The sequence below is a fragment of the Roseicella frigidaeris genome, assembly GCF_003258945.1.
Taxonomy (GTDB): domain Bacteria; phylum Pseudomonadota; class Alphaproteobacteria; order Acetobacterales; family Acetobacteraceae; genus Paracraurococcus; species Paracraurococcus frigidaeris.
Genome location: NZ_QLIX01000003.1, coordinates 57,672 through 169,100, shown reverse-complemented (window position 1 = coordinate 169,100; position 111,429 = coordinate 57,672). Strand labels below are relative to the sequence as shown.

Here is a 111,429-nt window from a genome sequence, read left to right as displayed (position 1 = left end):
CGGCGGCGGCACCTCGGATGCGCGCTTCCTCGCCCGCCACTGCCCGGTCGCCGAGCTCGGCGCGGTCGGCAGCACCATGCACAAGCTCGATGAATGCGTGCCGGTCGCCGAGCTGCGCAGCCTCGCCGCGCTGTATCGCGACGTGCTCGCGGAGTGCCTGGGCTGAGCCCGGCGGCCCCGCTGCGGCAGACGATCGCGTCGGGGCTGCGCGGCGCCTTCCGGCTGGCCCGGGGCCGGGTGGAGGGGCTGCTGCTGATCGAGGCGACGCCCGAGGCGGTGCGCCGCAGCTTCGCGGCGGTGCTGCTCTGCCTGCCGGCCTTCGTCGCGCTCAAGCTGCTCTCCTGGGCGGGCAGCCCGCCGGCGGCCGGGCTGGCGCGCAGCGTCGCGGCCGAGCTCATCGGCTATGTCGTCGCCTGGGCGGGCTTCGCCCTCGCCTCCCTGCCGCTGGCCGAGGCGCAGGGGCGGCGGGCGGAATGGCTGCATTTCATCGCCGCCTGGAACTGGGCGAATGTCGTGCAGTACCTGGTGCTGCTCGTCCTCACCGTGCCGGCGGCCTTCGGCCTGCCGGAGGTGCTGGCGCGCGGGCTGGGGCTGGCGGCGCTGGGCTACGCGCTCTGGCTCGAATGGTTCGTCGCCAGGGTGGCGCTGCACATCCCGGGCGGCCGGGCCATCGGCTTCGTCCTGCTCGACCTGGCGATCGGCATCTTCGTCGGCGGCTTCGTGGCGCAGCTGGTGGGGGGGTAGGGCCGATCGCGTCCAGGTGGTCCCCTCGGAACGCGGCACGCTTCGGGGCGGCTCAGCGCCAGTCGAGCGGCTCGTCGTAGCGGACGCCGGTGAAGCAGAGGCCCGCCGCCGGCGCCGTCATGCCGGCCTGGGTGCGGTCGCGGCTCTCCAGCACCCGGCGCGGCCAGTCGATGCCGCGCCGGCCCTGGCCGACCTCGAGCAGCGTGCCGACCAGGTTGCGCACCTGGTGGTGCAGGAAGCTGCGGGCCTCGGCGGTGATCACCACCTCCTCGCTCTGCCGCGCCACCACCAGCCGGTCGAGCGTGCGCAGCGCCGAGGCGGCCTGGCAGGCGGCGGCGCGATAGGCGGAGAAATCATGCTTGCCGAGCAGCCCCTGGGCCGCCGCATGCATCGCCGCGGCATCGAGCGGCGCCTTCACATGCCAGACCAGCCCCTCCTCCAGCGCCGGCCGGGCGCGGCGGTTGAGGATGCGGTAGCGATAGGCGCGGTGGCGGGCCGAGAAGCGGGCATGCCAGCCCGGGGGTGCCAGCGCCGCCCGCCGCACCGCGACGGGATGCGGCCGGGTGTGGAAATCCAGCGCCTCGCGCAGCCGCGCCGGGTCGATCTCCCGCTCCAGGGCAAGCTGCACCACCTGCCCCTCGGCATGCACGCCGGCATCGGTGCGGCCGGCGGCGATGGCGGTGGGCGGGGTGCCGCCGTTCAGCCGTGCCGCCGCCGCCTCGATCACCTGCTGCACGGAGAGCCCGTTCTCCTGCCGCTGCCAGCCGACGAAGCCGCCGCCATGATATTCGAGGGTGAGGGCGTAGAGGGGCATCCGCCGCGCGTCAGCCGCCCTGCAGCACCGTGCCCGGCGGCAGCGGGAAGCCGCGCAGGAAGGCCTCGGCCGGCAGCGGCGCCCGGCCCGGACGCTGCAGCCGCAGCAGCCGCAGCGCGCCCTCGCCGCAGGCGATGCTGGGCGCCGCGTCCAGCACCGTGCCGGGGGCCGCCCCGGCGGGGCCGGGCAGGGCCTCGGCCTCCAGCACCCGGATCGCCTCGCCGGCATGGCGAAACACGGTGCCGGGCCAGGGGTTGAGGGCGCGCACGCGGCGGTCGAGCGCGGCGGCGGCGTGCCCCCAGTCCAGCGGCGCATCCGCCTTGCTGAGCTTCGGCGCATAGGTGACGCCCGCCTCCGGCTGCGGCACCGGCACCGGCGCCTCGGCCAGGGCGCGCAGGATCAGCGCCGCGCCGGCCTCGGCCAGGGCGTCGTGCAGCGCCGGCGTCGTCAGGCGCGGCCCGATCGGCACCGCCTCCCGCAGCAGCATCGGGCCGGTGTCCAGCCCCTCCTCCATCTGCATGATGGTCACGCCGCTCTCGGCATCGCCGGCGAGGATCGCCGCCTGGATCGGCGCCGCGCCGCGCCAGCGCGGCAGCAGCGAGGCATGGATGTTGAGGCAGCCGCGCCGCGGCGCCGCCAGCATGGCGGGCGGCAGGATCAGCCCATAGGCGGCGACCACGGCAGCATCGAGGTCGAGCGCGGCGAAGGCGGCCTGCGCCTCGGCGTCGCGGCGCAGCCGGGCCGGGATGCGCACCGGCAGGCCGAGTTCGAGGGCGGCGCGGTGCACCGGGCAGGGGGTGTCCTTCTGCCCCCGCCCGGCCGGCCGCGGCGGCTGGCAATAGACCGCGGCGATGGCGTGCCCGGCGCCATGCAGGGCGCGCAGCGCCGGCACGGCGAAATCCGGGCTGCCCATGAAGGCGAGGCGCAAGGGGGCGCTCACGCCCGGGTCTTCGCCTTCAGCTCCTTGGCCAGCTTGCGGAGGAGCATGTTGCGCTTGAGCGGGCTCAGATGGTCGACGAAGAGCACGCCGTCGAGATGGTCATATTCATGCTGCAGGCAGGTGGCGAGCAGGCCCTCGGCCTCGATCTCCCGCTTCGCGCCGGCGAGGTCGTGGTAGCGCATCTTCACCCGGGCCGGCCGCGTCACCTCGGCATACTGGCCGGGGAGGGAGAGGCAGCCCTCCTCCCGCACCGCCTGCTCCTCGGACAGGGCGACGATCTCGGGATTCACCAGCACCATCGGCGCCGGCGCGTCGTCCTTCTGCAGGTCGACCACGAACATCCGCAGCAGCTCCCCCACCTGCGGCGCGGCGAGACCGATGCCCGGGGCCTTGTACATGGCCTCCAGCATGCGCGGGGCGAGGGCGCGGACGGCATCGGCATCGCCGGGGCCGACCGGGCGGGCCTTGGTCCGCAGCCGCGGGTCGGGCACCAGGAGGATGGGCAGGAGGTCGGCGTCGGACATCGGCTGGAGCACCTGGGGCGCCGGGCAGGGAGCGGCGCCAGGGAAGAATGTCACCTCGGGCGGAGGAGGATTGCCCGGGAGGTAGCCCCTGCGTGACCCCCTTGCAACGGCCGGCCCGCCTGCCGACATTGCAGCCCTGGACGGGTGCTTCGGGCCCGCCCTGCCGCTTCGCTCCGCATGAGGAGGCCACCGTGTCGCGTCCCTCGGTCTTCGGATCGCCGCTGTTCCTCGGTTTCGATCATCTCGAGCAGATGCTCGACCGGGTCGCCAAGAGCGCCGATGGCTACCCCCCCTACAATATCGAGCAGACCGGCGACAGCCGGCTGCGCATCACCCTCGCCGTCGCCGGCTTCGCGATGGAGGACCTGCAGATCACGCAGGAGGACAACCAGCTCGTGATCCGCGGCCGTCAGAAGGACGACAGCGAGGGGCGCGTCTTCCTGCATCGCGGCATCGCCGCGCGGCAGTTCCAGCGCGCCTTCGTCCTCGCCGAGGGGATCGAGGTGGAGGGGGCCTGGCTCGACAACGGCCTGCTGCACGTGGATCTGCGCCGGCCGCAGCCGGAGGTGCGGGTGAAGACCATCCCGATCGGCGGCAGCGCCGGCGGTAGCTTCTCCGGAAGCGGCGCGGGAGGCGGCACGCCGGGCCTCGGCGCCAGCGGCGTCACCCGGGTCAACGGCGCCGGCGGCACCGCCAGGGCCGCTGTCGGCGGAGCCATCCTCGAAGGACGCGCCAGCCGCGGCTGATCGGCGGCGCATCGTCACATCATCCGGGACGACCCCGGCGAACCCGGCGTGCATCGCGGCGCTATGGGAGAGTCGGTCGCTCCGGGCCGCATGGGCTTCGGCCATGCCGGAAGGAGAATTCTCGCAATGAAGAGCAGCAACACCTCCCACGCCTCCGCCGAGCCCTCCGCGGCCGCCCTGTCCCTGCGGCAGCTCTCGGTCGCCGACTGGCAGCGCTTCGGCGCCGGCGAGATCGCCTATCTGCGCCCGGTGCTGGTGAACGGCGAGCGGGCCATCGCCATCCATGCCGCGGACGGCACCCCGATCGGCGCCGCGCCGAGCGAGGATCTGGCGATCGCCGCCATCCTGCAGCACGAGCTGGCGCCGGCGCTGGTGCACTAGGGGATTGCCCGCGAAGCCGTTGCGCGGCTTCGCGGGTCCCCCGGAGACTCCCTGCCTTCCCCGAGGGGCGCCACAGCCTGCCGTGGCAAGCCGCGGCAGGGCAACGAGGTAAGTCACCAAGGCTGGAGCGGATCCCGATCAGGTGGACTCACCTGATCGGGTGAAGATGCTCTGGAAACATTGACCTAGGGCACTTCCCGTGAACCGGTGTTCGCGGGAAGCGCCCTAGGTCGGCGCGTCGATCCAGCCGACGCAGCCATCCTGGCGGCGATAGACCACGTTCAGCGCGCCCGAGCGGGTGTTGCGGAACATCAGCACCGTCTGCTGGGTGAGGTCGAGCCGCATCACCGCCTCGCTCACCGAGAGGCGGGCGATCTCCGTCACCTGCTCGGCGACGATCACGCCGTGGTCGATGCCGTTGCCGTCCTGCGCCGCCTGCGGCGCGGCCTCCGCCGCACCCTCGGCCTCCTCCTCCGGCTGCAGCACGTATTGCGTCGCCGTCTCCGCCTCGCTCTGCCGCACCTCGGCCAGGCTGCGGGCATGCTCGTTCACCCGGCGGCGGTAGCGGCGCAGGCGCTTGGCGACATGGTCGGCCGCCACCTCGAAGGCCCGGTGCGCGTCGGGGCCCTCGCCCTCGCCGCGCATGAACAGGTTGCGCCCGGCCTTGAGGTTGATGTCGCAGGTGAAGAAGGCGCCCTGCTTGCCCTTGGTCGCATCCCGCCGGAAGGTCACGTTCGCCTCGAGCGCATGATCGAAATACTTGCGCGCGATGGCGGCCAGGCCCTCCCGGACATGCGTCTGCAACGCTTCCCCGGTTTCGACCTGCTTGCCGGCGACGGTGATATGCATGCGGGCAAACCCTCCTTTCCCGATCCCTCCTTTGCCCAGGAAGGAGGCCGCCCGGCGCGGCTTGCCGCGGCGCGGAGGCGCGCCGTGCTTGCGTGCCGCCCGGCTGCCATTGCCAGCCTGGCCGGGGGCTGGATCAGGCCGGGACGGCCTTCTCCCTCTTGCGCTGCACCGAGGAGGGAATGCGCAGCGCTTCCCGATATTTGGCCACGGTTCGGCGGGCGATGTCCACGCCTTCCTGGCGTAATTTCTCCACGATCGCATCATCCGAGAGTACTGCGTCCGGATCCTCCGCCGCGATCATGGCGCGGATCCGCCAGCGCACCGCCTCGGCGCTGTGCTGCTCGCCGCCCTGGGTGCCGGCGATGGCGGTGGTGAAGAAGTATTTCAGCTCGAAGGTGCCGCGCGGCGTGGCGATGTACTTGTTGGCGGTGACGCGGCTGACCGTACTCTCGTGCATCTGCACCTCCTCGGCGATGTCGCGGAGGATGAGCGGGCGGAGATGCTCGACGCCGTGGTGGAAGAAGGCGTCCTGCCGGCGGACGATCTCCTGCGCCACCTTGATGATGGTGTTGGCGCGCTGCTCCAGGCTCTTCAGCAGCCAATTGGCGCTCTGCAGCCGCTCGGCGAGGAAGACGCGGTCATCCTTGCTGCGGGCCGAGACCTGGCAGCGCGCGTAGAAGCCGCGGTTGACCAGCACGCGCGGCAGCGTCTCCGGGTTCAGCTCCAGGATCCAGCCGCCATCCTCGGCGCGGCGCATCAGCACGTCCGGCACCACGGCCGGCGCCGGCGACGCGTCGAAGCTCGCGCCCGGCTTGGGATCGAGCCGCCGGATCTCGGCGATCATCTCGGCGAGGTCCTCGGCATCGACGCCGCAGACCTGCATCAGCCCGGCCCGGTCGCGCCGCGCCAGCATCTCCAGGTGGTCGAGCAGCGCCTGCATCGCCGGGTCGAGCCGGTTCCGCTCGGCGAGCTGCGCCGCGAGGCACTCGCCGAGATGGCGCGCGAACATCCCGGTCGGCTCGAAGCGCAGCATCCGCGCCCGCACCGCGGCGACCCGCGCCACCTCGCAGCCGAGCGCCGCGGCGATCGCCGCGTCCTCGACCGGCAGCCGGCCGGCGGGATCGAGCAGCGCGATCATCTGCGCCGCGATCAGCCGGTCGGCGGGATCGGCGAAGGCGAGGCGCACCTGCTCGCCGAGATGCTCGCGCAGGGTGCGGCCGGCCGCGGCGATGTCCTCGATGCCCGAGAGGTCCTCGGCGAAATCGGCGCGGCCGCCGCGGCCATAGGGGGATTCGTAGCCGCCGCCGGCGTCGTAGACATTGTCCCACTCGGCATCGAGCGGGCCGGCCTGCTCCTGCGGCAGGACATCGGAAGTGGCGGCGGCATGCGAATCCGGCGCCGCGGGGGCGGGCGGCAGCGGATCGACGCGGTGGCCATCGTCCGGCCCGGGCAGCGGCCGCTCGTCGCGCTCGAGCAGCGGGTTGCGCTCCAGCTCCTCCTCGACGAAGGCGGTGACCTCCATGTTCGAGGATTGCAGCAGCTTGATCGCCTGCCGCAGCTGCGGCGTCATCACCAGCGACTGCGACTGCCGCAGGTCCAGCCGCGGCGCCAGGCTCACGCGGCGTCTCCGCGGCGCCTGGCGCCGCGCACGCGCCATGCACCTAGAGCGTGATCGCCTGAGGTGGCAACGCCGAAGGCGTGAATCACGCGACCAAACAACGCGCTAGACCATGGTCCGTGAACCCGGGTGAACGGATCATGGTCTAGGGTTGGTGTGGCGGCTAGGTGCATGGCGCGATCAAAGACTAAACCTCTCGCCGAGATAGACGCGGCGGACGCCCTCATGTGCCACGATGTCGCGCGGCGCGCCCTCCATCAGCACCTGGCCGTCGTGCAGGATATAGGCGCGGTCGATGATCTCGAGCGTCTCGCGCACGTTGTGGTCGGTGATCAGCACGCCGATCCCGCGGTCCTTCAGGTGTTTGACCAGGTCCCGGATCTCCCCGACGGCGATCGGGTCGATGCCGGCCAGAGGTTCGTCGAGAAGGATGTAGGAAGGGTGAGTGGCGAGCGCCCGGGCGATCTCGCAGCGCCGCCGCTCGCCGCCCGAGAGGGCCAGCGCCGGGGCGCGGCGGAGATGCGCGATGCCGAACTCGGCCAGCAGCGCGTCCAGCATCTGCTCCCGCCGGTCGCGCACCGGCTCCACCACCTCGAGCGCGGCGCGGATGTTGTCCTCGACCGAGAGCCCGCGGAAGATCGAGGCCTCCTGCGGCAGGTAGCCGAGGCCGAGCCGGGCGCGGCGGTACATCGGCAGGTGCGTCACGTCGTGCCCGTCCATCACCACCTGCCCCTCATCGGGCTGCACCAGGCCGGTGATCATGTAGAAGGTCGTGGTCTTGCCGGCGCCGTTGGGGCCGAGCAGCCCGACCACCTCGCCGCGGCGGAGATGGATGGAGGCGTTCCGCACCACCGGGCGCTTGCGGTAGCGCTTGCCGAGGCCATAGGCGGCGAGCCCGCCCTCGCCGGGGACGGATTTCAGCAGCGGCGCCGGGGAGGCCTCGTTCATCGACCGATCCTCATGCCCGGCTGGCTCCCCGGTTGGCCGCCCGGTTGGCCGCCCGGTTGGCTGCCCGCCTGGGGCGCCGGCTGGGCGCCCGGCTGCGGCTTCGGGCCGGCGCCCTCCTCCTTCTGGTTCGGCACGATCAGCCCCTGCACCCGGGCGCCGGGCGAGGAGACCAGCCGGGCGACGCCGGTGCGCATGTTCACGATCGCCTCCCGCCCATTCACCTGGTTGTCGCCGCGGGTGATGCGGACATCGCCGAGCAGCCGCGCCATGCCCGTCTGGGCGCTGTAGACGCCGCGGTCGCCGCGGACCACCTCGGTCGCGGTGCGGATCTCGACATTGCCATAGGCCTCGACCCGGTCCATGCGGCCGGCGCCGGGCGGCTCCTTCTCGCCGGGGGCGAGGGCCGGCTTCGGCGGCGGCGGCGCGGCGGTCTCGCCGGGCCCCTCGAGGAAATAGGCGACCAGGGTGTCGGCGGTGATGCGGCGGTTCTCCGCCGGCTCGACCACCACCGCGCCGCCGCGGGCCACGGCCATGCGCTTCTGCGACCAGTATTCCAGGCTGTCGCGGGCGGTGATCACCTGGGTCTGGGTGGTGAGCGAGAGGTCGCGGCCGGTCAGCACCAGCACCGCCTGGTCGATGTCGTAGACGGCGCGGTCGCCGCGGGCGGTGTCGGTGGCGGTGCGAATGACCACATGCCCCTCCGCCTCCAGCCGCCAGATCTCGTTGCTGCCGCCGGGCGCCATCGGGTCGGCGGTGCTGGTCGCCGTGGCCGGCGGCGCGCCCGCCCCGGCGCCGGCCTCGGCCGCCGCGCCGCCGCCGGCGGGGCGGTAGCGGGCGAGCAGCCGGTCGGCATCGACCGTGACGCCGCCGCGGATGGCGCGGGCATTGCCGCGGGCGATCACCACCTGGTCGGCCTGGCGCCACTCGATGCCGTCGCGGGCGGTGACATCGACCGGCCCGCCCTGGGAGAGGTCGATGCCCTGCGCCGCGGCGGGCCCGGCGAGGAGGGCGAGCAGCAGGGCGGCGGGCAGCCGGGAGGGCAGGGGGGCGCGGCGGCTCATCGGCCGCCCTCCAGCACCGCATGCGCCTGGCCGGTGAAGACCACCACCGCGCCGCGATCCGTCAGCTCGAAGCCCTCCGAGGTCAGGGTGCCGAAGCCGCCCTGCGCCGCCACCGGGGCGTCGCCGCTGGCGCTGCCCTGGTCCAGCATCACCGTGGCCCGCTCGGTCAGCAGCATCGTGCCGTTGTCGTGGTAGATCGTGACGTCGCCGGCGAGGTCGAGCCGCCCGGCCGGCTTGTCGTAGCGGCCGGTCCGGGCCTGGACATAGATCCAGGCGCCGTCGCCCATGACGATGTCGCCCTTCGGCGCGTCGAGGTTGAGGATCTCGTCCGCGCCTTCCTGTTGGCCGACGCGGGCGGTGAGGGTGAAGGGGCGGTTCAGCTCGTCGATTCCCTGGTAGCGCGGGTTGACCACGCGCAGCGCCTCGGCGCGCGGCTGCATGGTGCGGCGGAAGGCGACGCGGGCGCGCTCCTCGGTGCCCTCGATCTCCGGCCAGAAGGCGACGGCGCCGAGCAGGCCGAGGGCCAGCAGCGGCAGCAGGCGCTTGGTCCAGGCGACGAGGAAGCGCCGCCGCGCCATCTGGCCGACGGTCGGCGCCCGGCGCAGCCGCGTCGGCGGCGGGATGTGGCGCGGCGATGCGGGCGGCCGCGGGGCCGTGGCCGGCGGAGCGTGGTCCTGCATCACCGGCAGCCGGGCCTCCCCGGCCGGGGCGGGCCCCCGGCGCGATGGTCATGGATCGGCAGGGGGGCGCGAGGCATCGGGTCCACGTCGCGATGTATGGGGCGTGGCGCGGCAGGGGTCAATGAGCCGTCCCCGTATCGAACAAGAATCATGCCAAGGCCGGCCCGGGCCGGGTGGCCCGCCGGAAGGCCGGCGGGCGGCCTCAGTGGGCGAAGAGGTCGGGCTCGTCGTAGCCGAGGAGGTCGAGCGCGCCGCGCGTGGGCAGGAAGCGGAAGCAGGCCTCGGCCAGCGCCAGCCGCCCCTCGCGCCGCAGCAGCCCCTCGAGCCGCGCCCAGAGCGCATGCAGGTGCAGCACGTCCGAGGCGGCATAGGCGAGCTGCTCGGGGCTGAGCTCGGGCGCCCCCCAGTCCGAGCTCTGCTGCTGCTTGGAGATCTCGACCCCGAGCAGCTCCCGGCAGAGATCCTTCAGCCCGTGCCGGTCGGTGAAGGTGCGGACCAGCTTGGCGGCGACCTTGGTGCAGATCACCGGCGCCACGGTGACGCCGAGATGCAGCTGCAGCGCGGCGCAATCGAAGCGGGCGAAGTGGAACAGCTTGGTCACCGCCGGATCGGCGAGCAGCCGCTTCAGGTTGGGGCAGTCGGCGCCGTGGCCGCCCAGGGCGGGCGGGACGATCTGCACCAGATGCGCGTCGCCGTCGCCGGCCGAGAGCTGCACCAGGCAGAGCCGGTCGCGATGGGGGTTGAGGCCCATCGTCTCGGTGTCGATCGCCACCACCGGGCCGAGGGTCAGGCCATCGGGCAGGTCGTGCCGGTGCAGATGGATCACGGCGGGGCTCCCTGAAGGGGCGCCGCGCGAGAAGAGGATGGTTCGCACGGGGCCCCAGAGGTGGTCAGCGGGGCCGTCGCCGGCGGAGACTTCCGCGCCGCGGGAAGCGGCCCGCCGAGGGAAGTGGTGCCCAGGAAAGGACTCGAACCTTCACGACCTTGCGGTCACTGGCACCTGAAGCCAGCGCGTCTACCAATTCCACCACCTGGGCACAGGGTGCGGAGCCGACGGGGCGGTGCCCGCCGGGAGCGCGGACATAGAGCCGCGGCCGGGGGAGCGTCAAGCGGCCTCGGCGGCGAAACTGGCGGCGGGGGCGACGGCTTGGCGACAAGGGGGGGGCGGCCATATCGTCGGCCCGCAACGGTCGGGCGGCGGTCGCGGGGCGCGGCCGCGCCGGCCGGGGCGACGCGCGCGGGCCGGGGCGGCCCGGGGCGCGCCGCCCCGCAACCAACGGATGGCCGCGGCGCTGCGTTCACGGAGGGCGCATCGCCGCGGCCGGTGCGGATCTCTCGGGGAGCCCAGCCAGCATGCGCGCAAGCACGGTACGCAAGGTCGCCACGGTCTTCGGGGGCTCGGGCTTCCTCGGCCGCTACGTCGTGCGGCGGCTGGCGCAGGAGGATTACGTGGTGCGCATCGCGGTCACCGACCCGGCCGGCGCCCGCTTCCTGCAGACCCAGGGGCGCGTCGGGCAGATCGTCCCGCTCGCGGCGAGCGTCGCCGATGCCGGCGCCGTCGGCCGGGCGGTGGCCGGGGCGGATCTGGTGGTGAACCTGGTCGGCATCCTGCACGAGCGGCAGGCCGGGGATTTCCGCCGGCTGCAGGCCGAGGGCGCCGGCACCGTCGCGCGGCTCGCCGCCGAGGCGGGGGCGGAGCGGCTGGTGCATGTCTCGGCGATCGGCGCCGACCGGGCCAGCCCCTCGGCCTATGGGCGGAGCAAGGGCGAGGGCGAGGCGGCGGTGCGCGCCGCCTTCCCGAAGGCGGTGATCCTGCGGCCCTCGCTCGTCTTCGGGCCGGAGGACCAGCTCTTCAACCGCTTCGCCGGCCTGGCGCGGATGCTGCCGGTGATGCCGGTGATCGCCGGGGATACGCGCTTCCAGCCGGTCTATGTCGGGGACGTGGCGGAGGCGGTGCTGGCGGCGGCGCTGCGCGAGGACGCGCCCGGGCGCACCTACGAGCTGGGCGGGCCGCGGGTGATGCGCTTCCGCGACCTGCTGCGCCTGGTGCTGGACGTCACCGGCCATCGCCGGCGGCTGTGGGACATGCCGATGGGGCTGGCGCGGCTGCAGGCGCGGCTCGGCGAGCTGCTGCCCACCCCGCCGCTCACCCGCGACCAGCTGCTGATGCTGGGGCAGGACAATGTGGCCGCCGCCGGGGCGCCGGGGCTGGCGGACCTCGGCATCACGCCGAAATCGGTCGAGGCGGTGGTGCCGGCCTATCTCGCGCGGTTCCGGCCGGGCGGCGGGCGGCGGCCGGCGCTCGCCGGCTGAAAGGTCCGATTCGGACCAATAAAGCGCGGGCATGCGGCAGCATTCAGAGTCGGGTAAGGCGATTCCAAAAAAATAGGGCAGCTTTTCTGTCCTTACATCGAAAAAGGACTCGCCTCCCCCGTTCCATGGCCCTATTGCTGCGCACAACGCCGCAAAGGGCGGCGGGGTGCGCGTGTCCGGGGCAGGGTCCGGGGCGCCTATCCGCGTCTGCCCGTTTCATGTGCATGCAAGGACCGCGCCATGGCCGAACGGATGCTGCAATTCGTGCGACTCTCCCAGGCCCAGCCGGAGAAGCGCGACGTCGCGGCCCGCCGGTCGGATTTCGGCGAGATCTACCGCTACGAGCAGTTCGACACCGCCTCCGCGCCGCAGCAGGCCAGCCGCTGCAGCCAGTGCGGCGTGCCCTTCTGCTCGGTGCACTGCCCGCTGAACAACAACATCCCCGACTGGCTGAAGCTGACCGCCGAGGGCCGGCTCGAGGAGGCCTACGAGGTCTCCGCCGCGACCAACACCTTCCCCGAGATCTGCGGCCGCATCTGCCCGCAGGACCGGCTCTGCGAGGGCAACTGCGTCATCGAGAAGGGGTTCGAGAGCGTCACCATCGGCGCGGTCGAGCGCTTCATCACCGACACCGCCTGGGAGCGGGGCTGGGTGAAGCCGCCGCGGCCGCGCGCCGAGCTGGCGCAGAGCGTCGGCATCATCGGCGCCGGCCCGGCCGGCCTCGCCGCCGCCGAGCGGCTGCGCCTGCGCGGCTACCAGGTGCATGTCTACGACCGCTATGACCGCGTCGGCGGCCTGATGATCTACGGCATCCCGAACTTCAAGCTGGACAAGGCGGTGGTGCTGCGCCGCTGGCAGCAATTCGAGCAGGGCGGCATCCAGTTCCACCTGAACTGCGCCGTCGGCCAGGACATCTCCCTCGCCACGCTGCGCGAGCGGCATGACGCGGTCTTCATCGCCACCGGCGTCTACAAGGCGCGCGACATCGACTGCCCCGGCAGCGAGCTCTCCGGCATCGTCCCGGCGCTCGCCTATCTCACCGCCTCCAACCGGTCCAACCTCGACGACCCGGTGCCGGAATTCGCCTCCGGCGCGCTGGACGCCAAGGGCAAGCGCGTGGTCGTCGTTGGCGGCGGCGACACCGCCATGGATTGCGTGCGCACCGCCGTGCGCCAGGGCGCGACGGCCGTCACCTGCCTCTACCGGCGCGACAAGGCCAACATGCCGGGCTCCATGCGCGAGGTGAAGAATGCCGAGGAGGAGGGCGTGGACTTCGCCTGGCTGGCGGCGCCCGACGCCTTCCTCGGCGAGGGCGCGGTCACCGGCCTGCGCGCCACCCGCATGCATCTCGGCCTGCCGGACGCGACGGGCCGGCAGCAGGTGGCGCCGATCCCGGGCAGCGCCTTCACCATCCCCTGCGACCTCGCCATCAAGGCGCTCGGCTTCGACCCCGAGGACCTGCCGCGCGCCTTCGAGGAGCCGGGCCTGCCGGTGACGCGCTGGGGCACGCTGAAGGTGCATCACCGCACCATGATGACCGAACTGCCCGGCGTCTTCGCCGGCGGCGACATCGTGCGCGGCGCCTCGCTGGTGGTCTGGGCGATCCGCGACGGCCGCGACGCCGCCGACCAGATCGACGCCTATGTGCGGGCCAAGGCTGGCGGCAAGCTCGCCGTGGCGGCGGAATGAGGCCGCGGCGGCTCCTCCCCGCCCTCGCCTGCGCCGCGCTGCTGGCCACCATGCCCGCGCGCGCGGAGGAGGCCAGGACGGACGGGGCCGGCTCGGCGCAGGCCCTCGCCGCGGCGCGCGGCCTCGTCGCCTCGCTCGGCCTGCAGGGGCAGGTCGAGGACATGATCGGCCAGATGCGCGCGCCGATGATCGCGGCGCTGCGCCAGCAGGCGCCGCGGCTGCCCGAGGCGCAGGTGGCGTCGCTGGTCGACGAGTTCGTCATGCCCGAATTCCGCGCCCGGGCCGGCGAGGTGGTGGAGGCGACGGCGGCCATCTATGCCGGGCGGCTGACGCCCGCGGAGATGCGGCAGGTCGCCGAGTTCTACGCCACCCTGGTCGGGGCGAAGCTGCGCGGGCTGATGCCCGAGGTCTTCGCCGAATCGATGCGCTTCGGCCAGGCCTGGGGCGCGCGCGTCGCCGCCGCCGCCCTGGCCAAGCACCGCGAGGCGCTGCGCGCCCGCGGCCTCAATCTCTAGATCCGTGTAGGGAGCGTATCGTCATGAGCGCCACCGAATTCGCCGCCCGCTTCCCCGCCGAGGCCGCCCGACTGGCCGATGCGGCGCAGCTCGACCTGACCGAGCACGATGCCTGCGGCGTCGGCCTCGTCGCCGCGCTCGACGGCAAGCCGCGCCGCCAGGTAGTCAAGGCCGGCATCGACGCGCTGAAGGCGGTCTGGCACCGCGGCGCCGTCGATGCCGACGGCAAGACCGGCGACGGCGCCGGCATCCATATCGAGATCCCGCAGGACTTCTTCGCCGAGGTGGTGCAGCGCGGCGGCGACCGGCTGCGCCCGGGCCGCATCGCGGTCGGCATGGTCTTCCTGCCGAAGAGCGACCTCGGTGCGCAGGAGCGCTGCCGGCAGATCGTCGAGACCGAGATCCTCGCCGCCGGCTACGCCATCTATTCCTGGCGCCAGGTGCCGATCAACGTCGCCTGCATCGGCGAGAAGGCCAACGCCACCCGGCCGGAGATCGAGCAGATCCTGGTCTACGACCCGGAGCAGCGCGAGGCCGAGGTCTACGAGCGCGACCTCTACGTCATCCGCCGGCGGATCGAGAAGCAGACCATCGCCTCGCAGATCCCCGAGCTCTACCTCTGCTCGCTCTCCTCCCGCTCGCTCATCTACAAGGGGATGTTCCTCGCCGAGCACCTGACCGAGTTCTACCCGGACCTGCTCGACGAGCGCTTCGTCAGCCGCTTCGCCATCTACCACCAGCGCTACAGCACCAACACCTTCCCCACCTGGCGGCTGGCGCAGCCCTTCCGCACCATCGCCCATAACGGCGAGATCAACACCGTCCACGGCAACGCCAACTGGATGAAGAGCCACGAGACGCGGCTCTCCCACGCCCTCCTCGACCCCTATCTCGAGGACATCAAGCCGGTGGTGCAGGCCGGCGGCTCCGACACCGCGACGCTCGACAACGTCTTCGAGCTGCTGGTGCGCGGCGGCCGCGACGCGCCGATGGCCAAGGCCATGCTCATCCCCGAGAGCATCGGCAACAACGCCACCATGCCGGAATCGCACCGCGAGTTCTTCCTCTACTGCAACGCGGTGATGGAGCCCTGGGACGGCCCGGCCGCCATCTGCGGCACCGATGGCCGCTGGGTGGTCGCCGGGCTCGACCGCAACGGGCTGCGGCCGCTGCGCTACACCGAGACCGCGGACGGGCTGCTCATCGTCGGCTCGGAGACCGGCATGGTGAAGCTGCCGGAGGAGGCGATCGTCGCCAAGGGCCGCGTCGGCCCGGGCCAGTGCATCGGCGTCGACCTCAGCGACGGCCGCTTCTACACCGACGCGGCGCTGAAGGACATGCTGGCCGCCCGCCATCCCTTCGGCGACTGGACCAACCGCACGATCCGCATCGACGGCATCGTGCGCGCCGAGCAGGGCGAGCCGGTGCACATCCAGGGCGAGGAGCTGCGGCGGCGCCAGCTCGCCGTCGGCTACACGCTGGAGGAGCTGGAGACCATCCTGCACCCGATGGTGGAGGAGGCGGCCGAGGCCATCGGCTCCATGGGCGACGACACGCCGATCGCCGTGCTCTCCGGCCAGTATCGTGGGCTGCACCACTATTTCCGCCAGACCTTCAGCCAGGTCACCAACCCGCCGATCGACAGCCTGCGCGAGACGCGGGTGATGACGCTGAAGACCCGGCTCGGCAATCTCGGGAACATCCTCGACGAGGACCCGACCCAGTGCGACATGCTGATGCTGGACAGCCCGGTGCTCTCCAACGCCGAGTTCGCCGGCATGCGGCACTACATGGGCGCCACCGCGCATGAGGTGGACTGCACCTGGCCGGCCGCGGAGGGCGCGGCCGGGCTGCGCCGGGCGCTGGAGCGCATCCGCCACGAGGCGGAGGAGGGCGTGCGCAGCGGCTGCGCGCATGTGATCCTGACCGACGAGCACCAGGGGCCGGAGCGGGCGCCGATCCCGATGATCCTGGCCGTCGGCGGCGTCCACTCGCATCTGGTGAAGACCTCGCTGCGGACCTTCACCAGCCTCAATGTCCGCACCGCCGAATGCGTCGACGTGCACTATTTCGCGGTGCTGATCGGCGCCGGCGCCACCACGGTGAACGCCTATCTGGCGCAGGAGAGCATCGCCGACCGCCACCGGCGCGGGCTGTTCGGCGAGCTGAAGCTCGCCGACTGCGTCGCCCGCTACAAGAAGGCGGTGGACAAGGGGCTGCTGAAGGTGATGTCGAAGATCGGCATCTCCGTCCTCTCCAGCTACCGCGGCGGCATGAATTTCGAGACCATCGGCCTCTCCCGCGCCCTGGTCGCCGAGTTCTTCCCCGGCATCCCGTCGCGCATCTCCGGCATCGGCCTGCAGGGCATCGCGCGGCGCGTGCTGGCGCTGCACCGCACCGCCTGGGACGCCGATGCGGTGACGCTGCCGGTCGGCGGCCTCTACAAGCGGCGCCTCCGGGGCGAGAGCCACGCCTTCGACGGCGGCCTCATCCACACCCTGCAGAAGGCGGTGGAGACCGACAGCTACCAGACCTTCAAGCGCTACTCCGAGGCGGTGCGCAAGCTCCCGCCCGTGGCGCTGCGCGACCTGCTCGACTTCCGCACCGAGGCGGCGACGCCGATCCCGCTCGAGGAGGTGGAGAGCATCACCGAGATCCGCAAGCGCCTCGTCGCGCCCGGCATCTCCCTCGGGGCGCTGAGCCCGGAGGCGCATGAGACGCTCTCCATCGCCATGAACCGCATCGGCGCCCGCTCGGATTCCGGCGAGGGCGGCGAGGATCCGGCGCGGGCGAAGCCGCGCGGCAACGGCGACAACGCCAACAGCGCCATCAAGCAGATCGCCTCGGGCCGCTTCGGCGTCACCGCCGAGTACCTGAACAACTGCAAGGAGATCGAGATCAAGGTCGCGCAGGGCGCCAAGCCCGGCGAGGGCGGCCAGCTCCCGGGCTTCAAGGTCACCGGGCTGATCGCCCGGCTGCGGCACGCGACGCCGGGGGTGACGCTGATCTCGCCGCCGCCGCACCACGACATCTACTCGATCGAGGACCTGGCGCAGCTCATCTACGACCTGAAGCAGATCAACCCCGAGGCCTCGGTCTGCGTGAAGCTGGTGAGCCGCTCCGGCATCGGCACCATCGCCGCCGGCGTCGCCAAGGCGAAGGCGGATGCGATCCTGGTCTCCGGCCATTCCGGCGGCACCGGCGCCTCGCCCGTCTCCTCCATCAAGTATGCCGGCCTGCCCTGGGAGATGGGGCTGTCGGAGACGCATCAGGTGCTGCAGCTCAACCGGCTGCGCCACCGGGTGAAGCTGCGGACCGATGGCGGCATCAAGACCGGGCGCGACGTGGTCATCGCCGCCATGCTCGGCGCCGAGGAGTTCGGCATCGGCACCGCCTCCCTGGTCGCCATGGGCTGCATCATGGTCCGGCAGTGCCACAGCAACACCTGCCCGGTCGGCGTCTGCACCCAGGACGAGACGCTGCGGGAGAAATTCGCCGGCAGCCCGGAGAAGGTGATCAACCTCTTCTCATTCGTCGCCGAGGAGGTGCGGGAGATCCTCGCCCGGCTCGGCTACCGCAAGCTGACCGACGTGATCGGCCGCACCGACCTGCTGAAGCAGGTCAGCCGCGGCTCGGAGGATCTCGACGACCTCGACCTGAACCCCCTCCTGGTCCAGGCCGATGCCGGCCCGCATGCCGCCTATTGCACGCTGGAGGGCCGCAACGAGGTGCCGGAGACGCTAGACGCCGACATGATCCGCGACGCCGCGGCGCTGTTCGAGCGCGGCGAGAAGATGCAGCTCGCCTACAACATCCGGAACACCCACCGGGCGATCGGCACCAAGATCAGCAGCAAGATCACCCGGAAATTCGGCATGTCCGGGCTGCAGCCGGGCCATCTGGCGGTGCGGCTCCGCGGCACCGCCGGCCAGTCGCTCGGCGCCTTCGCCGTCCAGGGCCTCAAGCTCGAGGTCTTCGGCGACGCCAACGACTATGTCGGCAAGGGCCTCTCGGGGGCGAGCATCGTGGTCCGCCCGGCGCCCTCCTCCACCCTGGTCTGGAACGAGAACGCCATCATCGGCAACACCTGCCTCTATGGCGCGACGGCGGGCGAGCTCTTCGCCGGCGGCCAGGCCGGGGAGCGCTTCGCCGTCCGCAACTCGGGCGCGACGGCGGTGGTCGAGGGCTGCGGCGCCAATGGTTGCGAGTACATGACCGGCGGCACGGTGGTCATCCTCGGCCAGGTCGGCGACAATTTCGGCGCCGGCTTCACCGGCGGCATGGCCTTCCTCTACGACCCGGAGGAGGTCTTCGAGAAGCGGGTGAACCCGGACACCCTGCTCTGGTCCCGCCTCGCCTCGCCGCATTGGGAGGGGGTGCTGAAGCGGCTGGTGGAGCGGCACGCCCAGGAGACGGGCTCCCGCCTCGCCGCCCGCATCCTGAACAACTGGTCGCAGGAGCGCGGCGCCTTTTGGCACGTGGTGCCGAAGGAATATGCCAAATACCTGCCGGTGCCGATGCAGGAGGCGGCCGCGGTCGCCGCCGAGTAGCGATAATCGGGGAAAGCGCCGTCACGGCGCTTTCCCCACCGCCGCCCGGATGGCATAAGCCGATCCGTGCGTGTCCTATATCATCTCCCGCTTTCGCCCTTTGCGCGCAAAGTCCGCCTGGCCATGGCGGAGAAGCGCATCCCCTTCGAGCTCCGCGTCGAGCGGGTCTGGGAGAGGCGGCCCGAATTCCTGGAGATGAACCCGGCCTGCACCGTCCCGGTGCTGCAGGAGCCGACCGGCCTCGCCATCGCCGACAGCTACGCCATCTGCGAGTATCTGGACGAGGCCTATCCGGATACCGGCCTGCTCGGCCGCACCCTGGCCGAGCGGGCCGAGACCCGGCGGCTGGTCGCCTGGTTCGACGGCAAGTTCAACCTCGAGGTCACGCGCAACCTGCTCTTCGAGAAGCAGATGAAGCGCATGCTGGGCCGCGGCAACCCGGATGCCTCGGCGATCCGCGCCGGCTACCAGAACCTGCGGCCGCATCTCGACTATATCGGCTGGCTGGCGGAGACGCGGAGCTGGCTGGCCGGGGCGCAGCTCAGCCTGGCCGATTTCGCCGCCGCGGCGCATCTCTCGGCCCTGGACTATATCGGCGACATCGACTGGAGCCTGAACGACGCGGCGAAGGAGTGGTACGCCCGCTGCAAGTCGCGCCCCAGCTTCCGCGCCCTGCTGGCCGAGCGGGTCAGCGGCGTCACCCCGCCGGCGCATTACGACGACCTGGACTTCTAAGAACTCCCCACAAAACCGCTTCGCGGCTTTGCGGGGACCCCATGGTCCCCTCTTGTCCAAGGGGGCGTCGCTGCCCATGGCAAAGCCATGGCGGGACGACGGGCGGCGACCGGGCCGGCGGGCGTCCTGCGCCCCTGGCGCGCTGGCCCTCACCGCCGCTTCGGGCCGGCCTCGTTCAGCGCCAGGTTCTGCTGCGCCAGGTCGGCCGCGGCGCTGTCCGGCGCGACGGCGATCACCCGCTGCCAGTCAGCCCGCGCGCCCTTCGCATCGCCGCGGAGCTGGCGGAGGATGCCGCGCTCGAGCAGCGCCTCGGCATTGTCCGGCGCCAGCGCCAGCGCCCGGTCCACCGCGCCCACCGCCTCCGGCAGCCGGTCGAGGTGCCGCAGGGCCGCCGCCTGGAACACCCAGGCCTCGGCCCGATCCGGCTCCGCCTGGGTCACCCGCGCCAGGTCGTCGAGGGCGTCGCGGTAGCGGCCGAGCGTCCCGAGCGCCACCGCCCGGTCCAGCATCAGGCCGGTATCCTCCGGCGCGATGGTCAGGCCCATGGTCGCCGCGGCATAGGCGCGGCCGGCCTGGTCGGCCAGCATCCAGCCCTGCACCGCCTGGGCGAAGACCGCCGCCCGCGCCGCGGCGCTGCCCTGGCTGTTGCGGGCCAGCGCCTCCAGCCGCTCCGCCGCCCGGTCCGGCTCGCCCAGCGCCAGCAGGGCCAGCGCCGCGCAGTGCCGCGCCCCCTCGCCGCCGCCGGCGCCCTCCCAGCCCTCGGCGAAGCTCAGCGCGCCATCCGGGTCGCTGCGCAGCAGGCCGAGGCATTCCTCGTATTGCGGCCCCTCGGCCAGGCGCGGGATGTCGGGCGGCAGCGGCAGGCCCTCATCCGCCGCCTCGGCCCCGGGGCCGCCGGCCGGGATCAGGACCAAGCCGCCGCCGAAGGCGAGCAACAGGGCCAGGACGGCGCCGAGCAGGACGGGACGGGGGCGGACCACGCGGGGGAGTCTAGCGATGCGCCCCGATCCACGCCAGATCGGGGGGATGACGGAACACGATCCTGGAAGGCTGGTGGTCGCCGGCCTCGGCTACAGCGGCAGCGCCGTGGCGCGGGACGCCGCGGCGGCGGGCTGGCAGGTCACCGGCACGGCGCGGGACCCGGCGCGGGCCGCACCGCCCCCCGGCGTCGCCGTGCTGGGCTTCGACGCGGCCGGGGAGGCGATCGCGGCGGCGACGCATCTTCTCGTCACCGCCGCGCCGGGGGAGGCGGGCGATCCGGTGCTGGCGGCGCATGCGGCGGCGATCCGCGCCGCCCCGGCGCTCCGCTGGATCGGCTATGTCTCGACCACCGGCGTCTATGGCGACCGCGGCGGCGCCTGGGTGGACGAGGCGACGCCGCCCGCCCCGGGGCAGGCGCGCAGCCGGCGGCGGCTGGCGGCGGAGGAGGCCTGGCGGGCGGCGGCGGCCGGGCGGGCGCTCGACCTCTTCCGCGCCGCCGGCATCTACGGCCCCGGCCGCAGCGCCTTCGACGACCTCCGCGCCGGCCGGGCGCGGCGGATCGGCAAGCCCGGGCACCTCTTCGGCCGCATCCACCGCGACGACATCGCCCATGCCGTGCTCGCCGCCCTGCGCCAGGCGCCGGGGCCGGGCGTGCGGGTGCTGCATCTCGCCGATGACGAGCCGGCGGAGAATGCCCGGGTGGTGGAGGAGGCGGCGCGGCTGCTCGGCCTCGATCCGCCGCCGCTCGTCGATTTCGCCGCGGCGCTGCCGGCGATGTCGCCCATGGCGCGGAGCTTCTGGGCGGAGAACCGCCGCATCGGCAATGCCGCGACCAAGGCGGCGCTCGGCCTCGCCTGGCGCTATCCGAGCTACCGCGAGGGGCTGCGGGCGATCCTGGCGGAGGAGGGGGCTTGAACTTCCCACAAAACCGCTTCGCGGCTTTGCGGGGACCCCGGGGAGTCCCTTCGGCGTCTCGGAGACCGGTCGGGCGAGCGGTCCGTCGGGGGGAGGCGGGCTGAAGGCAGCCGCTACCCGCCCTCCAGCAGCGCCCGCAGCACCTGCCGCAGCAGCCGCAGGTCCTGCGGCCGGGAGAGGCGGTGGTCGCCATCCTTCACCAGCAGCACCTGCACATCCGGCCCCTCGATGGCCTCGGCGATGCGCAGCGCGTGCTCCCAGGGCACGTCCGGGTCCCGCTGGCCCTGCAGCAGCCGCACCGGGATGCCGAGCGGGACGCCGGCCTGCAACAGCAGGTGGTTGCGGCCCTCCTCGAGCAGCGCGCGGGTGATGGGGTAGGGGTCGCCATAGGCGCTCGGCCGGTGCCAGACGCCCTCCCGTGCCATCGCCACGCGCGCCTCGGGCGGCAGCGCCGCCTCGATCCGCGTGGTGAAGTCGGGCGCCGCGGCGATGCCGACCAGCCCGGCCACGCGCTGCGGCTGCCGCAGGGCCAGCAGCAGCGCGATCCAGCCGCCCATGGAGGAGCCGACGAGGATCTGCGGCCCCTCGGTCAGCGCCGCCAGCACCGCCGCCGCATCCGCGGCCCAGCGGCCGATGGTGCCGTCCACGAAGCGCCCGCCGCTCGTGCCATGGCCGCTGTAGTCGAAGCGCAGGAAGGCCTTGCCGCGCCCGGCGCAGAAGGCCGAGAGGTCCTCGGCCTTGCTGCCGGTCATGTCGCTGTTGAAGCCGCCGAGGAAGACCACGCCCGGCCCGGCGCCCCGCCGCCGCCGCCAGGCGAGGGCGGTGCCGTCGCCGCGGTCGAGCGTGCCCTGCTCCTCCGCCCCGCTCATCGCCGCGGCAGGCCGCGCTGGGCGAGGTTGGCGAGGAGGGCGCCGGTGCCGAAGCCCCAGGGCGGGCAGGCATCGGTGCGCGCCACCTCGTTGACCAGCGCGCCGAGCCGCGGCGTGGCGATGCGCACCAGGTCGCCCGGCTTGTGGGTGAAGCCCTGGCCCGGGGCGCCGCGGTCCTTGCCCGGCGAGAAGGGCGTGCCGAGGAACAGCACCGCCCCGTCCGGATACTGGTGGTGCGGCCCGATGAGCTGGCCGACGAGGTCGCGCAGCTCGCGGCTGATGGCGCCGACCGCGCCCTGCTCCTCCAGCCGGAAGCCGTCGGCGCCCTCGATCGTCAGCGTGACCTCGGCGGCGTGCACATCCTCGAGCGAGAAGCCGGCGTCGAAGAGCCGCAGCACCGGCCCGATGGCGCAGGAGGCATTGTTGTCCTTGGCGCGGCCGAGCAGCAGCGCCGAGCGGCCCTCGATGTCGCGGAGGTTGACATCGTTGCCGAGCGTGGCGCCGAGGATGGCGCCGCGGGCATTCACCGCCAGCACCGCCTCCGGCTCCGGGTTGCTCCAGTGGCTCACCGGATGCACGCCGACCAGCGCCCCGGGGCCGACCGCGGCCATCGGCTGGCATTTGGTGAAGATCTCGGCATCCGGGCCGATGCCGACCTCGAGATACTGGCTCCACCAGCCGCGCTCGACCAGCGCCGCCTTCAGCCGCATCGCCTCCGTGCTGCCCGGCTTCACCGCCGCGAGGTCGCGCGCCGATCCGGCGGTGCCATCGCCGGCCAGGACGCCGCGCAGCTCGGCGCGCACCGCCTCGGCCTGGCTGGCATCGCCATGGCAGCGCTCCTCGATCACCCGCTCCAGCATGGAGCGCACATAGGTCACGCCGCAGGCCTTCACCGCCTGCAGGTCGATCGGCGGCAGCAGCCAGGGACGGTGGGGATCGCGCCGGTCATGCGCGCTGTTGGCGAGCACCGCCGGCAGGTCGAGCGGCATGGGCACGCCGCGGGTGCGGATGGCGCCGATCGGGTCGGGCTCGTTCAGCCAGGCGCTCACCGTGCCGAAGCCGGGCGTCATGTCGAAGGCGGCGCCGCGCAGCACGGCGACCGCGCTCGGGCCTTCCGGCGTCATCACCCGCGCGGCGAGGCAGCCGTCCCGCCAATCCTCCGGCAATGCCATCCCCTCGATGCGCGGCATTCCAGCACTCCTCCCCCCCATCGGTCCGGCGCGGCAGCCTAGCCGAGTCCGCGCAGGCGGGAAGCCCCCACCCCGTGGCGCGGCGCAGCGGGACGGGCTTGCCGGCGGGCCGCGTTATGGCCGACCATCGCCGCCGCAAACACGGGCGGGCACGCATCCGCCCCGGAACGGGGAGAAGGTCCATGCAGGGCATCACGCGCCGCCAGGCGCTGCAGGCCGGCGCGGCGGCGATCGCCGCCCCGGCCCTGGTCGAGCGCGCCGGCGCGCAGGGCGGCTTCGACTGGCGCCGCTTCCGCGGCGAGCGGATCGAGGTCACCGTGCAGCTCTCGCCGCGCGGCCAGTTCCTGCAGCGCCACAACGCCGAATTCGAGGAGCTGACCGGCATCAAGGTCGGGCTGGAGGTGGTGCCGGAGCAGCAGCACCGGCAGAAGATCATCGTCGAATACGCCTCCGGCCGGCCGAGCTTCGACGTCACCGAGATCAGCCTGCACGTGAACAAGCGCCAGGTCGGCAAGGCGCGCTGGAACACCGACATCCGGGCGCTGCTCGCCGATCCCAGCCTCACCGCGCCGGATTTCGACTTCGACGACTACGGCAAGGGCATGGTGACCTACGCCACCCAGTCCGACGGCCGGCTCGACAGCTGCCCGGCCGGCGCCGACTACTTCATCCTCTACTACAACAAGGCGCTGTTCGAGGCGGCGAAGCTCGAGGTGCCGACCACCTGGGACGCGATGCAGGAGACGGCGAAGCGCCTCGCCGATCCCTCGAAGCAGGTCTACGGCCATGTCGGGCGCGGGCTGAAGAACGCCAATGTCGTGCTCTGGTCGAGCTACCTGCTCGGCACCGCGCAGCGCGACATGATCGACGCCAACCGCCAGCTCATCACCGACACGCCGGACGCGGTCTGGGCCGGGGAGACCTATCGCCGCTTCATCCGCGACCTCTCGCCGCCCGGCTCCATCGGCTTCAACTGGAACGAGTGCCAGACCACCTTCATGCAGGGCCGCGCCGCCATGTGGGTGGACGGCATCGGCTTCGCCGCGCCGCTCGAGGACAAGGCGCGCTCGCGCGTCGCCGGCCGCGTCGGCTATGCCGTGGTGCCGAAGGGGCCGGGGCCGCAGCACCATTGCGCGCTGTTCGGCGCCGGCTACGGCATCCCGGAGGCCTCGAAGAAGAAGGGGCCGGCCTGGTTCTACATCCAATGGGCGCTCGGCAAGCGCAACCAGCTCGAATGGCTGACCTCGGCCGCCGGCGTGCCGGCCCGCAGCAGCCCCTTCCGCAACGAGGAGGCGATCGGCAAGAGCCACTTCCCGCGCGAGTTCTTCCAGACCCTGGAGGCGAGCGCGAAGATCGCCCGCGCCGGCCTGCCGGAGATCGTCCCCGTCACCCAGTTCCGCGACGTGATCGGCACGGCGCTGACCAACACCCTCGGCGGCGCCGACGTGGCGGCGGAGCTGAAGCGGGCGACCGCCGAGTTCCGCCCCATCCTCGAGCAGAGCGAGCGGGAGAGCTGATGCCGCAGGACGCCGTCACCCTGGCCAGGCCGGCGGGGGCGGCGCAGGCCGCCCGGCGCCGCAACTACGCCCGGCGCTATGCCTGGTTCGTCGTGCCGGCGGCCTGCGTCGTCATCGCCGTCATCCTCTTCCCCTGGGCCTTCACCCTCTATGTCTCGGGCTTCGACTGGCATCTCGGCAGCGAGCGGCGCTGGGTGGGGCTCGACAACTACGTCCGGCTCTTCGCCGATGCCCGCTTCGGCTGGGCGATGCTGCGGACGCTGTTCTACACCGCCCTCGCGGTGGTGGCGCCGATGCTGCTCGGCCTCGCCGCCGCGCTCTGCTTCCACCGCCGCTTCCCGCTGCGCGGCCTGGCGCGCACCGTCTTCATCCTGCCGATGATGGCGACGCCGGTCGCCGTCGCCCTGGTCTGGACCATGATGTTCCACCCGCAGCTCGGCGTGCTGAACTGGCTGCTGACGCAGGTGGGGCTGCCGCCCTCCATGTGGGTCTACAGCGCCGACACCGTGATCCCGACGCTGGTCATCGTCGAGGTCTGGCACTGGACGCCACTGGTGATGCTGCTGATCCTGGGCGGCCTCGCCTCCCTGCCGCAGGACCCCTACGAGGCGGCGAAGATCGACGGCGCCAGCGCCTGGCAGGCCTTCCGCCACGTCACCCTGCCGCTGCTGGCGCCCTTCATCGTGGTCGCGCTCATCATCCGCAGCATCGATGCGCTGAAGGCCTTCGACACCATCTACGTCATCACCCAGGGCGGGCCGGGCCAGGCGAGCGAGACGATCAACATCTTCCTCTACCTGCAGGCCTTCGCCTTCTACAATGTCGGCTATGCCAGCGCGGTGGTGGTGGTGTTCTTCGCCATCATCATGGCGCTCGCCGCGCTGCTGCTCTGGACCCGGCAGCGGGTGCGCGTGACATGAGCGGCCGCGTGACCCACACCGCGCCGCGGCGCACGCCCCTCTGGTACCGCCTGCGCCGCTGGCTCGGGCGGCTCGGCTTCGGCCTTGCGGTGCTCGCCCTGATCTCGCCGGCGGTGCTGGTCTTCCTCTGGATGCTCTCGCTCTCGCTGAAGACCGAGCTCGACAACACCGCCTGGCCGCCGGTCTTCCTCCCCGACCCGCCGACGCTCGAGAATTACCGCGAGGTCTTCGCCCGCAACGACTTCCTGCTCTATGCCTGGAACAGCGTGGTGGTCTCCGTCACCGCGACCGGCCTCGCCCTGCTGGTCGGCGTGCCGGCCGGCTACGGCATCGCCAAGATGCGGGCGATGCGGGCGGCGGCGCTGATCCTGATCGCCCGCATCACCCCGGGCCTCTCCTACCTCATCCCGATGTTCCTGCTGTTCCAGTGGCTGGAGCTGACGGGCACGCTGCTGCCGATCATCGTCGCGCATCTCGTCATCACCGTGCCCATCGTGGTCTGGGTGATGATCTCCTTCTTCGAGGGGCTGCCGGGCGAGCTGGAGGAGGCGGCGCTGGTCGATGGCGCGACCCTCTGGCAGGCCTTCCGGCACGTGGCGATGCCGCTGGCGCGGCCGGGCATCACGGTCGCCACCATCCTCGCCTTCATCTTCTCCTGGAACAACTTCGTCTTCGCCATGGTGCTGGCGGGGCGGGAGACGCGGACCCTGCCCGTCGCGGTGAACAACATGCTGACCTTCGAGCAGATCGCCTGGGGCCCGCTCTCGGCCGCGGCGCTGCTCGTCACCCTGCCGGTGCTGCTGCTGACCCTGCTGGCGCAGCGGCAGATCGTCGCCGGGCTGACCGCGGGCGGGGTGAAGGGGGCCTGATCGCGCTGCACGGCGCTGCCGCGCGCCGTCGCGGAGGCCCCGGGGCGTGCTAGGCTCGTGCGGCGATGGCAGGGGAGAGGGAGCGATGCAGCGATTTGCCGTGCTCGGCGGGGCCGAGGGGCCGCGGCTCCAGGCGCTCCTCGCGGCCGCCGTCGCCGAGTGGCAGGCCGCCGGGCTGCGCGTCGCCGGCACCCTGGCCGAGGCGCATGGCCTGCCGGGTCGCGCCTGCGGCGCCGGCTTCCTGCGCGACATCGGCAGCGGCCGGGCCTTCCCGATGTTCTTCGAGACGCCGCCCGCCGGCACCGCCTGCCATCTCGACGCCACCGGGGTGGAGGCGGCCGCGGCCGCGGTGCTCGGGCAGATCGCCGGCTGCGACCTCGTGGTGCTGAGCAAGTTCGGCAAGCTGGAAGCGGCCGGCGGTGGCCTCGCCCCCGTCTTCGCCGCGGCGATCGCGGCCGGCAGGCCGGTGCTCACCAGCGTCTCCGACCTGCACCGGGAGGCCTGCTTCCGCTTCGCGCCCCAGGCCCGGCCCCTGCCGGCCGAGGCGGCGGCGATCCGCGGCTGGTGGGCCGGGATCGCCAGGCTCGCCGCCTAGGGCAGATCCCGTCCGGGTGTCTCCACCCGGACGGGCCAGGCGTCAGATCAGCGCCGCCTCGGCCGTGCGGCCCTCGAGGACGCCGTAGCTGAGGAAGTGCAGCAGCGGGTCCACCCCGGCGGCCGCGACATCGGCGTAGCGGTGCAGGTAGGAGTCGGTGTCGAAGGCCGCCGACGGGTCGCGCCCCTCCCGCCAGCCATAGATCTGGTAGTGCAGCAGCGGGTCGAGATGGGCGGCGGCGACGTCGGTATTGGCCGTCAGGTAGAAATCGGTGTCGAAATAGGCATTCGGGTCGCGCCCTTCCCGCCAGCCGTATTCCTGCCAGTGCAGCATCGGGTCGACGCCCGCCGCCGCCACGTCCGGGTTGGCCAGGCTGTAGAAGGTGGGGTCGAAGTCGCCCCGCAGCCTGGCGCCGTCGATCACCGGATAGATGTCGCGCCCCTCCGCCTGGCCGTATTGCAGCCAGTGCAGCAGCGGGTTCAGCCCCGCCGCCGCGACATCCGGGTTGAAGTGCAGGTAGAGCGAGCCGTCGAAGCCGGCCGAGGGGTCGTCGTCCCGCTGCCATCCCACCCAGGCATAGTAGTCGAGCGGGTTCACCCCCATCGCCTGCACGTCCTTGTGGTTCGCCAGGTAGCTGGTGGTGCTGAACCAGGGGTTGGGGTCGCGGCCCTGCTGCCAGCCTTCCGTGGCGTAGTGCAGGTCGGCGGCGATGCCGGAGGCGTACACATCCGCATTGTGCTGCGCGTAGTAGAGGCCGCGGACCATCGGGTTGCTGCCGAGGGCGATGCTGCCGTCGCTGAACTGCAGCGTCGCCACGCCCGAGATCGTGTCGAGGCTGTGCGGGCCCGCCACCATCACGCGCTCGCCGCTGGCGACGTCCGCATAGGCATCGAGCGGGCGCAGCAGCTTCACGATGTCATGGCCGCCGCCGCCCTCGGTGACGTTGGCCCCGCGGCCGGGCATGAAGACCGTGTCGCCGGCATCGCCGTACAACGCGTCATTCCCGTCGCCGCCATACACCTCGACGATATGGGCCGCGGGATTGATCACCGACAGCGTGCCGTCGACGGAGAGGGTATGCGCCGGCAGGTCGAGGATCACGTCGCCCGTCACCGCCGCGGCGTTGATCGCGATCTGGTTGGTCGGCGAGGTGACGATCAGCCGCGACGAATCCTCGGCCGCGAGGGAGGGGAAGTCGTCCGTGTAGACGAACTCCTTCACCGTGCTCGCCGCGGCGGCGGACACCTCGATCGTGGCATCGACGAGGTGCTCGACGACGGCCGGGTCCTCGTTCAGGCTGAGGACGGCAAGCCGCCAGGTGCCGTCGATCTTCTCGCCCCAGAAGCCCGGCGTGGTCAGCGTGAAGCCCCCTTCAGGCCAGGCCACCGTCTCCGTGCTCTTGGCGAATTGCAGCAGCGGGATCCGGGTGCCCGTGGGCGAGACCAGCTCGATGGCGAGGTTGGCGGCGTTGGGCGTGTCGAGATGCAGGGCCAGGCTGACATGCTCGACCGTGCCGCTGCCGGTGAGGTGCAGGGGGATCGAGGTCCAGCTCTCCGACAGCGTGACGGCGCTTGGGGGCGTGTAGGCCGTCTCGTAGGTCAGGGTGTTGGCGGCGGTCTTCGCCTCGCGCCCGATATAGCTCTCCGCCAGCCGCACCGCGGCATGCGCGTCCACCAGGCCGAACCCGTAGTCCCGGTTGAACAGGCGGCCGCCGCCATTCCAGGTGCCGGCGGTGTTGGTGATCCAGCCCGTCGCGGCCTCGTCGGTGAGGCGCGCCGAGGCCGACAGGATCTCCTGCACGTCGCGGTAGCCGAGGCCGGGATTGGCCTCCAGCATCAGCGCCACGACGCCGGAGACGAAGGGCGTCGCGGCGGAGGTGCCGTTGAAGTCGTAGGTGTAGTCGCCGGCGCTGCCCGCGGTGGTGTTGTAGCCATCCGTGCCGGTGCGGTCCGTGGTGGCGATGCCGTTGCCGGGCCGGGTCGCCGACTGGTCGGTCTGCGCGCCGCCCGGCGCCGAGATCAGCAGGTCGGCGCCCGGCGTGCTGTAGCCGGTGGCGACGCCGTTGTTCTGCACCGCGCCCACGCTGATGACATAGGGCAGGTCGAGCTGCAGCTCGAGCACCCCGTCATCGCCATCGGCGCGGCCGTTGCCGTTGGCGAAGACGATGATCGTGCCGAGGCCGTTGCGCCCCTGCTCGATCAGCGCCGCCGTGCCCTCCTCCGGCAGGGCGAAGGGCACGGTCGCGCCCCAGCTGTTGTTCACGATGTCCATGCCGTCGGCCAGGGCATGCTGGAAGGCGATGGTGAATTGGTCCGGCCGCACCGGGAAGGGCAGGTTCGCGCCGAAGCCGACATGGTAGACGCCGAGCGTCGCATCCGGGGCGACGCCGACGCCGCCGATGTCGTTGGACGCCGCGGCGATGATGCCGGCCACGGCCGTGCCGTGATTCTCGTCCCGGCCCAGGGGATCGCCGCCCGGCTGGTCCTGCGCGGCATCCCAGGTGGCGGAGGGGTCGATGTTCTGCCGGAGATCGGGATGGTCGAGCTGCACGCCGGAGTCGATCACCCCGACGCGGACCCCGCGCCCGGTGTAGTCGTCCCAGGCCAGCAGGACGTTGATGTCGATTCCGATCCCGCCATTCGCCTGCCCGGTGTTCTGCAGGCCCCACTGGTAGCGGAAGAGTGGGTCGGTCGGGGTGCTATCGGTCATCCTCGTTCCTCCTCGAGCAAACGCTCAGGGCTAGCAACATGAAAGGGAATGTTACCTATGGTTTATATGTTGTCCATATGAATCTTTACGTCAAGACATCATCCCGCGGTGAACGGGGGCGGCGCGGCCGGGCCGCGGCCAGGCCCCCGCGCGGTTGACGCCGCGGCGCCGGGCGCCGAGGAAGCGCAGCCCGCCATCGCCATCCCAGGACCCGCGCATGACCGAATTTCGGGACCCCGCCGGCCCGATCGCCCCTCCGATCGCCGCATCGAGCGCCCTCCCGGGCATCCCGGGGGATGGCGCGGGCCGCCGCCCTGCCGCGGCGCCGCCGCGGCGCGCCGGATGACGGCCGCCCCCACGGTGCTGCAGGTGCTGCCCGCCCTCGAATCCGGCGGGGTGGAGCGCGGCACGCTGGAGATCGCCGATGCGGTGATCCGCGCCGGCGGCCGGGCCCTCGTCGCCTCGGCCGGGGGCCGGCTGGTGGCGCCGCTGGAGCGGCTCGGCGCCCGCCACGTCACCCTGCCGCTGCGGACCAAGAACCCCGTCGGCATCCTGCGCAATGCCGGGCATCTGGCGGCGCTGGCCCGCGCCGAGGGGGTGGCGATCATCCATGCCCGCTCCCGCGCCCCGGCCTGGTCGGCGCTGCTCGCGGCGCGGCGGAGCGGCGCGCATTTCGTCACCACCTATCACGGCACCTACAACGAGGGCGTCCCGGGCAAGCGGCTCTACAACTCGGTCATGGCGCGGGGCGAGCGGGTGATCGCCATCAGCCGCTTCATCGCCGAGCACATCCGGCGGGTGCACGGCACCGACCCGGCGCGCATCCGCATCATCCCGCGCGGCGTCGACCCGGCGCTGTTCGATCCCGACGGGGTGGCGCCGGCGCGGATCGCGGCCTTGCGCGGCGCCTGGGGCGTGCCGCCGGACCGGCCGGTGATCCTGCTGCCCGGCCGCCTCGCCCGCTGGAAGGGCCAGGCGGTGCTGGTCGAGGCCATGGCGGCGGTGCCGGCGGCGGTCGCCCTGCTGGTCGGCGGCGGCGGCCCGTCGCTGCGGGCCGAGCTGGCGGCGCGGATCGCGGCGCTCGGGCTGCAGGGGCGGGTGATCCTCGCCGGCCATGCCGACGACATGCCGGCGGCGCTGCTGCTCGGCGACATCGTCCTGCATGCCTCGACCGACCCGGAGGCCTTCGGGCGCACGGTGATCGAGGCGCAGGCCATGGCGCGGCCGGTGATCGCCGCCGATCTCGGCGGCCCGCGCGAGACGGTGGAGGAGGGCGTGACCGGCTGGCGGGTGCCGCCCGGCGACCCGGCGGCGCTGGCCGCGGCGATCCGGCGGGTGCTGGCCCTGCCGCCGGCCGAGCGGGCGGCGATCGGGGCGCGGGCGCGGGCGCGGGTGCTCGCCGGCAACACCACCGCGGCGATGCAGGCGGCGACGCTCGCGGTCTACCGGGAGCTGACCCAGGGAACCGGCCAGGGGACCGACCAGGGGGAGCCGGCCCAGGGGCGCGCGGCATGAGGCCGCGCATCCTGGTCATCAAGCTCGCCGCCCTCGGCGATGTCGTGCAGGCCTTCGGCCCCTTCGCCGCCATCCGGGCGCATCACCCGGGGGCGCACATCACCCTGCTGACCACGCCGCCCTATGCCGAGCTGGCGCGGCTCAGCCCCTGGTTCGACGCGGTCTGGAGCGATGGCCGCCCCGCCTGGACGGATCCGCGCGGCCTCTGGCGCCTCGCCCGCCGGCTGCGCGCCGCGCGGTTCACCCGGGTCTACGACCTGCAGACCTCCTCGCGCTCCTCGCGCTATCGCTGGCTGGTCGGGCGCGGCGCCGAATGGTCCGGCATCGCCCGCGGCGCCAGCCATCCGCATGCCAATCCGCAACGCGACCTGATGCACACCATCGAGCGGCAGCGCGAGCAGCTCGAGATGGCGGGTATCCGGGACTTCCCGCCCCCCGACCTCGCCTGGCTGGAGGGCGACATCGCCGATCTCGGCCTGCCGCCGCGTTTCGCCCTGCTGGTGCCCGGCGCCTCGCCGTTGCGGCCGGGCAAGCGCTGGCCGGTGGCGCGTTACGCGGCGCTGGCGGCGGGGCTCGACTGTCCGGCCGCGGTCATCGGCGGGCCGGCCGAGCGCGGGCTGGCGGCGGCGATCCTGGCCGCGGCGCCGGGGGCCATCGACCTGACGGGCCGCACCGGCTTCGCCCGGCTCGGGGCGGTGGCGCGGCGGGCCGCCTTCGCCGTGGGCAACGACACCGGCCCGACGCATCTCATCGCCGCCGCCGGCTGCCCGACGCTGGCGCTGTTCGGGCCGGAGAGCGACCCGGCCCTCTGCGCCCCGCGTGGCCCGGCCGTGGCGGTGCTGCGGCACGAGGCGCTGGCACGGCTGCCGGTCGAGGCGGTGCAGGCGGCGCTGCAGCGGCTCCGCGCTGGGGGGGAACGGCCGGGCGGGTGACGCCGGCCCGCCGCCGCGCGCCGGCCTCGGCCCGTCCGGACGTTTCCGGCCGGACGGGCTCCGGCCGGGGTCAGACCAGGGCGTAGTAGCTGAGCGTGACGGCGACGCCGTCGCGGCTGTCGATGGCGGCGTTCACCAGGGCGCTCAGATCCGCCGTGACGGTGAGCTGGCCGTCGGCCAGCTCCGTCTGGAGCGCCTGGCCGGCGATGGCATAGGCCTTGGTGAGCGTGACCTGCTCGCTGCCGACCCCGAGCAGGAGGTCGGTGAGGGAGAGCAGCACCCCGTTCGCGCTCTTCACCGAGTCGGCCTGCTGGATGTCGAGGCGCTGCGACTGGCCGGCGAAGCCGAGGGTGACGTATTCGGGGTTCGTCGGGATCAGGTTGACCAGGAGGCCGTTCGAGTCGAGGTCGCCCGTGGCGATGACGGTCAGCGTGCCGGCCTGCCCGTCCGAAGGCGCCAGGCCGGCGAAGGTGAGGGCGAAATCCTGCCCGGCCGTGGTCTGGGTCGCCGACTGGGTGTAGCTCACCAGCCGCGAGACCTCGTCGGTGACCTGCACGGTGACGGCGGTGTCGAGCGTCGCGCCGTGGCTGTCCGTCGCCCGCAGCCCGACCAGGTGCTGGGTGGCCGCCTCGTAGTCCAGCGCCACCCTGGTCCGCAGCTCGTTGCCGACCACCTCGAACAGGCTGGCCTTGTCGCCCGTCACCGCGAAGCTCACCGCATCGCCGTCGGGATCGACCGCCGCGAGGGTGCCGACGACCGTGCCCGCCGCCAGGTTCTCCCGCACGCTGCCGCCGGCGAGGGAGACCGCGACCGGCGCGTCGTTGACGCCCCCGGTGACGGTGATCCGCGCCGTCGCCTCGCCGACATCGCCATCGGCATCGGTGACGCGGTAGGCGAAGCTCACCGTGTCGGAGCCGCCCTGCGGCAGGTAGGCGAAGTCGGCGGCGCCGTAGGTGAAGGTCACGCTGTTGTCGGCGTTCAGCACCAGGCTGCCATGCGCCGGGCCGCTCAGCAGCGCGAGTGAGCGCACCAGGTCGGGCGCGCTGTCATTGGCGAGGAGGTCCAGCGTCACCGAGCCGGCCTGCAGGCTGGCCGTGGCGCTGTCATCGGCCGCCGCGACCGCATCGTCCTGGGCCGTGAGGGTGACGCCATCCACCGTGATGTCGAAGGCCTCGACCCGGGTGACGGCGGTGTGCAGGGCATCGGCGGCATAGGGGGCGGTCTGCCCCTCCGGGCCGGCGATATGCGCCCGGAGGCCGGCGATGTCGGCCTGGATGGCGGTGTCGAACCACTGCGCCCGGGTGAGGGCGAGGTGCAGCGTGTCCCAGCCCGCGCCGCCATCGATCAGCTCGAGGCCGGTGGCCGGCGCCGCCGTCAGGGTCTGCTTGATGCGGTCGTCGCCCTCGCCGGCGAGCACCGTGTCGCGGCCGAGGCTGGAATCGATGGTGTCGTCGCCCTCGCCGCCCATGATCAGGTCGTCGCCCGCGCCGGCCATGAGGACATCGTCGCCGTCGCCGCCATCGAGCGTATCGGCGCCGTCGCCGCCGAGGAGGGTGTCGGCGCCGGCATCGCCGGAGAGCGCATCGGCATCGGCGCCGCCGGTCAGCGAATCATCGCCCTCGCCGCCCTGCAACGTGTTCTGCCCGGCGCCGCCGTTCAGCCGGTCGTCGCCCTCGCCGCCCTGGAGCAGGTCGTTGCCGTTGCCGCCGGTGAGCGCGTCGTCCCCGGCGCCGCCATCGATGGTGTCGTGGCCGTCGTCGCCGTTCAGCATGTCGGCGCCGGCGCCGCCCGCGATGCTGTCGTCATCGGCGCCGCCACTGGCGGTGTCGTTGCCCTCGCCGCCCTCGATGGTGTCGTTGCCGGCGCCGCCGGAAAGCGCGTCGTGGTCGGCGCCGCCATCGAGGCTGTCGGCTCCGGCATCGCCGACCAGCTGGTCGTTGCCGTCCTCGCCATGGAGCGTGTCCTGGCCGGTGCTGCCGATCACGCGGTCGGCGCCGCCGCCGGCCCAGACGCGGTTGGCGCCGCCGCCGCCGCGGGCCGCCAGATCGATGTAATCAGTATTGTTCGTGCTGCCGGAGCCAGGTACGATGAAGAGATTCGACATGCCAATCCCTTTTGCTCGGTTTTTGCGGGAATATTTCCCAACTGTCATAATCTATATTGGCGAAGATGCCGGCAGGTAGCTTTCGTTTCGGATAGTTCCTAAAATTCTCGCGACAGTTGAACCGGCACGCTTCGCTGCGCGAACGGCGCAGGGCTGGCTTTCCCCGGCGATGCTTGACGGGGAGGGGGGCGCCTGCCCATGGTCCGCGCCCTTCCAGATCCCCATGGAGACACCCCGGCCGATGCCTGCGATCACCCTGCCCGATGGGTCCGTGCGCCGCTTCGATGCGCCGGTGACGGGCACCGAGATCGCGCAGGCGATCGGCCCGGGCCTCGCCAAGGCGGCGCTTGCCATGCAGGTGGACGGCGTGACGCGCGACCTCGCCCGGACGGTCGAGCGGGATGCCGCGGTGCGCTTCATCACGCGCAAGGATCCCGAGGCGCTGGAGATGATCCGCCACGACGCCGCGCATGTGCTGGCCGAGGCGGTGCAGGCGCTCTACCCGGGCACGCAGGTGACGATCGGCCCGGCGATCGAGAACGGCTTCTATTACGACTTCGCCCGCAACGAGCCCTTCACGCCCGAGGATTTCGCGGCGATCGAGGCGAAGATGCGCGAGATCGTGGCGCGCAACGCGCCGTTCGTGCGCAGCGTCATGCCGCGCGAGGAGGCGATCGCCTTCTTCGAGGCGAAGGGCGAGAAGTACAAGGCGCAGCTCATCCAGGACCTGCCGCAGGGCGAGGAGATCAGCCTCTATTCGCAGGGCGACTGGATCGATCTCTGCCGCGGCCCGCATATGCGCGGCACCGGCGATGTCGGCACCGCCTTCAAGCTGACGAAGGTGGCCGGCGCCTATTGGCGGGGCGACCACCGCAACGCCATGCTGAGCCGCATCTACGGCACCGCCTGGCGCGACCAGAAGGAGCTGGACGCCCATCTCCACCAGATCGAGGAGGCGGAGAAGCGCGACCACCGCCGGATCGGCAAGGAGATGGACCTGTTCCATCTCCAGGAGGAGGCGGTCGGCTCCGTCTTCTGGCACCCCAAGGGCTGGACGCTCTACCGGGTGCTGGAGGACTACATGCGCCGCCGGCTGGACGCGGCCGAGTACCGCGAGGTGCGGACGCCGCAGCTCGTCGACCGCAAGCTCTGGGTGGCCTCGGGCCACTGGGAGAAGTTCCGCGAGAACATGTTCATCGCGACGGTCGAGGACGAGTCCGAGAAGGACCGCGTGCTGGCGCTGAAGCCGATGAACTGCCCCTGCCATGTGCAGATCTTCAACCAGGGCCTGCGCAGCTACCGCGAGCTGCCGCTGCGCATGGCGGAGTTCGGCGCCTGCCACCGCTACGAGCCCTCGGGCGCGCTGCACGGCATCATGCGGGTGCGCGCCTTCACCCAGGACGACGCCCACATCTTCTGCACCGAGGAGCAGATCCCGGCCGAGACGGTCCGCTTCGTCGAGCTGCTCTCCGGCATCTACCGCGACCTCGGCTTCGAGGATTTCCGGGTGAAATTCTCCGACCGGCCGGCGAACCGCGCCGGGACGGACGCGCAATGGGAGCGGGCCGAGACCGGGCTGCGCGAGGCCTGCCGGCAGGCCGGCATCGCCTTCGACCTCAACCCCGGGGAGGGGGCCTTCTACGGGCCGAAGCTGGAATTCGTCCTGCGCGACGCCATCGGCCGCGACTGGCAGTGCGGCACGCTGCAGGTGGACTACATCCTGCCCGAGCGCCTCGGCGCCGAATACGTGGCCGAGGACGGGACGCGCCGGCGCCCGGTCATGCTGCACCGCGCCATCCTCGGCAGCTTCGAGCGCTTCATCGGCATCCTGATCGAGCAGCATGCCGGCCGCTTCCCGCTCTGGCTGGCGCCGGTGCAGGTGGTGGTGGCCTCCATCGTGGACGAGGCGGCGCCCTTCGCGCGCGAGGCGGCGGCGGCGCTCAAGGCGGCGGGGCTGCGGGTCGACCTGGATCTGCGCAACGAGAAGATCAACCGCAAGGTGGTGGACCATATCGAGCAGCGCGTGCCGGTGCTCGCCGTGGTCGGACGGCGGGAGGCGGAGGAGCGCGCCCTGGTGCTGCGCCGCTTGCCGGGCCGCGAGCAGGCCAGCCTGCCGCTGGCCGAGGCGGTGGCCAGCCTGGCGCGCGAGGCGACTCCGCCCGACCGGGTGCCCGAGGGGGTGGTTGCAGCGGGCTAAGTCAAGCCCCATAACAGGCGGCTGAGCCGTTTCCACAGCGACAGGAGAGGACCATAGCAAGAGGACCCATTTCGAATCAGCCGCCGACCCGTGACGGCCCGCGGGTGAACGAGGACATCCGCGTCCCGCAGGTGCGGCTGATCGACCAGGAAGGCGAGATGATCGGCGTGATGTCGGCGCGCGACGCGCTGATGCGGGCCTATGATGCGGGGCTCGACCTGCTCGAGATCAGCCCGAACGCCGTGCCGCCCGTCTGCAAGATCACCGACTACGGCAAGTTCAAGTACGAGCAGCAGAAGAAGGCCAACGAGGCCCGCAAGAAGCAGAAGGTCGTCGAGATCAAGGAAGTCAAGGTCCGTCCGAACATCGACGACCACGACTACGACGTGAAGATGCGCCAGATGAAGAGCTTCATCGGCGAGGGCGACAAGGTGAAGGTCACGCTCCGCTTCCGCGGCCGCGAGATGGCACACCAGGATCTCGGCATCAAGGTGCTCGAGCGCATCCGGGTGGACCTCGGCGAGACCATCAAGGTCGAGCAGATGCCGCGGCTCGAGAACCGGCAGATGATCATGGTGCTGGCACCCAAGTAAGGGTGACGCCGCCGGTGCGGGACCGCATCGGCCTCCATGGATGCCGGCGCGGGCCGTGGGCCCCTTGCGGGGCCCTTGGCGCCTTCGCCCCACCCGCCGGCCCGGTTTCCCTTGACGCCGGGCCCACCGGGGCGTAGCAGCCCCGCTCCCGGGATCTTCCCGATCGAGGTCCCCTGCCCGGCAGGGGGCTCCGCCGCTCCGCGAAGGCTCGCGCAGCGGCGCATTTCCATTTGGGGCCCTCCCGGCCCCGCAGGCGAGGGGCATAGGCAGGCGGCATGTTCGAGGCCCTGTCCGGCAGGCTGAACGGCGTCTTCGACCGGCTGCGCCGCCGTGGCGCGCTCTCGGAGGCCGATGTGCAGGAGGCGCTGCGCGAGGTCCGCGTGGCGCTGCTGGAGGCCGATGTCGCCCTGCCGGTGGTCAAGGACCTGACCACGAAGGTGCGCGAGCGCGCCGTCGGCCAGGAGGTGCTGAAGAGCGTCTCCCCGGCGCAGCAGGTGATCAAGATCGTCCACGACGCCCTGGTGGAGGCCCTGGGCGGCGGCGAGGCGGATACCGGCGCCCGCGGCCTCGACCTCAACGCCCCGGCCCCGGTGCCGCTGCTGATGGTCGGCCTGCAGGGCTCGGGCAAGACCACCACCTCGGGCAAGATCGCGCTGCGGCTGAAGAACCGCGACAAGAAGAAGGTGCTGCTCGCCTCGCTCGACGTGCACCGCCCGGCGGCGCAGCTCCAGCTCGAGACGCTGGCGAAGCAGGTGGGCGTCGCCTCCCTGCCGATCGTCGCCGGCCAGACGCCGCTCGAGATCGCGGCGCGGGCGATGGATCTCGGCCGGCGCGAGCTGTTCGACGTGGTGGTGCTCGACACCGCCGGGCGGCTCGCCATCGACGAGGCGCTGATGGCCGAGGTCGCCGAGGTGAAGGCCTTCGCCCGGCCGCACGAGACGCTGCTCGTCGTCGATGCCATGACCGGCCAGGACGCGGTGAACACCGCCCGCGCCTTCCAGGACAAGGTCGGCGTCACCGGCATCGTCATGACCCGGATCGACGGCGATGCCCGCGGCGGCGCCGCGCTCTCCATGCGCGCCGTCACCGGCGCCCCGATCAAGCTGCTCGGCGCCGGCGAGAAGCTCGACGCGCTCGAGGATTTCCACCCCGACCGCATCGCCGGCCGCATCCTCGGCATGGGCGACATCGTCTCCCTCGTCGAGCGCGCCGCCGAGACCATCGACCGCGACGAGGCCGAGAAGCTGGCGGCGCGGATGCAGAAGGGGCAGTTCAGCCTCGAGGACTATGCCAGCCAGCTGAAGCAGATCGGCAAGATGGGCTCGCTCTCGGGCATCCTCGGCATGCTGCCCGGCATCGGCAAGATGAAGCAGCAGATCGAGGGCGCCAACCTCGACAACACCATGCTGAAGCGGCAGGCGGCGATCATCGGCTCGATGACCCCGCAGGAGCGGCGCAAGCCCGACCTCATCAAGGCCAGCCGCAAGAAGCGCATCGCCGCCGGCAGCGGCACCTCCGTGCAGGAGGTGAACAAGCTGCTGAAGAATTTCGACGACATGTCCGCGATGATGAAGCGGATGAACAAGCTCGGCCAGAAAGGGCTGATGCGCGGCGGCCTCGGCGCGCTCATGCCCAAGGGGATGCAGCTCCCCGGCGGCCGGAAGCCTTTCTAGATCAAGACCAGGAGCAAGCTGAGACCATGGGCCTGAAGATCCGCCTCGCGCGCGCCGGCGCCAAGAAGCGCCCCTACTACCACATCGTGGTGGCCGACAGCCGCAGCCCGCGCGACGGCCGCTTCATCGAGAAGATCGGCAGCTACAACCCGATGCTCCCCTCCGACCATGCCGAGCGCGTGCGCCTGCAGGACGAGCGGGTGAGCCACTGGATCGGCCAGGGCGCCATCGCCACCGACCGCGTGGCGAAGTTCCTCGGCAAGGCCGGGCTGGCGCCGATGCCGGAATTCCCGGAGCAGCCGAAGAAGTCGGCGCCGAAGAAGAAGGCGCAGGAGCGCGCCGCGGCCGCCGCCGCGGCGGGCTGACCCTGGCGTCCCGCCGCGGGGCGGGACGGCATCGAGGAACGGAGCGGTGAATCCGGTGGGCCAAGAGGCGCGCATCCTGGTCGGGGAGATCGGCAGGCCGCATGGCGTGCGCGGCCTGGTGAAGCTGCGCAGCTTCACCGCCGATCCCGCCGCCATCGCCGCCTATGGCCCGCTCACCGACGAGACGGGCGGGCGCCGCTTCGCGCTCACCCTGCTCGCCGAGGGCCTCGCCCGCATCGAGGGCGTCGCCGACCGCGACGCCGCGGCGCGGCTGACCGGCACCCGCCTCTATGTCGCGCGCGAGGCCCTGCCGGCGCCGGCGGCGGAGGAATACTACCTCGTCGACCTGATCGGGCTGCGGGCCGAGACGGCGGCGGGCCTGGGGCTCGGCCGCGTCCGCGCGGTCGAGGAGCATGGCGCCGGCGCCTTCCTGGTGCTGGAGGGGGAGGCGGGGGACGAGCGCCTGGTCCCCTTCACCCGCGCCGCGGTGCCGGTGGTCGACATCGCCGGCGGCCGGCTGGTCGTCGCGCCGCCCGAGGAGGTGACCGTGCCGCCCGGCGGCAGCGATGACGACGGCGGCGATGGGGAGGCGGCGGCATGAGCTGGCGCGCCACCATCCTCACCCTCTTCCCGGAGATGTTCCCCGGCCCGCTCGGCCAGTCGCTCGCCGGGCGGGCGCTGCGCGAGGGGCGCTGGGCGCTCGACAGCCTCGACATCCGCGGCTTCGCCACCGACCGCCACCGCAGCGTGGACGACACGCCCTTCGGCGGCGGCGCCGGCATGGTGCTGCGCCCCGATGTGGTGGACGCCGCCCTCGCCGCCGCGCTGGCGCCAGGGGAGGCTGCGCCGGAGGGCGCGCCGGAGGCCGCCGCCATCCCGCGGCCCGCCCTCTACCTCACGCCGCGCGGCCGGCTGCTCGACCAGGCGCTGGTGCGCGAGCTGGCCGCCGGGCCGGGGGTGATCCTGCTCTGCGGCCGCTTCGAGGGCGTCGATCAGCGCGTCATCGAGGCGCGCGGCCTGCGCGAGGTCTCGATCGGCGACTACGTGCTCTCGGGCGGCGAGCCGGCGGCGATGGTGCTGCTCGATGCCTGCGTCCGGCTGCTGCCCGGGGTGATGGGCGGCGCCGGCAGCGCCGAGGAGGAGAGCTTCTCCGGCGGCGGGCGCGAGGCGCTGCTGGAATACCCGCACTACACCCGCCCGGCCGAGTGGCAGGGCCGGCCGGTGCCGCCCGTCCTGCTCTCCGGCCACCATGCCGAGGTGGCGCGCTGGCGCCAGGCGGCGGCGGAGCGGATCACCGCCGAGCGGCGGCCCGATCTCTGGGCGCGCCACCTGCGGGCCGCCGGCCGGGCCGCGCCTCCGCCCAGGGCTGAGGCAGAGGTGACGGAAGCCGAGGATGCCGCGGCGGCGGCGGCCATGGACGGCCGACCTGCCGCCGCCTAAAGATCAAGGAAAGGACCAGACCATGAACCTGCTGCAGCAATTCGAGGCGGAGCAGACGTCCCGCCTCCTCGCCGCCCGCGCGGTGCCGGAATTCGGCCCGGGCGACACCGTCCGCGTGATGGTGAAGGTGGTCGAGGGCGAGCGCACCCGCACCCAGGCCTATGAGGGCGTGGTGATCGCCCGCAGCAACAAGGGCGTGAACAGCAACTTCACCGTCCGCAAGCTCTCCTACGGCGAGGGCGTGGAGCGCGTCTTCCCGCTCTACTCCCCCTCCATCGCGGAGATCGCCGTGGTCCGCCGCGGCAAGGTCCGGCGCGCGAAGCTCTATTACCTGCGCGGCCGCACCGGCAAGTCCGCCCGCATCCAGGAGCGGGCGGCCACCACCACCCAGGCCGCGAAGGCCGGGGCCGCCGCCCCGGCCGGGTCGCAGGCCTAAGGGCAGGGCGCCTCGCGCGGCACGGCGCGGGGCGCAGGAACGCAGACAGGAACACGTCATGTCAGGGCAGAAGCCGCGCACTCTCTTCGACAAGATCTGGGACGCCCATGTGGTGGAGACCCTCCCGGACGGCACGGCGCTTCTCTACATCGACCTTCACCTGACGCATGAGGTGACGACGCCGCAGGCCTTCGACGGCCTGCGCCAGGCCGGCCGCCGCCTGCGCCGGCCGGAGGCGACGCTCGGCGTCATCGACCACAACATCGCCACCGATGCCAGCCGCTACACCGGCATCGTCGATCCCGAGAGCCGGGTGCAGGTGGAGACGCTGGAGCGCAACGCCGCCGAGTTCGGCATGCCGCTGATCCCGCTGCTCGACCAGCGCCAGGGCATCGTGCATGTCATCGGGCCCGAGCTCGGCCGCTCGCTGCCCGGCATGACCATCGTCTGCGGCGACAGCCACACCAGCACGCATGGCGCCATGGGCGCGCTCGCCTTCGGCATCGGCACCTCGGAGGTCGAGCACGTGCTCGCCACCCAGACGCTGCTGCAGAAGCCGGCGAAGAACATGAAGGTGGAGGTGAACGGCACCCTGCCGCTCGGCTGCACCGCCAAGGACATCGTGCTGGCGATCATCGGCCGCATCGGCACGGCGGGCGGCACCGGCCATGTCATCGAGTTCGCCGGCGACGCCATCCGCGCCCTCGACATGGCGGGGCGGATGACGGTCTGCAACATGTCGATCGAGGGCGGCGCCCGCGCCGGCATGGTGGCGCCGGACGAGACCACCTTCGACTATGTCCGCAGCCGCCCCATGGCGCCGAAGGGCGAGGCGCTGGAGCGCGCGATCGCCTATTGGCGGACCCTGCCGAGCGACCCCGGCGCGCAGTTCGACACGGTGGTGCGCCTCGAGGCCGGCGACATCGCGCCGCAGGTCACCTGGGGCACCAGCCCGGAGGACGTGCTGCCGATCACCGGCCTGGTGCCCGACCCGGAAGCGGCCGAGGACGAGGCGCGGCGCGAGCAGATGCGGCGCAAGATGCAGTATATGGGCATCACCCCCGGCCAGCGGCTGCAGGACCTGAAGGTGGACGTCGTCTTCGTCGGCTCCTGCACCAACAGCCGCATCGAGGACATCCGCGCCGCCGCCGCCATCGCCCGCGGCCGCCGGGTGGCGGACGGGGTGCGGGCCATGGTCGTCCCCGGCTCCGGCCTGGTGAAGGCGCAGGCGGAGGAGGAGGGTCTCGACCGCATCCTGCGCGAGGCGGGCTTCGAGTGGCGCGAGGCCGGCTGCTCCATGTGCCTCGGCATGAACCCGGACAAGCTGACGCCCGGCCAGCGCTGCGCCAGCACCTCCAACCGCAATTTCGAGGGCCGCCAGGGCCCGGGCGGCCGCACCCACCTGCTCTCGCCCGCCATGGCGGCGGCGGCGGCGATCGCCGGGCATCTCGCCGATGTGCGGGACTTCCAGCCGAAGGGGACCGTCTGATGCAGGCCTTCACCACCCTGACCGGCATCGCCGCGCCGCTGCCCAAGGCGAATGTCGACACCGACCAGATCATCCCGGCGCGCTTCCTGAAATCCATCAGCCGCACCGGCTTCGGCAAGAACCTCTTCGCCAATTTCCGCTATAAGGAGGACGGGTCGGAGAACCCGGATTTCGTCCTCAACCAGGAACCCTACCGTAAGGCCGAGATCCTCATCGCCTTCGAGAATTTCGGCTGCGGCTCCTCGCGCGAGCATGCGCCCTGGGCGCTGCTGGATTTCGGCATCCGCTGCGTCATCGCGCCGGACTTCGCCGACATCTTCCACAACAACAGCTTCAAGAACGGCGTGCTGCCGGTGAAGCTGCCGCGCGCGGTCTGCGAGCAGCTCATGGAGGATGCGCGGATGGGCGGCAATGCCCGCATCACCGTGGACCTCGAGCGCGAGGTGGTGGTGCGGCCGAGCGGCGAGGAGATCCCCTTCAAGATCGACCCGCTGCGCCGCCACCTGCTGCTGAACGGCCTCGACGACATCGGCCAGACCATGCAGCGGGCGGGCGCCATCGACGCCTTCGAGGCGAAGCGCGCCGCGGCGCAGCCCTGGCTCGCCGCCCCGGCCGAGGCGCCGGCGACGCCCCCCGGCGCCTGACGCAAGCCCGGCCGCGGCGGCGTCGCGGCCTGGCCCGGGCGGATGAAGCATGCGCCGCCCGCCGGGCGGCGAGGACGGAGACGACCATGGCTGCGAACAAGAAGCTCCTGGTGCTGCCGGGCGACGGCATCGGGCCCGAGGTGATGCACGAGGTGCGCCGCGTCATCGACTGGATGGACCGCCGCCGCGCCCTCTCCTTCGAGATCGAGGAAGGCCTGGTCGGCGGCGGCGCCATCGATGCCGTCGGCTCCCCCTGCCCGGACGAGACGGTGGAGAAGGCGAAGGCGGCGGACGCCGTGCTCTTCGGCAGCGTCGGCGGCCCGAAATGGGACAGCCTGCCCTTCGAGCAGCGGCCCGAGCTCGGCATCCTGCGGCTGCGCAAGGATCTCGGCCTCTTCGCCAACCTCCGCCCGGCGCTGGTGATGGACCCGCTGGTCGAGGCCTCCTCGCTGAAGCCCGACATCGTCCGCGGCGTCGACATCATGGTGGTGCGCGAGACGGTGGGCGGCATCTATTTCGGCGAGCCGCGCGGCGTCGAGACGCTGCCCGACGGCAAGCGCCGCGGCTTCGACACCGACGTGTACCATGAGGACGAGATCGCCCGCGTCGCCCGCGTCGCCTTCGACCTGGCGCGCAAGCGGCGCGGCAAGGTGACGAGCGTCGAGAAGGCCAATGTCATGCAGTCCGGCCGGCTCTGGCGCGCCGTGGTCGGCGAGGTGCAGAAGGCCGAGTACCCGGATGTCGCGCTCGAGAACATGTATGCCGACAACTGCGCCATGCAGCTCTGCAGCCGGCCGAAGCAGTTCGACGTCATCCTCGGCAACAACCTGTTCGGCGACGTGCTCTCCGACCTCGCCGCGGCGCTGACCGGCTCGCTCGGCATGCTGCCCTCGGCGACCCTCGGCGCGGTCGATCCCGCCACGGGCAAGCGGCACGCGCTCTACGAGCCGATCCACGGCTCGGCGCCCGACATCGCCGGCAAGGGCATCGCCAATCCCTGCGCCCAGATGCTCTCCTTCGCCATGCTGCTGCGCTGGAGCTTCGGGCTCGAGGAGGATGCGGCGCTGCTCGAGACGGCGATCGAGAAGGTCCTCGCCGGCGGCCTCCGCACCGCCGACATCATGCAGCCCGGCATGGCCCGGGTCGGCACCTCGGTGATGGGCGAGGCCGTGCTGCGCGAGCTCGACAAGCTCGCCGCCTGATGCATTTCGGGCGAGGGAGGGGGTTGCGCCGCCGCGCTGCCTCCGCTATCTCGCCCGCCTCGCCGCAAGGCGGGATGCGCGCCCGTAGCTCAGCTGGATAGAGCACCAGACTACGAATCTGGGGGTCAGGAGTTCGAATCTCTTCGGGCGCGCCATTTTCTCCCCAAATCACTGACTGCGTTGAGCCCCCTGGTTTGGCGGGCTTCCCCGGCCCGTGGCGCCGCGCGCGAACCGATCGCGCCCCCGCGACCGGGCGGTGGCCCCAGGGGGCACTGCCGGCCCCGCCTGCGGCCGGAGGCGCTGCCCGCCGGATCCGGTATACTGGCCGCCGGGGGGAACTAAGCCGATGCAACTCACTCGTCGTGCCTGCGGGGGCATCGCCGCCGCCAGCCTGCTGGGCCGCCAGGCCGAGGCCCAGGAGCAGGCCTTCCCGCGCGAGCAGGTGCGCATCGTCGCCCCCTTCGCCGCCGGGGGCTCCTCCGATTTCATCGCCCGCCTGATGGCGCGGCAGATGCAGGCCATGACGGGCAAGCCCTTCCTGGTGGAGAACCTGGCCGGCGGCAACGGCGTGGTCGGCACGCTCGCGGTGCTCAACGCGCCCGCCGATGGCCACACGGTCCTCCTCGGGACGACCACCACGCTCTCGGCCAATCCGCACCTGCTGAAGCAGCCGCCCTATGACGCCGCGCGCGACTTCATGCTGGCCTGTCCTATCGGCCTCTCGGCCGGCTGCCTCATGGTCTCGGCCACCAGCCCTTATGGCAGCTACCAGGACCTGGTCGCGGATCTCCGCCGGCATCCGGGCCAGCGCAACTCCGGCTGGTTCAACGCCTCCTCGCGCATTCCCGCCGCCTTGTTCAAGCGCCTGGGGCAGCTCGATTTCGAGGAGGTCTCCTACAAGGTCTTCGGCAACGCCATCAGCGACCTGCGCACCGGCCTGATCCACTTCGTCTTCCTGGACATGGTCGCCGCCGACCAGTACCTGGCCTCCGGCGAGTTCCGCGTCCTCGCGGTGAGCATGCCGCGACGGGTCGCGCGCTGGCCCGACATCCCGGCGATGAACGAGACGATGCCCGGCTTCGAGATGGGCGGGTATTGGGGCATCGCCCTGCGCAGCACGACGCCCCGGCCGCTGCTGCACCAGATCAACCGCCTCGTGGCCGCCGCCGTCCAGTCGGAGGCGGTGGCGCCCCGGTTGCGGGACATGCTGGTGGAACCGACGGCCATGGATCTCGAGGCGGCGGCCACCTATGCCGCGGTTGAGCGGGAGAAATGGGGCCGCCTCATCCGGCTGGCCGGGATCGAGCCGGAATAGCCGCCCCGCAAGGCCGGTCGCCGATGAAGATGCTCTGAAAACGAAAGCCTGGGGCGCTTCTCCTGAACCGGTGTTCAGGGGAAGCGCCCTAGCGACCCTTCCGGAGCGCGCGGCGGAACCGGGGGCCGGTCGGCAGGAAGCCGAGGGCGTGGCAGAAGGCCCGCATCGATGCTTGGTCGTCCGCGGCGACGATGTCCATGGCCCCGCAGCCGGCATTCCGGGCCAGCTGGGCCGCGGCCTCCACCAGCAGCCGCCCGATGCCCCGGCGCTGGTCCTCGGCGCCGACCAGCAGCAGATCGATCTGCGCCACCGGCCGGTCCGACAGCAGCGTCCGGTACCAGTGCAGCGCCAAGACGCCGCTCGGCGGCCCCCATTCCAGCGCGACCAGGGCCGCGCCGGCGCCCTGGCGCAGGGCATCGAGCCGCGCGGCCAGGGCAGGCGCCGCCATGGCGTGCCCGCCGGCGGACAGCAGCAGATGCAGCCCGGCCATGTCGGCGGCGGTCGCGGCGCGGAGTTCCAGCCCGTGCCGCGACGTCATGCCGCGGCCCGCCCGGCGCAACGGCCGCCCCCGGCCGGCTGGCCGGCGGAACCGCCCGGCCGGCCGCAGCTTATACTCCGCCATCCGGAGGCGGCAGTATGCCCGATGCAGGCCGCAGGGACCTGACTGCGAAGGAGCAGGAAGACGTCACGGAGCGCGCCGCGCCTCGTTCGCCGGTCATCTACCACGTCGTGCGCCGCCAGGGGGAGGAGGAGCTGGCGCGGCCGGTCCGCTCCCTGGCCTGGTCGGGCCTGGCCGGCGGCGTGACCATCATGGCGTCCGTCATCGCGGAGGGCGCCCTGCACCACAAGCTGCCCGCCGGGGCGGCCTGGCGGGAGCCGGTGGCGGATCTCGGCTACACCCTCGGCTTCCTGATGGTCATCCTCGGCCGCATGCAGCTCTTCACCGAGCAGACCATCGTCTCGGTGCTGCCGGTCATGGCGGCGCCGGACTGGCGCAAGCTGGGGGCCACGGCACGGCTCTGGGCGGTGGTCTTCGCGGCGAACATGGTGGGCGCCGCCGCGGCGGCCGCGATCAACCTGCACCTCCACCTCGTGAGCGCGCCCCTGCGCGGCGCGATGCTCGAGGTGTCGGGCCAGCTTCTCCTGAAGACGCCGCTCGAGCTGCTGCTGCAGGGCGTGCCGGCCGGCTTCCTGATCGCCTCGGTCGCCTGGCTCCGCGCCGGCTCGCCCGGCAGCGAGTTCCTGATCGTGCTGGCGCTGACCTATGCCATCGCCCTCGGCGACTTCACCCATGTGGTGGCCGGCGCCGCCGAGGCGTTCCTCCTGGTCTTCGACGGGCAGCTCACCGCGACGCATGCGGTCGTCTTCGTCATCATCCCCGCCCTCATCGGGAACCTCGTGGGCGGCACGGGCCTCTTCGCGCTCCTGGCGCATGCGCAGGTGCGCGACGAGATCTGATACGCACGGCCGGTGCTGGCGGCCCGTCAACGGCCCCTCAAACGCCGGGCGCCCGGGCGCTACGCGTCCTCGAGCAGCCGCTGGCGGCGGGCGGGCAGGGCCCGCCTCTCGGGGATCAGGCAGTCCGGCAGGGGCCCCGTCCAGGCCGGCGGCGGCGGGTCGGCCGGCGCGGCGGGCGCGCCCGGGCCGGCGCCGCCGCCCCGCGCCCGGCGCAGCAGCAGCAGCTCCCGCACCGCCAGCCCCAGGGGAACGCCATAGGTCAGGACGCCGCTGAGCAGGACGAACGTGCTGGGTTCCATGGGCGCCTCCTCCGGGATCTGCTCCAGGCCCCCAGCATCGGAGAGGCCGGCGGCGGCCGCAAGCCCGATGCGCCGGCCCGTCGCGCCCGGCGCCGTCACCCGGCGAGGCCCTCCCGGCGCAGGATCAGCGCCCCGGTCGCGGCCATCTCGCCGGCCCATCCGGGCGGGACGAGGGTGGTGGCGTCGAGCTGGGTGACGATGGCCGGGCCGGCGAAGCGGTCCCCGGCGCCGAGCGCCTCCCGCGCGTAGAGCGCCGCATCGCGCGTGCCGCCGGGGAAGTGGACGGGATGGCGACCGGAGGGCGCCGCGCCGGTGCCGGGCGGGCGGCGGGTGGCGATGTCGCCGGCGAGCCGCCCGGTGGCCTCCACGCGGAGCGTGACCAGCTCCACGGCGGCATCGGGCAGGTCGAAGCCGTAGAGGGCGCGGTGGGTGGCGGCGAACTCGGCCGCCGCCGCCGCCGACCAGGGGATGGCCAGCTCCCCGCCCTGCCCGGCATAGCGCATCAGGGCGACGCGCCGGAGGGCGCGGGCCGGGGGCGGCACCGCCTCCTCCTCGAACCAGGCCGCGGCCTCGGCCTCGAGCGCCGCGAAGACGCCCGCCACCGCGGCCGCCTCCTCGCTGTGGACGCTGCGGCTGAACTCGGCCTTCAGGTCGGCGGCCAGCAGCCCCTGGGCGCAGAGGACGCCGGGGGAGGGCGGCACCAGCACGGTGCGGATGCCCAGCAGCTCGGCCAGGGCGCAGCCATGCAGCGGGCCGGCGCCGCCGAAGGGGACGAGGGCGAAGTCGCGGGGATCGTGGCCCCGCTCGACCGAGACGAGGCGGACGGCGCCGACCATGGTGCTGTCGGCGATGGCGAGGATGCCGCGCGCGGCCTCGTGCAGCCCCATCCCCAGCGGGCCGGCCACCGAATCCCGCACCGCCGCCGCCGCCGCAGCCACGTCCAGCGCCATGCGGCCGCCGAGCAGGCGCGGCGGCAGGTGGCCGAGGGTGACATGCGCATCGGTGACGGTGGCGCGGGCGCCGCCGCGGCCGTAGCAGGCGGGGCCGGGCACCGCGCCGGCGCTCTCCGGCCCCACCGCCAGGGCGCCGGCCGCCGTGACGCGGGCGAGCGAGCCGCCGCCGGCGCCGATCGTCACCATGTCCACCATCGGCAGGGGAAGCGGCCAGTCGCCGACGCGGCCGCGGCTGGTGAGGCCGATCGCGCCGCCCTTCATGAGGCAGATATCGGCGCTGGTGCCGCCGATATCGACGGTGATGATGTCGGGGAAGCCCGCGGCCGCCGCCACCGCCTGGGCGCCGACCACGCCGGCCGCCGGCCCGGACAGCGCCGTGACGGCGGGGGCGCGGCGGATGGCGGCGGCCCCGGCGACGCCGCCGTTGGACTTCATCAGCAGCAGCGGCGCGGCGATGCCGGCGGCGCGCAGCCGCTCCTCCAGCCGGCCGACATAGGTGGAGACGGCCGGCATGACCTGGGCGTTGAGGATGGTCGCCAGGCTGCGCTCATACTCGCGGACCACCGGCAGCACCTCGGTCGAGGCGGTGACGGCGATGCCGGGCAGGGCGTCGCGCAGGGCCTCGGCCACCCGGCGCTCATGCGCCGGCGCGGCGAAGGCGTGCAGCAGGCAGATGGCGACGGCCTGCACCCCCAGGGCCCGGCAGGCCGCCACCGCCGCCGCCAGGCTCGCCTCGTCGAGCGGCGTCAGCACGCGGCCATCGGCCGCCACGCGCTCCACCACCTCCAGCACCCGGGCCGGCGGCACGGGGCGGGCGGGCTTGACCCAGCCATAGAGGTTGGCGGCGCGGGGGATGTCCTGGCGGCCGATCTCCAGCACGTGGCGGAAGCCGGCGGTGGTGATCAGCGCCGTGCGCGCGCCCTTGCCCTCCAGGATGAGGTTGGTGGCGACCGTGGTGCCGTGCAGGACGCGGCCGATCCGCCCGGCGCTCTCGCCCGCCGCCTCCAGCACCAGGGAGACGCCGGTCAGGAAGGCCTCGGAGGGGTCGGCGGGGGTGCTCGGCGTCTTGGCGGTCCAGGCGCGGCCGGTGGCGCCGTCGCGCAGGGTGATGTCGGTGAAGGTGCCGCCGATATCGACGGCCACCAGCAGCGGGGCGTCAGTCGAGGGCATGCGCATAGCCTCCGCGGTGGAAGGCCAGCGCCGCGGGCCGCGCGGCGCGGAGGGCGGCGGTGGCGGGCCCGTCCACCGTGCCGTCGCGGATCGCGACGCCGTAGTCGCGCCGGGCCGCCGCCAGGCTCACCATGCCGCCGAGCACATCGGCCAGCACCGCCGCCGCCGCCCGGTCGAAGGGATGGCCGCGGCCGCCGCCGCCGCCGGTCTCGATCCGCAGCACGTCGCCGCGGCGCAGGCGGTTGCCGTCGGAGAGCGGGCGCAGCAGGCGTTCCCCCGCGGTGCCCGGGTTCACCACCACGCGGCCGGGCCCGCCGGACCGGCCGCCATCGGCCCCCCAGGGCGGGTTCTCCACCCCGTCGATGCGGACGGAGAGCACCGCCTCCTCGGCCAGCACCTCGTACTCCCGCACCACGCCGCAGCCGCCGCGGCAGCGGCCGGGGCCGCCGCTGTCGCAGTGCAGCCCGTAATGGCGGAGCCGCACCGGGTACTCCAATTCGAGGAACTCGGCCGGGTAGTTCTCCTGCGCGACGAAGTAGACGGCGTCGATCCCGTCCGCCGTGTCGCGCGCGCCGTAGCCGACGCCGATGCCGTCGCTCATCAGGAAGGGCCGCCCCCCCGCGCTGCCGCGCAGGAGGATAATGACATAGGCCGCATGCGCCGCCGGGGCCTTGCCGCCGGCCACGGCGACGAGGCCGTTCAGCGCCGCCAGCATCCGCATCATGGTCAGCCCGCGCAGGCCCAGCGGCGCGGGGAAGCGCGGCTGCAGCAGGGAGCCCTCGCGCAGGCGCACCGCGTCGATGGCGCGCGGGCAGCCGGCATTGACCACCTGGGTCGGGTCGCCGCCGAGGAAGAAGAGGCCGAGCGCCATGCCCGGCACGTCGGGGTGCATCAGGAAATTCACCGGGCCGGGCGACTGGTCGTCCGTCTCCGTGGCATCGAGGATGAAGCGGTCCTCGGGCGTGCGCGTCAGGCTCAGGCGGATGCGGAAGGGGCCGTTGCCATGGCCGTCGCCGTCGATGCGGTCGGTGAAGCGGTGGGTGCCGACCGCGAAGGTCTCCCGCAGGCGGGCGCGCACCGTGGCCTCGGTGCGCGCCAGGAGCTGCGCCAGCGCATCCGCCAGGATGTCGGCGCCGAAGCGGGCGGCGACCTCGCGCATCCGCGTCACGCCGAGCGCCACGCTCGCCATCAGGGCGCGGGCATCGCCCTGGGCGATGCGGGGATAGCGGCCGTTGCGGTAGAAGATGCGGAGCGCGGCCTCGTTCACCTCGCCGTCCCGCACCAGCCGGACCGGCGGGATGATCACGCCTTCCTGGAAGATGTCGGTGGCGTCGGGGGAGATGGAGCCGGGCCGCAGCCCGCCGATATCCGCGAAATGCGCCCAGCCCATGACGAAGGCGACGCGGCGGCCCTCGAGGAAGACCGGGGCGAGGAAGACCTGGTCGTTGGAATGGCTGACGGCGCCGCCGCTCTCGTAGCAGTCGTTGTACCAGTAGAGGTCGCCGTCGCGCATCCCCGCCTTCGGGAAGTGGCGGAAGACGGGGGCGGCGATGTCGCCGAAGACGGGGACGTTGGAGCCGACGGCCATCACCCCCTCGGCATCGAACAGGGCGGTGTAGAAATCCTTCTTCTCCCGGATGAAGGCGGACATGGCGGTGCGCTCCACCAGCGCCTCCATCTCCGCCTGGGCGGCGCGGAGGGCGCCGCGCACGATCTCCAGGGTCACGGCGTCGCAGCGCGCGGTCGTGGCGTCCATGCTCGTCCTCGGCTTCATGGCAACGGCCCCCTCAATCGCCGGGCGGGTTGCTCCGCAACCCTCGGCGGCGCGACCCGCGGCGCCCGTTCGGGCGCTCGGCCCTGCGGGCCGCGGGTCGGTCCTTCGCGCACCAGGGCTCAGGCCGGCAGCATCGTGTCGGCGGCGATCTCGCGCCAGCGCAGGCAGGCCGTCTCGCCGCGCCCGTCCGGCGCCAGGGCGGGGTCCGTCCGGCGGCACGGGGCCTGGGCATGCGGGCAGCGCGGGGAGAAGGCGCAGCCGGGGGGCAGGCGCGCGGCGCTCGGCGGCTCCCCCGCCGGGATCGGCGCCGGCGGCCGCGCCTCCGGCGAGAGGCTGGGCGAGGCGGCGAGGAGCGCGCGCGTATAGGGGTGGCGCGGCCGGGCGAAGACCTCCGCCGCCGTGGCCAGCTCCACCACGCGGCCGAGATACATGATGGCCACGCGGTCGCAGAAGCGGCGGACGACGGAGAGGTCGTGCGAGATGAAGAGGTAGGTCAGGCCGTAGCGGCGCCGCAGCGTGCCCAGCAGGTTCAGCACCATCGCCTGCACCGACATGTCGAGGCCCGAGGTCGGCTCGTCCAGGATCACGACGCGCGGGCGCAGCGCCAGGATGCGCGCCAGCGCCACGCGGCGGAGCTGGCCGCCGGAGAACTCGTGCGGGTAGCGCGGCCGGGCGGTGGCGTCGAGGCCGACGGCGGCCAGCACCTCGTCGATGCGGGCGCGGCGCTCGGCCGGGTCGCGCACCCCCTGGACGAGCAGCGCCTCCTCCAGGGTCCGGCCGATGCTCCACCAGGGATCGAGCGCGGCGCCGGCATCCTGGTGGACGTAGTGGATGGCGTTGCGCGCGCGCCGGGCCTCGCGCGGGGCGAGGCCGCTGACCACGGCGCCGTCGAGGCGGATCTCGCCGCCGCTCTCGCGCTGCAGGCCGAGGATGGTGCGGCCGAGGGTGGTCTTGCCGCAGCCGGATTCGCCGACCAGGCCGAGCACCTCGCCGGGGCGGAGGGAGAGGCTGACGCCGCGCACGGCGCGCACCGGCGGCAGGTCCGGCCGCAGCCAGCGGCGGCGCCCGCCGAGATCCACCGCCAGCTCCCGCACCTCGAGGATCGGGGTCACGCCGGCACCGCCGCGGGGTCGTGGAGGATGCAGTCCACCATCCGCCCCGGCGCCGCCCGGCGCGGATGCGGCGCGCGGCTGGCGCAGGCCTCCCGCGCCTGGGCGCAGCGCGGGGCGAAGCGGCAGCCCGGCGGGGCGCGCAGCGGCGAGGGCACCGCGCCGGGGATGCCGAGGAAGCCCTCGGCGCGGTCGGGGTGGCAGGCCAGCAGGGCGCGGGCATAGGGGTGCAGCGGCGCGTCCAGCAGGGCCCGCGCCGGCCCCGTCTCCACGGACTGGCCGGCATAGATGACGCAGACCTCGTCGCAGAGCTCCGCCACCACGCCGAGGTCGTGGGTGACGAAGAGCATGGCGAGGCCCATCTCCTCCACCAGCTCGCGCAGCAGCAGCAGGATCTGCTGCTGCGTCGTGACGTCGAGGGCGGTGGTCGGCTCGTCCGCCACGATCAGGCGCGGCGCGCAGGCCAGGGCGGCGGCGATCAGCAGGCGCTGGCGCTGGCCGCCGGAGAACTGGTGCGGGTAGCGGTCCAGCGCCGCCTCGGCGTCCGGGAGCTGCACGCGGCGGAGCAGGCGGACGAGGTGGGCGCGGTGCTCGCGCGGCGCGCCCGGGCGGTGGCGCCGCATCACCTCCAGCATCTGCGCGCCGACGGTGAAGACGGGGTTGAGGGCGAGATAGGGGTCCTGCGGGATGAAGCTGATCCGGCTGCCGCGCACGCTGCGGTTCAGCTCCGCCTGCGAGAAGGCGAGGAGGTCCTCGCCCTCGAACAGGATGCGGCCCGAGCCGATCGCCGCCCCCTGCGGCAGGATGCCGAGGATGGCGCGGATGAGGGTGGACTTGCCGCAGCCGGATTCCCCGACGACGCCGAGGATGCGCCCCGGCTCCAGCCGGAAGGCGATGTGGTCGAGGATGCGGGCCACCCCCTCGTCGCCGCGGATGGCGACGCGGAGATCCTCGACGGCGAGGGTCGGCACCGGCATCAGCGGGACCGCCGCAGCCGGGGATCGACCAGGTCCCGCAGCCCGTCGCCGAGCAGGTTGAAGCCGAGGACCGCGACCAGGATGGCCAGCCCCGGGAAGGTGGCGAACCACCAGGCATTGGGCAGGTAGCCCCGGCTCTGCGCCACCGCCAGGCCCCAGTCCGGATCGGGCGGCGTGGCGCCCATGCCGAGGAAGCCGAGCACCGCGGCGACCAGGATGGTGAAGCCGAGCCCGATGGTGGCGCGCACGATGATCGGCGAGAGCGCGTTGGGCAGGATGTGCAGGAACAGGATCCGCGGCGTGGAGGCGCCGATGCCCTGGAGCGCGTCCACGAAGAGGGCGCCGCGCAGGCGCTGGGTCTCGGCATGGACGATGCGGGTGAAGAAGGGCCAGTAGGTGAGGGTGAGGGCCAGCATGGCGCTCTCGACCGAGGGGCCGAGGAGCTGCGCCAGGGCGAGGGCGAGGATGAGCTGCGGCAGGGCGAGGAAGACATCCGTCACCCGCATGATGAGCTCCGGCACCACGCCGCGCGCATAGCCGGCGACGAGGCCGAGCGGGACGCCGATCGCCATGGCGGCGGCGACCACGGTCAGCGAGACGGTCAGCGCCCCCCGCGCGCCGAGGATGACGCGCGAGAGGATGTCGCGCCCGAGATTGTCCGTGCCGAAGGGGAAGGCGGCGCTGGGCGGGCGCAGGCGGCGCAGCAGGTGGGAGGCGGCGGCATCCTCCGGATAGGGCGCGATCCAGGGGCCGAGGATCGCCAGCAGCAGCACCAGCAGCACGATCAGCGCGCCCGCCACCGCGGGGATGTCCCGCAGGAATTTGCGGAGGACGAGCATCAGCGCGTCTCCCGCAGCCGCGGGTCGATCAGGGCGTGGACGAGGTCGGTCAGGATGTTCACCACGGCGTAGATCAGGCCGATCAGCAGGGTGACGGCCAGCATCACCTTGGAATCGGCGGTGAGGATGGCCTGCACGGTGTAGCTGCCGATGCCCGGCCAGTCGTAGATGGACTCCACCACCACCGCCCCCGCCATCAGCCCGCCGAAGAGCAGGCCGATCTGGGTGACGGTGGCGACCACGGAGTTGCGGAGGACGTAGAGCCAGATCAGCCGCCCGCGCGGATAGCCGACGGCCCGCTCATAGGTGACGAAATCCTTCTGCAGCGTGTCCAGCACCCCGGCGCGGGTGAAGCGGGTGATCGTCGCCAGGCCGCCGAGGGAGAGGGTGACGGCGGGCAGGACGAGGTGCCGCAGCGCATCCGCCAGCAGGTCGAGGCGCCCGGCGAGGAGGCAATCGAGGGTCAGGAAGCCCGTCGGCCCCGCCGGCGGCGTCACGCCGGCGCTGATCTGCCCGCGCAGGGGCAGCCAGCCGAGCCGCATGGCGAAGAGCATCTGCAGCATGATCGCCAGCCAGAAGGCCGCCACCGCGATCCCGGCCACGGAGACCACCCGCAGCAGGAAGTCCGGCCAGCGGTTATGGTGCACCGCCGCCAGCACGCCGAGCGGGATGCCGAGCCCGACGCCGAGCAGCAGCGCGGCGACGGTCAGCTCCAGGGTCGCCGGCAGCCGCTGCGCCAGGTCCTCCGCCACGGCCCGGCCGGAGAACTGGCTGGTGCCGAAATCGAGCCGCGCCACGTCCATCAGGTAGCGGCCGAACTGCACCGGCAGGGGCTGGTCCAGCCCGTAGCTGCGGCGGATCGCCTCGATCTGCGCCGGCGTCGCGTTGTCGCCGGCCAGCGCCACGGCCGGGTCCGCCGGGATGAGGCGGATCAGCAGGAAGCACACCACCAGCAGCCCGAAGAGCGAGGGCAGGACCAGCAGCGCCCGCCGCAGGATGAAGCCGGGCATCCTCGCCGCCTCAGCCCTTCAGTCGCAGCCAGCGCATCTCGGCCCCGCTGCCCACCGGGCAGAAGCGGTAATTGGCCAGGCGGTTGGAGACGCCGCGCAGCTCCACGGTGTTGTAGACCCAGATATCCGCGCAATCCGCCATCACCCGGCGCGTCGCCTCCTCGTAGAGCGGCGCCCGGTCCTCCTGCCGCACCAGCCCGCGGGCGCGGGCCAGCAGGGCGTCCACCTCCGCGTTCCTGTAGTAGGAGGACGCCTTCCAGGTGCCGTGGAAGCGGCTGTCGTACATCTGCCCGACCCAGTTCTCGGGATCGACGAAATAGGTGCTGACCCAGTGGATCCACATGTCCGGCGCGGTCTCGGCCGAGCCCGTGGCGGTGACGATGTTGGCCCAGGTGTCGCTGACGATCCGCAGGTTGACGCCGAGGGATTGCAGGTCGCTCTGGAAGAGCTGCGCGGCCTGGTTGGTCTGCTCGAGCTGCGACTGGATGTGGATGCGGATGGGCTGGCGGAGGTTCACCCCCTCCGCCTGCGCGGCGCGCAGGAAGTCGCGCGCCTTGCCCAGGTCGTATGCGTAGCCGGCCGCGTCCTTCGGCGCGCCCCAGAGCGGGTTGGGCATGGGGCCGGGATTGCGGTCGGCATAGCCCTTCAGGATCTCGCGGATGAAGCCGTCGTAGTTGAAGGCATGCGCCATCGCCTTGCGGAAATTGACGTTGTCGAAGGGCGCCCGCGCATTGTTCATGCGGATCACGAAGGTCCGCAGGGAGGAGTGGCGCTCCACCCGCGCGATGCGGCTGGACTGGATCTGCTCCACCTGGTCCGTGGGCAGGTAGCTGTCGGTGAAGTCGATCGAGCCGTTCATCAGGCCGAGCACCCCGGTCGAGGTCTCGCGCGCCGTCCGCATGGCGATGCGCGCGACCGGCGAGGGGTTGTCGGCCCAGCCGAGGAAATGCCCCTCGTGGCGCTGCAGGTCGAGGCGCTCGTTCGGCGTCAGGCTGCCCGGAACGAACGCATAGGCGCCCGACCCTGCTTCGTTTGCGGCCAGCCAGGCGGCGCCCCAGTCGTTGCCGCGCTCGTTCGCGCGCACCATCCGCTCGTTGACGATGGCCACGATGGGGATGGCGGCGCGGAAGGGGCCGTAGGGACGGTCCAGCCGGAAGCGCACCGTCAGCGGGTCCGGGGCGGTGACGTTCTCGGGCTTCAGGATGGGCAGGAAGGCGCTGGCCGGCGCCTTGCCGAGGGCCAGCACGCGCCGGAAGCTGTAGACCACGTCGGAGGCCGTCAGCGGGCTGCCGTCATGGAAGGCGACGCCCGGCCGCAGCCTGAACGCCCAGTCCAGCCCGTCCTCCGAGGCGGTGTGGTCGACGGCGAGCCAGGGCTCGAGCGTCGGCGGGCTGCCCTGGTAGCGCAGCAGCCCGTCATAGGTGTTGAGGGCGTAGCCCATCATCGGCACGTCGAAGACCTGGTGCGGGTCCAGGTTCTGCGGCTGCCCGTCGGAGCGGACCATCAGGCCGGGCGTCGCGGCCCGGGCGCGCGGGGCCGCGGCCATCAGGGTGGCGAGGGCCATCGCCGCGCCGCCCCGTCGCGTGATCTCCATCGATGTCATCCCCTTCATGCCCGGCCCCTCGTGTCCGGTCCGGTCCCGGCGCGGGGGCAGCAAGACTCGGGCCAGCCGCGCCGCGGCCGAGTCCGGCATGGTCGTCGCGGGGCCTGGCATGGCCTTCGCAAGACCACCGGCAGCCGTCACCGGGGACGGGCAGGATGAGGGACCATGTCCGATCGGCAGATGCATCTCGGCGTCTTCGTCCTGGGGACCGGGAATCACGTCGCGGGCTGGCGCTATCCCGGCGCCGCGGACAGCTTCCAGAGCCTGCCCGTGATCCAGGCGATCGCCCGCACCGCCGAGCGCGGCCTCTTCGACCTCCTGTTCCTCGGCGACGGGCTGAGCGCCGACCCGAATGCCCACCCCTCCTTCACGGTGCGGTTCGAGCCGGTGACGATGCTCGCGGCGCTGGCGGCCACCACCACCCATCTCGGCCTCGGCGCCACCTCCTCGACCACCTATGGCGAGCCTTACACCGTCGCCCGCGCCTTCGCCTCGCTCGACCATCTCAGCGGCGGGCGGGCGGCCTGGAACGCGGTCACCACCTCGGGCGCCGGCGCCGCCGCCAATTTCGGCCGCCGCCACCCGCCGCATGCCGAGCGCTACAAGGTGGCCGAGGAGTTCATCGACGTGGTCCGCGGCCTGTGGGACTGCTGGGAGGACGACGCCATCCTCGCGGACAGGGAGACCGGGCGCTACATCGACGCCGCCAAGGTCCACCGCCTGGACCACAAGGGCCCCTATTTCGAGGTGGCGGGGCCGCTGAACATCGGCCGCGCGCCGCAGGGGCAGCCGGTGATCATCCAGGCCGGCGCCTCGGAGCCGGGGCAGGAGATGGCGGCCCGCAGCGCCGACCTCGTCTTCTCCGTGGTGCAGGACCTCGACGAGGCGCGCGCCGCCTATGCCGCGCTGAAGGCCCGCCTGCCCCGGTATGGCCGCCGGCCGGAGGCGCTCTCGGTCCTGCCCGGCGTCATGCCCGTCCTCGGCGCCACGCGGGCGGAGGCGCGGGCGAAGCTCGATGTCTTGCAGGGCTTCGTCACGGACAGCAACAGCCTGTCGATGCTGTCGAACCGCCTGGGGACGGACATGTCGGCCTACCCGCTCGACGGCCCGGTGCCGGACCTGCCGCTGCCCGACACCTCGCACGGCTTCGCGCGCACCATGCTGGCCAAGGCGCGGCGGGAGAGCATGACGCTGCGCGACCTCTACAACCTGACGGCCGCGGCGCGCGGCCACTGGGTCCTCTGCGGAACGCCGGCCGACGTGGCGGACACGCTGGAGGAGTGGTTCACCACGGGGGCCGCGGATGGGTTCAACATCCTGCCGCCCTACTTCCCCGGCGCCTTCGACGACTTCGTGGACGCGGTGGTGCCGGAGCTGCAGCGCCGCGGGCTGTTCCGCCGCCGGTACCAGGGCAGGATGCTGCGGGATCATCTCGGCCTGCTCCGCCCGGAGCGCCGCTTCTGCCGCGGCCAAGCGGCCGGGAGCCCAGCCTGAGGAACGCCCCCGATCCACGGCATGGCCGCCGTCACGGGCCGGCATGGGGCGTCGGTCGGAGAGGCGGGACCGTGATGCCCGGGCCCTTTTCGGGCGCGCCCTGGTCGTCGTCATCGCCTCGACCATCCGTGGCGCGCGCCTTGCCCGGATGAGGCGGCGTTGCCCCGGGCTTTTGTGCCCGGCCCATCTCTGCCAGACTTGGCAATGCTCTGGCCTCGTGCCCAGGCGCCCGTAGCTCAACTGGACAGAGCACCAGACTTCGGATCTGGGGGTTAGGGGTTCAAATCCTCTCGGGCGCGCCACGCGCGACGGGATCAATGCCGCGACGATGTCGCGGAGATGGACGCCAGGCGGGCCTTCCGCATCCATCCTGCCATCTGGTTCGCCAGCCGCCTCGGCGTGATCCGTCTGCGCGGCGCCGGTCACCCGCGCCGCGCCGCCTCCAGCACCCCGTCCAGCGTCGCCGCCCGGCCATCCGCCAGCGGCACCGCCCGCACCCCGCGCGCCAGCATGGCGGCCAGCGCGTCGCGCAGCGAGGCGCCCGCCGGCAGGCTTTCCCCCATCGGGCTTTCCTCCAGCAGGCGCTCCCCCGGCAGGCTTTCCCCCAGCATGGCCTGCGCCGTCGCCGCCCCCTCGGCCGGCAGCAGCGCCAGGCGCTGCAGGGCGCGGTCGCTGCCGAGGAAGCCGGCGACGAACGCATCCGCCGGCCGCGCCAGCAGCTCCGCCGCCGGCGCGTGCTGCGCCAGCCGCCCGTCGCGCATCACCGCCACGGCGTCGCCGAGCCGCACCGCCTCGGCGAGGTCGTGGGTGACGATCAGCACCGTCTTGCGGAGCTGCTTCAGCAGCCGCAGCACCTCCTCCTGCAGATGCGCCCGCACCACCGGATCGACCGCGCCGAAGGGCTCGTCCATCAGCAGCACCGGCGGGTCGCCGGCCAGCGCCCGGGCGACGCCGACCCGCTGCCGCTCGCCGCCCGAGAGCTGGTGCGGCCGCCGCGCCGCGAAGCGGGCGGGGTCGAGCCCGGCCATGGCCAGCACCTCCTCCACCCGCGCCGCGATGCGCGCCGGCGCCCAGCCGAGGAGGCGCGGCACCGTCGCCACGTTCTCCGCGACGCTCCGGTGCGGGAACAGCCCGACCTCCTGGATGACGTAGCCGATGCCCCGCCGCAGCCGCACCGGGTCCAGGCGCAGCGCATCCTCGCCGCCGATGCGCAGCCGCCCGCCGCTCGGCTCGATGAGGCGGTTGACCATGCGGAGCGTCGTCGTCTTGCCCGAGCCCGAGGGGCCGATCAGGGCGCAGCTCGTCCCCTCCGGCACCGAGAGCGTCAGCTCCTCGACCGCGGCGGCGGCGGCGCCGGGCCAGCGCTTGGTCAGCCCCTCGAGCTCGATCATGCGCCCTCGATCCGGCGGTGGAGGCGGCGTTCCAGCAGGCCGAGGCCCGCCTCGGTGGCGAGCGCCAGCAGGGCGATAGCGAGCGCGCCGACCAGCATCCGCCCGGTGTCCAGCAGCGCCAGCCCCTGCGTCACCAGGTCGCCGAGGCCGCCGCCGCCGATGAAGGTGGCGAGCGCCGCGGCCGAGACCACCTGCACCGCGGCGATGCGCAGGCCGGCGAAGACCAGCGGCGCGGCCAGCGGCAGCTCCACCTGCCAGGCGCGCTGCCAGCGCCCCAGGCCGAGGCCGCGCGCCGCCTCCAGCGCCGCCGCATCGGCGCTGTTCAGCCCGATCACCGTGTTCACCAGCACCGGTGGCAGGGCGAGCAGGGCGAGGGCGACGACCGAGGGGGTGAAGCCGACGCCGAGCAGCGGCAGCAGCGCCGCCAGCACGGCGAGGCTCGGGATGGTGCGCAGGCCCCCGGCGAGGGCGATCGCCGCCTCGGCCAGCCGCGCCCGGCGCGCCACCAGCAGCCCGGCCGGCAGGGCGATGGCGATGCCGATGCCGAGCCCGGTGAGGGAGAGCAGCAGGTGCTCCCACACCGCGCCAAGGAAGGCGCCGGGATGGCTGCCGAGCCAGGCGGCGCCGCCGGCGATCGCCTCCATCATGCGAGCGCCGGCAGCCGCCGCTGCACCGCGCCGAGCCCGGCATCGAGCAGCAGCGCGATCAGCGTGACGAGGCCGGCGCCGACCAGGATCTTCTCGGTATGCCCCTGGTCGAGCCCGGTCAGGATCAGCGTGCCGAGCCCACCGGCGCTGATATAGGCGGCGACCGTCGCCGCCGAGACCAGCGTCACCGTGGCGACGCGCAGGCCGCCGAGCAGCGCCGGCAGGGCGAGCGGCAGCGCCACCCGCCAGAGCCGCTGCGCCGGCGTCAGCCCCATCCCCGTCGCCGCCTCCAGCACCGCGGGCGGCGCCGCGGCGAGGCCGGCGACCAGCGACCGCAGCAGCACCGGCACGGCATAGGTGACGAGGGCGAGCAGCGCCGGCGGGACGCCGAGGCCGAGCACCGGCACCAGCAGGGCGAAGAGCGCGAGCGTCGGCAGGCTGTAGAGCAGCGAGGCGGCGCCCAGCACCAGCGCCCGCAGCCGCCGGTGCCGCGCCACCAGCAGCCCGGCCGGCAGCGCCACCAGCAGGGCGAGGCCGAGCGCCGCCAGCACCAGGCCGAGATGCGTCAGCACCGCCCAGCCGATGAGATCGAGGTTGCGGACCGTCCAACGCATCAGCCGAGGCCCTGCGCCGCCAGGAAGCGCGCCGCCACCTCGCGCGGCTCGTCGCCATCCTGGTCCACCTGCCGGTTCAGCTCCTGCGCCACCCGGTTGTCGAGCCGGGCGCCGATGCGCTCGAGCGGCGCGGCGAGGCCGGGCCATTCCGCCAACGCCGCCTGCCGCACCACGGCGGCGAGCTGGTAGGGCGGCCAGAGATGCCGGTCGTCCCGCAGCACCGTGTAGCCGCCGACGGCGATCTGCCAGTCGGTCGCATAGGCGTTCACCACATCCGCCTGGCCGTGCTGCAGCGCGGCGTAGCGCAGGCCGAGGGCGGCGAATTGCCGGAAGCGGCCGAAGCGCATGCCATAGACCCGTTGCAGCCCCGGCAGCCCGTCCGAGCGGTCGGCGAACTCGTTGCCGGCGGCGAGCGTCAGCCCGGGCGCGGCGCGGGCGAGGTCGGAGAGGGTGACGAGGCCGAGCCGCGCCGCCGTCGCCGGCAGCACCAGCAGCGCATTGCCGTTGTCGATGCCCGAGGGGGCGAGCCAGGTGCAGTGGAACGCCCGCTCGTAGCCGGCGCGGACCTTGGCCAGCACCGCCTCGGCCGTGCCCTCCGGCGGCTGCTTCAGCACCACGCCCAACCCGGTCCCGGTATATTCCGGGTAGAGGTCGATCTCGCCCGCGACCAGCGCCTGCTGCGCGATGGCGGTGCCGCCGAGGTTCAGCCGCCGCTCCACCCGCGCCCCCGCCCGCTCCAGCCCCTGGGCGAAGAGCTCGCCGACCACGAGCTGCTCGGTGAAGTTCTTCGACCCGACGCGCAGCAGCGGCGCCGCCCGGGCGGGCCGCGCCGGCAGGCCAGGGGCAAGGAGGGCGGGCAGGGCGAGCAGCCCGCGCCGCGCCGGGGCAGGGCCGCGCGGGGTGCCGCGAGGGGCACCGATGGAGGCGCCGGGGGGCGGCGGGCGGTTCATTGCGCGAGACTAGAGCGTGATCGCTCGAGGTGGAATCACCGAAAGGCGTGGATCACGCGACCAAGCAACGGCCTGGAGCATGGTCCAGGCTGGTTCGGCGCGGCGGGGAATGGCGCCGGCCTCTCACCCCGGGCCGAGCGCCTCCAGGATCCGGCACTCCGAGACGGTGCCGTGCCCGCAATGCTCGATCAGCCCCGCCAGCTCCCGCCGCAGCGCGGCGAGGTCGGCGAGCTTGCGCTCCACCGCCGCCAGGTGCTCGCGGGCGATGGCATCCACCGCCGCGCAGGGCCGCTCGCGCTGGTCGGCGAGGTCGAGCAGGGCGCGGATCCGGCCGAGCGGGAAGCCGAGCTCGCGGGCCCGCCGCACGAAGCCGAGCCGCGCCCGCGCCGCCGCGCCATAGCGCCGGTAGCCCGCGCCGGTCCGGGGCGGGGGCGGCAGCAGCCCGGTCCGCTCGTAGTAGCGGATCGTCTCCACCGTGGTGCCCGTCGCCCGGGCGAGCGCGCCGATGCCGAGGCCGCCGTCTTCCATCGCCTTGACCCTGTAGTCGCTACAGGCCGCATATGGGGGGCCATGCCCCTGCCTGGGAGGTGATGCATGGCCTGCTGCCACCACGACCATTGCGCCGGCGAGACGCCGGGCGGCGCGCCGAACAGCCCTGCCTGGCGCCGCGCGCTCTGGATCGCGCTCGCGGTCAATGCCGGCTTCTTCCTCGCCGAGGTCGCGGCCGGCGCCGCCGCGGGCTCCGCCGCGCTGCTGGCCGATGCGCTGGATTTCTTCGGCGATTCGGCGAATTACGCCATCAGCCTCGGCGTCGCCGGCATGGCGCTCGCCTGGCGCGCCCGGGCAGCGCTGCTGAAGGGCTGGACCCTCATCCTCTTCGCCCTCTGGGTGCTCGGCAGCACCGCCTGGCACGCCCTGGCCGGCAGCCTGCCGGAGGCGGGGATCATGGGCGCGGTCGGCCTCGCCGCCCTGCTGGCCAATGCCGGCGTCGCGCTGCTGCTGTTCCGCTTCCGGCAGGGCGACGCCAACATGCGCTCGGTCTGGATCTGCTCGCGCAACGACGCCATCGGCAACCTCGCCGTGATGCTCGCCGCCGCCGGGGTCTTCGGCACCGGGACCGGCTGGCCGGACCTGGCCGTCGCGGCCATCATGGGCGGGCTCGGGCTGCAGGGCGGCTGGCAGATCCTCCGCCAGGCCCGGGGCGAGCTGCGGCAGGCCGCGATGCCGGGGCTGGCCGCGGCGGAATAGCGGGACAGGGAGGGGGCATGCGCTTCACCACCGGCGATGCGCGGCGGCTCGGCGCCATCCTGGCCGAGGCGGCGCGGGCCGAGATCATGCCGCGCTTCACCCGCCTCGCCGCCGGGGAGGTGCTGCGAGAAGACCTCCGCCTTCGACGTGGTGACCGAGGCCGACGAGGCGGCGGAGCGCCGGGCGAGCGCGGCCATCCGCCGCGCCTGGCCCGGCGCCACCGTCATCGGCGAGGAGGCGAGCGAGCGCGATCCCGGCCTGCCGGAGGCGCTCGGCACCGCCGAGCTGGCCTTCCTGCTGGACCCGCTGGACGGCACCAGGAACTTCACCGCCGGCCTGCCGCTCTTCGGCATCATGGCGGCGGCAGTGGTGCGGGGCGAGGTGGCGATGGCCGCCCTCCACGACCCGGTCTGCCGCGACACCGCGCTGGCCTTGCGCGGCGAGGGCGCCTGGCGCGAGGCGGAGGACGGGCGGCAGGCGGTGCTGCGGGTCGCCGCGCCGGTGCCGGTCGGGCGGATGGAGGCGATCATCGGCACCAATTTCCTGCCCGAGCCGCTGCGCGGCACCGTCAACGGCAATCTCGCGCGGCTGGGCATGAGCGCCTGGCTGCGCTGCGCGGCGCAGGAATACCGCATGGCGGCGGCGGGGCATTGCCACCTGCTCTTCTACAACCGGCTGATGCCCTGGGACCATGCGCCGGGCTGGCTGCTGCACCGCGAGGCGGGTGGCCACAGCGCGCAGTTCGACGGCACGCCCTATCGGCCCACGGCGCGGAGCGGCGGCCTGATCTGCGCCCCCGATGCGGCGAGCTGGGCGGCGGCGCGCGAGGCGCTGTTTTATTCCCCACGAAGTCGCTGACGCGCCTTCGCGGGGGCCCCATTCTTCCCCATGACGTCGCTGCGCGCCGTCACGGGGGCCCCGGGATTCGCAAGGGGCCCAAGGGGCGTCAGAGCCTGCCGAGGCGAAGCCTCGGAAGGGCAACGGGAGGCGTCTTCAAACCGCGCGGGCGATGATCTCGGTGGGGGCGATCAGGCCGGCTTCGAGGTTGCCGAGCATGTTGCGTGCCTTCAGCGGCGCCGTCTCGCCCATCAGGATGTGCAGGCCGAGCGGCGGCGGGCCGCCCGCGGCCGCGGCCGCCACGCGCATGCGCCGGAAGAATTCGATGGCGAAGGCGCGGCGGCTGCGCACCGCCTCCACCGCGAAGCCCGCCGCCGCCAGCAGGCGGCGATAGGTGTCGGCGTCCTCGACGAAGCTGGTCGCCGCGCCCGCCGCCCAGGGCAGGGGAAAGGCGAGGTCGCCCTCGCCCTCGCGCATCACGTCGTAGATCCCGAAGACGCCGCCCGGGCGCAGCACGCGCCGCGCCTCGGCGAAAAGCCGCGCCTTGTCGGCGATGTTCATGCCGACATGCAGCAGCGTCGCCGCATCGAAGCCCGCCTCGGCGAAGGGCAGGGCGAGGGCGCTGCCCTGGCGGAATTCGGCCTGCCCGCCGAGGCCGACGCGCCGGGCCAGCGCCGCGGCGCAGCGCACGTAATCCGCCGTCAGGTCGAGGCCGGTGACGCGGCAGCCGAACTCGCCGGCGAAGAGCCGCGCGGCGCCGCCGAGGCCGCAGCCGATATCGAGCAGCGCCAGGCCGGGCGCGAGGCGCATGGCATCGGCCAGGTCGCGCGTTGCCGCCCGGCCGCCGATATGGAACTCATCGACCGGCGCCAGGTCCTCGGGCGTGAGGTGGTCCGGGTCCTTCCCCATGGCGGCGAGGGCGGCGAGGATGGCGTGCTCCAGCGCGGCGTGGCCGTAGTGCCGGGCGACGGTGGATTCGAGGTCCATGACGGGCGTCTCCTGCGGCGTCGCAACCTGGCCTCCCTGGCCTGGGCCTGGCCGGCGGGCCTGTGGCAAAATGCACGGCGCCACGGGATGCGCGCTACCCCAGCAGCACCACCCCCGCCGCCACGGCCGCCTGCCGCAACTTCCGGTCCAGTGAGGCCAGCGGCAGGGCCAGGCGCAGCGCCAGTTCCAGGTAGCAGGCATCGTAGAGGGTGAGGCCCTGCGCCTCGGCGAGGCCGAGGCTGCGGCCCCAGGCCTCGGCGGCGGTGTCCGGGTCGATCCGGACCGGCAGCGCCGCCAGCGTGGCGAGCGCGCGCCGCCGCTCCTCCGGCGTGATCCGCCGCGCCTTCTCCACCTGCAGCAGCACGTTGGCGACCTCGAGCGGCCAGAGCCCCGGCGCCGCCGCGCCCTCGGCGGCCACCGCGTCGAGCAGGGCGTCGGCCGCCTCGCTTCCCTCGCCCGGCAGCACCCAGGCGAGCGCGGCCGAGCTGTCGAGGACGCAATGGGTCATCGGCGGCCGATATCGCGGAAGGCCTTCAGCTCCTCCCAGGAGAGCGACTCGCCGCGCCGGGCGATGGCGCGGCGTAGCGCCCGCAGGCCCTCGACCGCCCGGGCGACCTCCGCCGCGCGGCCGCCGGTCTCGGGCACAAGGCGGGCGATGGGGCGGCCATGGCGGGTGATGACGATGGTCTCGCCGCGCTCGACCTCGTCGAGCAGGCGGGGCAGGTGGGTCTTGGCCTCGGAGGCCTGGATCTCGCGGGTAGGCATGGGGTTTCGACTAGTTGATTCGACCAGTCTAAGAGGCGTGAAAGCGATAAGCAATTCCTGCTGTCGCCTAAGCCTGTCTTCCTAGTATTGTGCTTGCCATACTGATTGGCTGGGAGGGTTTGCTAAGACTCCCATCGTGGATGTTTGCCCGGCGCGGACGACGGGCGCGGAGCATTTTGAACATGCTGAAGCTGAATGCAGGTACTTTCTACAACGTCACTCAGTTAATGAATAGTGTTATAAACCTGGCTGAATTTGAGCGGCGTTGCCATTGTTCGAATGCGAAAGAATACAAAAACGACGTGCCCGCTGACCTGCGTGCGAGCATGTGTGACCGAATCAAGGAATTACAGGATTGCTTGCGTGCTTTGGACGCTAACATCACCAATGCCGAGGTGCAAAGGCTCTTAACCAAACTTTCCAGATCTAGCACAATAACCTTTGAAGACGTTGCAAGAAGTTTCGAGCAGATCAGCTCTCGGCTCCACGATGAACTCTCCGGTAAGAAGTTATTCGCGCTGCCGACTAGCAAAGCTAGGTATTATGAATATGCAGTTTTACTATTTGGTGAAGAAGTGGAGATAAAATTTTTGGATGCTATTGAGGAGATTAGTGAAGCCGGGAAATGCTTGGCCTTTGGGCGTTATACTGCTTCGGTATTTCATTTGATGAGAGCGATGGAGATTGCTGTCGTTGAAGCAGGGCGAAAAATTTCCGCTACGGTTCAAGATAAAAACGGCGAAACGCTTGCATGGGGTCTTATAGTTGCGAACATCAAGCCCAAGATAGACGCTCTGCCTAAGGGGCAAGTTCAAGATGAGTGGTACAAATTGCATGCGCTGCTTCATAGCGTGAATCGTGCCTATCGTACAAAGACCGCACACCCAAAGAAATCCTACAATCAGGAAGAAGCTGAGGATGCATTTAATGCGACCAAGGTATTCATGCAGCATCTGGCATCTGTATTGTAACATCTGATGTTTGTATCTCAATCATATTTGATTCTAGGGGAGGCAAACTGGCTCAATCGTGCCTCCAGGAGCAGGGATATTTGAGGGCTTGCATCAGACTCGCATCAGAGTAGGGCCCTTCTGACCGTCACTGCGTCTGAAAGCGGTTGTGTGAGCAATCACAGCATCGAGTCCATTTTCCTTGCATCTAAGAAAAAATTCCTCCATCCTCCCCGGCCCCGCCCCCCGCCGGAGGCCCTCGGATGCCCCTCCCGCCCCCCTCCCACCGCCACTACACCCCCCGCCGCCCCTGGGCCCCGCTCACCGATGCCGCCTGGGCCGCCATCGCCCCGCATCTCCGCGCCGTCACCCCGCATCAGGGCCGCCCGCTCGCCGATGCCCGCGGCCGGATCGATGCCATGTTCCTCGTCGCCGCCTCCGGCCAGCCCTGGCGCAGCCTGCCCGAGGCCTATGGCCGGCCGGATACCGTCAGCCGGCATTTCCGCCGCCTCGCCCAGGCCGGGCTCTGGATGCGCCTGCTCGCCGCCTGCGCCGCGCCGGATGCGCCGCCCGCGCTGCGGCGGATCGAGTTCTTCCTGGTCCGCGCCGCCCGCCGCGCCATGCGGGTGCTCGGCCTGCCGGCGGCCGAGGCGGCGGAACGGCTCGGCCTGCTCAGCGCCCTGCCGGTGCTGCCGATGTATCTCTGCCGCCCCGCCTGGTTCCGCTGGGCGGAGGCGGGGCTGGCCGCCCTGCTCGCCCGCCACCGCGCCGCCCCCTTGGCCCTGCCGCGCCGGCGCGCCCGGCTCTGGCTCAAGGTGATGCGCTTCTATGCCGGCAAGCCCTGGCACCGCCGCTGGGCCGAGCCGTGAGCCGCGGGCCGTGCGGGGGCTTTGTCCGAATCCGGCGGCGCCGCGCCGCCCCGCGGCCGCTGCGCGACGCCGAATTCGCCCCGGGGGGCGTTCACGCCCGGCCCTCATCTGCTCTAGCGTCCCCGGCATGTGCGAACTCCTCGGCATGAGCGCCAATGTCCCGACCGATATCTGCTTCAGCTTCGCCGGGCTGATGCGCCGCGGCGGCCAGACCGGGCCGCATGCCGATGGCTGGGGCATCGCCTTCTACGAGGACAAGGGCTGCCGCAGCTTCCATGACCCGCACCCCTCGGCGCGGTCCGAGGTGGCGCAATTCGTCCGCCGCCACCCGATCAAGAGCCGCATCGTCATCAGTCATATCCGCCGCGCCAATCGCGGCCGCATGGCGCTCGAGAACACCCATCCCTTCCAGCGCGAACTCTGGGGCCGGCCCTGGAGCTTCGCGCATAACGGCCAGCTCAAGGGGGTGAAGCGCTGGCGCCTCGGCGCCTTCGCGCCGATCGGCACGACCGACAGCGAGCACGCCTTCTGCTGGCTGCTGGAGCAGCTCCGCCAGCGCTTCCCGGCGCCGCCGAAGGCGCGCGCCCTGGCCGCGGCGGTGGAGGCGCTGGCGCGGCGGCTGGCCACGCTCGGCGTCTTCAACATGCTGCTCTCGGACGGGCGCAGCCTCTATTGCCATTGCAGCACGAAGCTCGCCTGGCTGACGCGGCGCGCCCCCTTCGGCCCGGCCACGCTGGTGGACGAGGACCTGACGGTGAATTTCGAGCAGGAGACCACGCCGGAGGATGTCGTCACCGTGGTCGCCACCCGGCCGCTCACCCGCGACGAGGCCTGGACGGTGATGGAACCCGGCCGCACCGTGGTGTTTCGCGATGGGGAGCCCGTGCCGCTGCCGCGGCGGCGCGCCTCCCCGCCGGTGAGGGACATGGCGGCATGAGCGAGGCGCGCAGCGCGGGGGCCGGCGAGGGGCCCCTGGCCGGCAAGCGGGTGATGGTGCCGGAGACGCGGGAGCTGGAGGTGCTGGCGCGGATGCTGGAGCGGCACGGCGCCGAGGCGCTGCGCTGCCCGCTGGTCGCCATCGTCGATGCGCCCGATCCGGCGCCGGTCGAAGCCTGGCTGCGCCGCTTCGTCGCAACGCCGCCCGACGACCTCATCCTGCTGACCGGGGAGGGGCTGTCGCGCCTGCTCGGCCTGGCGCAGCGGGCGGGGATCGAGGCCGAGTTCCGCGCCGCGCTGGCGGGCGTGCGGCGCATCACCCGCGGGCCGAAGCCGCAGGCGCGGCTGCGCAGCATCGGCCTCGGCTCCGACCTCGCCGCCGCCGAGCCGACCACGGCCGGCGTCATCGCCAGCCTCGCGGCCGAGGACCTGCGCGGCCGGCGGGTCGGCGTGCAGCTCTACCCGGACAACCCGAACCACGCGCTGCTGGATTTCCTGCGCGGCGCCGGGGCCGAGCCGGATCCGGTGCTGCCCTATGCCTATGCGACCCGGGAGGACGACGCCCGGGTGCTGGCGATGCTGGAGGAGATGGCGGCGGGGCGGATCGACCTCGCGGTCTTCACCTCCACCCCGCAGGTGCGGCGGCTGAGCGGCCTCGCCACGCCGGAGCGGCTGCGCGAGGCCTTCGCCCAGACCCGCCTCGCCGCGGTCGGGCCGCTGGTGGGGGAGGCGCTGGAGGCGGCCGGCGGCCGGGTGGCGGTGATGCCGGCGGAGAGTTTCCACATGAAACCGATGGTGAATGCCATCCTATCCGCGATGGGCGCGCCGCCCGATGTGCGGGCTTAATGCGATGGGTGTGCGTTCAATATATTGACGCACGCGCCGATGGCGTGAATCATGGCGCCATGCCGGCTCAGCGCCGGCGGAGACGCCGATGCCTGCCAGCCTATCCCTGCTTGTTGCCTGGAGCGCCGCCTGCCGCCGGGGCCGCCGGCGATGAGCCCGGCCCTGCTGCTCGCCCTGCCGCTGCCGCCGGTCGAGGCGGCGCTGCTGCTGACCTTCGCGGCCGCCCTCGCCCTCGCCGCCGCGGCGCCGGCCGAGCCGCCGCCCGACGAGGCGGTGACCACGGCCGCGATCTTCGCCCTGCACGGCTGCGTCTGAGCCAGCGGGGCCGCTCGCGCCGCCCCGCCGGCCTGTCATCCGGTCCGGCGATGCCGCCGGACGCGCATCGGCGTCAGACGCCGCCGGTCTTGTGGATCGGGTCGATCCAGAGCACCTGCTCCGGCTTCTCCACCGGCTCGATGTCGAGGTTCACCACCACCGCCTCGTTGTCGGAGCGGACGAGGACGCAGCGCAGCGTCTCGTCGGTGGAGGCGTTGATCTCCTGGTGCGGCACGAAGGGCGGGACGAAGATGAAGTCGCCCGGCCCGGCCTCGGCGACGAATTCCAGCTTCTCCCCCCAGCGCATGCGGGCGCGGCCGGAGACGATGTAGATCACGCTCTCCAGCTCGCCGTGGTGATGTGCCCCGGTCTTGGCGTTGGGGTGGATGTGCACCGTGCCGGCCCAGATCTTCTGCGCGCCCACGCGGGCGGCGTTGATCGCGGCGGCGCGGTTCATGCCCGGGGTCTGCGCGGTGTTGGTGTCGAGCTGGTCGCCCGGGATCACCCGCACGCCCGTGTGCTTCCAGCCATCGGGCGGGGCGTCGTGGCTGTGGTGGCCGTCATGCGGCATGGGCTGTCCTCCGGGATGCGGCCTCGCGGCCGGGATGCGGGCGGCCCCCCGCCAGCTCAGAGGCCGGCGAAGAGCTCGGTGGAGAGATAGCGCTCGGCGAAGGAGGGCGCGATCCCGACGACCAGGCCGCCGGGCATCTCGCGCGCCACCTGCAGCGCGGCGTGCAGCATGGCGCCGGAGGAGATGCCGACCGGCAGCCCCTCGAGCTGGGCGCAGCGCCGCGCCGCGGCGATGGCGTCCCGCTCGCCGACGCGGAGCACGGCATCGAGCCGCTCGAGGTCGAGCACCGTCGGCTTGAAGCCGGCGCCGATGCCCTGGATGCCGTGCGGCCCGGGTTCGTCGCCCGAGAGCACGGCGCTCTCGGCCGGCTCCACGCCGATCACCCGCAGCCCGGGCCGGCGCGGCTTCAGGGCGCGGGCGATGCCGGTGAGGGTGCCGCCGGTGCCGATGCCGCCGACGATGGCGTCGACCTGACCGGCGCTGTCTGCCCAGATCTCCTCGGCCGTGGTGCCGGCATGGATGTCGGGATTGGCGGGGTTGTCGAATTGCCGCGGCATCCAGGCGCCCGGCGTCGCCGCGACGATCGCCTCGGCCCGGGCGATGGCGCCCGCCATGCCGCGCCGCGCCGGCGTCAGCTCCACCTCGCCGCCCATCAGCCGGATCATCTTGCGCCGCTCGATGCTCGCGCCATCGGGCATGACGACGATCAGCCGGTAGCCCTTGGCGGCGGCGACGAAGGCCAGCGCGATGCCGGTATTGCCCGAGGTCGGCTCGACCAGGGTGGAGCGGCCGGGGGCGATCAGCCCCTCGCGCTCCGCCGCCTCGACCATGGCGAGACCGATGCGGTCCTTCACCGAGCCGAGCGGGTTGAAGAATTCCAGCTTGATCGCGAGGTCGGCCGCCAGCCCCTCCGCCGCCTTCAGCCGGCCGAGCCGCACCAGCGGCGTCGAGCCGACGATGTCGAGCACGCTGTCGTAGATCCGCCCATGCGCCGGCAGCGGCTCGGCCCCATGCGGGTCGGGGTCCGGGCGGGGGGCGCGTCGGGGCAGGGCGGGCGTGTCCGGCATGCGATTCCGCATATCACCCTTCGGGGCGGTGGATCAGAGGCCTCGAGCGGGAAAGTGAAGCCCCGCCGGGAAAAAACCCGCCCGGCGCTCGGGCGATGGCGCCGCCGCCCCCTGGTCCAAGGGCCCCGGTCTGGCCGGTCACCGCCGGCGCGTGCCAAGCTCCAGCGGCGCGCATCGCCGGCATCGAGCCGGCCGGTGCGCGCCGCACCGCGCAGGCGCCCGACGAAGGCAGCCCGCCATGGGGAAACAGCCGAGGCCATCGCCATGCCGCCCGCCCGCCTGCCGATCGCGCATATCGTCAACCCGCGCTCCGTCGCGGTCATCGGCGCCTCCGAGGATGTCGGGAAATTCGGCGGAAGGGTGATCCACTACCTGATCCGCCACGGCTATGCCGGCCGCCTGCTGCCGATCAACCCGAACCGCCCGGCGATCCGCGGCCTGACGGCCTGGCCCGGCATCGGCGCCGCGCCCGGGCCGGTGGATGTCGCGGTCCTCGCCGTCCCCGCCGCGCATCTGCTGCGCGAGATCGAGGCCTGCGCCGCGGCCGGGGTCGGCGCCTGCATCGTCATCACCGGCAAGCTCGCCGATGCCGGGCCCGAGGGGGCGGCGCTGGAGGCCCGGCTGCGGGCGGTCGCGGCCGCCGCCGGCATGCGCCTGGTCGGGCCGAACTGCCTCGGCCTGTTCAACGTCACCGACCGGGCCATGCTCTCCTCCTCCCTCGCCCTGGAGGTGGAGCGGCTGAAGCCCGGCGGCATCGGCATGGTCAGCCAGTCGGGCGCGCTGACGGGGGCGCTGGTCTCGCTCGGCCATCGGCACGGCGCCGGCTTCAGCCGCTGCATCTCGGTCGGCAACCAGGCCGATCTCGAGCTCTGCGACTTCCTCGACTACCTCGTCGAGGATCCGGCGACGCGCGTCATCACCCTCTACGTCGAGGGGCTGAAGGACCCGGCGCGCCTGGCGCCGCTGCTGCGCCGGGCGCGGGCCGCCGGCAAGCCGGTGCTCTGCGTCAAGGCCGGGCGCAGCGAGGCCGGGGCGCAGGCGGCGCGCAGCCACACGGCGAGCCTCGCCGGCAGCCATGCCGCCTTCGCTGCGGTCTGCCGTGCGGCGGGGGCGGTGCTGCTCGACGATCCCGCCATCATGGTGCTCGCCGCCGACATGCTGGACCGCCAGCCGCCGCTGCCGCGCCCGGGGATGGGCGTCGCCGTGGTCGCCTCCTCCGGCGGCAGCACGGTGACGACCACCGACATGCTGGCCGGCTTCGGCCTGCGCACGGCGCGGATGGGGCCGGCGACGCGGGCCGAGATGGCGCGCTGGATGCCGGAGAGCCATGTCCACCTGCCGCTCGACACCGGCAGCTTCCACGACAACACCAGCGAGGCGGCGCTGGCCGGGTGCCTGCGCGCCTTCATGGCCGATCCCGATATCGGCGCCGTGCTGGTGCCGATGACGACGCAGCCGGCCATGGCGCGGCGCGCCGCGCTGCTGCCGCCGCTGGCGCGCGAGGGCGGCCGGCCGCTGCTCTACGTGATGATGGCCGGCGAGGTGGGCGATGCCGCGCGGGCGGCGATGCAGGCGGCCGACTTCCCCTATTGCGACCATGTGGCGCAGGCGCTGGCGGTGCTGCGGGCGCTGGAGGCGGAGGCCGAGGGGCGTGACCGCCACGCCCTGCCGCCGCCGCAGCGCCCGCCCGGCGCCGGGCCGCTGGCAGGGCCGTTGCCAGAGGGAAGCGGCGCGGGGGCGCTGACCGAGGCGGAGACCAAGCGCCTCGTCGCCGCCTACGGCCTGCCGGTGACGCGCGAGGTCCTGGTCGCCACCGAGGCCGAGGCGGTGGCGGCGGCCGAGGCGATCGGCTTCCCGGTGGTGCTGAAGGGCGTCAGCCGGGCCGTGGTGCACAAGAGCGATCTCGGCCTGGTGCGGCTCGGCCTCGGCGATGCGGCTTCGGTGCGGGAGGCCTTCGCCGCGCTGCAGGCGGCGCCGGTGACGCTCGAAGGCGTGCTGGTGCAGGAGATGGCGCGCGGCGCGGCGGAGCTGATCCTCGGCGCCCGGCACGAGCCCGGGCTCGGCCCGCTGGTGCTGGTCGGCACCGGCGGCGTGCTGGTCGAGGTGCTGCGCGACGTGCAGCTCGCCCCGGCGCCGCTGCGGCCGGAGGATGCGATGGCGATGCTGCGCCGCCTCGGCCTCTGGCCGGTGCTCGAGGGCGTGCGCGGCCGGCCGCCGCTCGATGCCGCGGCGGCGGCCGAGGCGCTGGTGCGGCTCTCCTGGCTCGCCGCCGATCTCGGGCCGCGGCTGGTGGAGCTGGACCTCAACCCGCTGCTGCTGCGCGCCGATGGGCAGGGCTGCATCGCCGTCGATGCCCGGGCCACCTTGCAACCGGCGGATGCGGGAGGCGCGGCATGATCCGCCGCCGCCGGCTGCCGGCGCTGCTCGCCGCGCCCGGCCTGCTGCCGCGCCGCGCCGGCGCCCAAGGGGCCGCGGCCTGGCCGGAGCGGCCGATCACCCTCATCGTCCCCTATCCGCCGGGCGGCAGCACGGACAACGTGGCGCGGCCGATCCAGCAGCCGCTCTCGGCGGCGCTCGGCCAGAGCCTCGTCATCGAGAACCGCGGCGGCGCCGGAGGCTCCATCGGCGCCGCCGCGGTCGCCCAGGCCAGGCCCGATGGCCACACCCTGCTGGTCTGGCCGACGGCGGTGCTGACCATCAGCCCGCACATGCTGACGCTGCCCTACGACGCGGCGCGCGACTTCACGCCCATCGCCATGCTCGCCGTCTCCGACGGGGTGGTGGCGATGCATCCCTCGGTGCCGGTGCGGAGCATCCAGGCGCTCGTCGCCTATGCGAAGGCGCATCCCGGCCGGCTCCGCTTCAGCAGCGCCGGCAACGGCACCATCACCCAGATGACCGGCGAGATCTTCGCCCATGCCGCCGGGATCCGGCTGGAGCACATCCCCTATCGCGGCTCGGCGCCGGCGCTGACGGCGGTGCTGGCGGGCGATGTGGAGCTGCAATTCGACCCCACGGCCATCCCGGCGGTGAAGGATGGGCGGCTCATCGGCCTCGCCGCCACCGGCGAGACGCGCAGCCCGCAGCTACCCGACCTGCCGACGCTCCGCGAGCTCGGCTTCTATGGCGAGGGCGGGCTCTCCTTCTTCGGCCTCGCCGGCCCGGCCGGGCTGCCGCCGGCGATCGTCGCGCGGCTGGTCGCGGCGCTCGGGCCGGTGCTGGCCCTGCCGGAGGTGGCGCGCGCCATGGCGCCGGTCGGGCTGCGGCCGCATCTCGAGGCGGGCGAGGATTTCGCCCGGCGGATCACGCAGGACCGCGCCCTGTTCGGCGCGGCGGTGCAACGGACGGGAGCGAGCGTGCAATGAGCTACGAGCACATCAAGGTCTGGGAGGAGGGCCCGGTCACGGTCGTGGCGCTGAACCGGCCGGAGAAGGGGAACGCCATCTCGAAGCGGATGGCCGAGGAGGTGCAGGCGGCGATGACGGATTTCGCCGCCTCCGACCAGCGGGTGGCGGTGCTGACGGCGATGGGCAACAAGGCCTTCTCCTTCGGCGCCGACGTGACCGAGCCGCCGGAACTCTGGCGGGCGGTGCCGAATTCCGGCTGGCAGACCGACAAGCCGCTGATCGCGGCGGTGGAGGGCTGGTGCATCGGCGGCGCGCTGGTGCTGGCGATGATGGCCGATCTCGCGGTCTGCGGCAGCACCGCGCGCTTCTACTACCCGGAGGCGAAGATCGGCCTGACGGGTGGCATGATCGCGGCGCTGCCCTCGCGCATCCCGCACAAGATCGCCATGGAGATGATGCTGCTCTGCCGCGTCTTCGAGGCGGAGCGGGCCGAGCGGGTCGGGCTGGTGAACGAGGTGGTGCCCGAGGGCGGGGCGCTGGCCCGGGCGATCGAATGGGGCAAGGAGATGGCCGGCTTCGCGCCGCTCGTCACCGGCACGCTGAAGCGCATGGTGCTGGACGACATCCTGCCGGCCGGCCCCTCCGAGAAATGGGCGCGGCACGGGGCGCGGCTGGCGGGCATCCGGGAGTCGGAGGATTTCCGCGAGGGCGCGGCGGCCTTCCGCGAGAAGCGGGCGCCGCAATTCCGCGGACGATAGGTATTCCCCACGGCGTCGCTGCGCGCCGCCGCGGGGGACCCGTGTTTGCCCCGGGCCCCGGGAGCCGTCACGGCCTGCCGAGGCGAAGCCTCGGCAGGGCAACGGGTGGTGGCGGACGTTCCCGCAACCCGGCGCCGGGGTGGCCGCCCGCGCATTGCGCCTCGTCCCGCCCGGCGCCACAAGGGCGGGATCGGAAGCGGCGGGGCGCCGAGGGGGAGTCATGGCGGCGGATGCGGCGGTGCGGCTGGCGGAACTGGTCTTCGCGGCCCTGCGCGAGGCCTCGGAGGATCCGCCCGGCGTCAGCCGCGCCAGCTATGGCGAGGGCGAGCGGGCGGCGCATGCCATCTGCCGCGCCGCCGCCGAGGCCATCGGGCTGGAGGTGGAGGCCGACCCGGTCGGCACCCTGTCGATGACCCTGCCGGGGATGAACCGCGACCTGCCGCCGGTCGTCATCGGCTCGCATCTCGATGCCGTGCCGCATGGCGGCAATTTCGACGGCGCCGCCGGCGTGGTGATGGGCCTGGCCCTGGCCGCGCGGCTGCGCCGGGAGGGCCGCCTGCTGCCGCGCGACCTGGTGGTGCTCGGCATCCGCGCCGAGGAGATGTGCTGGTTCCCCATGCTCTATCTCGGCAGCCGCGCCGCCTTCGGCCTGCTGCCGCCGGAGGCGCCCGACACGCTGCGGCGGACCGACAGCGGCCGGACGCTGGCCGAGCACATGGCGGAGGAGGGGTTCGACCCGGACTTCATCCGCCAGTCCCGCGCCTCGCTCGACCCCGCCTTCATCCATGCCTTCCTCGAGCCGCATATCGAGCAGGGGCCGGTGCTGGTGGAGGCCGGATTGCCGGCGGCGATCGTCACCGGCATCCGCGGCAGCGTGCGCTTCCGGCACGGCCGGGCACGCGGCGCCTGGGCGCATGCCGGGGCGGTGCCGCGGCAGGGGCGGCGCGACGCGGTGCTGGCGGTCGCGCATCTGGCCGGGGCGCTGGAGCGCTTCTGGACCGAGGCCGAGGCCGAGGGGCGCGACCTGGTGCTGACCATGGGCGAGGTCTCGACCGACCCGGCGATGCACGGGCCGACCAAGGTGCCGGGCGAGGTCGCCTTCACCCTCGACATCCGCAGCGAGGATGCCGCGGTGCTGCAGGATGTCGAGGCGCTGCTGCAGGAGGAGGCGGCCGAGGCCGCCGCCGGGCGCGGCGTGGCGCTCGAGACCGGGCCGCGGCTCTACGTGCCGCCGGCGATCATGGATGCGCGGCTGCGCGCGGCGCTGGCCGAGGGCGCGGCGGCGGCCGGCGTGCCGGTGATGAGCATGGCCTCCGGCGCCGGGCATGACGCGCTGACCTTCGCCGGGCTCGGCGTGCCGACGGCGATGCTGTTCATCCGCAACGAGAATGGCAGCCACAACCCGGCCGAGGCGATGGCGATGGCGGATTTCGCCGCCGCGCTGGACGTGCTGGCGGCCGCGATCGGGCCCATCGCGGCCTGATCCTTGCAGGCCAGGGCGCGAAGCAGGCCGCGGCAGCGAACAGGCCTGCCGCGATCGAGAGGGAATGCCCGCATGCGCCGTGACCTGACCGGCTATGGCCTCGCCCCGCCGCGCCTCGCCTGGCCGGGGGGCGCGAAGCTCGCCGTCTCCCTGGTGGTGAATTACGAGGAGGGGGCGGAGATGGCCGTGGAGGCCGGCGACCCGGAGAACGAGCGCATCGGCGAGGTGGTCAGCGTGGTGCCGCCGGGCCGCCGCGATCTCGGGCAGGAGGGGATCTTCGCCTATGGCACCCGCGCCGGCCTCGGCCGCTTCCTCGACGCCTTCGACCGGCATGGGGTGAAGGCCACCTGGTTCATGTGCGGCCGGGCGGTGGAGCGCACGCCCGAGCTCGCGCGGGCCTGCGTCGCGCGCGGGCACGAGGCGGCGAACCATGGCTGGGTCTGGCGGCCGCATGCCGACTATCCGAGCCGCGAGGCGGAGGAGGCGGGGCTGCTGCGCGCGACCGAGGCGATCGCCGCGGCGACCGGGGAGCGGCCGGTCGGCTTCTTCTGCCGCGGCAGCGCCAGCCCCTGGACCCGCGAATTGCTGGCGCGGCACGCCTATCTCTACGACAGCAACGCCTTCGACGACGACCTGCCCTATTGGGACCGGGCGGTGCCGGGCGGGCCGATGCTGGTGCTGCCCTACGCGCTCGACTGCAACGACATGAAATTCTTCCACCCCAACGGCTTCGTCCTGCCGCAGCATTTCGTCGACTATGCCGAGGCGGCGATCGACCAGCTGATCGAGGAGGGCGAGCGGGGGGTGCCGAAGCTGCTCAATATCGGCCTGCACCTGCGCATCTGCGGCCGGCCGGCGCGCTTCCGGGCGGTCGAGGGCATCCTGCGGCTGCTCGCGGCACGGCGCGACGCGGTCTGGGTGGCGCGGCGGCGCGACATCGCGGCGGCGGCGCGGGCGCAACTGCCGGCCTGACGCCGGCGCGCGCGCAACGGCCGGCGTGACGCCGGCGCGGGCGCGACGGCCGGCGTGACGCCGGCAGGGGCGGGGGCGGGGGCGCGGCCGCGGGGCGGGGCGCCTCAGCCCGGCAGGCCGGAGAGCGCCCGCCAGTGCCGCGCGATGTCCATCCGCCGGGCGATCCAGACGCCCGGCGCCTGGGTGACGTGTTCGAGCAGCCGCTCCAGGCCGCGGATGCGCCCGGGCCGGCCGATGGTGCGTAGATGCAGCCCGACCGACATCATCCGCGGCGTCGCCTGCCCCTCGCGCAGCAGCCAGTCGAAGGCGCCGATGCAGTAGTCGGAGAAGTCCTCGGCCTGCACGAAGCCCTGGCCGGGGGCGAAGCGCATGTCGTTGGTGTCGAAGGCATAGGGCAGGATGACATGCGGCCGGCCCGCCACCTGCACCAGCCGCGGCAGGTCGTCGTCATAGGCATCCGAATCGTAGAGGAAGCCGCCCTCCTCGGCGAGCAGCCGGCGGGTGTTGACCGAGGCGGCCGATTTGGTGTGCCAGCCGACCGGCCGCGTGCCCGCCGCCGCGGCGAGCGCCGCGACGGTGCGGGCGATCACCGCCCGCTCGGTCGCCTCCGGCATGCCGGCATGCATCTCCCAGCGCCAGCCATGCGCGCTCACCTCGTGCCCCGCCGCGGCCGGGGCGGCGGCGAGGGTCGGCGTCGCGGCGACGGCGCGGCCGCAGCAGGAGAAGGTGGCGCGCACCCCGAAGCGCTGCAGCAGGTCGAGGACCCGCCACAGCCCGACCCGGGCGCCATAGGCGAATTGCGTCTCCATGCAGGGATCGGGCGCGCCCTCGATGAGCTGGCGGGTCTCCGGGATGGCCTCGTTGCGCTCGTCGCCGCTGGCGATCGACAGCTCGGCCCCCTCCTCGACATTGACGACGAAGGAGAGGGCGAGCCGCGCCCCCTCGGGCCAGCGCGGGTCGGGCGGCGTGCGGCCATAGCCGGCGAGGTCGCGGTCGGGCGGCGGCATGCCGCCGGGCAGTTCGGTCATGCGGGCCTCCGCCGGTGCTGGCGCCGGGGCTCGCAAGCGGCGTGCCAGCCCGGGCGGCGCCGACAATGCTTTAATGCGCGGCGGCGACCGGCGCCGCGCCGTCATCCGCCGCGGCGGTCTCGAGCGCGGCGATCGTCTCCACCGCCACCGCGAGCACGGCCTCGCGCTGCCGGTGCGCCTCCTCGGTCGAGATCCGCGTGGCCTCGCTCTGCAGATGGCGCGCCGCCAGGGCCAGGCGGGCCGCGCCGAGCGTCGCCGCGGCCCCGGCCAGGCGGTGCACCGCCGGCACCAGGCGCTCGGGCATCACCAGCTCGGCCTGCCGCAGCGCCTCGGTGGCGGCGCGCAGCTCGCGCAGGAACTCGACGAAGAGGCCGCGCTCCGCCTCGGGGTCGAGGCCGGGCACCGCCAGCGAGGTCGCGCCGCGGCGCTGCAGCAGCGGCGTCTCCCCGAGGCGCGGGGCCGGGGCGGCGTCGGCCGGGGGCGGCGGCGCCTCGCCGGTCAGCCGCGCCAGCATGGCGACCAGCGCCTCGCGCTCGATCGGCTTGGCGAGATGCGCATCCATCCCGGCCTCGCGGCAGGCCGCGATGTCCTCGCTGAAGGCGCTCGCGGTCACTGCCAGGATCGGCACCCGGCTGGCCGGCCCGGGCAGGGCGCGGATGCGGCGCGTCGCCTCGAGCCCGTCCATGCCGGGCATCATCACGTCCATCAGCACCAGGTCGATCGGCGGCCCGGCCGGCGGGGCGCGCAGCGTCTCGACCGCCATCGCCCCGTCGCTGACGCATTGCGTGGTGTGGCCGGCGGATTCCAGCAGGGCGCGGGCGACCGCGAGGTTCGCCGGCACGTCGTCGGCGACCAGCACGTGCAGCCGGCGGCGCGGCAGCCCCGCCGGCGCCTCCCGCGCCACCGCCCGGGCCCGCAGCGGGCGCAGCCGCAGCTCGACCCAGAAGACCGCGCCGGTGCCGGTGGGCGAGGCGGCATGCGCCTCGCAGCCGATGCTGCCGCCCATCTGGCCGGCGATGCCCGCGGCGATGGCGAGGCCGAGGCCGGTGCCGCCGGCGCGGCCATGGTCGAGCTGCACGAAGTCGCCGAAGATGGCGCGGCGCTCGGCCTCCGGCACGCCCGGGCCGGTGTCGCGCACCTCGATCCGCAGCGGCACCAGGCCATCCTCGCCGGCCACGCCGAGCGGCCAGGCGGCGAGCTCGACCCGGCCGCCGGGTGGGGTGAATTTCACCGCGTTGGAGAGCAGGTTCAGCACCAGCTGCCGCAGCCGCGTCTGGTCGGTCTCGACCAGCGGCGGCAGCGAGGGCGCCAGGTCGAGGGCGATCGTCACCTGCTTCTCCACCGCCGCCTGGCGCACCAGCGTGGCGCAGTCGCCGAGCAGGTCGGGCAGCTCGGCGGCGGTGAGGCGCAGTTCCAGCCGGCCGGCCTCGACCTTGGCGAGGTCGAGGACGTCGTTCGCCACCGAGACCAGGTGCCGCCCGGCCGATTCCAGGGTCTCCGCCCGGGCGCGCTGCTCGCCCGAGAGCGCCGGGTCGCGCGCCAGCACCTGGGCGAGGCCGAGCACGCCGTTCAGCGGGGTGCGCAGCTCGTGGCTCATCCGGGCGAGGAAGCGGGACTTCGCCTCGGTCGCCGCCGCGGCGGTGTCCCGCGCCAGGGCGAGGTCGGCCATGGCGTGCTTGAGCGCGGTGATGTCGGTGCGGATGCCGACCGTGCCGCCGCCCGGCGTGCTGCGCTCGGTCACCAGCACCCAGCGGCCATCCGGCAGCAGCCGCTCCATGCTCGGGTGGTTGCCGCGGTGCCAGGCCTTGGTGTCGGCGACGAAGGCCTCGATGTCGTCGCCCGCCTGCGGGTACTGGCCGCGCCGCGCCCCCTCGCGGATGATGTCCTCGAAGCGCGCATTGGGCACGATGAAGGGGGCGCTGACGGCGTAGAGGTCGCGGTAGCGCTGGTTGCAGATGACCAGGCGGTCATCGGCGTCGAACATGACGAAGCCGTCCGGCAGGCTCTCGATCGCGCTCTCGAGCAGGCCGCGGGCGGCGGCGCGCTCCGCCTCGATCCGCTCGCGCTGCCGCAGGGCGAGATGCAGGGCGAGGCCGAGGGCGCCGATCAGCAGGATGGAGCCGAAGGCGATGAGGTGCAGGCGCTGGCGGTCCTGCTCGTAGCCGGCATAGGCCGCCGTCGCCTCGAGGCTGGCGACCACCTGGATGTCGCGGTAGAGGGTCGGCCGCACGGCGGCCAGCACCCGCTCGTCGGTGAAGCGGCCGCCGATCTCGGTGGCGCTGCCATCCTGCGGCAGGCTGGCGTCGAGTGGCCGGAGGGTGCGGCCGATGCGCGTCTCGTCATGCGGCAGGCTGGCGAGGAGCTGGGCGTTGACCCGCTCGACCGCGATGCGCAGGCCCGGCAGCTCGCCGACCGGGGAGAGCATGGTGGTGACGAGGGAGGTCGGCACCTCCGCCGCCGCGACCAGCGTCGGCCCGCCCGGCAGCTCGAGCGCGCGCAGGAAGAACAGCGTCCATTCGCCCGTGTTCGTGCTGCGGATCGGGCCGCTGATCACCGCCGCGCCGCTGCCGCGCGCCTCGGCCAGCCGCTCGGGATCGATCGGCGGCGGGCGGTTGCGCGAGCCGGCCAGCGCCGTGGCCCAGGGGCGGCCATCCGGCTGCAGCAGCATCAGGTCGCGGAAATTGAGGTTCTGGAAGTTCAGCTCCCGCAGCATCCGGTTGGCGGCGCCGGGCTCGACCTTGCCGTCCCGGCCGAGCTGGCCGATGAGCGGCGTGAGGCCGGCCAGCATCCCGTCCACGGCGAGGAAGTGCCGGTTCACCGTGCTCTCGGCCACCCGCGCGACGCGCTCGACCGTCTGCATGCCGGTCCGCCGGGCGCTGTCCTCCAGCCGGTTCAGCAGCAGGCTGGTGCCCACGAAGATCGTGAGCAGCAGCAGGCCGCAGGACAGGGTGACCGCGAGGCGGAGGCGGTGGACCAGCATGCGGGATCAGTCCACTCTCGCATAGACGCCGCGGGCCTTGCCCATGATGCTGTTCCAGGTCTCGGCGCAGTCGGCGCCGCAGCGCTGCACCCAGGCGGGCAGCACGGTGTCGGTGATCCATTGCAGGCGGCGCCGCTGCTCGTCGGGACGGTCCTCGACCACCGTCATCTGGCCGCGGGTGCCGGCGATGCAGCCCGGCCGGCCGGCATTGCAGAGCAGCCCCTCCTCGGTCTCCTGCGCCGCGCCCTCCCAGATCTCCTGCTGCAAGCCGGCGAGCCCCTGCTGGATGGCCTCGCGCGCCGCCTCGGGCAGGGCCATCCAGGCGCGCTCGTTGGCGGCGAAGATCGAGGTGCCCCAGCTGATGGCCGTGCGCGAGACATGCGTCGTCACCTCCTGCAGGCCGATGGCGTTGCCCGAGAGGGTGCCGGTGATGGCGCAGTGCACGATGCCGGTGCGGATCGAGGGGACGATCGAGGCGAAGGGGGTGACGACCGGCGTGGCGCCGAGCGCCTCCATCAGCTCCGACTGGCCGACCGAGGAGACGCGCACGCGCCGCCCGGCCAGGTCGCTGAGGCCGCCGAAGGGCTTCTGGCAGAACATCACCTGCGCCGGGTAGGTGTAGATGGCGAGCAGCCGGACCCCGTAGCGCTCGCGCAGCAGCTGCTCCAGCCGCGGCCGCCAGAGCCGCTCGGTCTGCCGCAGCGTGGCGATGTCCGGGTTGAGCATCGGCAGGTCGAGGGCGTTCAGCTCCGGCTCGTCCGCCGCGGCGAGGGCGAGCAGCACGGTGCCGAAGGGCACCACGCCGAGCCGGATGAGCTGCAGCATCTCCTGGCCGCGGATGCCGCTGCGGTCGAAGGGCGCGATCTCCGCCTGCACGCGGCCATTGGTGAGACCGGGCAGGCGCTCGGTCCAGAAGGGCTCCTCGTAGCGGACATACTGGCTGACCGAGGCGAGGCCGCCCACCACCTTGATGCGGATCGGCGGGTCCTCCGCCGCCGCCGGCAGGCCGCCGAGCAGGCCGAGGCCGAGCAGCAGGGCGGCCGCCCGTCGCAGGCGACGGGCAGGGGCCAGGCGCCGCGCGCGGCGGCGCGGCGATGGCGGGCAATCGGCAGGCAGCTCCGTCATCCGTTCGCGTCCCCGTGCCGGAAGGCATAACGCCATGACGCGATGGAGTATCACGCTTGCCCCACATAAACCAGAAGGTTGTGACAGGGCCCCAACCTGGCCCGGTTGGGGCCCTGCCAGCGGCCGCCCTGCGCCGAGGCCCGGGGACCGCGTCATGGGGGCCATCCAAGCAGGATGGCCCGCCCCAGGCTTCTGGTTTCTTGATGCCGGCGGCGTGAGGCGCGCCGCCCGCCGCCGGCATCAGGCGCCCTGCAGCGCCACCCCGGCGGCGGCGCCGCCGCGCTGGTCGTAATTCGCCCCCGAATACTCGGTCATGAACTGCCCATAGGTGAAGGGCGGGTAGCGCGGCGGGTTGTCCGGCGTCACACAGGTGGGGATGGGGGCCATCTCCGCGTCGTAGTCGCAATCCATGAAGAAGGGGATGGCGTAGCGCTCCTGCCCGGAGCGGTTGGTGACGCGGTGCGGCGTGGCGAGGAAGACGTGGTTGGTCCAGCGCCGCAGCATCATGCCGCCATTGACGAGGAAGGCGCCCGCCGGCGCCGGCGCGTCGATCCAGCGGCCGTCCGGCAGGCGGAGCGACAGGCCCGGCACCCGGTTCTGCGCCAGGATGGTCATGAAGGAGGTGTCGGCATGCGGCGCGAGGCCCCATTCGTCCGCCGCCGCGGTCGGCGCCTGCTGCGGGTAGTGGGTCATGCGCAGGGTGAACATCGGCTCGCGGAACTTGTCGTCGAACCAGTCATGCGGCAGGCCGAGCGCGGCGGCGTAGATCGGCACCAGCCGCCGGCCCAGCCCCTCCATCGCCGCGGCGTAGTCGAGCGCCACCTCGCGGAAGCCGGGCAGCGCCGCCGGCCAGCGGTTCACCCCGCGGAAGCGCCGGCCGGCCAGCACGTCCGGATGGTCCGGCGGCAGCTCGCGCTTGAAGAAGACCGCCTCGTTGGCGTTCGGCTTCTTGACGCCCTCGACCGCGTTCATCCGCGTGGTGTTGCCGCGGAAGGGCAGGTAGCCCTGGTTGTGCTCGTTGAAGGGGAGGGCGAGCTTCGCCTCCAGCGGCTGGGCGTGGAAGCGGGCCGCGGCGGCGAAGGCGGCCTCGACCAGCGCCTCCGGCACGCCGGTGTTGCGCACGAAGTAGAAGCCCACCTCGGTGAAGGCGCGGCGAAGCTGGGCGCCGAGCGCCTCGAGGGCGCCCGGCCTGCCCTCCCGCAGCGGGGCGAGGTCGAGGATCGGGATTTCGTCGGCCATGATCGGGCTCCGTGACAGCACGGACGGGAAGCCTAGGCAGGGTTGCGCCGGGCGCCAACCGGGCTCTTGCGCCGCAGCATGGCCGGGTCGATGCCGAGGCGATGCCGGGGCCGGGCCTGGACCGGCGCCGCGCCGCGCCGGCATGATCGCCGCCGGCAGGCGGGGGGATGGCGTGGCGGAGGCAAGCGGAGGGCGCGGCAGGCCCGCGCGACTGGCCACGCTGCGCCGGCTGCTGCCCTATCTCCGGCCCTATCGCGGGCGGGTGGCGCTGGCCGGCCTCTTCCTGGTGCTGGCCTCCGCCCTGGTGCTCGGCATCGGCCAGGGCGTGCGCCAGCTCGTCGATCGCGGCTTCGCCGCCGGCGACGCCGCGGCGCTCGACCGCACGACGCTGCTCCTGCTCGGCGTCGTCACCGGCTTCGCGCTGACCAGCGCCACCCGCTACTGGCTGGTCTCCTGGCTCGGCGAGCGGGTGGCGGGCGACCTCCGGCGCGAGGTCTTCGACCATGTGCTCGGCCTCTCGCCCGCCTGGTTCGAGACGGCGCGCACCGGCGACATCCTCTCGCGCCTCGTCGCCGACGTGACGCTGCTGCAATCGCTCATCGGCTCGGCCGTCTCGCTCGGGCTGCGCAACCTGATGACCGGGTTCGGCGCCTTCGGCATGCTGCTGGTGATCAGCCCGAAGCTCGCCGGCGTGGTGGCGCTGGTGCTGCCGCTGGTGCTGGGGCCGATGGTGCTGTTCGGCCGGCGCGAGAAGCGCCTATCCCGTGCCGCGCAGGACCGCATCGCCGATCTCGGCGACCAGGCGGAGGAGGTGCTGGCGGGGCTGCGCACCGTGCAGGCCTTCACCTTCGAGCCGGAGGCGCGCGCTCGCTTCGCCGGGCGGGTGGAGCGCTCGGTCGCCGCCGCCATGCGGCGGATCGGCAGCCGCTCGCTGTTCAACCTGGTCGTCATCCTGCTCGGCTTCGGCGCCGTGGTCTTCGGCCTGTGGATCGGCGGGCGGGACGTGATCGCCGGGCGGATGACGCCGGGCGAGCTCTCGGCCTTCGTGCTCTACGCCGTGCTGCTGGCCAGCGCCGGCGCCTCGCTCAGCGAGGTCTGGGGCGAGGTGCAGCGCGCCGCCGGCGCCGCCGGGCGGGTGCTCGACCTGCTGGCGGTGCGGCCCACCATCGCCGCGCCGCCGGCGCCGCTCCTGCTGCCGGGCCCGCCGCGCGGGCGCATCGCCTTCGAGGGCGTGACCTTCGCCTATCCGGCGCGGCCCGATCTGCCCTCGCTGCACGACATCTCCTTCGCCGTCGCGCCGGGCGAGACGGTGGCGCTGGTCGGCCCCTCCGGCGCCGGCAAGACGACGGTGCTGGAATTGCTGCTGCGCTTCTACGACCCGCAGCAGGGGCGCATCACCTTCGATGGCGTCGACATCGCCCGGGTCGATCCGGCGGCGCTGCGGGCGCGGCTCGGGCTGGTGCCGCAGGACCCCGTCATCTTCTCCGCCGATGCATGGGAGAACATCCGCATCGGCCGCCCGGGCGCGAGCGAGGCGGCGGTGCGGGCGGCGGCGCGGGCCGCCGCGGCCGAGGGCTTCCTCGACGCGCTGCCGCAGGGCTTCGCCAGCTTCCTCGGCGCCAAGGGGGTGATGCTCTCGGGCGGGCAGCGGCAACGCCTGGCCATCGCCCGCGCCATCCTGCGCGACCCGGCGGCGCTGCTGCTCGACGAGGCGACGAGCGCGCTGGATGCGGAATCCGAGCAGCTCGTGCAGCAGGCGCTGGCGGTGGCCGCCCGCGGCCGCACGGTGCTGGTGGTGGCGCACCGGCTGGCGACGGTGCGCCGCGCCGACCGCATCCTGGTGCTCGACCGGGGGCGGATCGTCGCCAGCGGCACGCATGCGGCGCTGGTGCGCGAGGGCGGCCTCTATGCCCGCCTCGCCGCGCTGCAATTCGGCACCGGGACGGGCTGATACGAACGGCATGAATGGACCATTCATGCCGAGCGCCCGAACGGGCGCCGCGGCTTATGCCGCGAAGCCAAGGTTTGCGGAGCAAACCGCCCGGCGACTGAGGGGCCGGTGATGGATCACCAGCAACGGCCGTTCGTATGAGGGCGCCCCGCGAAACCGCGTCGCGGCGATAGCGGCGCCCCGAACGCCGTCGCCCGCGCAAGCCTTGCCGCCGCCGGCAGCGGCGCGCGCCGGCCGATCGGCGGGGGCGCGGAACCGCGCCCTGCCTCGGCTGTTGCCATCCACGCCTACCGACATCGCCGGAGCATCGCATGACACCGCCGAACCGCGACCTCGGCCGTCGCGGCCTGCTCGGCGCGGGCGCCGCCACGGCCGCGCTCCCGCTTCCCTCCGGCCCGACCCAGGCGGCCGTGCCGCCGCAGCAGAGGCCCGACATGACGCTCACTCTCCGCATCAACGGCAAGGCGCATCCGCTGACGCTCGCCCCCCGCGTCACGCTGCTGGATGCGCTGCGCGAGCATCTCGCCCTCATCGGCGCCAAGAAGGGCTGCGACCAGGGGCAGTGCGGCGCCTGCACCGTGCTGATCGACGGCCATCGCGTGCTCTCCTGCCTCACCCTGGCGGCCACGGCCGAGGGGCGCGAGATCACCACCATCGAGGGCTTGGCCGGACCGGACGGCGCGTTGCACCCGATGCAGCAGGCCTTCCTCGAGCAGGACGCCTTCCAGTGCGGCTACTGCACGCCGGGGCAGATCCTCTCGGCCATCGGCTGCGTGCGCGAGGGCCATGCCGAGCGACCCGAGGACATCCGCGAATACATGAGCGGCAATCTCTGCCGCTGCGCCGCCTATCCGAACATCGTCGCCGCCATCGAGCAGGCGAAGCCGCGGATGGAGCGCGCCTGATGCGGCCCTTCGCCTTCGAGCGGGCGCCCGACCTGGCGGCGGCGCAGCGCGTGGTGGCCCTCTCCGCCAGCAGCCGGGCCGAGACGGTGCCGGCGATGCTGCTCGCCGGCGGCACCACCCTGCTCGACCTGATGAAGCTCGACGTGCTGCGGCCCGAGCGCGTGGTCGACATCAACGCCCTTGCCGGGCGCTTCGGCGGCGTCGCGGCCGAGCCGGCGGGGCTCCGCCTCGGCGCGCTGGCCCGCATGGCGCAGGTGGCCGACGATGCCGGGGTGCGGCGCGACTATCCGGTGATCGCCGAGAGCCTGGCGCTCGCCGCCAGCGCCCAGCTCCGCAACATGGCGAGCCTCGGCGGCAACGTGCTGCAGCGCACCCGCTGCAGCTATTTCCGCGATGTCAGCCACGCCGCCTGCAACAAGCGCAACCCGGGCTCCGGCTGCGCCGCGCTCGGCGGCTGCAACCGGCAGCACGCCGTGCTCGGCACCAGCGACCACTGCATCGCCACCTATCCCGGCGACTTCGCCCAGGCGCTCGTCGCGCTCGATGCCGTGGTGGAGATCGAGGGGCCGCAGGGCGCCCGCCGCCTGCCCTTCGCCGGGCTGCACCGCCTGCCGGGCGACCGGCCGGACGAGGAGACGGTGCTGCGGCCGGGCGAGATCATCGCCGGCTTCCTGGTGCCGGCCGGGCCCTGGGCGCGGCGCTCGCGCTACGTGAAGGTGCGCGACCGCGAGAGCTACGCCTTCGCCGCCGCCTCCGCCGCCGTCGCGCTCGACCTCGATGGCGACCGGGTGCGGGAGGCGCGGATCGCCCTCGGCGGCGTCGCCACCATCCCCTGGCGGGCGCGGGAGGCCGAGGCGGCGCTGGCTGGCCAGGTGCTGGACGAGGCGGGCGCCGAGCGCGCCGCCGCGGCCGCCTTCCGCGAGGCCAGGACGCATGGCGACAACGACCACAAGCCCGAGCTCGGCCGCCGCACCCTGGTGCGGGCGCTGCTCGAGGCGGCGCGGATGGAGATCTGAGCGATGCCCGATGGAAGCATGAGCGGCCGCATCGGCCAGTCCCCGGTGCGCGTCGACGGCCGCGCCAAGGTCACCGGCGCGGCGCATTACGCCTCCGACATGGCGGTGCCGAACCCGGCCTGGGCCTGGCTCGTCACCAGCGCCATCGCCCGCGGCCGCATCGCCGCGATCGACGAGGCGGCGGCGCGCGCCGTGCCCGGGGTGCTCGACATCCTCACCCATCGCAGCATGCGCGGCGAGGTCGGCGATGCCGGCTTCTTCGCCGGCGGCGGCTATGCCGGCTCGACCATCCGGCCGCTGCAGGACGACCGCGTGCGGCATGACGGCGAGATCGTCGCCATCGTGCTGGCCGAGGGGCTGGAGCAGGCGCGCGAGGCCGCCTACCGGCTGCGCATCGACTATGCGGAGGAGACGCCCGCCGCCGGCTTCGGCAGCGAGGGGGCGGAGCTGGTCTCGGCGCGGGAGGCCTCGGGCGGCAGCTTCGAGGATCCGGGAGTCGGCGATGCCGATGCCGCCTTCGCCGGCGCCGCGATCCGCGTCGCCGCCGACTACGCCACGCCGACGCAGCACCACAACCCGATCGAGCTCTTCACCACCACCGCGCAATGGGAGGACGGGCGCCTCACCGTCTTCGAGGGCAGCCAGTATGTCCATGGGCTGAAGAACGGCCTGGCGGCGCAGCTCGGCCTCGACCCGGCGATGGTGCGGGTGGAGAGCCCCTATATCGGCGGCGCCTTCGGCTCCCGCGGCTCGCTCACCCAGCGCACCGCCCTCATCGCCGTCGCGGCGCGGCGGCTGAACCGGCCGGTGAAGCTGGTCGCCACCCGCGACCAGGGCTTCACCATCGCCAGCTACCGCGCCGAGACGCGCCAGCACGTCAAGCTCGGCGCCGACACGGACGGGCGGCTGGTGGCGCTGGTGCATGAGGGCACCGAGGTCACCTCGCGCCCCGACCCCTACAAGGTGGCGGGCACGCAGACGACGAGCCGGATCTATGCCTGCCCGAACATCCGCACCCGGGTCAGCCTGCTGCATGCCGACCGCAACACGCCGGGCTTCATGCGCTCGCCGCCCGAGCTGCCCTACATGTTCGCCCTCGAGAGCGCGATGGACGAGCTGGCGCATGCCGCCGGCCTCGACCCGATCGAGCTGCGCCGGCGCAACGACACCATGCGGGAGCCGATCAAGGGCCTGCCCTGGACCAGCCGCAGCCTGATGCCCTGCTTCGACAGGGGAGCGGCCGCCTTCGGCTGGGCGGAGCGCAACCCGGCGCCGCGCAGCATGCGCGAGGGCGACTGGCTGGTCGGCTGGGGCTGCGCCACGACCATCTACCCGACCCATCTCGGCGCCGCGACGGCGCGGGTGACGCTGACGCCGGACGGCCGGGCGCGGGTGCAGACGGCGGCGCACGAGATCGGCACCGGCACCTACACCGTGGTCGCCCAGGCGGCCGCCGAGGGGCTCGGCCTGCCGCTCGGCAAGGTGCTGGTGGAGATGGGCGACAGCGACCTGCCGCCGGCGCCGGTCTCGGGCGGCTCCAACGTCACGGCGAGCGTTTGCACCGTGGTGATGCAGGCCTGCGAGCAGATCCGCGCGCGCCTGGCCGCGGCGGCGACGGAGGGGCCGCTGCAGGGCCGCGACCCGGCGACGCTGCGCCTCCTGGACGGCGCGCTGCGCGCCCCGGACGGCGCCGCCGAGCCGCTCGCCGCGGCGATGGCCCGGGCCGCCAACGGCGCCATCGAGGTCTATGCCGAGAACATCCCGGAGGGGCTGCCGCCGGACTCGCTGAAGAAGCTCTACCAGGGCAAGCAGGCGCTCGGCGGCGGGCTCGAGGGCAAGCAGCATGTCATGGCCGCCTTCGGCGCCGAGTTCGTCGAGGTGCGGGTGCACAGCCGCACCGCCGAGCTCCGGGTGCCGCGCATCCTCGGCGCCTTCGCCGCCGGGCGCATCGTCAATCCGCGGACGGCGCGCAGCCAGCTCATGGGCGGGCTGATCTGGGGCATCGGCAGCGCGCTGCACGAGGCGACCGAGATCGACCGCCGCACCGCGCGCTACGTCAACGACAACATCGCTGAATACCTGATCCCGGTGAATGCCGACGTGCCGCAGGTGGAGGTGCTCTTCGTCGAGGAGGAGGAGCGCACCGCCAACCCGCTCGGCATCAAGGGGCTCGGCGAGCTGGGCAATGTCGGCACCAACGCCGCCATCGCCAATGCGGTGTTCCATGCCACCGGCAAGCGGGTGCGGGAGCTGCCGATCCGCATCGAGAGCGTACTCTAGGGTGGTCCCCGCGACGTCGCCGCGCGCCGTCGCGGGGGCCCCGGTGGCGCCACGGGACCAGGGGGCGTCGCAGCCCTCCGGGGCGAGGCCTCGGAGGGGCAACGGGAAGCGAGCTGGGGTGGCGGCGTGGCCGGTTGCCGCCTGGACGCCATGGCGCCGCCGGGGCAGACTCCGCCGCCGGCCGGGACGGAGGAAGCACCATGGCGAAGGTCATCATCAGCTGCGCGGTGACGGGGGCGATCCACACGCCGTCCATGTCCGATCACCTGCCGATCACGCCGCAGGAGATCGCCGAGCAGTCCATCGCCGCGGCCGAGGCCGGAGCCGCCATCCTCCACCTGCATGCCCGCGACCCGAAGGATGGCCGGCCGACGCCGGACCCGGCGGTGTTCATGCAATTCCTGCCGGTGATCAAGCAGTCCACCGACGCGGTGATCAACATCACCACCGGCGGCGGGCTCGGCATGACGGTGGATGAGCGCCTGGCGGCGCCGCTGCAGGCGAGCCCGGAGATGTGCTCGCTCAACATGGGCAGCATGAACTTCAACATCGCGGGCAGCGCGGCGCGGATCAAGCAGTTCAAGCATGAGTGGGAGCGCCCCTATCTGGAGGGCACCACCGACTTCATCTTCCGCAACACCTTCAAGGACATCGAGCAGATCGTCGAGCGGCTCGGCAAGGGGCACGGCACCAAGTTCGAGTTCGAGTGCTACGATGTCGGCCATCTCTACAACCTCGCGCACATGCTGGACCGCAAGGTGGTGGAGCCGCCGCTCTTCACCCAGACCATCTTCGGCATCCTGGGCGGCGTCGGCGCCGAGCCGCGCAACCTGATGTTCATGAAGGAGACGGCGGACCGGCTCTTCGGCAAGGACTATGTCTGGTCGGTGCTGGCGGCCGGGCGCAACCAGATGCCCTTCACCACCATGGCCGGCATCCTCGGCGGCAATGTCCGCGTCGGGCTGGAGGACAGCCTCTGGATCGGCAAGGGCAAGCAGGCGGTGAGCAATGCCGAGCAGGTGGCGAAGATCCGCCGCATCCTGGAGGAGCTGAGCCTCGAGATCGCGACGCCGGACGAGGCGCGGCAGATGCTCGGCCTGAAGGGCGGCGACCGGGTAAAATTCTGATCCCCACGAAACCGCTGCGCGGTTCCGTGGGGGCCCCGGGATTCGCTCCTGAGTCCAGGTCGCGTCACAGCCTGCCGTGGCAAAGCCACGGCAGGACAACGGAAGGCGGCAGGTTGCGGCGGGCGTCCCAGGGGGCGGCCGGGGCGTCTCAGTTCGTGCCGAGGAAGCGCAGCAGGCGTTGCAGCAGGCCGCGGGCGTCGAGCGGCTCCGGTCCCGCCGAGGGGTTGGGCGGCGCCTCCTTCGCGAAGCGGGCCAGCGCATCCTTGGTGCCGGCGAGGCGCAGCTCGGTCGGGTCGGCGGTGCTGCTCTCGCCGCCGCCGCCGACCACCCGCACCAGGGCGCGGTCGGCCGCCAGCAGCTCCTGCTCCGCCCGCGCCGCATCCTCCGGGGCGGGCGCGCAGACCACCGAGCGGCCATCCAGGCCGCAGGGCATCTCGAACATCCGGTTCGGCGGGAAGCGGAGCTGCGCCGTGCCGGTCAGGGCCAGCATCCCGCGCGAGGCGCCTTCCAGCGTCAGGTCGCGGGCGGTGACGGCGGGAACCAGCCGGCCCCGCCGATCGATGACCTCGAGCGCGAGGCCGGGCACCGCCCCGCTCGGCCGCTCCACCCAGTCCTTGTGGCGCAGCACGCAGGCGGCCTGGTCGGTCATCTTGTCCTGCACGCAGGCGAGGCGCCAGGCGCCGATCTCCTGATCCGGCGCGGCGCGCCCCGACAGGGGCAGGGCGAGGGCGAGCGGGACAAGGGCGAGGATGGGGCGGAGCATGGCCCCGATGATACCGCAGGAAGGAGAGGCGCCGAATGACGAAGGTGCGGTTGCCGGACGGCACGGAGGTCCCGGCGCTCGGCCAGGGCACCTGGCACATGGGCGAGCGGGGCAGCGACCGGGCGCGGGAGGCGGCGGCGCTGCGCCTCGGCCTCGATCTCGGCCTGACCCTGATCGACACGGCGGAGATGTATGCCGAGGGCGGCGCCGAGGAGGTGGTGGCCGAGGCCATTGCCGGCCGGCGGGAGGAGGTCTTCCTCGTCTCCAAGGTCTATCCGCACAATGCCGGCGGCAAGCGGCTGGAGCAGGCGCTGGACCGCAGCCTGGCGCGGCTGAAGGTCGAGCGGCTCGACCTCTACCTGCTGCACTGGCGCGGCTCCGTCCCGCTTGCCGAGACGGTGGCGGGCATGGAGCGGGCGATCCAGGCCGGGAAGATCGCCCGCTGGGGCGTCTCCAACCTCGATGTGGACGACCTGGAGGAGCTTGGCCCGGCGCTCGCCGACTGCGCGGCCGACCAGGTGCTCTACAACCTGGAGGCGCGCGGGGTCGAGTTCGACCTGCTGCCCTTCTGCCGCAGCCGCGGCCTGCCGGTGATGGCCTATTCGCCGGTCGGCCAGGGCGGCCGCCTGCTGCGGCATGCCGCGCTGCGCGAGGTCGCGGCCCGGCACGGGGCGAGCCCGGCGCAGGTCGCCCTCGCCTGGACCCTGCGCGCGCCCGGGGTGATCAGCATCCCGAAGGCGGCGGATGCGGCGCATCTGCGGGAGAACGCCGCGGCGCGCGAGCTGCGCCTCTCGGCGGAGGACGAGGCGACGCTGGATGCCGCCTTCCCGCCGCCGAAGCGCAAGCGCGCCCTGGCGATGCTCTAGCCGGCCGGCGCCCCGATGCTGACGCGGCTCCTCGTCATCGCCCTGCCCATCGCCCTGCTCGGCCTCGCCGGCTATGCCGCCTGGACGGCCTGGAGCGCCGCCGGCGAGACGGAGATCGGCACGCATGGGATCATCGCGCTCATCCTCGGCAGCCTCTTCACCCTCGGCATCACCGTGCTGCTGATCTGGCTGATGCGGCTCAGCCACCGCCGCGGCTACGATCAGTAGGCAGGCGGCGACGCGGTGGGGGAGGGGCGATGAGCGGGACGGTTCCGGGGCCGGATGGGCGGCCGCGCTGCCGCTGGTGCGTGGCGACGCCCGATTACCTGGCCTATCACGACACGGAATGGGGCTTCCCCGTCGCCGATGACCGCCGGCTGTTCGAGAAGCTCTGCCTGGAAGGCTTCCAGTCGGGGCTGAGCTGGCGGACCATCCTCGCCAAGCGCGAGAATTTCCGTGCCGCCTTCCAGGGCTTCGCCATCGAGCGCGTCGCCGCCTTCACCGAGGCCGATGTCGCGCGCCTGCTGCAGGATGCCGGCATCGTGCGGCATCGCGGCAAGATCGAGGCCGTCGTCAACAATGCCAGGCGGGCGCAGGAGTTGGTGGCGCAGGAAGGCTCGCTCGCCGCCCATGTCTGGCGCTTCGCGCCGAAGCCCGGCGATGCGCCGATCCCGCACGGCGCCCCGACCTCGGCGCCTTCCATCGCCCTGTCGAAGGACCTGAAGCGGCGCGGCTGGGCCTTCGTCGGCCCGACCACGGTGCATGCCTTCCTGCAGGCCATGGGCCTGATCAACGACCATGCCGAGGGCTGCGCCATCCGCGACGCCGCCGCCCGCGCCAGGGCCGCCTTCTCGCCGCCCCGATAAGGAATGCCGGCCGGGCGCGGTCCCCGGCGCGCGCCCGGACCACTCGGCGGAGCGCGTCCAGCCCCGCGCGCCGCCCGATCCCGGCGCCGACCGCGGCAAGCCCGGCGAGCGCCGGCCGGCCAGGCGTCAGTCGGCCGCGACCTCGGCCAGCAGCGTCCTGGCGGCGAGCTGGCCGAGGGCGTTGGCGGCGAACGGGCTGGCGCCGGTCAGCAGCTTGCGGTCCTTGTGCGTCGCATCGTCCGGCTCGGTGTTGAGGATCGTGACGCCGAGCGCCTTCAGCTTCTCGCCGAAATGCCAGGTGAGCTGTCCCGGCATGTAGCCGATCTCCGGGGTCATGCGATCGGCCGCGTCGGGGAAGGCCGTGATCGCATAGCCCGCGAAGGGGAAGCTGCCGGTATCGCCCGCCGCCGCGCAGGCCAGGAAGGCCGCCGGGCCATGGCAGATCGAGAGGATGTGCCGGTCGGTGGCGAAGGCCCAGTGGATCGCCGCCGCGACATCCTTGCTGAACGGCAGGCCGACCAGGGGCCCGTGCCCGCCGGGGATGAACACGGCCACGTAGTCGCTGTCCGGACCCAGCCGCGCCACGACGTCGGAAAGCCTCAGCGGCGCCTGGAACTGTTCGAGATAGGCGCGGTGCAGGCCGGTGATCGCCTCGTCCTCCTTCGGCATCGCCCAGAATTCGAATTTCATCGGGTTGCCGGAGACGGTGGCGATATCGAACTCGAAGCCGGCCTTGTGCAGGTGGTACATCGGCACGAGCGTTTCGACCGGGTGGTTGCCGGTCGAGAACAGCGTGCCGTTCGCGGTCTTCAGGTAGCGCTCGTCGGTGCCGATCACCAGGATGCGGCGCGTGCCGCGATAGGGCTGCGGATAGTCGGCGCCCGCCAGGTCGCTCTTCGGGCTGGTGAACTGCTTCAGCGAGAAGGGCGAGGGGAAGAAGGCGTTGAACTCGGCCTCGTCGGGCTGCGGTTCCTTGCTGAGAGGCAGGATGTTCATGGTGCGTCTCCTTGGGGTGCGCAAAGGCCTGGGGGCTGCGCAGGGAACGGGGCCTTCCACAACGCGGCGGCATGCGGAATTGCCCTCGGCCCTGGGGGCCGGTCCCCGCGGACATCCTTCGCTTTTCCGTGATTGCGGCGCGCCTGATGCGGCCGGCGGCCTGCGTGCCGGCCGGGGCGCGGCCTTCTGCCGCATCCGCACCGCATGCCCCTGGCAGCGCGTTGGCGGGTGGTGGCGCGATGCGTGGGCTCGCCCGGGGCGCTCACGGGAAGCGCCCTGGGCCACGATCCGCTCACCCCGGTCTGCGGAGCATGCCTCGTCCGTGCGGGCGGAGCCGGATCAGTGCATCACCTCCGGCAGCGGCTGGTTCACCAGGTCGAGGTGCAGCCGCCGCACCGCCCCCGCCACCGCCACATCCAGCCCCGGCCGGCCATAGAAGCGGCCGCGGATGTGCAGGCAGGCGGCGATGGCGCGCAGGAAGGCATCCGCCAGATCCGGCTCGGGCGGCCTCGCCTGGGTCCAGAACGCGTCCGGCGCCCCCTGCCAGGCGAGGCCGGGGATCTGGTAGATCGCCCGCCCCAGCGCCAGCACCGGCCGCCCGAGCGCGATCGCCTGCACCGCCAGGGTGCTGTTGATGGTGACGACGCCGCAACTGGCGAGGATCGCCGGATCCGCCGGCAGCGCCCCGTCCAGCAGATGCACCCGGCCCTCGATGCCGGCCTCGGCGGCGATCTGCCGCAGCCGCGTGCCCCAGCGCTTCAGCCCGGGATCGAGCGGATGCACCTTCACCAGCAGCCGACCCTCGGGCGGCGCGCCGCGGGCGAAGCTGCCGATCACCCGGCGCAGCGCCGCATCGTTGTTCGGGAAGTCGGAATAGGCGCGGATGGAGTAGTCGTTCTCCATCTGCATGGCGAAGAGCCAGAGCGGCCCGCGCGGCGCCAGCTCGGCCAGCGCCTGCGCCGCCCGCGCCGTCTGCCGCGGCCGCCGCAGCAGCCGCAGCCCGGTGCCGAGATAGGCCGGCACCGGCGCGTGCAGCAGGTAGCTTTCGTAATGCGGGAAGGGCAGGGGCAGCAGCGAGGCGAGGTGGTGCAGCATGTCCCAGCGCGCCTGCAGGGCGAAGTCGTCGCCGTAGCGATGCGCGAGGTCCGGCGCCGGGCAGCGCGCGGCGATGGCGCGGATCGCCGCCGGGTCGCGCGGGAAGCGGCTCTCGGCGCCCATGCCGTCGCGCTCGAAGACGATCCAGTCGGGGCGGATATAGCCGTAATCGGTCACCGTGACGGCGACGCCGCGCGCCCGCGCCGCGGCGATGGCCGCCTTGTGGTAGGGCCGCTGCTCGCCGAGCAGGACGAGGTCGGTGATCCGCTCGCGCTCGAGCACGCCGGCGACGAAGCCCGGCCAGTCGCGCGACCGGCCGCGATAGTCATGCGCCGCGCTGCCGTCCCAGAACAGGCGGTCGCCGAGGCAGAGATTGATCCGCCGCGTCGCATGGCCGAGCTGGCGCAGCCCCGCGGCGAGCTCGGCGAAGAAGGGGCTGATCGGGCCCTGCAGGAAAAGGAACCGGCGCGACGGCGCGGGCGGAAGGGGCGGCATGGCCGCATCTGGGCGGCAGTCCCTTACGTACAGATTGATTTACGAACACAAATATCAACCTGAAGCGGTGGCGCCGCGCTGCCAGGCCGCGGCGAGGTCGGCCAGGCCGACCAGCCGCCTGCCGCGCGCGGCGAGGCCGCGCAGCAGCGCCGGCGGCGGGAAGGGGCAATAGGGCAGCAGCGGCGCCGGCTGCTCCTCCGCCGTGCCGGCGGCGAGCGCGGCCAGCGCCTCGTCCAGCAGCGGCAGGCCGGCGAGGTGCAGCGCCCGCGCCGCGGCGCTCGCCGTCAGGCCGGGCGGCAGCGTCACCGCGCGCTGGCCGAGGATGCCGCCGGCATCGATGCGCGGCGCCAGCCGGTGCACCGTGACGCCGAAGCGCGGCTCCGGCTCGGCCATGGCCCAGAGCACCGGCACCGGCCCGCGGTGCCGCGGCAGCAGCGAGGGATGCAGGTTGATGCCGCCGAGCGGCGCCAGGGCCAGCGTCCCGGGCGCGAAGATCTGGTCGAAATGCAGGGAGAGGATGAGGTCCGGCCGCGCCGCCCGCAGCGCCGCCGCGGTCTCCGGCCCGTTCACGTCGCGCACGGCGTGCAGCGGGATGCCCTGCGCCGCGGCGATCCGGGCGAGCGGGGTCGGGCCGGGCCGCAGCCCGGGCAGGGCGTAGTTCGCCCAGAGGAAGGGCAGCAGCCGCGGCCCGGAGCGGCGCAGGTGCCGCCAGCCCTGGCGCAGCGGCCCGCCGGCGCCGGGGCGGAAGGCGGCGGAGCGGCCGATCAGCACCACCTCGTCGGCATGGCGCCGCAGGAAGCGCGCCACCGCCTCGGCGCTCGGCGCCGCCTCCAGCGTGAAGAGGGCAATGCGCATCATATCCCCACGACGTCGCTGCGCGCCGCCGCGGGGGCCCCGAGATTTATCCCCATGACGTCGCTTCGCGCCGTCATGGGGGCCCCGTGAGTCGCCTCGGGCCCGAAATCCGTCACAGCCTGCCGCGGCGAAGCCGCGGCAGGGCAACGGGAGGGGGCAGGCTGGGATGGGCGTTGCAAGGCGCGCTCACACCGCGCGGGCCAGCGGCGTGCCGTCGCGGGCGGCGGCCATGGCGGCGACGGTGCGCAGGATCTCCTCCTCGGTATGCTCGGCCGAGAGGAAGAAGCGCAGCCGCGCGGCGCGTTCCGGCACCACGGGGAAGAGGATCGGCTGCACGTTCACCCCCGCCTCGAACAACGCTGCCGCCATGCGCGCCGCCGCGACGGAGCTGCCGAGGATCACCGGCACGATGCCGAGCCCGGCCGAGGGGCCGGTGTCGAAGCCGGCCTCGCGCGCCACCGCCAGGAACAGCGCCGCATTCGCCTGCAGCCGCTGCACCCGCCAGGGCTCCGCCTGCATCACCCGCAGCGATTCGAGCGAGGCGGCGGCCAGCGCCGGCGCCATGCCGACGGAATAGACGAAGCCCGGTGCCGCATGCCGCAGCAGGTCGATCAGCACCTGCCGGCCGGCGATGTAGCCGCCGCAGCCGGACAGCGTCTTGGACAGCGTGCCCATCCAGATATCCACCGCATCCGGCGGCACGCCGCAATGCTCGAAGCTGCCGCGCCCGGTCTCGCCGAGCACGCCGAGCGCATGCGCCTCGTCCACCATCAGCAGCGCGTCGTGCTGCCGCGCCATCTCGGCGAAGCGCGCCAGGTCGGGCGCGTCGCCATCCATGCTGTAATGCCCCTCGATGACGATCAGCGCCCGCCCGTGCCGGCGCCGGTTCGCCGCCAGCTCGCGCTCGGCGGCGCGCCAGTCGTTGTGCGGGAAGGCGATGCGCCGCGCGCCGGAGAGCCGCGCCCCCTCGGCGGCGCTGTTGTGGATGAGCTGGTCGTGCAGGATCAGGTCCCGCGCGCCCATGATCTGGCCGATCACCGTCACATTCGTCGCATGGCCGCTGACGAAGGCGAGGCAGGCCTCGGCCGCGTAATTGGCGGCGAGCGCCGCCTCCAGCTCCGCATGCACCGGCCGCTCGCCGGAGGCGAGGCGGGAGGCGGAGGCGGAGACGCCGTGCCGGTCGATTGCCGCCTTGGCCGCGCCGGTGATGCGCGGATCGCCATTGAGGCCGAGATAGTTGTAGGAGGCGAAGTTCAGGTAGGGCGCGCCGCCGATCGCCGTGCGGGCGCCGGCGACGCCCTCATGCGGCCGGAAATACGGGCTCTCCAGCCCGAGCGCGGCGCCGGCCTGGCGCACCATCTCGAGGTCGCGCAGCCCCGGCAGGGTGGCGAGGTCGCGGCCCGGGCTTTCCGCCGGCGCCGCCTCCGCCGCCTCGCCGCTGCGCCGCGACAGGCGCTGCAGCAGCGCCGCCCGGGCATTGGCCGAGAGGCCGAAGCCCGGCTTCGACCCGCCGCTCATGCCGCCCTCACGGCGGGTTCCGCCGGGGCGGGCGGCTCATGCGCCGCGAGCATCGCCTCCACCGCCGCCGCCTCCGAGGCCTGGCTGTTGCGCAGCGCGCCGGCGAGCCGGCGGGCCAGGCTGTCCACCGTCAGCGTGTCGGTCACCGCCGAGAGCGGCACCGGCATGCCGAGCCGCTGCTCCAGCCCCAGACGCAGCTCCATGCCGCCGAGGCTGTCGAGGCCGAGGCCGCCGAGCGGCGCCTCGGCCGGCACCGCGCCGGGCGGCAGCCGCAGGATGCGGCCGAGCTCGGCGCTCAGCGCCTCGCGCAGCAGGCCGAGCGCCTCCGTCTCCGGCGCCTCGCGCAGCCGCGCCTTCAGGTCGGCGGCATCGCCCGGCGGCGCGGCGCCGCCGCGCACCGCGGCGAAGCAGGGCTCGTCGAGGATGGCGAGCGCGGCGCGCGCCTCGTCCCAGGCGAGCCGGGCCTGGCCGAGCACCGCTGGCCCCTGGGCGGCCCCCGCCTCGAGCAGCGCCGGCAAGGTCGCCAGCGCCTCGGCGGCCGGCAGCGGCGTGGCGCCGAGGCGGCGGGCGAGGATGGCGGCGGTCGCCGCATCCCCGGCCAGCATCCCGGCATCGGCGATCGGCCCCCAGGCGACGACCTGCGCCGGCCGGCCGGCGGCGCGGCGGCGGCGGGCGATCGCCTCCAGCCCGGCATTGGCCGCGACATAGGCGCCCTGGCCGGGATTGCCGACCGCGACCACCGCCGAGCCGAACAGCAGGAACAGCGCCAGCGGGTCCTCGGCGGTCAGCGCATCGAGGGATTCGGCGACCGCCAGCTTGGCCGCCAGCACCGCCGCCACCCGCGCCGGCTCCATCGCCGCCGCCGCGCCATCGGCCATATGGGCCGCGGCATGCACCACGCCGCGGATCGGCGGCAGGCCGGCGCGGATGCCGCGCAGCGCGGCGGCGAGCGCGGCCGGGTCGGTGGCGTCGCAGGCGACGGGCGTCACCGCCGCCCCCTGCGCCGCCATCTCGCGCATCGCCGCCTCGAGGCCGGGCGTCGCGGCGCCGCGGCGCGAGACCAGCGCCAGGTGCCGCACGCCCTCGGCCGCCAGCCAGCGCGCCGTGGCGAGGCCGAAGCCCGCGGTGCCGCCGACCACCACCACCGTGCCGCGGGCGGCGTCGCGCAGCGGATGCGCCCGCCGCGCCGCCGCGGCCGGCGCCGGCGGCCGCACCACCAGCTTGCCGATATGCCCGCTCGCCTGCAGCGTGCGGAAGGCGGTCTCGACCTCGGCGGCGGCGTGCTCGGTCGCCGGCAGCGGGCGGAAGCGGCCCTGCTCCAGCCGGTCGGCGATGGAGCGCAGCAGCCGCGCGGCCAGCGCCGGCCGGGCCCGCGGCAGCTCGTCCACATCCACCGCGAACCAGGTGACGTTGCGCCGCATCGGCCTGAGCGCGACCCGGCGGTTCTCGGCGAAGTCGCGCTTGCCGAGCTCGAGGAAGCGGCCGAAGGGGCGGAGCAGCGCCATGGAGCGCTCCATCGCCTCGCCGGCCAGCGAGTTCAGCACCACGTCCACGCCCTCCGGCCACTGCGCGCGCAGCGCATCGGCGAAGCCGGGGTCGCGGCTGTCGAGCACCAGCTCGGCGCCAGCGGCGCGCAGGAAGGCGCGCCGGGCGGGGCTGCCGGCCGTGGCCGCCACCCGCGCCCCGGCACCCAGCGCCACCTGCAGCGCGGCGAGGCCGACCGCGCCGGCGCCGCCATGCACCAGCAGCCGCTCGCCCGGCTCGATCCGCGCCAGCTCCTCCAGCGCATGCACCGCGGTCATGAAGGCGACCGGCACCGTCGCCGCGGCCGCCGGGTCGATGCCGGCGGGCAGCGGCGCCAGCGCCTCGGCGCGGGTCACGGCATGCGTCGCCAGGGCGCGCGGCGCGACGCCGAAGACGCGCTCGCCGGGGCGGAAGGGCACGCCCTCGCCCACCGCCTCGACGAGGCCGGCGCATTCCATGCCGAGGCCGGGGCCGGCGAAGCCGGGCAGCAGCGCCTCCTCCGGCAGCAACCCCTGCGCCCACATCAGGTCGCGGAAATTGAGCCCCGCCGCCTCGATGCGCAGCGCCACCTCGCCCGGCCCGGGGGCCGGCAGGTCGAGCGGCGCCCAGTGCAGCGTGCCGAGCTGGCCGGGCTGGCGGATGCGCAGCAGGGCCGGGCCGCGCGGCGGCGGGGCCGGTGGCAGGCCGGGCCGCAGCCGCGGCACCAGCCGGGCGGCGCGGGTGAGCGTGACCTCGGCCTCGCCATCCCCCTCGGCCAGCAGCTCGCCGGCGAGGCGGCGCGCCGCGGCCTCGGGCGGCAGCGCCGGGTCGAGGTCGATCCGGCGGGGCTTCAGCGCGGGATGCTCGTTGCCGAGCACCCGGCCGAAGGCGAAGAGGGCGGCGGCCGCGGGGTCGTGGCGCCCGGCCTCGGGCTGCTGTCCGCCGCGGGTGACCAGGCGGAAGCCGCCCGCCGCCCCCTCCGCCGCGGCGGCGAGGCGGCCGAGCGCGGCGAGGCTGGCGGCGAGCGCCTCCCCGCCGCCGGCCAGCGCCACTACCAGGCTGCCTTGCAGCGCCGCCGGCGGGATGCGCGCGGCCTCGGCCAGGTCGTGCTGGGCGACGGTCGCGCCGCGCCCCTGCAGCACGGCGGCGAGCGCCGGACGCAGGCCGGCCATCGCCGCATCGGCGAAGAGGGCGATGCGGCGCAGCGTCGGCGCCGCCAGCACCGCGGCGCCGGCCGGCGCGCGGGCGGCGAGCAGCACCGCCGGCCAGGGCGCGGCGGCCAGCGTCAGCGCGCTGCCCTCCTCCCAGCCGGCGGCGGCGAGCCCGGCCTGCCAGGCTTCCAGCCCCGGCAGCGGCGAGGCGCCGCCCGGCGCCGACCACCAGGCCGGGTCCTGGCCGCAGCAGAGATCGAGCAGCGGCCCGGGCAGCGGCTCGACCAGCAGCAGCGCGGCGCCCGGCGCCGCGGCCTGGCGCAGCGCCTCGGGCAGCAGCGGCCCGGCGCGCAGCCGGGCGCCGAGGCCGAGGCCGAGGACGAGATCGGCGGCGACCGGCGGCGGCTCGCCGCCGAGCGGGTCCCAGCTCGCCGCGGCATGGTCGAGATTGGCGGCCGGCGCCGGCAGGCCGGGCGCCGGCCGGCCGGGCAGGCTGGCGGCGGTGAACTGCACCTGCCGCCCCGAGGCGGCCAGCGTCGCGGCCAGGCGCGTGGTCAGCGGGCCGGGGCCGGCGCCGACCTCGAGCACGCGCAGCGGCAGCTCCGCCGGCCAGGCGGCGGCGAAGGCGGCGAGGGCCTCGGCCAGCACCGCGCCGAGGCGGATCTGGCCGGCGGCGTTCGGCGGCGGATCGGCGGCGAGCGCGGCATCGGCCGGCGCCTGCCAGTCGGTGAGCGTCTGCGGCAGGCGCTCGGCGGCGAGCGCCATCCAGGCGAGGTCGGGGGCGAGGCCCGGCTGCTCCAGCAGCACCTGGCGCCAGATCTCGACCGCCGGCGGCAGGTCGGCATCGGGCACCGGCCGCAGCCCGGCCGGGCCGGGGGCGGCGAGGCCGCCTTTGGCCAGCTCCTCGAGCAGCGCCCGCGCCTGCGGCCCGCCATGGGGAGTGCCGGAGGGGCTGGCCAGGAGCGCGGCATGCGCGGCGGCGGCGCTGAAGCCCTCCAGCAGGATCGCGGTCTCGCCGAGGTCGAGCGCCGCATCCTGGCGCCGCGCCGCCTCGAGGCAGGGGGCGAGGCCGGGGCGCCGCGCGCCATCCTGGCCCGGCAGCGGCAGGCTCGGCCGCAGGGCGAGGTCGAAGGCGCCCTCGGCCGGATCGGCGCGGCCGGGCAGGCGGATGCGCTGCAGGGTGCAGCCCTCCAGCACCGCGACCGGGGCGCCGAGCGCGTCGCGCAGCAGCAGGTCGGCCGCGGCGCTGCGCTCGCCGCGATGGGTCAGGCGGATCTCGGCGGATTCGATCGGGCCGGCGCCGCGGCGGCAGACCAGCCGGGCGAGCCGCACCGGCACCAGGCCGCTGCCGGCCTCGGCCGGCTGCCCGGCGAGCAGCCCGACCAGCCCCTGCAGGGCGCCGTCGAGCCGCGCCGGGTGCAGCAGCCAGGGCGCGTCGGGCGGCGCCGCCTCGGGCCCGCGCAGCCGCACCGCGGCGCGGCCGGCGCCGGCATCGATCACCGCATGGTCGAGGGATTCGAAGGCCGGGCCGTAATGCAGCCCGGCGGCGAGGGCGAGGGCGCGCACCGCCTCGCCCTCCAGCGGCAGGCCGTGCACCGGCGCCGGCGGGCCGGACGGGGGCAGGTCCGGCAGCACCGCCAGCTCGGCCTCCAGATGCAGCGTCCAGGGCTCGGGCGCGAGGCGGCGGCGGGAGTCCAGGGTGAAGCGGCCGGCGGGGTCGAGCCGGGCGCGCAGCTCGCGCGCCTGCTCCGCCTCCAGCGGCAGGGGGGCATGGATCGCCGCCTCGCGCAGCTCGAAGGCCGGCGCCTCGGGGTGCCGGGCGCGGAGGGCGGCGAGCGCCATCTCCCACATCGCCGCCGCCGGCAGCACCGCCTGGCCGGCGAGGCGGTGATCCGCCAGCCAGGGATCGAGCGTGGTGTCGACATGGCGCGTCCACTCGCCGGGCTCGGCGCCGCGCCGGAAGCCGAGCAGCGGATGCTCCTCGACCGGGCCGATGGCATTCGCCGCCTCGGTGGTCGGGGCGTACCAGCTGGGCTGCTGGTCGAAGGGCGTGTGCGGCAGGCCGCGCCGCGCCGCCGGGCCGGCGAAGGCCGGGCCGGAGCGCGGATCGGCGCCGCGGGTCCAGGCGCGGTCGGCGATGCCGGGGAAGGGATCGGGCGCCGGGTCGCGGCGCGACAGGCTCGGCAGGATCGCCGCCTCGGCCCCGGCGGCGCGCAGCGTGTCCCGCAGATAGCCCTGCAGCACCGGGTTGGGGCCGATCTCGAGGAACAGGCAGGGGCCCTCGGCCAGCGCGCGCTCGACCCCGGCGCGGAATTGCACCGGCTCGCGCAGGTTCCGCCACCAGTAGTCGGCGGTGCAGTCCCCGGGCGCCAGCGGCGCGCCGGTGACGGTCGAGAGCATCGGCAGCGGCGCCGCCACGCCGGCGAGGCCGGCGAGGTCGTCCAGCAGCCCCTCGCGCAGCCGGTCCATGGCGGCGCTGTGGAAGGCGTAGTCGAGATCGAGGCCGACGAAGCTCCAGTGCCGCTCCGCCGCCGCCTCGGCGAGGCGGGCGAGCAGCGGCGCCGGGCCGGCGACGGTCAGGCTCTCCGGCGCGTTGACGGCGGCGATCTCGACGCCGCGGCCCGCGAGGGTGCCGAGCCCGGCGAGGACCGGCCGCGCCGCCTCCACCGAGGCGCCGAGCGCGGCCATGCGCCCCTCGCCGCGGGTGGCGGCCTGGTGCCGGCTGCGGGCGGTGACGAGGCGGGCGGCGGCGGCGAGGGGCAGCAGCCCGGCGACGGTCGCCGCCGCCACCTCGCCGACCGAATGGCCGAGGCAGAGGGCGGGGCGGATGCCCTCGGCGGCGAGGGCGGCCACGATGCCGAGCTGCATGGCGAAGAGCAGCGGCTGGGCGACGTCGCTGCTGGCCAGCGCCTCGGCGGTGACGCCGGCGGCGAGGCGCGCCGCGACCGACCAGCCGAGCAGCGGGGCGAGGGCGGCATCCGCCTCGGCGATGGCGGCGGCGAAGGCGGCGTTGCCGGCGAGCGGCGCCTGGCCCATGCCGGGGAAGGGCGCGCCGTTGCCGCTGAAGACGAAGGCGATGCCGCGGCCGGGCGCGGCCTGGCCTTGCGCCGCGGCGGCGGCCTCGCCAGCCTGCCAGGCGGCGAGGCCCTCGGCGAGGGCGGCGGGCGTCTCGCCGCGCAGGGCGAGCCGCTGCGGCCAGGGGCCGCGATGCCGCGCCGCGCCGCGCAGCAGCGCCGGCAGGGCGGCGGGCGGCGTCGCGGCGAGCCGCGCCTGCCAGGTGCGCGCCAGCGCCCCCAGCGCGCCGGCGCTGCGGGCCGAGAGCAGCAGCGGCGGCAGCCGCGCCGGCGTCTCCGCCGCCGGCCTCGGCGCCGGCGCGGCGCCGAGCAGCACGCAGGCATTGGTGCCGCCGAAGCCGAAGCTGTTCACCCCGGCGACGGCGCGCTGGCGGTGCGGCAGCGGCTCCAGGCTGGTGGCGACGCGCAGGCCGAGGCCGGCGAAGTCGATGGCCGGGTTCGGCCTCTCGTGGTGCAGCGAGGGCGGGATGCGGCCCTCCTGCAGCACCAGCATGGCCTTCAGCAGGCCGGCGATGCCCGAGGCCGGCTCGGTATGGCCGATATTGGTCTTCACCGAGCCGATCGGCAGCGCCGGGCCGCCGCGGCGGCGGCCGATGGCGTTGCCGATCGCCGTCGCCTCGATCGGGTCGCCGGCGGCGGTGCCGGTGCCATGCGCCTCGAAATAGCCGATGCGCGCGGGATCGATGCCGGCCTCGGCCAGCACCTGCTCGAGCAGCGCCTGCTGCGCCGGCTGGCTCGGCAGCGAGATGCCCATGGTGCGGCCGGCGGCGTTGACGCCGCTGGCCAGGATGACGCCGCGGATCGCATCGCCATCCGCCAGCGCGGCGGCGAGCGGCTTCAGCAGGACGAGGCCCGCGCCCTCCGCCCGCACATAGCCGTCGGCGCGGGCATCGAAGGCGTGGCAGCGCCCCTGCGGCGAGAGCATGCCGGCGCGGGCGAAGCCGATGAAGGGATAGGGCGAGAGCAGCAGGTTCACGCCGCCGGCCAGCGCCAGCGGGATGCGGCCGGCGCGCAGCGCCTCGCAGGCCAGGTGCAGGGCGACGAGGGAGGAGGAGCAGGCGGTGTCGATGGTCTGCGCCGGGCCGCGCAGGTCGAAGACGTTGCCGATGCGGTTGGCGAGGATCGACAGCGCGCCGCCGGTCATGAAGTAGCGGTCGGCGGCGGCGGCATCGGCCTGGCGCAGGTCGCCGAAATCGGTCAGCGAGCCGCCGACGAAGACGCCGGCCTGGCTGCCGGCGAGCGCCCCGGGGGCGAGGCCGGCATCCTCCATCGCCTCGGCCGCGACTTCCAGCAGCAGGCGCTGCTGCGGGTCCATCTCGGCGGCCTCGCGCGGCGAGATGCCGAAGGCGCCGGGATCGAAGCCGGCGACGTCGCCGAGCGTGCCGGCGGCGAAGGTGTAGGACTTGCCCGGCTCGCCGCGCCGCGGATGCAGGAAGGCGGCCTGGGCGAAGCGGTCCGCCGGCACGCTGGTGACGGCGTCCCGGCCCTCGGCGAGCAGGCGCCAATAGGCGTCGAGGTCCGGCGCGCCCGGCAGCCGGCAGGCGGCGCCGAGGATGGCGATGGGCTGCGCGCCGCGCCGCGGGGCGCGGTGCCCCCCGCCATTCTTCATGCCCGCCCTCATGCCGGCGTGGCGCCGGCGAGGGAGGGCTCGCCGCGACGGCGCCGCGGGGTCTCGGCGAGCATCGGCTCGGCCTCAGCGGTCACATGCGCGAGCAAGGCATCCACCTCATCGAAATGCGCGTCCCAGCTCGGCATGGTCCAGCCCGGCAGGCGGGCGAGCTGGGCGGCGCGGGCGGGGCTGTCGGGCGCGGCGTAGTCGAGGATGGCGCGGCGCCAGCCGGGGCCATCGAGCGGGTCGAGATAGTCGGGGACGGCGCCGCCCACCTCGCGCAGCGCCGGCAGGTCGCTGCAGAGCACGGGGGTGCCGAGCGCCAGCGCCTCGGCGACCGGCAGGCCGTAGCCCTCGGCGAAGCTCGGGAAGAGCAGGGCGCGGGCGCCGGCGAGCAGCGCGGTCACCTCGGCATCCGGCACCGCGCCGAGCTCCCGCACCAGGCCGCGCAGCCCGGTGCAGCGTTCGAGCAGGTCCAGCACGTTCTCGTTCTCCCAGCCGCGGCGGCCGCAGAGCAGCAGGCGCGGGCCCTGGCGCCCCTCGGCGGCGAGCTCGCGCCAGAGATGCAGCAGCAGGTGGTGGTTCTTGCGCGGCTCGACGGTGCCGATGCAGACGAAATAGGGCTCGGTCGGCAGGGCGGCGGCGGGGGCGCGCATCGGCCGCGTGCCGAGCGGCGCGATGGCGATGGGCGGCACCCGGCCATGCCGGGCGAGATGGTCGAGCAGCACGGATTCGGTTGCCGCCGAGTTCACGATGATGCCGTCCGCGAGCGCCGCGACATTGGCGATGCGCGCGGCGTGCCGGGCGATCTGCGGCACGCGCGTGTATTCCGGATGGGTGAGCGGGATCAGGTCGTGGATCAGCGGCACGAAGCGGGCGCCGGCGCGGCGCAGCGCCGCGATCGGGGCGCGCTGGTCGAGGGCGTGGTGGGAGACGAGGAGGAAGACGGCGCCCGGATGCCGGCGCAACTGGGCGCGGAGCGCGAGGCGGCCGCCGCCGCGGGCGAGTCGGCCCTGCAGGGCGAGGGCGATGCGCTGCGCCCGGCGCAGGCCGCGGCGCTGCGGCGTGCCGCGGTCCCAGACCTCGTCGAGGGCGTCGAGCAGGGCGGCCACGCCCTCCCGCGGCAGGGCGGCGAAATGCCCCCAGAGGCTCTGGGCGGTGAAGGTGCAGGCCGTCGCCGGCTGCGCCAGCCAGCGGCGGGCATAGGCGTATTCGACCCGCTCGATGCCGGAGGGGGAGGTGCGGTGGACGCAGAGCAGGAGGCGCGAGACGTCGAGGAGAATATGCACGGGGGCCCCGTTCGATAGGCCGTATGGCGCGGTGCGGGCGAGGCGCCCCGGCGGTCCGGACGGCTGGGCTGGCGGGTCCGGCAGGGCCGATCGATCGGGGTGTCTCATCGGGTTTCTTGCTTAACTGTAACGGAAATGTCAACTACAGGTAGGCATGTCCCCTTTTGATTGATGGTCCTTTGACACCGGCCCGCCACAGGCCATCCTGCCCGGCAGGCAAGCGGGAGAGAGGGCGCATGGGAGTGTGGAAGCGGGCGATGCCGCCCGAGGCCTATGCGGCGCGGCATGCGGGGACGATGCCGAGCCTGCTCGGCATCGAGTTCGTCGAATGGGGGGAGGATTTCGCCCGCGCGACGATGCCGGTGGACGAGCGCCACATCCAGCCGGCCGGCATCCTGCATGGCGGCGCGAGCGTGGTGCTGGCGGAGACCATCGGCTCGACCTGCGGCGTGATGGCGCTGGAGGAGGGCTGGACGGTGGTGGGGCTGGAGGTGAACGCCAACCACCTGGCGCCGGTGCACAAGGGCGACGTGGTGGAGGCGCTGTGCCGGCCGCTGCAGCTCGGCAGCAGCGTGCAGGTCTGGCATATCGAGATCCGCCGCGGCGACGGCAGGCTGAGCTGCGTCTCGCGCCTCACCACGGTGGTGCGGAAGCTGCGGGCGCCGTGACGGCGGTCCTGGCGGGCGGGCAGGCGGGTCGTGCCGCGGCGGGCGGGGGCAAGCCATGCCGGCTCCTCATCCGCGGGCGGCGTCCTGCCCCGCGTCTCGGCCGGGAGGTTGCGTTAGAATTGCTTACTGGCAGGTTGCCCCTGCGCCGGCGGATGCCCAGCGCGAAGGGGTTGCATGGCCGGGGGCGAGCCGTTAGAGAGCGCGGGCTTCCGGGCGGGTCCGCCGCCATGCCTCTGCGGTGGAGCGGGTCCTTGGCGACAAGGCGCTCCACGGTTGAGCGTGCGGCACCAGGTTAGGTGGACCAGGCCAGGAGGTTCGAGGAGGTCGGTACGCTGCACTAGCTCAGTGGTAGAGCACTCCCTTGGTAGATTTGCCACGCCTCTGGGAAACCAGGGGATGATAACCGCCCAAAGTCGGGGAACCCTTCCGGCACCAGCCGATGGCGATCCCGAGCCAAGCCCCGCAAGGGGAAGGTGTAGAGACTGGATGGGTGGCACCTAACGGCTTCGGCCCAGGGTGAAGGGACAGTCCGGGCCACGAACGCCGGAAGGCGGCGGCGAAAGCCGAAGTGGTGGAGAAGGGAGAGGTCGACAGTTCAATCCTGTCGTGCAGCACCACCGGCCCCTGCCGGCGCCGGGCATCCGGGCCGGCGCCGCTCCAGCCGAGACATCCCCCGATCAGATGTTCGCCTGTTCCTCCAGCGGGACGTCCTCGCCCGGCTGGTGGTAGAGGCCGGCGCATTCGCGCCGCAGCACGCCGCCCTTGACCGAGAGATCGTCGCGGAAGGCGTCGGTGATGAAATCCATCGTGTCGAGGTGGCGTCCCTCGAAATACATCTGGTGCACGTCGTCGCGTTCCGCGCCGTAGACGATGCGGCCGATCTTCGCCCAGATCGATGCCATCGAGCACATGCCGCAGGGCTGCAGCGTGGAATACAGCACCGCGTCGGGAAACTGCGAGACGCCGAGCGCCTCGCCGGCGCGCCGCATGGCCATGACCTCGGCATGCGCCGTGGGATCGTGGCGGATATCGACCTCGTTATGCGCCTCGGCGACGATCCGTCCGTCCATCACGATCACGCAGCCGATCGGCGAGGCGCCGCGCGCCCTCTCGCCCTGCTTCGCCAGCTCGATCGCCCGCCGCATGAAGGCGATGTCCTGCTCCGAGGCCGGCGGGGTCGGATCGGAGGGCATCAGTAGCTCGGCCACAGGCCGGGCGTGGCGACCTCGAGGGAATGCTCGTCCGGATCGCGGAAATAGAGGCTGACGCCGCCGCGAGGCCAGGTGACCCGGGATTCGAGCGGCACCGCCAGGGATCGCAGATGCTCCTCCCAGGCCTCGAGCTCGCCCCGCGGGATCGCAAAGGCGAGATGCTGCTGGCCGCGCGCGTCATGCGGCGGGATGTCCCCGGCCGGCGTCGGCGAGGCGGTGACCGAGCCGCCATGCCGGAAGAGGAGCAACACGCTGCCGCCGGGCACGCCCATTCCGATCATCCTGTCGTCGCGGAGGAAGGTCTCGAAGCCGAAGACGGTCCGATAGAAGTCCTCGGACCGTGCGAGATCGGCGACGTAGAGGGAGGTTTCGAGCTGATGGCTGAGGCGCGGCATGATGCGAGGCCAACGCCCTCCCGGCGCGAATGTTTCCCGGTGACTGGGGGGCTGTCTCGCCGATCAGCCGGCCGCGTGGGGCGGTGGAGGCCGGAGCGGCGCGCCCCGGCGCCAGGCTTGCGGCAAAGGCTCGCGGCCCGTGGGGCGCTAGGAGGCGGGGAAGCTGCAGCATGCGGAGCCCTGCCCCGTCACGCCCGATCCGCGTCCGCTCCATCCGACCGCGCGCTGCCGGCCTCGCGGGTCCGACAGGCGCGTCGCCCAGCTTACTCCACCGCGCTCTCGGGCGTTTGCTCGGCGGGCTTCTCCTCGATCTCGGCGAGCATCATCGTCAGCGCCTGTTCCCTTTCCTCCTCGGTCCAGATGCCCTTCTGCAGGGCATCCATAACGCTCTGGTCGATCGGCTCCGCCATTGGGTGATGCTCCGGTCCTTGCCCGCCATCGAGCGGTACCATCACGCCCGTTGCGTCGCGGAGTTTCGCCGGCCTTGCGTCCCCAAGGGAATTTTTGGCGCCGCGCCAGGGCGGGGAGGGCGGCCAGGGCGGCCGGCCGCGCCGGCCTCGCCCCGCGCCAGACCATGATCCGCTCACACAGGGTCGCGGGCCATGGCCTGGCTTGGTGTTGGGGCGCGTGAGTCACGCCTCTCGGAGAGGCCACCTCAGGCGATCACGCCCTGGCCCGCCGGCCGGGGCAGCATCAGCCGAAATGGGCCGTCAGTTCGTTGTCGGGCAGGTTCACGTAGTCCTTGCTCATGGTCTTGCTGACCAGGCCGGCCGCTTCCTTGCTCAGCTCCTCCCGGATGCCGTGCAGCACCTGGGCGGAGGCGGCGATGACCAGCGACTCCGCCTGGCCACGGCGCACCGCCTCGTTCAGGTAATCCGCCACGGCCTTGGCGAAATGCGCCTCCGACTGGTCCTTCGGGTCGGATTTCGGCGCCTTCAGCTGGCTGACGCCGGAATCCGCATTCTCCACCGCATTGGCCTTGCCGGACGCATCGAAGCTGTGCCGCGTGCGAAGGCCATCCTCGGTGCGGACCAGGATGCGGGCCTTGCCGCCATCCGCCACGACGTACCAGGTATGGTCGGGCTTGCTCATGTCCATTCTCCGTTCCTGCCGACCCCAGGGGGTCACCGAGGCAGTTGAACGTGCCGCGCCGGCCTTCGGTGGCATGGATGGGGCCGGGGCGGATGAGGGCGTGAGGCCGCGGCCCGCTATCCCAACATCAGGGCGAGCGCGGCCACCGCGAGATAGAGCAGGGTGAAGAGGCGCATGAGCACGTGCTGGCCTTCCCCACCCACGGCCAGCCGGAATGGCACCAAGGCATAATATTACGATAACGGTACATAACGGGTCAAGCTGCAAATGATGTTGCGGCAAGCCGGCCGTCAGGGTGGCCGGGTCCGCCGGGCGCCGGCCTCGCTCCTTGCCCCGGCCCCCGTGACCGGCCGGGCCCCAGGGCCGGATCAGTCGTCCGGCGCGCCGCGCGTCCGGTCCGTCACGCCCGGCGGGTCCGGATAGAGGTCGGAGGGGACCTTCGCCTTCGGATTCCGCGTCGTGCTGCCCTCCTGCACCTTCTCCGCGGTGGTCTTGGAGGCCGGGTCGGCGGTGTTC

Annotated in this window: 99 protein-coding genes and 3 tRNA genes (2 of these 102 running past the window's edge); 52 read left to right on the top strand and 50 right to left on the bottom strand. The window is 73.6% G+C overall.

What is annotated here, in order from left to right; translation table 11 throughout:
- Both dapE and DOO78_RS06190 read left to right on the top strand, forming a co-directional pair.
- A protein-coding gene (gene dapE / locus DOO78_RS06195; RefSeq protein WP_111468867.1) for a succinyl-diaminopimelate desuccinylase crosses the window boundary here: on the top strand, positions 1-166 show its 3' portion. Its footprint begins 995 nt before the window's first position; 166 of the gene's 1,161 nt are visible here — the last part of the coding sequence; the start codon falls outside the window, past its left edge; its stop codon occupies positions 164-166.
- A complete protein-coding gene (locus DOO78_RS06190; protein ID WP_111468866.1) occupies positions 154-744 on the top strand; it encodes a hypothetical protein in 591 nt (196 codons plus the stop codon). Before dapE ends, DOO78_RS06190 begins: the two co-directional genes overlap by 13 nt.
- A 52-nt stretch (positions 745-796) precedes the next feature.
- Here the strand turns inward: DOO78_RS06190 and truA are convergent, their stop codons facing one another.
- Genes truA through def form a run of 3 tightly spaced genes read right to left on the bottom strand, consistent with a single transcriptional unit; the run spans position 797 to position 3,022 of the window.
- A complete protein-coding gene (truA, locus tag DOO78_RS06185; protein WP_111468865.1) occupies positions 797-1,558 on the bottom strand; it encodes a tRNA pseudouridine(38-40) synthase TruA in 762 nt (253 codons plus the stop codon).
- A gap of 10 nt (positions 1,559-1,568) precedes the next feature.
- Positions 1,569-2,486 (bottom strand): methionyl-tRNA formyltransferase, encoded by a 918-nt coding sequence (gene fmt / locus DOO78_RS06180; RefSeq protein ID WP_111468864.1) that lies wholly within the window; start codon positions 2,484-2,486, stop codon positions 1,569-1,571.
- A gap of 8 nt (positions 2,487-2,494) precedes the next feature.
- Entirely contained in the window at positions 2,495-3,022 is a 528-nt protein-coding gene (gene def / locus DOO78_RS06175) for a peptide deformylase (protein WP_111468863.1), read from the bottom strand.
- Between the two features lie 251 nt (positions 3,023-3,273).
- Here def and DOO78_RS06170 point away from each other — a divergent pair, with 251 nt between their 5' ends.
- Positions 3,274-3,768, top strand: a complete 495-nt coding sequence (locus tag DOO78_RS06170; protein ID WP_111469073.1) for an Hsp20 family protein — start codon at positions 3,274-3,276, stop codon at positions 3,766-3,768.
- Between the two features lie 126 nt (positions 3,769-3,894).
- Entirely contained in the window at positions 3,895-4,149 is a 255-nt protein-coding gene (locus tag DOO78_RS06165; RefSeq protein WP_111468862.1) for a DUF1150 family protein, read from the top strand.
- 225 nt (positions 4,150-4,374) lie between these two features.
- On the opposite strand, the gene hpf is transcribed toward DOO78_RS06165, so the two are convergent.
- The 7 genes from hpf to DOO78_RS06130 all read right to left on the bottom strand — a co-directional run bounded on the left by hpf (position 4,375) and on the right by DOO78_RS06130 (position 10,342).
- Positions 4,375-4,998: a ribosome hibernation-promoting factor, HPF/YfiA family gene (gene hpf, locus DOO78_RS06160; protein ID WP_111468861.1), complete on the bottom strand. Its 624-nt coding sequence runs from the start codon at positions 4,996-4,998 to the stop codon at positions 4,375-4,377.
- A 133-nt stretch (positions 4,999-5,131) separates the two neighbouring features.
- On the bottom strand, positions 5,132-6,616 hold the full coding sequence (gene rpoN, locus DOO78_RS06155; RefSeq protein ID WP_111468860.1) for an RNA polymerase factor sigma-54: 1,485 nt from the start codon (positions 6,614-6,616) through the stop codon (positions 5,132-5,134).
- A gap of 180 nt (positions 6,617-6,796) precedes the next feature.
- Positions 6,797-7,564, bottom strand: a complete 768-nt coding sequence (lptB, locus tag DOO78_RS06150; protein ID WP_111468859.1) for an LPS export ABC transporter ATP-binding protein — start codon at positions 7,562-7,564, stop codon at positions 6,797-6,799.
- A complete protein-coding gene (locus tag DOO78_RS06145) occupies positions 7,561-8,625 on the bottom strand; it encodes an LptA/OstA family protein (protein WP_111468858.1) in 1,065 nt (354 codons plus the stop codon). Before DOO78_RS06145 ends, lptB begins: the two co-directional genes overlap by 4 nt.
- A complete protein-coding gene (gene lptC / locus DOO78_RS06140; RefSeq protein ID WP_243634419.1) occupies positions 8,622-9,305 on the bottom strand; it encodes an LPS export ABC transporter periplasmic protein LptC in 684 nt (227 codons plus the stop codon). The genes DOO78_RS06145 and lptC overlap by 4 nt, the downstream gene beginning before the upstream one ends.
- Positions 9,306-9,507: 202 nt before the next feature.
- Positions 9,508-10,170, bottom strand: coding sequence for a ribonuclease D (locus DOO78_RS06135; protein ID WP_408887563.1), 663 nt, complete (start codon positions 10,168-10,170; stop codon positions 9,508-9,510).
- 85 nt (positions 10,171-10,255) lie between these two features.
- Positions 10,256-10,342 (bottom strand) — tRNA-Leu (locus DOO78_RS06130).
- Positions 10,343-10,658: 316 nt separating this feature from the next.
- Here DOO78_RS06130 and DOO78_RS06125 point away from each other — a divergent pair.
- The 5 genes from DOO78_RS06125 to fzlA all read left to right on the top strand — a co-directional run bounded on the left by DOO78_RS06125 (position 10,659) and on the right by fzlA (position 19,107).
- The gene (locus DOO78_RS06125; RefSeq protein ID WP_111468856.1) at positions 10,659-11,618 is read left to right on the top strand and encodes a complex I NDUFA9 subunit family protein; all 960 of its coding nucleotides are present in this window, start codon (positions 10,659-10,661) and stop codon (positions 11,616-11,618) included.
- Positions 11,619-11,858: 240 nt separating this feature from the next.
- The gene (locus DOO78_RS06120; protein WP_111468855.1) at positions 11,859-13,307 is read left to right on the top strand and encodes an NAD(P)-dependent oxidoreductase; all 1,449 of its coding nucleotides are present in this window, start codon (positions 11,859-11,861) and stop codon (positions 13,305-13,307) included.
- Between the two features lie 50 nt (positions 13,308-13,357).
- Entirely contained in the window at positions 13,358-13,822 is a 465-nt protein-coding gene (locus DOO78_RS06115) for a DUF2059 domain-containing protein (RefSeq protein ID WP_128080007.1), read from the top strand.
- Positions 13,823-13,845: 23 nt separating this feature from the next.
- Positions 13,846-18,372, top strand: a complete 4,527-nt coding sequence (gltB, locus tag DOO78_RS06110; protein WP_111468853.1) for a glutamate synthase large subunit — start codon at positions 13,846-13,848, stop codon at positions 18,370-18,372.
- A gap of 66 nt (positions 18,373-18,438) precedes the next feature.
- The gene (gene fzlA, locus DOO78_RS06105) at positions 18,439-19,107 is read left to right on the top strand and encodes an FtsZ-binding protein FzlA (RefSeq protein WP_111468852.1); all 669 of its coding nucleotides are present in this window, start codon (positions 18,439-18,441) and stop codon (positions 19,105-19,107) included.
- 149 nt (positions 19,108-19,256) lie between these two features.
- Here the strand turns inward: fzlA and DOO78_RS06100 are convergent, their stop codons facing one another.
- Positions 19,257-20,087 carry a tetratricopeptide repeat protein gene (locus tag DOO78_RS06100; RefSeq protein WP_111468851.1) on the bottom strand — a complete coding sequence of 277 codons (831 nt, stop codon included), beginning with the start codon at positions 20,085-20,087 and terminating at the stop codon, positions 19,257-19,259.
- A gap of 46 nt (positions 20,088-20,133) precedes the next feature.
- On the opposite strand from DOO78_RS06100, the gene DOO78_RS06095 reads away from it, so the two are divergent.
- Entirely contained in the window at positions 20,134-21,003 is an 870-nt protein-coding gene (locus DOO78_RS06095) for a Rossmann-fold NAD(P)-binding domain-containing protein (protein ID WP_111469071.1), read from the top strand.
- A gap of 113 nt (positions 21,004-21,116) precedes the next feature.
- On the opposite strand, the gene DOO78_RS06090 is transcribed toward DOO78_RS06095, so the two are convergent.
- A complete protein-coding gene (locus DOO78_RS06090; RefSeq protein WP_111468850.1) occupies positions 21,117-21,872 on the bottom strand; it encodes an alpha/beta hydrolase in 756 nt (251 codons plus the stop codon).
- Positions 21,869-23,062 (bottom strand): fumarylacetoacetate hydrolase family protein, encoded by a 1,194-nt coding sequence (locus DOO78_RS06085; protein WP_111468849.1) that lies wholly within the window; start codon positions 23,060-23,062, stop codon positions 21,869-21,871. The genes DOO78_RS06090 and DOO78_RS06085 overlap by 4 nt, the downstream gene beginning before the upstream one ends.
- Positions 23,063-23,244: 182 nt before the next feature.
- Between DOO78_RS06085 and DOO78_RS06080 the strand changes: the two genes are divergently transcribed.
- The 4 genes from DOO78_RS06080 to DOO78_RS06065 all read left to right on the top strand — a co-directional run bounded on the left by DOO78_RS06080 (position 23,245) and on the right by DOO78_RS06065 (position 26,963).
- Entirely contained in the window at positions 23,245-24,579 is a 1,335-nt protein-coding gene (locus DOO78_RS06080) for an ABC transporter substrate-binding protein (RefSeq protein ID WP_111468848.1), read from the top strand.
- Positions 24,579-25,499 (top strand): carbohydrate ABC transporter permease, encoded by a 921-nt coding sequence (locus DOO78_RS06075; RefSeq protein WP_111468847.1) that lies wholly within the window; start codon positions 24,579-24,581, stop codon positions 25,497-25,499. The genes DOO78_RS06080 and DOO78_RS06075 overlap by 1 nt, the downstream gene beginning before the upstream one ends.
- Entirely contained in the window at positions 25,496-26,368 is an 873-nt protein-coding gene (locus DOO78_RS06070; protein WP_111468846.1) for a carbohydrate ABC transporter permease, read from the top strand. The genes DOO78_RS06075 and DOO78_RS06070 overlap by 4 nt, the downstream gene beginning before the upstream one ends.
- An 85-nt stretch (positions 26,369-26,453) precedes the next feature.
- Positions 26,454-26,963, top strand: a complete 510-nt coding sequence (locus DOO78_RS06065) for a DUF2478 domain-containing protein (protein ID WP_111468845.1) — start codon at positions 26,454-26,456, stop codon at positions 26,961-26,963.
- 42 nt (positions 26,964-27,005) lie between these two features.
- On the opposite strand, the gene DOO78_RS06060 is transcribed toward DOO78_RS06065, so the two are convergent.
- On the bottom strand, positions 27,006-29,672 hold the full coding sequence (locus DOO78_RS06060) for a S8 family serine peptidase (RefSeq protein ID WP_111468844.1): 2,667 nt from the start codon (positions 29,670-29,672) through the stop codon (positions 27,006-27,008).
- 342 nt (positions 29,673-30,014) lie between these two features.
- Between DOO78_RS06060 and DOO78_RS06055 the strand changes: the two genes are divergently transcribed.
- Entirely contained in the window at positions 30,015-31,187 is a 1,173-nt protein-coding gene (locus tag DOO78_RS06055; RefSeq protein WP_111468843.1) for a glycosyltransferase family 4 protein, read from the top strand.
- Positions 31,184-32,119 (top strand): glycosyltransferase family 9 protein, encoded by a 936-nt coding sequence (locus DOO78_RS06050; protein WP_111468842.1) that lies wholly within the window; start codon positions 31,184-31,186, stop codon positions 32,117-32,119. Before DOO78_RS06055 ends, DOO78_RS06050 begins: the two co-directional genes overlap by 4 nt.
- 70 nt (positions 32,120-32,189) lie before the next feature.
- Here DOO78_RS06050 and DOO78_RS26900 read toward each other — a convergent pair whose 3' ends face one another.
- On the bottom strand, positions 32,190-34,223 hold the full coding sequence (locus DOO78_RS26900) for an Ig-like domain-containing protein (protein WP_165838749.1): 2,034 nt from the start codon (positions 34,221-34,223) through the stop codon (positions 32,190-32,192).
- Between the two features lie 241 nt (positions 34,224-34,464).
- Between DOO78_RS26900 and thrS the strand changes: the two genes are divergently transcribed.
- The 12 genes from thrS to DOO78_RS05985 all read left to right on the top strand — a co-directional run bounded on the left by thrS (position 34,465) and on the right by DOO78_RS05985 (position 45,577).
- The gene (thrS, locus tag DOO78_RS06040; protein WP_111468841.1) at positions 34,465-36,420 is read left to right on the top strand and encodes a threonine--tRNA ligase; all 1,956 of its coding nucleotides are present in this window, start codon (positions 34,465-34,467) and stop codon (positions 36,418-36,420) included.
- A gap of 68 nt (positions 36,421-36,488) precedes the next feature.
- A complete protein-coding gene (gene infC / locus DOO78_RS06035; protein ID WP_111468840.1) occupies positions 36,489-37,013 on the top strand; it encodes a translation initiation factor IF-3 in 525 nt (174 codons plus the stop codon).
- Positions 37,014-37,288: 275 nt separating this feature from the next.
- Positions 37,289-38,686 (top strand): signal recognition particle protein, encoded by a 1,398-nt coding sequence (ffh, locus tag DOO78_RS06030; protein ID WP_111468839.1) that lies wholly within the window; start codon positions 37,289-37,291, stop codon positions 38,684-38,686.
- Positions 38,687-38,712: 26 nt separating this feature from the next.
- Positions 38,713-39,051, top strand: a complete 339-nt coding sequence (gene rpsP / locus DOO78_RS06025; RefSeq protein WP_111468838.1) for a 30S ribosomal protein S16 — start codon at positions 38,713-38,715, stop codon at positions 39,049-39,051.
- Positions 39,052-39,106: 55 nt separating this feature from the next.
- A complete protein-coding gene (gene rimM, locus DOO78_RS06020; RefSeq protein ID WP_111469070.1) occupies positions 39,107-39,652 on the top strand; it encodes a ribosome maturation factor RimM in 546 nt (181 codons plus the stop codon).
- A complete protein-coding gene (gene trmD, locus DOO78_RS06015; protein WP_111468837.1) occupies positions 39,649-40,491 on the top strand; it encodes a tRNA (guanosine(37)-N1)-methyltransferase TrmD in 843 nt (280 codons plus the stop codon). Before rimM ends, trmD begins: the two co-directional genes overlap by 4 nt.
- A 22-nt stretch (positions 40,492-40,513) precedes the next feature.
- Complete coding sequence (gene rplS, locus DOO78_RS06010) at positions 40,514-40,927, top strand: 50S ribosomal protein L19 (protein WP_111468836.1); 414 nt, start codon at positions 40,514-40,516, stop codon at positions 40,925-40,927.
- Between the two features lie 58 nt (positions 40,928-40,985).
- Positions 40,986-42,416 (top strand): 3-isopropylmalate dehydratase large subunit, encoded by a 1,431-nt coding sequence (leuC, locus tag DOO78_RS06005; protein WP_111468835.1) that lies wholly within the window; start codon positions 40,986-40,988, stop codon positions 42,414-42,416.
- Positions 42,416-43,060, top strand: coding sequence for a 3-isopropylmalate dehydratase small subunit (leuD, locus tag DOO78_RS06000; RefSeq protein ID WP_111468834.1), 645 nt, complete (start codon positions 42,416-42,418; stop codon positions 43,058-43,060). Before leuC ends, leuD begins: the two co-directional genes overlap by 1 nt.
- Positions 43,061-43,146: 86 nt before the next feature.
- Positions 43,147-44,262, top strand: coding sequence for a 3-isopropylmalate dehydrogenase (gene leuB / locus DOO78_RS05995; RefSeq protein WP_111468833.1), 1,116 nt, complete (start codon positions 43,147-43,149; stop codon positions 44,260-44,262).
- Between the two features lie 78 nt (positions 44,263-44,340).
- A tRNA-Arg gene (locus DOO78_RS05990) sits at positions 44,341-44,417 on the top strand.
- A gap of 191 nt (positions 44,418-44,608) precedes the next feature.
- Positions 44,609-45,577: a Bug family tripartite tricarboxylate transporter substrate binding protein gene (locus DOO78_RS05985; protein WP_111468832.1), complete on the top strand. Its 969-nt coding sequence runs from the start codon at positions 44,609-44,611 to the stop codon at positions 45,575-45,577.
- Between the two features lie 88 nt (positions 45,578-45,665).
- Here DOO78_RS05985 and DOO78_RS05980 read toward each other — a convergent pair whose 3' ends face one another.
- A complete protein-coding gene (locus tag DOO78_RS05980; RefSeq protein WP_111469069.1) occupies positions 45,666-46,115 on the bottom strand; it encodes a GNAT family N-acetyltransferase in 450 nt (149 codons plus the stop codon).
- Positions 46,116-46,213: 98 nt separating this feature from the next.
- Here DOO78_RS05980 and DOO78_RS05975 point away from each other — a divergent pair, with 98 nt between their 5' ends.
- The gene (locus DOO78_RS05975; protein ID WP_111468831.1) at positions 46,214-47,035 is read left to right on the top strand and encodes a formate/nitrite transporter family protein; all 822 of its coding nucleotides are present in this window, start codon (positions 46,214-46,216) and stop codon (positions 47,033-47,035) included.
- Positions 47,036-47,094: 59 nt separating this feature from the next.
- Here DOO78_RS05975 and DOO78_RS05970 read toward each other — a convergent pair whose 3' ends face one another.
- The 8 genes from DOO78_RS05970 to DOO78_RS05930 all read right to left on the bottom strand — a co-directional run bounded on the left by DOO78_RS05970 (position 47,095) and on the right by DOO78_RS05930 (position 56,760).
- A complete protein-coding gene (locus DOO78_RS05970; RefSeq protein ID WP_128080006.1) occupies positions 47,095-47,334 on the bottom strand; it encodes a hypothetical protein in 240 nt (79 codons plus the stop codon).
- Between the two features lie 95 nt (positions 47,335-47,429).
- On the bottom strand, positions 47,430-49,457 hold the full coding sequence (locus tag DOO78_RS05965; protein WP_207802807.1) for a hydantoinase/oxoprolinase family protein: 2,028 nt from the start codon (positions 49,455-49,457) through the stop codon (positions 47,430-47,432).
- Positions 49,444-51,213: a hydantoinase B/oxoprolinase family protein gene (locus tag DOO78_RS05960; RefSeq protein WP_207802806.1), complete on the bottom strand. Its 1,770-nt coding sequence runs from the start codon at positions 51,211-51,213 to the stop codon at positions 49,444-49,446. Before DOO78_RS05960 ends, DOO78_RS05965 begins: the two co-directional genes overlap by 14 nt.
- Before the next feature lie 137 nt (positions 51,214-51,350).
- The gene (locus tag DOO78_RS27390; protein WP_165838748.1) at positions 51,351-52,343 is read right to left on the bottom strand and encodes an oligopeptide/dipeptide ABC transporter ATP-binding protein; all 993 of its coding nucleotides are present in this window, start codon (positions 52,341-52,343) and stop codon (positions 51,351-51,353) included.
- Complete coding sequence (locus DOO78_RS05945) at positions 52,340-53,317, bottom strand: ABC transporter ATP-binding protein (RefSeq protein WP_111468827.1); 978 nt, start codon at positions 53,315-53,317, stop codon at positions 52,340-52,342. The genes DOO78_RS27390 and DOO78_RS05945 overlap by 4 nt, the downstream gene beginning before the upstream one ends.
- Positions 53,317-54,156, bottom strand: coding sequence for an ABC transporter permease (locus DOO78_RS05940; protein ID WP_111468826.1), 840 nt, complete (start codon positions 54,154-54,156; stop codon positions 53,317-53,319). Before DOO78_RS05940 ends, DOO78_RS05945 begins: the two co-directional genes overlap by 1 nt.
- Positions 54,156-55,166 carry an ABC transporter permease gene (locus DOO78_RS05935; RefSeq protein ID WP_111468825.1) on the bottom strand — a complete coding sequence of 337 codons (1,011 nt, stop codon included), beginning with the start codon at positions 55,164-55,166 and terminating at the stop codon, positions 54,156-54,158. Before DOO78_RS05935 ends, DOO78_RS05940 begins: the two co-directional genes overlap by 1 nt.
- Positions 55,167-55,176: 10 nt before the next feature.
- Positions 55,177-56,760 carry an ABC transporter substrate-binding protein gene (locus DOO78_RS05930; protein ID WP_123060005.1) on the bottom strand — a complete coding sequence of 528 codons (1,584 nt, stop codon included), beginning with the start codon at positions 56,758-56,760 and terminating at the stop codon, positions 55,177-55,179.
- A gap of 174 nt (positions 56,761-56,934) precedes the next feature.
- On the opposite strand from DOO78_RS05930, the gene DOO78_RS05925 reads away from it, so the two are divergent.
- Positions 56,935-58,263, top strand: coding sequence for an LLM class flavin-dependent oxidoreductase (locus DOO78_RS05925; protein WP_111468823.1), 1,329 nt, complete (start codon positions 56,935-56,937; stop codon positions 58,261-58,263).
- A gap of 225 nt (positions 58,264-58,488) precedes the next feature.
- Positions 58,489-58,565: transfer RNA gene (locus tag DOO78_RS05920), tRNA-Arg, on the top strand.
- Between the two features lie 120 nt (positions 58,566-58,685).
- Here the strand turns inward: DOO78_RS05920 and DOO78_RS05915 are convergent.
- The 5 genes from DOO78_RS05915 to DOO78_RS05895 form a co-directional block, all read right to left on the bottom strand.
- Positions 58,686-59,654, bottom strand: a complete 969-nt coding sequence (locus tag DOO78_RS05915) for an ABC transporter ATP-binding protein (protein WP_111468822.1) — start codon at positions 59,652-59,654, stop codon at positions 58,686-58,688.
- Positions 59,651-60,301: an ABC transporter permease subunit gene (locus DOO78_RS05910; protein ID WP_207802805.1), complete on the bottom strand. Its 651-nt coding sequence runs from the start codon at positions 60,299-60,301 to the stop codon at positions 59,651-59,653. The genes DOO78_RS05915 and DOO78_RS05910 overlap by 4 nt, the downstream gene beginning before the upstream one ends.
- Complete coding sequence (locus DOO78_RS05905; protein ID WP_111468821.1) at positions 60,298-60,915, bottom strand: ABC transporter permease; 618 nt, start codon at positions 60,913-60,915, stop codon at positions 60,298-60,300. The genes DOO78_RS05910 and DOO78_RS05905 overlap by 4 nt, the downstream gene beginning before the upstream one ends.
- Positions 60,915-61,865, bottom strand: a complete 951-nt coding sequence (locus DOO78_RS05900; RefSeq protein ID WP_111468820.1) for a glycine betaine ABC transporter substrate-binding protein — start codon at positions 61,863-61,865, stop codon at positions 60,915-60,917. The genes DOO78_RS05905 and DOO78_RS05900 overlap by 1 nt, the downstream gene beginning before the upstream one ends.
- A 123-nt stretch (positions 61,866-61,988) precedes the next feature.
- Positions 61,989-62,393, bottom strand: a complete 405-nt coding sequence (locus tag DOO78_RS05895; protein WP_111468819.1) for a MerR family transcriptional regulator — start codon at positions 62,391-62,393, stop codon at positions 61,989-61,991.
- Positions 62,394-62,459: 66 nt separating this feature from the next.
- Between DOO78_RS05895 and DOO78_RS05890 the strand changes: the two genes are divergently transcribed.
- Together DOO78_RS05890 and DOO78_RS05885 are read left to right on the top strand one after the other, a co-directional pair.
- Positions 62,460-63,113: a cation transporter gene (locus DOO78_RS05890; protein WP_111468818.1), complete on the top strand. Its 654-nt coding sequence runs from the start codon at positions 62,460-62,462 to the stop codon at positions 63,111-63,113.
- Positions 63,114-63,263: 150 nt separating this feature from the next.
- On the top strand, positions 63,264-63,971 hold the full coding sequence (locus DOO78_RS05885) for an inositol monophosphatase family protein (RefSeq protein ID WP_243634416.1): 708 nt from the start codon (positions 63,264-63,266) through the stop codon (positions 63,969-63,971).
- A 135-nt stretch (positions 63,972-64,106) separates the two neighbouring features.
- Here the strand turns inward: DOO78_RS05885 and DOO78_RS05880 are convergent, their stop codons facing one another.
- The 3 genes from DOO78_RS05880 to DOO78_RS05870 all read right to left on the bottom strand — a co-directional run bounded on the left by DOO78_RS05880 (position 64,107) and on the right by DOO78_RS05870 (position 65,702).
- Positions 64,107-64,937, bottom strand: a complete 831-nt coding sequence (locus tag DOO78_RS05880) for a class I SAM-dependent methyltransferase (protein ID WP_111468817.1) — start codon at positions 64,935-64,937, stop codon at positions 64,107-64,109.
- 94 nt (positions 64,938-65,031) lie between these two features.
- Positions 65,032-65,445: a type II toxin-antitoxin system VapC family toxin gene (locus DOO78_RS05875; RefSeq protein ID WP_111468816.1), complete on the bottom strand. Its 414-nt coding sequence runs from the start codon at positions 65,443-65,445 to the stop codon at positions 65,032-65,034.
- On the bottom strand, positions 65,442-65,702 hold the full coding sequence (locus tag DOO78_RS05870; RefSeq protein ID WP_111468815.1) for a type II toxin-antitoxin system Phd/YefM family antitoxin: 261 nt from the start codon (positions 65,700-65,702) through the stop codon (positions 65,442-65,444). Before DOO78_RS05870 ends, DOO78_RS05875 begins: the two co-directional genes overlap by 4 nt.
- A gap of 182 nt (positions 65,703-65,884) precedes the next feature.
- On the opposite strand from DOO78_RS05870, the gene DOO78_RS27045 reads away from it, so the two are divergent.
- The 5 genes from DOO78_RS27045 to DOO78_RS27385 all read left to right on the top strand — a co-directional run bounded on the left by DOO78_RS27045 (position 65,885) and on the right by DOO78_RS27385 (position 69,618).
- Positions 65,885-66,673: a hypothetical protein gene (locus DOO78_RS27045; RefSeq protein WP_128080005.1), complete on the top strand. Its 789-nt coding sequence runs from the start codon at positions 65,885-65,887 to the stop codon at positions 66,671-66,673.
- 242 nt (positions 66,674-66,915) lie between these two features.
- On the top strand, positions 66,916-67,521 hold the full coding sequence (locus tag DOO78_RS05865; protein ID WP_111468814.1) for a transposase: 606 nt from the start codon (positions 66,916-66,918) through the stop codon (positions 67,519-67,521).
- Positions 67,481-68,458, top strand: coding sequence for a class II glutamine amidotransferase (locus DOO78_RS05860; RefSeq protein ID WP_341538227.1), 978 nt, complete (start codon positions 67,481-67,483; stop codon positions 68,456-68,458). The genes DOO78_RS05865 and DOO78_RS05860 overlap by 41 nt, the downstream gene beginning before the upstream one ends.
- Positions 68,455-69,303 carry a uroporphyrinogen-III synthase gene (locus DOO78_RS05855; protein ID WP_111468812.1) on the top strand — a complete coding sequence of 283 codons (849 nt, stop codon included), beginning with the start codon at positions 68,455-68,457 and terminating at the stop codon, positions 69,301-69,303. The genes DOO78_RS05860 and DOO78_RS05855 overlap by 4 nt, the downstream gene beginning before the upstream one ends.
- 150 nt (positions 69,304-69,453) lie before the next feature.
- Positions 69,454-69,618, top strand: coding sequence for a hypothetical protein (locus tag DOO78_RS27385; protein ID WP_165838747.1), 165 nt, complete (start codon positions 69,454-69,456; stop codon positions 69,616-69,618).
- Positions 69,619-69,691: 73 nt separating this feature from the next.
- Here the strand turns inward: DOO78_RS27385 and DOO78_RS05850 are convergent, their stop codons facing one another.
- Both DOO78_RS05850 and cysK read right to left on the bottom strand, forming a co-directional pair.
- On the bottom strand, positions 69,692-70,189 hold the full coding sequence (locus tag DOO78_RS05850; protein ID WP_111468811.1) for a cupin domain-containing protein: 498 nt from the start codon (positions 70,187-70,189) through the stop codon (positions 69,692-69,694).
- Positions 70,190-70,245: 56 nt separating this feature from the next.
- The gene (cysK, locus tag DOO78_RS05845) at positions 70,246-71,256 is read right to left on the bottom strand and encodes a cysteine synthase A (protein ID WP_111468810.1); all 1,011 of its coding nucleotides are present in this window, start codon (positions 71,254-71,256) and stop codon (positions 70,246-70,248) included.
- A gap of 264 nt (positions 71,257-71,520) precedes the next feature.
- Between cysK and DOO78_RS05840 the strand changes: the two genes are divergently transcribed.
- The 5 genes from DOO78_RS05840 (at position 71,521) to DOO78_RS05820 (ending at position 77,816) form a co-directional block, all read left to right on the top strand.
- Positions 71,521-73,653 (top strand): acetate--CoA ligase family protein, encoded by a 2,133-nt coding sequence (locus tag DOO78_RS05840; protein WP_165838746.1) that lies wholly within the window; start codon positions 71,521-71,523, stop codon positions 73,651-73,653.
- Positions 73,650-74,621, top strand: coding sequence for a Bug family tripartite tricarboxylate transporter substrate binding protein (locus tag DOO78_RS05835; protein WP_111468808.1), 972 nt, complete (start codon positions 73,650-73,652; stop codon positions 74,619-74,621). The genes DOO78_RS05840 and DOO78_RS05835 overlap by 4 nt, the downstream gene beginning before the upstream one ends.
- On the top strand, positions 74,618-75,361 hold the full coding sequence (locus tag DOO78_RS05830) for an enoyl-CoA hydratase/isomerase family protein (RefSeq protein WP_111468807.1): 744 nt from the start codon (positions 74,618-74,620) through the stop codon (positions 75,359-75,361). Before DOO78_RS05835 ends, DOO78_RS05830 begins: the two co-directional genes overlap by 4 nt.
- A gap of 220 nt (positions 75,362-75,581) precedes the next feature.
- Complete coding sequence (locus DOO78_RS05825; protein ID WP_111468806.1) at positions 75,582-76,844, top strand: Zn-dependent hydrolase; 1,263 nt, start codon at positions 75,582-75,584, stop codon at positions 76,842-76,844.
- Positions 76,845-76,916: 72 nt separating this feature from the next.
- On the top strand, positions 76,917-77,816 hold the full coding sequence (locus tag DOO78_RS05820) for a polysaccharide deacetylase family protein (protein WP_111468805.1): 900 nt from the start codon (positions 76,917-76,919) through the stop codon (positions 77,814-77,816).
- Between the two features lie 104 nt (positions 77,817-77,920).
- On the opposite strand, the gene DOO78_RS05815 is transcribed toward DOO78_RS05820, so the two are convergent.
- The 4 genes from DOO78_RS05815 to DOO78_RS05800 form a co-directional block, all read right to left on the bottom strand.
- Positions 77,921-78,844 (bottom strand): polysaccharide deacetylase family protein, encoded by a 924-nt coding sequence (locus DOO78_RS05815; RefSeq protein ID WP_207802804.1) that lies wholly within the window; start codon positions 78,842-78,844, stop codon positions 77,921-77,923.
- Positions 78,845-78,914: 70 nt separating this feature from the next.
- Positions 78,915-81,824 (bottom strand): PAS-domain containing protein, encoded by a 2,910-nt coding sequence (locus DOO78_RS05810; protein WP_111468804.1) that lies wholly within the window; start codon positions 81,822-81,824, stop codon positions 78,915-78,917.
- Between the two features lie 6 nt (positions 81,825-81,830).
- A complete protein-coding gene (locus tag DOO78_RS05805) occupies positions 81,831-82,949 on the bottom strand; it encodes a TRAP transporter substrate-binding protein (RefSeq protein ID WP_111468803.1) in 1,119 nt (372 codons plus the stop codon).
- A gap of 240 nt (positions 82,950-83,189) precedes the next feature.
- Positions 83,190-84,188, bottom strand: coding sequence for an isopenicillin N synthase family dioxygenase (locus tag DOO78_RS05800; RefSeq protein WP_165838745.1), 999 nt, complete (start codon positions 84,186-84,188; stop codon positions 83,190-83,192).
- 172 nt (positions 84,189-84,360) lie between these two features.
- Between DOO78_RS05800 and DOO78_RS05795 the strand changes: the two genes are divergently transcribed.
- The 5 genes from DOO78_RS05795 to DOO78_RS05775 all read left to right on the top strand — a co-directional run bounded on the left by DOO78_RS05795 (position 84,361) and on the right by DOO78_RS05775 (position 91,467).
- A complete protein-coding gene (locus DOO78_RS05795) occupies positions 84,361-86,139 on the top strand; it encodes an ABC transporter transmembrane domain-containing protein (RefSeq protein WP_243634414.1) in 1,779 nt (592 codons plus the stop codon).
- A gap of 434 nt (positions 86,140-86,573) precedes the next feature.
- Entirely contained in the window at positions 86,574-87,044 is a 471-nt protein-coding gene (locus tag DOO78_RS05790) for a (2Fe-2S)-binding protein (protein WP_243634437.1), read from the top strand.
- Entirely contained in the window at positions 87,044-88,060 is a 1,017-nt protein-coding gene (locus DOO78_RS05785; protein ID WP_111468799.1) for an FAD binding domain-containing protein, read from the top strand. The genes DOO78_RS05790 and DOO78_RS05785 overlap by 1 nt, the downstream gene beginning before the upstream one ends.
- 18 nt (positions 88,061-88,078) lie before the next feature.
- A complete protein-coding gene (locus DOO78_RS05780) occupies positions 88,079-90,340 on the top strand; it encodes a xanthine dehydrogenase family protein molybdopterin-binding subunit (RefSeq protein ID WP_207802803.1) in 2,262 nt (753 codons plus the stop codon).
- A 200-nt stretch (positions 90,341-90,540) separates the two neighbouring features.
- The gene (locus DOO78_RS05775) at positions 90,541-91,467 is read left to right on the top strand and encodes a BKACE family enzyme (RefSeq protein ID WP_111468797.1); all 927 of its coding nucleotides are present in this window, start codon (positions 90,541-90,543) and stop codon (positions 91,465-91,467) included.
- Positions 91,468-91,615: 148 nt separating this feature from the next.
- On the opposite strand, the gene DOO78_RS05770 is transcribed toward DOO78_RS05775, so the two are convergent.
- Positions 91,616-92,230 carry a hypothetical protein gene (locus tag DOO78_RS05770; RefSeq protein WP_111468796.1) on the bottom strand — a complete coding sequence of 205 codons (615 nt, stop codon included), beginning with the start codon at positions 92,228-92,230 and terminating at the stop codon, positions 91,616-91,618.
- A 35-nt stretch (positions 92,231-92,265) separates the two neighbouring features.
- Between DOO78_RS05770 and DOO78_RS05765 the strand changes: the two genes are divergently transcribed.
- From DOO78_RS05765 to DOO78_RS05755, 3 genes are read left to right on the top strand one after another with little or no spacing between them, the layout of a single operon-like run.
- Complete coding sequence (locus DOO78_RS05765) at positions 92,266-93,096, top strand: aldo/keto reductase (protein ID WP_111468795.1); 831 nt, start codon at positions 92,266-92,268, stop codon at positions 93,094-93,096.
- A 15-nt stretch (positions 93,097-93,111) separates the two neighbouring features.
- Positions 93,112-93,324: a hypothetical protein gene (locus tag DOO78_RS05760; RefSeq protein ID WP_111468794.1), complete on the top strand. Its 213-nt coding sequence runs from the start codon at positions 93,112-93,114 to the stop codon at positions 93,322-93,324.
- Positions 93,325-93,353: 29 nt separating this feature from the next.
- Positions 93,354-93,962, top strand: coding sequence for a DNA-3-methyladenine glycosylase I (locus DOO78_RS05755; protein WP_111468793.1), 609 nt, complete (start codon positions 93,354-93,356; stop codon positions 93,960-93,962).
- Positions 93,963-94,088: 126 nt separating this feature from the next.
- Here the strand turns inward: DOO78_RS05755 and hchA are convergent, their stop codons facing one another.
- The 6 genes from hchA to DOO78_RS05725 all read right to left on the bottom strand — a co-directional run bounded on the left by hchA (position 94,089) and on the right by DOO78_RS05725 (position 107,547).
- A complete protein-coding gene (gene hchA, locus DOO78_RS05750) occupies positions 94,089-94,958 on the bottom strand; it encodes a glyoxalase III HchA (protein WP_111468792.1) in 870 nt (289 codons plus the stop codon).
- Between the two features lie 339 nt (positions 94,959-95,297).
- On the bottom strand, positions 95,298-96,548 hold the full coding sequence (locus DOO78_RS05745; RefSeq protein ID WP_111468791.1) for a capsular biosynthesis protein: 1,251 nt from the start codon (positions 96,546-96,548) through the stop codon (positions 95,298-95,300).
- Between the two features lie 54 nt (positions 96,549-96,602).
- Complete coding sequence (locus DOO78_RS05740; protein ID WP_111468790.1) at positions 96,603-97,403, bottom strand: formyltransferase family protein; 801 nt, start codon at positions 97,401-97,403, stop codon at positions 96,603-96,605.
- A 186-nt stretch (positions 97,404-97,589) separates the two neighbouring features.
- A complete protein-coding gene (locus DOO78_RS05735; protein WP_111468789.1) occupies positions 97,590-98,921 on the bottom strand; it encodes an aminotransferase class I/II-fold pyridoxal phosphate-dependent enzyme in 1,332 nt (443 codons plus the stop codon).
- Positions 98,918-106,258: a type I polyketide synthase gene (locus tag DOO78_RS05730; protein WP_165838744.1), complete on the bottom strand. Its 7,341-nt coding sequence runs from the start codon at positions 106,256-106,258 to the stop codon at positions 98,918-98,920. Before DOO78_RS05730 ends, DOO78_RS05735 begins: the two co-directional genes overlap by 4 nt.
- Before the next feature lie 8 nt (positions 106,259-106,266).
- Positions 106,267-107,547, bottom strand: a complete 1,281-nt coding sequence (locus DOO78_RS05725; protein WP_207802802.1) for a glycosyltransferase family 4 protein — start codon at positions 107,545-107,547, stop codon at positions 106,267-106,269.
- A 236-nt stretch (positions 107,548-107,783) separates the two neighbouring features.
- Between DOO78_RS05725 and DOO78_RS05720 the strand changes: the two genes are divergently transcribed.
- Entirely contained in the window at positions 107,784-108,215 is a 432-nt protein-coding gene (locus DOO78_RS05720; protein ID WP_111468786.1) for a hotdog fold thioesterase, read from the top strand.
- Between the two features lie 677 nt (positions 108,216-108,892).
- Here DOO78_RS05720 and DOO78_RS05715 read toward each other — a convergent pair.
- The 5 genes from DOO78_RS05715 to DOO78_RS05700 all read right to left on the bottom strand — a co-directional run.
- Positions 108,893-109,408, bottom strand: coding sequence for a nucleoside deaminase (locus DOO78_RS05715; protein WP_111468785.1), 516 nt, complete (start codon positions 109,406-109,408; stop codon positions 108,893-108,895).
- Positions 109,408-109,821, bottom strand: coding sequence for a VOC family protein (locus DOO78_RS05710; RefSeq protein WP_111468784.1), 414 nt, complete (start codon positions 109,819-109,821; stop codon positions 109,408-109,410). The genes DOO78_RS05715 and DOO78_RS05710 overlap by 1 nt, the downstream gene beginning before the upstream one ends.
- A gap of 263 nt (positions 109,822-110,084) precedes the next feature.
- A complete protein-coding gene (locus tag DOO78_RS27380; RefSeq protein ID WP_165838743.1) occupies positions 110,085-110,231 on the bottom strand; it encodes a hypothetical protein in 147 nt (48 codons plus the stop codon).
- Positions 110,232-110,514: 283 nt separating this feature from the next.
- A complete protein-coding gene (locus DOO78_RS05705; RefSeq protein ID WP_165838742.1) occupies positions 110,515-110,913 on the bottom strand; it encodes a host attachment protein in 399 nt (132 codons plus the stop codon).
- 368 nt (positions 110,914-111,281) lie between these two features.
- On the bottom strand, positions 111,282-111,429 hold the 3' portion of the coding sequence (locus tag DOO78_RS05700) for a hypothetical protein (protein WP_111468782.1). The gene runs 35 nt beyond the window's last position; only the last 148 of its 183 coding nucleotides appear in the window; the start codon falls outside the window, past its right edge; the stop codon is at positions 111,282-111,284.

Excerpts from the sequence above, each read along its gene's own strand:
- DOO78_RS05895 (WP_111468819.1), bottom strand. The coding sequence starts at position 62,393 with ATGGAAGACGGCGGCCTCGGCATCGGCGCGCTCGCCCGGGCGACGGGC.
- DOO78_RS05880 (WP_111468817.1), bottom strand. The coding sequence starts at position 64,937 with ATGGACCTCGAATCCACCGTCGCCCGGCACTACGGCCACGCCGCGCTG.
- DOO78_RS05925 (WP_111468823.1), top strand. The coding sequence starts at position 56,935 with ATGTCCGATCGGCAGATGCATCTCGGCGTCTTCGTCCTGGGGACCGGG.
- DOO78_RS05980 (WP_111469069.1), bottom strand. The coding sequence starts at position 46,115 with ATGACGTCGCGGCACGGGCTGGAACTCCGCGCCGCGACCGCCGCCGAC.
- DOO78_RS05900 (WP_111468820.1), bottom strand. The coding sequence starts at position 61,865 with ATGAACCGCCCGCCGCCCCCCGGCGCCTCCATCGGTGCCCCTCGCGGC.
- DOO78_RS05985 (WP_111468832.1), top strand. The coding sequence starts at position 44,609 with ATGCAACTCACTCGTCGTGCCTGCGGGGGCATCGCCGCCGCCAGCCTG.
- DOO78_RS05730 (WP_165838744.1), bottom strand. The coding sequence starts at position 106,258 with ATGAAGAATGGCGGGGGGCACCGCGCCCCGCGGCGCGGCGCGCAGCCC.
- DOO78_RS05935 (WP_111468825.1), bottom strand. The coding sequence starts at position 55,166 with ATGCCCGGCTTCATCCTGCGGCGGGCGCTGCTGGTCCTGCCCTCGCTC.
- DOO78_RS05705 (WP_165838742.1), bottom strand. The coding sequence starts at position 110,913 with ATGAGCAAGCCCGACCATACCTGGTACGTCGTGGCGGATGGCGGCAAG.
- DOO78_RS05830 (WP_111468807.1), top strand. The coding sequence starts at position 74,618 with ATGAGCTACGAGCACATCAAGGTCTGGGAGGAGGGCCCGGTCACGGTC.
- DOO78_RS06050 (WP_111468842.1), top strand. The coding sequence starts at position 31,184 with ATGAGGCCGCGCATCCTGGTCATCAAGCTCGCCGCCCTCGGCGATGTC.
- DOO78_RS06075 (WP_111468847.1), top strand. The coding sequence starts at position 24,579 with ATGCCGCAGGACGCCGTCACCCTGGCCAGGCCGGCGGGGGCGGCGCAG.
- DOO78_RS05790 (WP_243634437.1), top strand. The coding sequence starts at position 86,574 with ATGACGCTCACTCTCCGCATCAACGGCAAGGCGCATCCGCTGACGCTC.
- DOO78_RS05780 (WP_207802803.1), top strand. The coding sequence starts at position 88,079 with ATGAGCGGCCGCATCGGCCAGTCCCCGGTGCGCGTCGACGGCCGCGCC.
- DOO78_RS06070 (WP_111468846.1), top strand. The coding sequence starts at position 25,496 with ATGAGCGGCCGCGTGACCCACACCGCGCCGCGGCGCACGCCCCTCTGG.
- DOO78_RS05930 (WP_123060005.1), bottom strand. The coding sequence starts at position 56,760 with ATGGAGATCACGCGACGGGGCGGCGCGGCGATGGCCCTCGCCACCCTG.
- DOO78_RS05855 (WP_111468812.1), top strand. The coding sequence starts at position 68,455 with ATGAGCGAGGCGCGCAGCGCGGGGGCCGGCGAGGGGCCCCTGGCCGGC.
- lptC (WP_243634419.1), bottom strand. The coding sequence starts at position 9,305 with ATGCAGGACCACGCTCCGCCGGCCACGGCCCCGCGGCCGCCCGCATCG.
- DOO78_RS06120 (WP_111468855.1), top strand. The coding sequence starts at position 11,859 with ATGGCCGAACGGATGCTGCAATTCGTGCGACTCTCCCAGGCCCAGCCG.
- DOO78_RS06095 (WP_111469071.1), top strand. The coding sequence starts at position 20,134 with ATGACGGAACACGATCCTGGAAGGCTGGTGGTCGCCGGCCTCGGCTAC.
- DOO78_RS05745 (WP_111468791.1), bottom strand. The coding sequence starts at position 96,548 with ATGCCGCCCCTTCCGCCCGCGCCGTCGCGCCGGTTCCTTTTCCTGCAG.
- truA (WP_111468865.1), bottom strand. The coding sequence starts at position 1,558 with ATGCCCCTCTACGCCCTCACCCTCGAATATCATGGCGGCGGCTTCGTC.
- DOO78_RS05840 (WP_165838746.1), top strand. The coding sequence starts at position 71,521 with ATGCCGCCCGCCCGCCTGCCGATCGCGCATATCGTCAACCCGCGCTCC.
- rpsP (WP_111468838.1), top strand. The coding sequence starts at position 38,713 with ATGGGCCTGAAGATCCGCCTCGCGCGCGCCGGCGCCAAGAAGCGCCCC.
- DOO78_RS05965 (WP_207802807.1), bottom strand. The coding sequence starts at position 49,457 with ATGCCCTCGACTGACGCCCCGCTGCTGGTGGCCGTCGATATCGGCGGC.
- trmD (WP_111468837.1), top strand. The coding sequence starts at position 39,649 with ATGAGCTGGCGCGCCACCATCCTCACCCTCTTCCCGGAGATGTTCCCC.
- DOO78_RS05910 (WP_207802805.1), bottom strand. The coding sequence starts at position 60,301 with ATGATGGAGGCGATCGCCGGCGGCGCCGCCTGGCTCGGCAGCCATCCC.
- DOO78_RS05835 (WP_111468808.1), top strand. The coding sequence starts at position 73,650 with ATGATCCGCCGCCGCCGGCTGCCGGCGCTGCTCGCCGCGCCCGGCCTG.
- DOO78_RS05785 (WP_111468799.1), top strand. The coding sequence starts at position 87,044 with ATGCGGCCCTTCGCCTTCGAGCGGGCGCCCGACCTGGCGGCGGCGCAG.
- DOO78_RS05905 (WP_111468821.1), bottom strand. The coding sequence starts at position 60,915 with ATGCGTTGGACGGTCCGCAACCTCGATCTCATCGGCTGGGCGGTGCTG.
- DOO78_RS05975 (WP_111468831.1), top strand. The coding sequence starts at position 46,214 with ATGCCCGATGCAGGCCGCAGGGACCTGACTGCGAAGGAGCAGGAAGAC.
- DOO78_RS05940 (WP_111468826.1), bottom strand. The coding sequence starts at position 54,156 with ATGCTCGTCCTCCGCAAATTCCTGCGGGACATCCCCGCGGTGGCGGGC.
- DOO78_RS05720 (WP_111468786.1), top strand. The coding sequence starts at position 107,784 with ATGGGAGTGTGGAAGCGGGCGATGCCGCCCGAGGCCTATGCGGCGCGG.
- DOO78_RS27380 (WP_165838743.1), bottom strand. The coding sequence starts at position 110,231 with ATGGCGGAGCCGATCGACCAGAGCGTTATGGATGCCCTGCAGAAGGGC.
- DOO78_RS05715 (WP_111468785.1), bottom strand. The coding sequence starts at position 109,408 with ATGCCCTCCGATCCGACCCCGCCGGCCTCGGAGCAGGACATCGCCTTC.
- DOO78_RS05755 (WP_111468793.1), top strand. The coding sequence starts at position 93,354 with ATGAGCGGGACGGTTCCGGGGCCGGATGGGCGGCCGCGCTGCCGCTGG.
- DOO78_RS05970 (WP_128080006.1), bottom strand. The coding sequence starts at position 47,334 with ATGGAACCCAGCACGTTCGTCCTGCTCAGCGGCGTCCTGACCTATGGC.
- DOO78_RS26900 (WP_165838749.1), bottom strand. The coding sequence starts at position 34,223 with ATGTCGAATCTCTTCATCGTACCTGGCTCCGGCAGCACGAACAATACT.
- DOO78_RS06125 (WP_111468856.1), top strand. The coding sequence starts at position 10,659 with ATGCGCGCAAGCACGGTACGCAAGGTCGCCACGGTCTTCGGGGGCTCG.
- DOO78_RS05810 (WP_111468804.1), bottom strand. The coding sequence starts at position 81,824 with ATGCTGGTCCACCGCCTCCGCCTCGCGGTCACCCTGTCCTGCGGCCTG.
- DOO78_RS05815 (WP_207802804.1), bottom strand. The coding sequence starts at position 78,844 with ATGACCGAACTGCCCGGCGGCATGCCGCCGCCCGACCGCGACCTCGCC.
- DOO78_RS05740 (WP_111468790.1), bottom strand. The coding sequence starts at position 97,403 with ATGCGCATTGCCCTCTTCACGCTGGAGGCGGCGCCGAGCGCCGAGGCG.
- DOO78_RS05865 (WP_111468814.1), top strand. The coding sequence starts at position 66,916 with ATGCCCCTCCCGCCCCCCTCCCACCGCCACTACACCCCCCGCCGCCCC.
- leuC (WP_111468835.1), top strand. The coding sequence starts at position 40,986 with ATGTCAGGGCAGAAGCCGCGCACTCTCTTCGACAAGATCTGGGACGCC.
- DOO78_RS05770 (WP_111468796.1), bottom strand. The coding sequence starts at position 92,230 with ATGCTCCGCCCCATCCTCGCCCTTGTCCCGCTCGCCCTCGCCCTGCCC.
- gltB (WP_111468853.1), top strand. The coding sequence starts at position 13,846 with ATGAGCGCCACCGAATTCGCCGCCCGCTTCCCCGCCGAGGCCGCCCGA.
- DOO78_RS05860 (WP_341538227.1), top strand. The coding sequence starts at position 67,481 with ATGCCGGCAAGCCCTGGCACCGCCGCTGGGCCGAGCCGTGAGCCGCGG.
- ffh (WP_111468839.1), top strand. The coding sequence starts at position 37,289 with ATGTTCGAGGCCCTGTCCGGCAGGCTGAACGGCGTCTTCGACCGGCTG.
- hchA (WP_111468792.1), bottom strand. The coding sequence starts at position 94,958 with ATGAACATCCTGCCTCTCAGCAAGGAACCGCAGCCCGACGAGGCCGAG.
- DOO78_RS05735 (WP_111468789.1), bottom strand. The coding sequence starts at position 98,921 with ATGAGCGGCGGGTCGAAGCCGGGCTTCGGCCTCTCGGCCAATGCCCGG.
- DOO78_RS05775 (WP_111468797.1), top strand. The coding sequence starts at position 90,541 with ATGGCGAAGGTCATCATCAGCTGCGCGGTGACGGGGGCGATCCACACG.
- DOO78_RS05820 (WP_111468805.1), top strand. The coding sequence starts at position 76,917 with ATGCGCCGTGACCTGACCGGCTATGGCCTCGCCCCGCCGCGCCTCGCC.
- DOO78_RS06145 (WP_111468858.1), bottom strand. The coding sequence starts at position 8,625 with ATGAGCCGCCGCGCCCCCCTGCCCTCCCGGCTGCCCGCCGCCCTGCTG.
- DOO78_RS27385 (WP_165838747.1), top strand. The coding sequence starts at position 69,454 with ATGAGCCCGGCCCTGCTGCTCGCCCTGCCGCTGCCGCCGGTCGAGGCG.
- leuB (WP_111468833.1), top strand. The coding sequence starts at position 43,147 with ATGGCTGCGAACAAGAAGCTCCTGGTGCTGCCGGGCGACGGCATCGGG.
- DOO78_RS06115 (WP_128080007.1), top strand. The coding sequence starts at position 13,358 with ATGCCCGCGCGCGCGGAGGAGGCCAGGACGGACGGGGCCGGCTCGGCG.
- DOO78_RS05800 (WP_165838745.1), bottom strand. The coding sequence starts at position 84,188 with ATGGCCGACGAAATCCCGATCCTCGACCTCGCCCCGCTGCGGGAGGGC.
- rplS (WP_111468836.1), top strand. The coding sequence starts at position 40,514 with ATGAACCTGCTGCAGCAATTCGAGGCGGAGCAGACGTCCCGCCTCCTC.
- DOO78_RS05915 (WP_111468822.1), bottom strand. The coding sequence starts at position 59,654 with ATGATCGAGCTCGAGGGGCTGACCAAGCGCTGGCCCGGCGCCGCCGCC.
- lptB (WP_111468859.1), bottom strand. The coding sequence starts at position 7,564 with ATGAACGAGGCCTCCCCGGCGCCGCTGCTGAAATCCGTCCCCGGCGAG.
- cysK (WP_111468810.1), bottom strand. The coding sequence starts at position 71,256 with ATGCCGGACACGCCCGCCCTGCCCCGACGCGCCCCCCGCCCGGACCCC.
- DOO78_RS06170 (WP_111469073.1), top strand. The coding sequence starts at position 3,274 with ATGCTCGACCGGGTCGCCAAGAGCGCCGATGGCTACCCCCCCTACAAT.
- DOO78_RS06080 (WP_111468848.1), top strand. The coding sequence starts at position 23,245 with ATGCAGGGCATCACGCGCCGCCAGGCGCTGCAGGCCGGCGCGGCGGCG.
- hpf (WP_111468861.1), bottom strand. The coding sequence starts at position 4,998 with ATGCATATCACCGTCGCCGGCAAGCAGGTCGAAACCGGGGAAGCGTTG.
- thrS (WP_111468841.1), top strand. The coding sequence starts at position 34,465 with ATGCCTGCGATCACCCTGCCCGATGGGTCCGTGCGCCGCTTCGATGCG.
- DOO78_RS05710 (WP_111468784.1), bottom strand. The coding sequence starts at position 109,821 with ATGCCGCGCCTCAGCCATCAGCTCGAAACCTCCCTCTACGTCGCCGAT.
- DOO78_RS06055 (WP_111468843.1), top strand. The coding sequence starts at position 30,015 with ATGACGGCCGCCCCCACGGTGCTGCAGGTGCTGCCCGCCCTCGAATCC.
- DOO78_RS05875 (WP_111468816.1), bottom strand. The coding sequence starts at position 65,445 with ATGACCCATTGCGTCCTCGACAGCTCGGCCGCGCTCGCCTGGGTGCTG.
- DOO78_RS05945 (WP_111468827.1), bottom strand. The coding sequence starts at position 53,317 with ATGCCGGTGCCGACCCTCGCCGTCGAGGATCTCCGCGTCGCCATCCGC.
- def (WP_111468863.1), bottom strand. The coding sequence starts at position 3,022 with ATGTCCGACGCCGACCTCCTGCCCATCCTCCTGGTGCCCGACCCGCGG.
- DOO78_RS27045 (WP_128080005.1), top strand. The coding sequence starts at position 65,885 with ATGCTGAAGCTGAATGCAGGTACTTTCTACAACGTCACTCAGTTAATG.
- DOO78_RS05890 (WP_111468818.1), top strand. The coding sequence starts at position 62,460 with ATGGCCTGCTGCCACCACGACCATTGCGCCGGCGAGACGCCGGGCGGC.
- DOO78_RS05870 (WP_111468815.1), bottom strand. The coding sequence starts at position 65,702 with ATGCCTACCCGCGAGATCCAGGCCTCCGAGGCCAAGACCCACCTGCCC.
- DOO78_RS05760 (WP_111468794.1), top strand. The coding sequence starts at position 93,112 with ATGCTGACGCGGCTCCTCGTCATCGCCCTGCCCATCGCCCTGCTCGGC.
- DOO78_RS05805 (WP_111468803.1), bottom strand. The coding sequence starts at position 82,949 with ATGACGGAGCTGCCTGCCGATTGCCCGCCATCGCCGCGCCGCCGCGCG.
- DOO78_RS05825 (WP_111468806.1), top strand. The coding sequence starts at position 75,582 with ATGGCGGCGGATGCGGCGGTGCGGCTGGCGGAACTGGTCTTCGCGGCC.
- DOO78_RS06065 (WP_111468845.1), top strand. The coding sequence starts at position 26,454 with ATGCAGCGATTTGCCGTGCTCGGCGGGGCCGAGGGGCCGCGGCTCCAG.
- DOO78_RS06165 (WP_111468862.1), top strand. The coding sequence starts at position 3,895 with ATGAAGAGCAGCAACACCTCCCACGCCTCCGCCGAGCCCTCCGCGGCC.
- DOO78_RS05850 (WP_111468811.1), bottom strand. The coding sequence starts at position 70,189 with ATGCCGCATGACGGCCACCACAGCCACGACGCCCCGCCCGATGGCTGG.
- DOO78_RS06085 (WP_111468849.1), bottom strand. The coding sequence starts at position 23,062 with ATGCCGCGCATCGAGGGGATGGCATTGCCGGAGGATTGGCGGGACGGC.
- DOO78_RS06090 (WP_111468850.1), bottom strand. The coding sequence starts at position 21,872 with ATGAGCGGGGCGGAGGAGCAGGGCACGCTCGACCGCGGCGACGGCACC.
- DOO78_RS05960 (WP_207802806.1), bottom strand. The coding sequence starts at position 51,213 with ATGGACGCCACGACCGCGCGCTGCGACGCCGTGACCCTGGAGATCGTG.
- DOO78_RS06060 (WP_111468844.1), bottom strand. The coding sequence starts at position 29,672 with ATGACCGATAGCACCCCGACCGACCCACTCTTCCGCTACCAGTGGGGC.
- leuD (WP_111468834.1), top strand. The coding sequence starts at position 42,416 with ATGCAGGCCTTCACCACCCTGACCGGCATCGCCGCGCCGCTGCCCAAG.
- DOO78_RS05765 (WP_111468795.1), top strand. The coding sequence starts at position 92,266 with ATGACGAAGGTGCGGTTGCCGGACGGCACGGAGGTCCCGGCGCTCGGC.